The sequence below is a fragment of the Paenibacillus sp. URB8-2 genome, from assembly GCF_013393385.1.
In the GTDB taxonomy this organism is placed as follows: domain Bacteria; phylum Bacillota; class Bacilli; order Paenibacillales; family Paenibacillaceae; genus Paenibacillus_AQ.
Window position 1 is genome coordinate 3,458,096 of sequence record NZ_AP023239.1, and the last position, 115,343, is coordinate 3,573,438.

Annotated in this window: 106 protein-coding genes and 3 pseudogenes; 46 read left to right on the forward strand and 63 right to left on the reverse strand. The window is 49.9% G+C overall.

Features of this window, described 5'->3' with window-relative positions; all coding sequences use genetic code 11:
- Positions 1 to 1,065: 1,065 nt before the first annotated feature.
- The 7 genes from PUR_RS15880 to PUR_RS15910 all read right to left on the reverse strand — a co-directional run bounded on the left by PUR_RS15880 (position 1,066) and on the right by PUR_RS15910 (position 6,875).
- The gene (locus PUR_RS15880; RefSeq protein WP_179036085.1) at positions 1,066 to 2,067 is read right to left on the reverse strand and encodes an acyltransferase family protein; all 1,002 of its coding nucleotides are present in this window, start codon (positions 2,065 to 2,067) and stop codon (positions 1,066 to 1,068) included.
- 738 nt (positions 2,068 to 2,805) lie between these two features.
- Positions 2,806 to 3,597 (reverse strand): tRNA (guanosine(37)-N1)-methyltransferase TrmD, encoded by a 792-nt coding sequence (trmD, locus tag PUR_RS15885; protein WP_179037942.1) that lies wholly within the window; start codon positions 3,595 to 3,597, stop codon positions 2,806 to 2,808.
- A 2-nt stretch (positions 3,598 to 3,599) separates the two neighbouring features.
- The gene (gene rimM / locus PUR_RS15890; RefSeq protein WP_179036086.1) at positions 3,600 to 4,124 is read right to left on the reverse strand and encodes a ribosome maturation factor RimM; all 525 of its coding nucleotides are present in this window, start codon (positions 4,122 to 4,124) and stop codon (positions 3,600 to 3,602) included.
- Between the two features lie 149 nt (positions 4,125 to 4,273).
- Positions 4,274 to 4,504: a KH domain-containing protein gene (locus PUR_RS15895; protein ID WP_025335405.1), complete on the reverse strand. Its 231-nt coding sequence runs from the start codon at positions 4,502 to 4,504 to the stop codon at positions 4,274 to 4,276.
- Between the two features lie 25 nt (positions 4,505 to 4,529).
- A complete protein-coding gene (gene rpsP, locus PUR_RS15900) occupies positions 4,530 to 4,802 on the reverse strand; it encodes a 30S ribosomal protein S16 (protein WP_025691349.1) in 273 nt (90 codons plus the stop codon).
- 300 nt (positions 4,803 to 5,102) lie between these two features.
- Complete coding sequence (gene ffh / locus PUR_RS15905; RefSeq protein WP_179036087.1) at positions 5,103 to 6,497, reverse strand: signal recognition particle protein; 1,395 nt, start codon at positions 6,495 to 6,497, stop codon at positions 5,103 to 5,105.
- 21 nt (positions 6,498 to 6,518) lie between these two features.
- On the reverse strand, positions 6,519 to 6,875 hold the full coding sequence (locus PUR_RS15910; RefSeq protein WP_179036088.1) for a putative DNA-binding protein: 357 nt from the start codon (positions 6,873 to 6,875) through the stop codon (positions 6,519 to 6,521).
- Positions 6,876 to 7,326: 451 nt separating this feature from the next.
- Between PUR_RS15910 and PUR_RS15915 the strand changes: the two genes are divergently transcribed.
- A complete protein-coding gene (locus PUR_RS15915; protein WP_179036089.1) occupies positions 7,327 to 8,166 on the forward strand; it encodes an MIP/aquaporin family protein in 840 nt (279 codons plus the stop codon).
- 102 nt (positions 8,167 to 8,268) lie between these two features.
- Here the strand turns inward: PUR_RS15915 and dhaQ are convergent, their stop codons facing one another.
- Positions 8,269 to 9,267 (reverse strand): DhaKLM operon coactivator DhaQ, encoded by a 999-nt coding sequence (gene dhaQ / locus PUR_RS15920; RefSeq protein WP_179036090.1) that lies wholly within the window; start codon positions 9,265 to 9,267, stop codon positions 8,269 to 8,271.
- Positions 9,268 to 9,284: 17 nt separating this feature from the next.
- Positions 9,285 to 9,857: a dihydroxyacetone kinase transcriptional activator DhaS gene (gene dhaS / locus PUR_RS15925; protein ID WP_179037943.1), complete on the reverse strand. Its 573-nt coding sequence runs from the start codon at positions 9,855 to 9,857 to the stop codon at positions 9,285 to 9,287.
- A 246-nt stretch (positions 9,858 to 10,103) separates the two neighbouring features.
- Between dhaS and dhaK the strand changes: the two genes are divergently transcribed.
- The gene (gene dhaK, locus PUR_RS15930; RefSeq protein WP_179036091.1) at positions 10,104 to 11,858 is read left to right on the forward strand and encodes a dihydroxyacetone kinase subunit DhaK; all 1,755 of its coding nucleotides are present in this window, start codon (positions 10,104 to 10,106) and stop codon (positions 11,856 to 11,858) included.
- Between the two features lie 241 nt (positions 11,859 to 12,099).
- Here dhaK and trhA read toward each other — a convergent pair whose 3' ends face one another.
- Entirely contained in the window at positions 12,100 to 12,747 is a 648-nt protein-coding gene (gene trhA / locus PUR_RS15935; protein ID WP_179036092.1) for a PAQR family membrane homeostasis protein TrhA, read from the reverse strand.
- Between the two features lie 73 nt (positions 12,748 to 12,820).
- A complete protein-coding gene (locus PUR_RS15940; protein ID WP_179036093.1) occupies positions 12,821 to 14,350 on the reverse strand; it encodes a carboxypeptidase M32 in 1,530 nt (509 codons plus the stop codon).
- A 150-nt stretch (positions 14,351 to 14,500) separates the two neighbouring features.
- Here PUR_RS15940 and PUR_RS15945 point away from each other — a divergent pair, with 150 nt between their 5' ends.
- Positions 14,501 to 14,875, forward strand: coding sequence for an iron-sulfur cluster biosynthesis family protein (locus PUR_RS15945; RefSeq protein WP_179036094.1), 375 nt, complete (start codon positions 14,501 to 14,503; stop codon positions 14,873 to 14,875).
- Between the two features lie 23 nt (positions 14,876 to 14,898).
- Entirely contained in the window at positions 14,899 to 15,465 is a 567-nt protein-coding gene (locus PUR_RS15950; protein ID WP_179036095.1) for a beta-class carbonic anhydrase, read from the forward strand.
- Between the two features lie 61 nt (positions 15,466 to 15,526).
- Here the strand turns inward: PUR_RS15950 and PUR_RS15955 are convergent, their stop codons facing one another.
- Complete coding sequence (locus PUR_RS15955) at positions 15,527 to 16,147, reverse strand: NUDIX hydrolase (protein WP_179036096.1); 621 nt, start codon at positions 16,145 to 16,147, stop codon at positions 15,527 to 15,529.
- Positions 16,148 to 16,613: 466 nt separating this feature from the next.
- Between PUR_RS15955 and PUR_RS15960 the strand changes: the two genes are divergently transcribed.
- Entirely contained in the window at positions 16,614 to 17,051 is a 438-nt protein-coding gene (locus PUR_RS15960; protein ID WP_179036097.1) for a hypothetical protein, read from the forward strand.
- A complete protein-coding gene (locus PUR_RS15965; protein ID WP_179036098.1) occupies positions 17,051 to 17,347 on the forward strand; it encodes a YxcD family protein in 297 nt (98 codons plus the stop codon). The genes PUR_RS15960 and PUR_RS15965 overlap by 1 nt, the downstream gene beginning before the upstream one ends.
- A 140-nt stretch (positions 17,348 to 17,487) precedes the next feature.
- Here PUR_RS15965 and PUR_RS15970 read toward each other — a convergent pair whose 3' ends face one another.
- Positions 17,488 to 17,829 carry an LSm family protein gene (locus PUR_RS15970; RefSeq protein WP_232101531.1) on the reverse strand — a complete coding sequence of 114 codons (342 nt, stop codon included), beginning with the start codon at positions 17,827 to 17,829 and terminating at the stop codon, positions 17,488 to 17,490.
- 123 nt (positions 17,830 to 17,952) lie between these two features.
- Entirely contained in the window at positions 17,953 to 20,061 is a 2,109-nt protein-coding gene (locus tag PUR_RS15975) for a thioredoxin domain-containing protein (protein ID WP_179036100.1), read from the reverse strand.
- Positions 20,062 to 20,131: 70 nt separating this feature from the next.
- On the opposite strand from PUR_RS15975, the gene PUR_RS15980 reads away from it, so the two are divergent.
- Positions 20,132 to 21,097 (forward strand): lipase family protein, encoded by a 966-nt coding sequence (locus tag PUR_RS15980; protein ID WP_332107904.1) that lies wholly within the window; start codon positions 20,132 to 20,134, stop codon positions 21,095 to 21,097.
- A 92-nt stretch (positions 21,098 to 21,189) separates the two neighbouring features.
- Here PUR_RS15980 and PUR_RS15985 read toward each other — a convergent pair.
- Positions 21,190 to 21,474, reverse strand: a pseudogene (locus PUR_RS15985) (ATP-binding cassette domain-containing protein); the annotation flags it as partial.
- A 220-nt stretch (positions 21,475 to 21,694) separates the two neighbouring features.
- Here PUR_RS15985 and PUR_RS15990 point away from each other — a divergent pair.
- Positions 21,695 to 22,342, forward strand: coding sequence for an HD domain-containing protein (locus PUR_RS15990; RefSeq protein WP_179036101.1), 648 nt, complete (start codon positions 21,695 to 21,697; stop codon positions 22,340 to 22,342).
- Between the two features lie 101 nt (positions 22,343 to 22,443).
- On the opposite strand, the gene PUR_RS15995 is transcribed toward PUR_RS15990, so the two are convergent.
- Positions 22,444 to 23,049 carry a polymer-forming cytoskeletal protein gene (locus PUR_RS15995; RefSeq protein WP_179036102.1) on the reverse strand — a complete coding sequence of 202 codons (606 nt, stop codon included), beginning with the start codon at positions 23,047 to 23,049 and terminating at the stop codon, positions 22,444 to 22,446.
- An 87-nt stretch (positions 23,050 to 23,136) separates the two neighbouring features.
- Here PUR_RS15995 and PUR_RS16000 point away from each other — a divergent pair.
- Positions 23,137 to 24,179, forward strand: a protein-coding gene (locus PUR_RS16000) for an IS630 family transposase (protein WP_442953843.1) whose coding sequence is annotated in 2 segments (ribosomal slippage) — positions 23,137 to 23,746 and positions 23,746 to 24,179 — 1,044 coding nt in all. Because the reading frame shifts where the segments join, the coding sequence is not laid out codon by codon here.
- Between the two features lie 150 nt (positions 24,180 to 24,329).
- Here PUR_RS16000 and PUR_RS16005 read toward each other — a convergent pair.
- Together PUR_RS16005 and PUR_RS16010 are read right to left on the reverse strand one after the other, a co-directional pair.
- Positions 24,330 to 25,235 carry a nucleoside hydrolase gene (locus PUR_RS16005; protein WP_179036103.1) on the reverse strand — a complete coding sequence of 302 codons (906 nt, stop codon included), beginning with the start codon at positions 25,233 to 25,235 and terminating at the stop codon, positions 24,330 to 24,332.
- Positions 25,236 to 25,575: 340 nt separating this feature from the next.
- Entirely contained in the window at positions 25,576 to 26,589 is a 1,014-nt protein-coding gene (locus PUR_RS16010; protein ID WP_179036104.1) for a zinc-dependent alcohol dehydrogenase family protein, read from the reverse strand.
- A 115-nt stretch (positions 26,590 to 26,704) separates the two neighbouring features.
- On the opposite strand from PUR_RS16010, the gene PUR_RS16015 reads away from it, so the two are divergent.
- From PUR_RS16015 to PUR_RS16060, 8 genes are all read left to right on the forward strand, one after another.
- Entirely contained in the window at positions 26,705 to 27,097 is a 393-nt protein-coding gene (locus PUR_RS16015; protein ID WP_179036105.1) for a winged helix-turn-helix transcriptional regulator, read from the forward strand.
- Between the two features lie 36 nt (positions 27,098 to 27,133).
- Complete coding sequence (locus PUR_RS16020) at positions 27,134 to 27,697, forward strand: NADPH-dependent FMN reductase (protein ID WP_179036106.1); 564 nt, start codon at positions 27,134 to 27,136, stop codon at positions 27,695 to 27,697.
- 27 nt (positions 27,698 to 27,724) lie between these two features.
- On the forward strand, positions 27,725 to 28,252 hold the full coding sequence (locus tag PUR_RS26575; RefSeq protein ID WP_442953718.1) for a GNAT family N-acetyltransferase: 528 nt from the start codon (positions 27,725 to 27,727) through the stop codon (positions 28,250 to 28,252).
- Between the two features lie 230 nt (positions 28,253 to 28,482).
- Complete coding sequence (locus PUR_RS16040; RefSeq protein ID WP_232101532.1) at positions 28,483 to 29,346, forward strand: DUF4405 domain-containing protein; 864 nt, start codon at positions 28,483 to 28,485, stop codon at positions 29,344 to 29,346.
- Positions 29,347 to 29,558: 212 nt separating this feature from the next.
- Positions 29,559 to 30,734 carry a YhgE/Pip domain-containing protein gene (locus PUR_RS16045; protein WP_179036108.1) on the forward strand — a complete coding sequence of 392 codons (1,176 nt, stop codon included), beginning with the start codon at positions 29,559 to 29,561 and terminating at the stop codon, positions 30,732 to 30,734.
- Positions 30,735 to 30,857: 123 nt separating this feature from the next.
- Positions 30,858 to 31,454 (forward strand): TetR/AcrR family transcriptional regulator, encoded by a 597-nt coding sequence (locus tag PUR_RS16050; protein WP_179036109.1) that lies wholly within the window; start codon positions 30,858 to 30,860, stop codon positions 31,452 to 31,454.
- Positions 31,455 to 31,555: 101 nt separating this feature from the next.
- Complete coding sequence (locus PUR_RS16055) at positions 31,556 to 32,407, forward strand: AraC family ligand binding domain-containing protein (protein ID WP_179036110.1); 852 nt, start codon at positions 31,556 to 31,558, stop codon at positions 32,405 to 32,407.
- Complete coding sequence (locus PUR_RS16060) at positions 32,407 to 33,324, forward strand: DMT family transporter (RefSeq protein WP_179037948.1); 918 nt, start codon at positions 32,407 to 32,409, stop codon at positions 33,322 to 33,324. The genes PUR_RS16055 and PUR_RS16060 overlap by 1 nt, the downstream gene beginning before the upstream one ends.
- Positions 33,325 to 33,394: 70 nt before the next feature.
- Here the strand turns inward: PUR_RS16060 and PUR_RS16065 are convergent, their stop codons facing one another.
- The 3 genes from PUR_RS16065 to PUR_RS16075 form a co-directional block, all read right to left on the reverse strand.
- Complete coding sequence (locus PUR_RS16065; RefSeq protein ID WP_179036111.1) at positions 33,395 to 34,039, reverse strand: flavodoxin family protein; 645 nt, start codon at positions 34,037 to 34,039, stop codon at positions 33,395 to 33,397.
- An 82-nt stretch (positions 34,040 to 34,121) separates the two neighbouring features.
- Positions 34,122 to 35,450 carry a nitrogenase component 1 gene (locus tag PUR_RS16070; protein WP_197970093.1) on the reverse strand — a complete coding sequence of 443 codons (1,329 nt, stop codon included), beginning with the start codon at positions 35,448 to 35,450 and terminating at the stop codon, positions 34,122 to 34,124.
- Positions 35,419 to 36,927: a nitrogenase component 1 gene (locus tag PUR_RS16075; RefSeq protein ID WP_179036112.1), complete on the reverse strand. Its 1,509-nt coding sequence runs from the start codon at positions 36,925 to 36,927 to the stop codon at positions 35,419 to 35,421. The genes PUR_RS16070 and PUR_RS16075 overlap by 32 nt, the downstream gene beginning before the upstream one ends.
- Positions 36,928 to 37,341: 414 nt before the next feature.
- On the opposite strand from PUR_RS16075, the gene PUR_RS16080 reads away from it, so the two are divergent.
- A complete protein-coding gene (locus tag PUR_RS16080) occupies positions 37,342 to 37,515 on the forward strand; it encodes a hypothetical protein (RefSeq protein ID WP_179036113.1) in 174 nt (57 codons plus the stop codon).
- A gap of 71 nt (positions 37,516 to 37,586) precedes the next feature.
- Here the strand turns inward: PUR_RS16080 and PUR_RS16085 are convergent, their stop codons facing one another.
- The 5 genes and pseudogenes from PUR_RS16085 to PUR_RS16105 form a co-directional block, all read right to left on the reverse strand.
- Positions 37,587 to 39,167 carry a glycoside hydrolase family 32 protein gene (locus PUR_RS16085; protein ID WP_179036114.1) on the reverse strand — a complete coding sequence of 527 codons (1,581 nt, stop codon included), beginning with the start codon at positions 39,165 to 39,167 and terminating at the stop codon, positions 37,587 to 37,589.
- 86 nt (positions 39,168 to 39,253) lie between these two features.
- Entirely contained in the window at positions 39,254 to 40,714 is a 1,461-nt protein-coding gene (locus tag PUR_RS16090) for a glycoside hydrolase family 68 protein (protein ID WP_179036115.1), read from the reverse strand.
- 446 nt (positions 40,715 to 41,160) lie between these two features.
- Positions 41,161 to 42,627 (reverse strand): glycoside hydrolase family 68 protein, encoded by a 1,467-nt coding sequence (locus tag PUR_RS16095; protein WP_179036116.1) that lies wholly within the window; start codon positions 42,625 to 42,627, stop codon positions 41,161 to 41,163.
- A 341-nt stretch (positions 42,628 to 42,968) separates the two neighbouring features.
- Positions 42,969 to 44,015: a GerAB/ArcD/ProY family transporter gene (locus tag PUR_RS16100; protein WP_232101533.1), complete on the reverse strand. Its 1,047-nt coding sequence runs from the start codon at positions 44,013 to 44,015 to the stop codon at positions 42,969 to 42,971.
- 1 nt (position 44,016) lies between these two features.
- A pseudogene (locus PUR_RS16105) lies at positions 44,017 to 44,799 on the reverse strand (Ger(x)C family spore germination protein); the annotation flags it as partial.
- A gap of 124 nt (positions 44,800 to 44,923) precedes the next feature.
- Here PUR_RS16105 and PUR_RS16110 point away from each other — a divergent pair.
- From PUR_RS16110 to PUR_RS16125, 4 genes are all read left to right on the forward strand, one after another.
- Complete coding sequence (locus PUR_RS16110; RefSeq protein WP_179036118.1) at positions 44,924 to 45,247, forward strand: hypothetical protein; 324 nt, start codon at positions 44,924 to 44,926, stop codon at positions 45,245 to 45,247.
- Positions 45,248 to 45,866: 619 nt separating this feature from the next.
- Entirely contained in the window at positions 45,867 to 46,475 is a 609-nt protein-coding gene (locus PUR_RS16115) for a hypothetical protein (RefSeq protein ID WP_179036119.1), read from the forward strand.
- 3 nt (positions 46,476 to 46,478) lie between these two features.
- Positions 46,479 to 47,306 (forward strand): hypothetical protein, encoded by an 828-nt coding sequence (locus PUR_RS16120; protein ID WP_179036120.1) that lies wholly within the window; start codon positions 46,479 to 46,481, stop codon positions 47,304 to 47,306.
- Positions 47,307 to 47,328: 22 nt separating this feature from the next.
- Positions 47,329 to 47,667 (forward strand): hypothetical protein, encoded by a 339-nt coding sequence (locus tag PUR_RS16125; protein WP_179036121.1) that lies wholly within the window; start codon positions 47,329 to 47,331, stop codon positions 47,665 to 47,667.
- Between the two features lie 933 nt (positions 47,668 to 48,600).
- Here PUR_RS16125 and PUR_RS16130 read toward each other — a convergent pair.
- Complete coding sequence (locus PUR_RS16130) at positions 48,601 to 48,756, reverse strand: hypothetical protein (protein WP_232101534.1); 156 nt, start codon at positions 48,754 to 48,756, stop codon at positions 48,601 to 48,603.
- Positions 48,757 to 49,011: 255 nt separating this feature from the next.
- On the opposite strand from PUR_RS16130, the gene PUR_RS16135 reads away from it, so the two are divergent.
- A complete protein-coding gene (locus tag PUR_RS16135) occupies positions 49,012 to 49,245 on the forward strand; it encodes a hypothetical protein (protein ID WP_179036123.1) in 234 nt (77 codons plus the stop codon).
- 99 nt (positions 49,246 to 49,344) lie between these two features.
- Here PUR_RS16135 and PUR_RS16140 read toward each other — a convergent pair whose 3' ends face one another.
- From PUR_RS16140 to PUR_RS16155, 4 genes are all read right to left on the reverse strand, one after another.
- Positions 49,345 to 49,638: a spore germination protein gene (locus PUR_RS16140; protein WP_179036124.1), complete on the reverse strand. Its 294-nt coding sequence runs from the start codon at positions 49,636 to 49,638 to the stop codon at positions 49,345 to 49,347.
- Between the two features lie 189 nt (positions 49,639 to 49,827).
- Entirely contained in the window at positions 49,828 to 50,676 is an 849-nt protein-coding gene (locus tag PUR_RS16145) for a PRD domain-containing protein (RefSeq protein WP_179036125.1), read from the reverse strand.
- A gap of 35 nt (positions 50,677 to 50,711) precedes the next feature.
- Entirely contained in the window at positions 50,712 to 52,301 is a 1,590-nt protein-coding gene (locus PUR_RS16150; protein WP_179036126.1) for a PTS transporter subunit EIIC, read from the reverse strand.
- Positions 52,302 to 52,682: 381 nt separating this feature from the next.
- Complete coding sequence (locus PUR_RS16155) at positions 52,683 to 53,777, reverse strand: GIY-YIG nuclease family protein (protein WP_179036127.1); 1,095 nt, start codon at positions 53,775 to 53,777, stop codon at positions 52,683 to 52,685.
- Positions 53,778 to 53,932: 155 nt separating this feature from the next.
- On the opposite strand from PUR_RS16155, the gene PUR_RS16160 reads away from it, so the two are divergent.
- Positions 53,933 to 54,133, forward strand: coding sequence for a cysteine-rich CWC family protein (locus PUR_RS16160; protein ID WP_179037950.1), 201 nt, complete (start codon positions 53,933 to 53,935; stop codon positions 54,131 to 54,133).
- Positions 54,134 to 54,215: 82 nt separating this feature from the next.
- Here the strand turns inward: PUR_RS16160 and PUR_RS16165 are convergent, their stop codons facing one another.
- From PUR_RS16165 to PUR_RS16210, 10 genes are all read right to left on the reverse strand, one after another.
- On the reverse strand, positions 54,216 to 55,184 hold the full coding sequence (locus PUR_RS16165; RefSeq protein ID WP_179036128.1) for a Gfo/Idh/MocA family protein: 969 nt from the start codon (positions 55,182 to 55,184) through the stop codon (positions 54,216 to 54,218).
- Positions 55,181 to 56,611 (reverse strand): PTS fructose transporter subunit IIC, encoded by a 1,431-nt coding sequence (locus PUR_RS16170; RefSeq protein ID WP_179036129.1) that lies wholly within the window; start codon positions 56,609 to 56,611, stop codon positions 55,181 to 55,183. Before PUR_RS16170 ends, PUR_RS16165 begins: the two co-directional genes overlap by 4 nt.
- A 284-nt stretch (positions 56,612 to 56,895) precedes the next feature.
- A complete protein-coding gene (rpiA, locus tag PUR_RS16175; protein ID WP_179036130.1) occupies positions 56,896 to 57,573 on the reverse strand; it encodes a ribose 5-phosphate isomerase A in 678 nt (225 codons plus the stop codon).
- Positions 57,574 to 57,584: 11 nt separating this feature from the next.
- Positions 57,585 to 58,547 carry a sugar-binding transcriptional regulator gene (locus PUR_RS16180; RefSeq protein WP_332107905.1) on the reverse strand — a complete coding sequence of 321 codons (963 nt, stop codon included), beginning with the start codon at positions 58,545 to 58,547 and terminating at the stop codon, positions 57,585 to 57,587.
- Positions 58,548 to 58,641: 94 nt separating this feature from the next.
- Positions 58,642 to 59,283, reverse strand: a complete 642-nt coding sequence (locus tag PUR_RS16185; RefSeq protein ID WP_179036132.1) for a hypothetical protein — start codon at positions 59,281 to 59,283, stop codon at positions 58,642 to 58,644.
- Between the two features lie 137 nt (positions 59,284 to 59,420).
- Positions 59,421 to 60,893 carry an amino acid permease gene (locus PUR_RS16190; RefSeq protein WP_179036133.1) on the reverse strand — a complete coding sequence of 491 codons (1,473 nt, stop codon included), beginning with the start codon at positions 60,891 to 60,893 and terminating at the stop codon, positions 59,421 to 59,423.
- A gap of 182 nt (positions 60,894 to 61,075) precedes the next feature.
- The gene (locus tag PUR_RS16195; protein WP_179036134.1) at positions 61,076 to 62,572 is read right to left on the reverse strand and encodes a DHA2 family efflux MFS transporter permease subunit; all 1,497 of its coding nucleotides are present in this window, start codon (positions 62,570 to 62,572) and stop codon (positions 61,076 to 61,078) included.
- 32 nt (positions 62,573 to 62,604) lie between these two features.
- Positions 62,605 to 63,228, reverse strand: a complete 624-nt coding sequence (locus tag PUR_RS16200; protein ID WP_179036135.1) for a TetR/AcrR family transcriptional regulator — start codon at positions 63,226 to 63,228, stop codon at positions 62,605 to 62,607.
- 167 nt (positions 63,229 to 63,395) lie between these two features.
- Complete coding sequence (locus PUR_RS16205) at positions 63,396 to 68,813, reverse strand: diguanylate cyclase (RefSeq protein ID WP_179036136.1); 5,418 nt, start codon at positions 68,811 to 68,813, stop codon at positions 63,396 to 63,398.
- Between the two features lie 14 nt (positions 68,814 to 68,827).
- Positions 68,828 to 69,997, reverse strand: a complete 1,170-nt coding sequence (locus PUR_RS16210) for a small-conductance mechanosensitive channel (RefSeq protein ID WP_232101535.1) — start codon at positions 69,995 to 69,997, stop codon at positions 68,828 to 68,830.
- Between the two features lie 268 nt (positions 69,998 to 70,265).
- Here PUR_RS16210 and PUR_RS16215 point away from each other — a divergent pair, with 268 nt between their 5' ends.
- Together PUR_RS16215 and PUR_RS16220 are read left to right on the forward strand one after the other, a co-directional pair.
- On the forward strand, positions 70,266 to 70,604 hold the full coding sequence (locus tag PUR_RS16215) for an Lrp/AsnC family transcriptional regulator (protein ID WP_179036138.1): 339 nt from the start codon (positions 70,266 to 70,268) through the stop codon (positions 70,602 to 70,604).
- Positions 70,605 to 70,617: 13 nt separating this feature from the next.
- On the forward strand, positions 70,618 to 71,250 hold the full coding sequence (locus PUR_RS16220; RefSeq protein ID WP_179036139.1) for a LysE family translocator: 633 nt from the start codon (positions 70,618 to 70,620) through the stop codon (positions 71,248 to 71,250).
- Here the strand turns inward: PUR_RS16220 and PUR_RS16225 are convergent.
- Complete coding sequence (locus PUR_RS16225) at positions 71,225 to 71,551, reverse strand: YnfA family protein (RefSeq protein WP_179036140.1); 327 nt, start codon at positions 71,549 to 71,551, stop codon at positions 71,225 to 71,227. The two genes, PUR_RS16220 and PUR_RS16225, sit on opposite strands and share 26 nt — an antisense overlap.
- Before the next feature lie 282 nt (positions 71,552 to 71,833).
- Here PUR_RS16225 and PUR_RS16230 point away from each other — a divergent pair, with 282 nt between their 5' ends.
- Together PUR_RS16230 and PUR_RS16235 are read left to right on the forward strand one after the other, a co-directional pair.
- The gene (locus tag PUR_RS16230; protein ID WP_179036141.1) at positions 71,834 to 72,103 is read left to right on the forward strand and encodes an ACT domain-containing protein; all 270 of its coding nucleotides are present in this window, start codon (positions 71,834 to 71,836) and stop codon (positions 72,101 to 72,103) included.
- Between the two features lie 58 nt (positions 72,104 to 72,161).
- Complete coding sequence (locus PUR_RS16235; protein WP_179036142.1) at positions 72,162 to 73,520, forward strand: PFL family protein; 1,359 nt, start codon at positions 72,162 to 72,164, stop codon at positions 73,518 to 73,520.
- A gap of 235 nt (positions 73,521 to 73,755) precedes the next feature.
- Here PUR_RS16235 and PUR_RS16240 read toward each other — a convergent pair whose 3' ends face one another.
- Positions 73,756 to 75,243: an MFS transporter gene (locus PUR_RS16240; protein WP_179036143.1), complete on the reverse strand. Its 1,488-nt coding sequence runs from the start codon at positions 75,241 to 75,243 to the stop codon at positions 73,756 to 73,758.
- 205 nt (positions 75,244 to 75,448) lie between these two features.
- Here PUR_RS16240 and PUR_RS16245 point away from each other — a divergent pair, with 205 nt between their 5' ends.
- Together PUR_RS16245 and PUR_RS16250 are read left to right on the forward strand one after the other, a co-directional pair.
- A complete protein-coding gene (locus PUR_RS16245; protein WP_179036144.1) occupies positions 75,449 to 75,883 on the forward strand; it encodes a MarR family winged helix-turn-helix transcriptional regulator in 435 nt (144 codons plus the stop codon).
- Between the two features lie 34 nt (positions 75,884 to 75,917).
- Positions 75,918 to 76,136 (forward strand): annotated as a pseudogene (locus tag PUR_RS16250) (YbaK/EbsC family protein); the annotation flags it as partial.
- A 245-nt stretch (positions 76,137 to 76,381) separates the two neighbouring features.
- On the opposite strand, the gene nifB reads toward PUR_RS16250, so the two are convergent.
- Positions 76,382 to 77,872, reverse strand: coding sequence for a nitrogenase cofactor biosynthesis protein NifB (nifB, locus tag PUR_RS16255; protein WP_179036145.1), 1,491 nt, complete (start codon positions 77,870 to 77,872; stop codon positions 76,382 to 76,384).
- A gap of 715 nt (positions 77,873 to 78,587) precedes the next feature.
- On the opposite strand from nifB, the gene PUR_RS16265 reads away from it, so the two are divergent.
- The 7 genes from PUR_RS16265 (at position 78,588) to PUR_RS16295 (ending at position 85,149) form a co-directional block, all read left to right on the forward strand.
- Positions 78,588 to 79,676, forward strand: a complete 1,089-nt coding sequence (locus PUR_RS16265; RefSeq protein ID WP_179036147.1) for an ABC transporter permease — start codon at positions 78,588 to 78,590, stop codon at positions 79,674 to 79,676.
- A 39-nt stretch (positions 79,677 to 79,715) separates the two neighbouring features.
- Positions 79,716 to 80,474, forward strand: a complete 759-nt coding sequence (locus tag PUR_RS16270; protein ID WP_179036148.1) for an ABC transporter permease — start codon at positions 79,716 to 79,718, stop codon at positions 80,472 to 80,474.
- Between the two features lie 282 nt (positions 80,475 to 80,756).
- Positions 80,757 to 81,842 carry an ABC transporter substrate-binding protein gene (locus PUR_RS16275; RefSeq protein ID WP_179036149.1) on the forward strand — a complete coding sequence of 362 codons (1,086 nt, stop codon included), beginning with the start codon at positions 80,757 to 80,759 and terminating at the stop codon, positions 81,840 to 81,842.
- Positions 81,843 to 81,916: 74 nt separating this feature from the next.
- Entirely contained in the window at positions 81,917 to 82,789 is an 873-nt protein-coding gene (gene nifH, locus PUR_RS16280) for a nitrogenase iron protein (protein WP_232101536.1), read from the forward strand.
- A gap of 16 nt (positions 82,790 to 82,805) precedes the next feature.
- Positions 82,806 to 83,597 (forward strand): ABC transporter permease, encoded by a 792-nt coding sequence (locus tag PUR_RS16285; protein ID WP_179036150.1) that lies wholly within the window; start codon positions 82,806 to 82,808, stop codon positions 83,595 to 83,597.
- Positions 83,598 to 83,638: 41 nt separating this feature from the next.
- Positions 83,639 to 84,415 carry an ABC transporter permease gene (locus PUR_RS16290; RefSeq protein WP_179036151.1) on the forward strand — a complete coding sequence of 259 codons (777 nt, stop codon included), beginning with the start codon at positions 83,639 to 83,641 and terminating at the stop codon, positions 84,413 to 84,415.
- Between the two features lie 260 nt (positions 84,416 to 84,675).
- Positions 84,676 to 85,149, forward strand: coding sequence for a YbaK/EbsC family protein (locus PUR_RS16295; RefSeq protein ID WP_179036152.1), 474 nt, complete (start codon positions 84,676 to 84,678; stop codon positions 85,147 to 85,149).
- 11 nt (positions 85,150 to 85,160) lie between these two features.
- On the opposite strand, the gene PUR_RS16300 is transcribed toward PUR_RS16295, so the two are convergent.
- From PUR_RS16300 to PUR_RS16315, 4 genes are all read right to left on the reverse strand, one after another.
- The gene (locus PUR_RS16300; RefSeq protein ID WP_179036153.1) at positions 85,161 to 86,699 is read right to left on the reverse strand and encodes an MDR family MFS transporter; all 1,539 of its coding nucleotides are present in this window, start codon (positions 86,697 to 86,699) and stop codon (positions 85,161 to 85,163) included.
- Between the two features lie 64 nt (positions 86,700 to 86,763).
- Positions 86,764 to 87,435, reverse strand: a complete 672-nt coding sequence (locus tag PUR_RS16305; RefSeq protein ID WP_179036154.1) for a hypothetical protein — start codon at positions 87,433 to 87,435, stop codon at positions 86,764 to 86,766.
- A complete protein-coding gene (locus PUR_RS16310; protein WP_179036155.1) occupies positions 87,428 to 88,129 on the reverse strand; it encodes a hypothetical protein in 702 nt (233 codons plus the stop codon). Before PUR_RS16310 ends, PUR_RS16305 begins: the two co-directional genes overlap by 8 nt.
- A complete protein-coding gene (locus PUR_RS16315; RefSeq protein WP_179036156.1) occupies positions 88,130 to 88,762 on the reverse strand; it encodes a YhbD family protein in 633 nt (210 codons plus the stop codon).
- Between the two features lie 198 nt (positions 88,763 to 88,960).
- Here PUR_RS16315 and PUR_RS16320 point away from each other — a divergent pair, with 198 nt between their 5' ends.
- The gene (locus tag PUR_RS16320; protein ID WP_179036157.1) at positions 88,961 to 89,722 is read left to right on the forward strand and encodes a DeoR/GlpR family DNA-binding transcription regulator; all 762 of its coding nucleotides are present in this window, start codon (positions 88,961 to 88,963) and stop codon (positions 89,720 to 89,722) included.
- A 105-nt stretch (positions 89,723 to 89,827) separates the two neighbouring features.
- Here PUR_RS16320 and PUR_RS16325 read toward each other — a convergent pair whose 3' ends face one another.
- On the reverse strand, positions 89,828 to 90,445 hold the full coding sequence (locus PUR_RS16325; protein ID WP_179036158.1) for a 50S ribosomal protein L25: 618 nt from the start codon (positions 90,443 to 90,445) through the stop codon (positions 89,828 to 89,830).
- Positions 90,446 to 90,701: 256 nt separating this feature from the next.
- Here PUR_RS16325 and PUR_RS16330 point away from each other — a divergent pair, with 256 nt between their 5' ends.
- Both PUR_RS16330 and PUR_RS16335 read left to right on the forward strand, forming a co-directional pair.
- Positions 90,702 to 90,995: a GNAT family N-acetyltransferase gene (locus PUR_RS16330; RefSeq protein ID WP_197970094.1), complete on the forward strand. Its 294-nt coding sequence runs from the start codon at positions 90,702 to 90,704 to the stop codon at positions 90,993 to 90,995.
- A gap of 71 nt (positions 90,996 to 91,066) precedes the next feature.
- Positions 91,067 to 91,924 carry a GNAT family N-acetyltransferase gene (locus PUR_RS16335; RefSeq protein WP_179036159.1) on the forward strand — a complete coding sequence of 286 codons (858 nt, stop codon included), beginning with the start codon at positions 91,067 to 91,069 and terminating at the stop codon, positions 91,922 to 91,924.
- 128 nt (positions 91,925 to 92,052) lie between these two features.
- Here PUR_RS16335 and PUR_RS16340 read toward each other — a convergent pair whose 3' ends face one another.
- A complete protein-coding gene (locus PUR_RS16340; RefSeq protein WP_179036160.1) occupies positions 92,053 to 92,814 on the reverse strand; it encodes a hypothetical protein in 762 nt (253 codons plus the stop codon).
- A 2-nt stretch (positions 92,815 to 92,816) separates the two neighbouring features.
- Complete coding sequence (locus PUR_RS16345) at positions 92,817 to 93,269, reverse strand: flavodoxin (RefSeq protein ID WP_179036161.1); 453 nt, start codon at positions 93,267 to 93,269, stop codon at positions 92,817 to 92,819.
- 289 nt (positions 93,270 to 93,558) lie between these two features.
- On the opposite strand from PUR_RS16345, the gene PUR_RS16350 reads away from it, so the two are divergent.
- Both PUR_RS16350 and PUR_RS16355 read left to right on the forward strand, forming a co-directional pair.
- The gene (locus tag PUR_RS16350) at positions 93,559 to 94,422 is read left to right on the forward strand and encodes a class I SAM-dependent methyltransferase (protein ID WP_179036162.1); all 864 of its coding nucleotides are present in this window, start codon (positions 93,559 to 93,561) and stop codon (positions 94,420 to 94,422) included.
- A 5-nt stretch (positions 94,423 to 94,427) separates the two neighbouring features.
- Positions 94,428 to 95,171 (forward strand): RluA family pseudouridine synthase, encoded by a 744-nt coding sequence (locus PUR_RS16355; RefSeq protein WP_232101537.1) that lies wholly within the window; start codon positions 94,428 to 94,430, stop codon positions 95,169 to 95,171.
- A gap of 176 nt (positions 95,172 to 95,347) precedes the next feature.
- Here the strand turns inward: PUR_RS16355 and PUR_RS16360 are convergent, their stop codons facing one another.
- From PUR_RS16360 to PUR_RS16390, 7 genes are all read right to left on the reverse strand, one after another.
- Complete coding sequence (locus tag PUR_RS16360) at positions 95,348 to 95,788, reverse strand: MarR family winged helix-turn-helix transcriptional regulator (protein WP_179037954.1); 441 nt, start codon at positions 95,786 to 95,788, stop codon at positions 95,348 to 95,350.
- A gap of 411 nt (positions 95,789 to 96,199) precedes the next feature.
- Positions 96,200 to 98,641: a DNA gyrase subunit A gene (gene gyrA, locus PUR_RS16365; RefSeq protein WP_179036163.1), complete on the reverse strand. Its 2,442-nt coding sequence runs from the start codon at positions 98,639 to 98,641 to the stop codon at positions 96,200 to 96,202.
- Between the two features lie 263 nt (positions 98,642 to 98,904).
- The gene (gene parE, locus PUR_RS16370) at positions 98,905 to 100,887 is read right to left on the reverse strand and encodes a DNA topoisomerase IV subunit B (protein WP_179036164.1); all 1,983 of its coding nucleotides are present in this window, start codon (positions 100,885 to 100,887) and stop codon (positions 98,905 to 98,907) included.
- A 65-nt stretch (positions 100,888 to 100,952) separates the two neighbouring features.
- Positions 100,953 to 101,942, reverse strand: a complete 990-nt coding sequence (locus PUR_RS16375; protein WP_179037955.1) for an ABC transporter permease — start codon at positions 101,940 to 101,942, stop codon at positions 100,953 to 100,955.
- Positions 101,935 to 102,918, reverse strand: a complete 984-nt coding sequence (locus tag PUR_RS16380) for an ABC transporter ATP-binding protein (protein WP_179036165.1) — start codon at positions 102,916 to 102,918, stop codon at positions 101,935 to 101,937. Before PUR_RS16380 ends, PUR_RS16375 begins: the two co-directional genes overlap by 8 nt.
- An 18-nt stretch (positions 102,919 to 102,936) precedes the next feature.
- Positions 102,937 to 103,827 (reverse strand): GDSL-type esterase/lipase family protein, encoded by an 891-nt coding sequence (locus tag PUR_RS16385; protein WP_332107906.1) that lies wholly within the window; start codon positions 103,825 to 103,827, stop codon positions 102,937 to 102,939.
- A 156-nt stretch (positions 103,828 to 103,983) separates the two neighbouring features.
- Positions 103,984 to 105,084, reverse strand: a complete 1,101-nt coding sequence (locus PUR_RS16390) for a GerAB/ArcD/ProY family transporter (protein ID WP_179036167.1) — start codon at positions 105,082 to 105,084, stop codon at positions 103,984 to 103,986.
- Between the two features lie 141 nt (positions 105,085 to 105,225).
- On the opposite strand from PUR_RS16390, the gene PUR_RS16395 reads away from it, so the two are divergent.
- The 4 genes from PUR_RS16395 to PUR_RS16410 are packed head-to-tail and all read left to right on the forward strand — an operon-like array spanning position 105,226 to position 108,404.
- Positions 105,226 to 105,438: a hypothetical protein gene (locus PUR_RS16395; RefSeq protein WP_179036168.1), complete on the forward strand. Its 213-nt coding sequence runs from the start codon at positions 105,226 to 105,228 to the stop codon at positions 105,436 to 105,438.
- A 31-nt stretch (positions 105,439 to 105,469) separates the two neighbouring features.
- Entirely contained in the window at positions 105,470 to 106,969 is a 1,500-nt protein-coding gene (locus tag PUR_RS16400; RefSeq protein ID WP_179036169.1) for a spore germination protein, read from the forward strand.
- Positions 106,970 to 106,989: 20 nt separating this feature from the next.
- On the forward strand, positions 106,990 to 108,225 hold the full coding sequence (locus tag PUR_RS16405; protein WP_179036170.1) for a Ger(x)C family spore germination protein: 1,236 nt from the start codon (positions 106,990 to 106,992) through the stop codon (positions 108,223 to 108,225).
- Positions 108,222 to 108,404, forward strand: a complete 183-nt coding sequence (locus tag PUR_RS16410) for a hypothetical protein (protein WP_179036171.1) — start codon at positions 108,222 to 108,224, stop codon at positions 108,402 to 108,404. The genes PUR_RS16405 and PUR_RS16410 overlap by 4 nt, the downstream gene beginning before the upstream one ends.
- A gap of 49 nt (positions 108,405 to 108,453) precedes the next feature.
- Here PUR_RS16410 and PUR_RS16415 read toward each other — a convergent pair whose 3' ends face one another.
- The 5 genes from PUR_RS16415 to PUR_RS16435 form a co-directional block, all read right to left on the reverse strand.
- Positions 108,454 to 109,164 carry a CAP domain-containing protein gene (locus PUR_RS16415; RefSeq protein WP_179036172.1) on the reverse strand — a complete coding sequence of 237 codons (711 nt, stop codon included), beginning with the start codon at positions 109,162 to 109,164 and terminating at the stop codon, positions 108,454 to 108,456.
- 202 nt (positions 109,165 to 109,366) lie between these two features.
- A complete protein-coding gene (locus tag PUR_RS16420; protein WP_179036173.1) occupies positions 109,367 to 111,316 on the reverse strand; it encodes a WG repeat-containing protein in 1,950 nt (649 codons plus the stop codon).
- Between the two features lie 167 nt (positions 111,317 to 111,483).
- Positions 111,484 to 112,491: a galactose/methyl galactoside ABC transporter permease MglC gene (mglC, locus tag PUR_RS16425; protein WP_124693662.1), complete on the reverse strand. Its 1,008-nt coding sequence runs from the start codon at positions 112,489 to 112,491 to the stop codon at positions 111,484 to 111,486.
- A gap of 31 nt (positions 112,492 to 112,522) precedes the next feature.
- On the reverse strand, positions 112,523 to 114,034 hold the full coding sequence (locus PUR_RS16430) for a sugar ABC transporter ATP-binding protein (protein ID WP_179036174.1): 1,512 nt from the start codon (positions 114,032 to 114,034) through the stop codon (positions 112,523 to 112,525).
- Between the two features lie 138 nt (positions 114,035 to 114,172).
- On the reverse strand, positions 114,173 to 115,246 hold the full coding sequence (locus PUR_RS16435; RefSeq protein WP_179036175.1) for a galactose ABC transporter substrate-binding protein: 1,074 nt from the start codon (positions 115,244 to 115,246) through the stop codon (positions 114,173 to 114,175).
- Positions 115,247 to 115,343: the final 97 nt, after the last annotated feature.

Sequence of the window (115,343 nt, forward strand, 5' to 3'; positions counted from 1 at the left end):
AATTTATTGTAACATTAGGAGGAATTTTTTTTGATACATCGCTGGAAGCTCTCCCGAACCATACGCATAGCGTATGGTTTTCTTTTGCCAATAAATAGCCAACCTCCTATGAGATTGGCTCATAAATTATCGTTTTGTTTTTCGTCCTTTTTGTAATCCGCTTATTACGTTATTCATCGGCGTAAACAACTCGTGCTTTTCCTTAATAGATTTTTGTGACAAGTGCGTATATTTACTTACCATACGCAAGTCAGAGTGGCCCATTATCTCTGCCAAATAACGTTCACTTCCACCGTTCTCTAAGAACATTGTAGCAGAGAATCGATGAGTACATTCATAATTACATAATCTCGGAATCCTGCATAAGTGCGCTGGTCAGGTACAGCTAACAACTTTTTTAGATCATCAGTTGACATAATTTTCATTTCTTTCTGTGGTTCCTTTACCTTACGGATCTTAGAACATGGGTTCTTATCAATGTATCCTTCATCCTCAAGAAACGTAAATTGAGTTCGCAGCTTGCCGAACTTAGTATTAACCGTCACAGGCGATAAGCCTAGTGTCATATTCCGTTCGTTCTTATGGGGATGTTCATCCCATTTCCGTTTGGAATGTAACAACCAAGCAATAAAGGATCATAGTAAATCTAGTGTAATCCCAGTGATTGTTCGTTCGATTTTTTGTTCAGCAAGGAAATCACAGAGATACCGGTAACTTTCCCTATACATTTCGAGAGTCCTCGGTGATCGGCCTTCAGCTATCTTAGCGTTGTAAAAAATGTCAAACAATTCATTAAGGGATTTATCTCCACCTACCTTAGACCGACCATTTTTATACCGTTTGCCTATACGATTATCCACAAAAAAACGCCTCCCCTTCGCGTGTTTGCGATGGTTCAGCGCTGAAAATTTAATGTATGTAGCCGCTCACCTTTGTACCGTAAATGTACAAAGTCCAGCGTCAAAAACGTTGATAAATAAGGGATTCGTCGTATAATTCTGAAGTCCAGACCCCAAGGGTTCCCGCTGCAAGAGTGCTAGGTTGTCCCACAAATCAAGGTGAAATTTAGCTGAATCTTGAGGTAACACCGGCTATTACCTTTTTTAGAAGGACCGCTAATAATAGAGTAATGACAATGCAGATTAAATTATACGCAAGATTATCGAGACTTTTGCTTATTTTAGATGTGAGATGTAAAATCCGTTCATGAATCAAATAGATTTCAAGACTGTGTGTGCCGCAGAAGGTCAAGAAGATAAACTTTTTAACGCCACGCTTTGAAATAAATTGTAAAAAAGCAGCAAGAAACAAACACAAAGGCAGCGTGATTAAAATAAAAGGGTACCACCATATTCCATAATTCCATAAGTATTCGTCAGGTAAATATTTCAGACTGATAAGTAAAGAGGTCAACCCGAAAATGGCTGCCGCTAAGTTAATGATTACATGTGCCACAGTAGTTTTTTTGTGGATTTCAATCCAATACCCGACAAGAAACCCAGTGAAGAAAACAGGAATTCTGATCGTGAAAATAAGCAAATACGATAATGGGGTTGGAGAAATAGCAACGGATAACAGTAATGCACCAATACCTACCGCAGAAAGTATAATATATTTGTTTTTCGACTTAAAGAAGCTCATAAAGAAAGGCGTAAAGAAATATAAAACCAAAATCGCAGGAACGTACCAATCAAATTTCTTATCCGAGTTCAACCAAAAGCTTAGCGTGGTCAAATTTAAAACTGCATCTGTAAGCGACATTTCACCTTTATACCATTCAAAAAAACAAATGATAAACACAACGGTAAGATAGGTGGGAAGAATCCGCAGGAGTCTTCGCTTATAAAATGTAATTACGTTATTATCTTTCTGCCATGCAAAGTACAACCCCAAACCCGATAGCATTAAAAAAATATCCACTCCCCCATAACCGGTTGCTTTAATTGTATTGAGGATTGGAACAGACGAGACGTTAATCGTAGAATGAAAAAATACAATCCATAATATCGCGATCCCCATAAGCTCCGTTCTGTACTTGCTAATTACCTTGTAATTAAGGTTGTTCATAAAGTCCCCCCAGTTGAATGGATATGAAATAATTATAAACCAAAAATATATTTAGAATTTTATAGATAATTTTTAGGCGCTGTGCTATACTATCCCTACAAGGAAAGGAGGTGCGTTCACATTAATAATGACATGCTGAACGTATCCCTTACCCGGACCATTGGCTAATGAATCGGCCTTGGTGGCGCGGGATACGGATCACGAAAGTTAAGCGCCTCGGGTAGAGAGACCGTCTTCGGACGGTCTTTTTTCATTGACCGGATCATATCGATAAGAAAAGCACAAGACCGCTTAGCCTTGAACCAGGGTCCACGGATAAGCGGTCTACTGGAAACAGATCTCTGACTGGCCTTAGCAGGGCCGATGAATAGGCATCACTGCCACTTGGCAGCGGTTATAGGGCTTTAAGATTTCCGGTTCTTATAGAAGTCGATGATATCGCTGACCGTGCGGAGCGGCTCCGCTTCCTTGGAGGTCGGGTTCGTATTTGGCTTGAATTCGTCATGAGTCTTTGTTGTCATTTCAAAGTTCATCCTTTCGCTGGTTAGCCTTCTCTAGTATTTACGGCGCCTTATCTTATTACCCCAAAACAGCAGGCAACGACACCTCTACAATATATGGCTTTGATGAACTTTTTATGACGGCTATTTCCCCCTTTTTTTATTTCGAATATTCTGGAAACTCTGCGTGGTAAGCCAAGGTCTGTGTCAACAAAAAAACGCCTTTTTAACTTGTCCGTTAAAAAGACGCCTTCTCTTCACTGCTGCGGCTGCCGCCGCAAGCTTCTTTGTTCTCCGCCTTCAACCGCTCCAGCAGTTTAAGGTCTTTCGGTGTAAGCTCCACCTTTTCCAGCAGATCGGGTCTGCGCTCCAGCGTCCGCTTCAGCGCTTGCTCCTTCCGCCACCCTTCGATATTGGCATGATGGCCGCTCAGCAGCATATCCGGCACCTTCCAGCCCCGGAACTCGGCAGGCCGCGTATAATGCGGATATTCCAGCAGCCCCGTGCTGAACGAATCGGTTACGGCGGAGGATTCATTTCCCAGCGCCCCCGGTTGCAGACGTACAACCGCATCTATAACCGTGAGGGCAGGCAGCTCCCCGCCGGTCAGCACATAATCGCCGATCGACAGTTCATCGGTAACGAGATGCTCCCGGATGCGCTCGTCATACCCCTCATAGTGGCCGCAAATAAAAATGAGATGCTTCTCGCCAGCCAGCTCCTCGGCAATTCGCTGATCGAAGGTCCGGCCTTGCGGGCACATGAGAATAATCCGCGGTTTGGCGTGCTCTTCCTTCAGATCATCCAGAAGATGCTCCACCGCGGCAAAAATCGGCTCGGGCTTGAGCACCATCCCCCCTCCTCCGCCATAAGGGGTGTCGTCAACGCTGTTATGCTTGTTGTTCGCAAAATCGCGGAAGTTCACCGCGCTCAGCTTGGCGATGCCTTTTTCCTGCGCCTTCCCCAGAATGCTCGTCCCGAACACGCCTTCACACATTTCCGGAAAAAGCGTCAACACATCAACTCGGATCATCACAGCAATCCTTCCATCAGTTGAATCTTGACCCGTTTGTTCGGCACATCGACGTCAATCACCACATCGTCAATGACCGGAATCAGAAGATCCTGACCTTTCGGGCGCTTGACCACCCAGACATCATTGGCCCCTGGCGTCAAAATTTCGGTAATGACACCAAGAGGTGCGTTCCCTTCTTCCTCCGTAAAGACCTCACAGCCAATAATATCGTGAAAATAGTATTCGTTCTCCGGCAGTTCTACCCGAGCGCCCTCAGTCACTTTGATCAGGCTGCCTTTGTATTTTTCGACCTGGTTGATATCGCTATAGCCCTTCAGCTTCACGATATACATGCCCTTATGTTCGCGTGCCGCTTCCACGGTGACCTCAAGCCGTCCTTTTCCGTCTTCCGGTATAATCAGCAGCTTGCTGCCCGGCGCAAATCTCACCTCGGCAAAATCGGTTCGGGACAACACTTTGATCTCCCCACGAATGCCGTGGGTATTGACCAGCTTGCCTACCGTTAACAATGACTCCGTCATGCCATCCACTCCCTTACCACTTCAGCTTTATATTCATAACGTTCCCCGGTATAAGCAGCCTATGCCCGCGGGAAGGTCTATTAATGTCAAAATTAGCACAAAAGGAGCCGGAATCCAGTGATCCCCAGCCCCTTTTCACATGACACCGATCAGGATAAAATATCCACGGTGACGCGCTTATCGCTCTTGACTGCTGCCGATGTAACGACTGTCCGGAGCGCTTTGGCGATCCGTCCCTGCTTGCCGATCACCTTGCCCACATCATTAGGATGAACGGACAATTCATAGACAATCAGATGATCCTTCTCCACGGTCCGCACCGTTACATCTTCCGGATGATCCACTAAAGCCTTAGCAATAACTGCAACTAATTCTTCCATAGAGGACCCTCGCAATCATCAGTCATTATTTCGCTTGCTTAGACTCATGGAACTTCTTCAACACACCCGCTTTGCTCAGCAAGTTGCGAACGGTGTCGGATGCTTGCGCACCGGTTTGAAGCCACTTGAGTGCTTTTTCCTCATCGATGTTCACTACTGCCGGTTGTGCAACCGGGTTATAGTAACCAATTTCCTCGATAAAACGACCGTCACGAGGAGACCGGGAATCGGAAACCACTACACGATAGAAAGGCGCTTTATGAGCACCCATACGTTTCAGACGAATACGTACTGCCACGAAATTCACCTCCTTATAAGAATATCCCCTCCCAAACCCTCCCCGATGGGGAGGGCCCCAAGGGCTGCCGCCCTCTGGACACCCGCTAATGGCAATTGGCGTTGGCGGATGGACTGGCGGGACCTTGGACTGTTAGGGTAATGATCGCTTTTCGTCCCTGACGGGACACGCTTAACTGTCAATGTATCTAGTCACGGGTTGAACCCTGAAAACTAACTGCAAAAGACTTAAGAGAGTTGATTAACCTATGTTGTACAATGGTTAATCTCGAACAAAATATTAAAGACTAAAGATTAAGCATTAACGGAAAGGGAACTTCATGCCTTTGCCGCCGAGCGCCTTAAGCTGCTTCATGGCATTCTTCTTGGAGGCTTTGCCTCCTCCGCCCATTCCGCCCATCATGCCGGAGAACTGTTTCATCATCCGGCGCATCTCATCGAACTGCTTGATGAGCCGGTTCACCTCGGCGAGCGAGGTGCCGCTGCCGGTGGCGATCCGCTTGCGGCGGTTATGGTTGATGATCTCGGGTTGGCTCTTCTCCTGCTTCGTCATCGAATGCACGATGGCTTCGACGCGGCCCATCTGCTTGTCGTCGACCTTCAAATCCTTCATGCCCTTGGCTTTGTTCATGCCCGGGAGCATGTCGAGGATTTGATCGATCGGGCCGAGCTTCTTGACCTGATCCATTTGTTCCAGGAAATCGTCGAACGTAAACTCCGCGTTGCGCATCTTACGTTCCATTTCCTTCGCCTTGTCGGCGTCGATGTTGGCCTGCGCCTTCTCGATCAGCGACAGCATGTCGCCCATGCCGAGAATACGGGACGCCATCCGCTCCGGATGGAACGGCTCCAGCGCGTCGATCTTCTCGCCGAGAGCGGCGAACTTGATCGGACAGCCGGTTACGGCCTTGACGGACAGGGCGGCGCCGCCGCGCGTATCGCCGTCGAGCTTCGTCAGCACGACGCCGGACAGCTCAAGCTGCTTGTTGAAGCTGTCAGCCACGTTCACGGCATCCTGGCCGGTCATAGCGTCGACAACCAGCAGCACTTCGTCCGGCTTCACAGTAGCGTGAATCTGCTTCAGCTCTTCCATGAGCTCTTCATCGACATGCAGGCGGCCGGCGGTATCGATAATAACGTAATCGAGATTGTTGTCCTTGGCGTGCTGCAGGCCCTGCTTGGCGATTTCCACCGGGCTTACTTTGTCGCCCAGCGAGAACACCGGCACCTTGATCTGCTCACCGAGCACCTCAAGCTGCTTGATTGCTGCGGGACGGTAGATGTCGCCGGCCACGAGCAGCGGGCGATGATTTCCCTTTTGCAGCAGCTTAGCCAGCTTGCCGGAAGTGGTCGTCTTACCGGCGCCCTGAAGGCCCGCCATCATAATAACGGTAGGCGGCTTGTTCGCCTTGGCCAGCTTGGCCTGGCTTCCGCCCATCAGATCGGTAAGTTCCTTGTTGACGATGTCGATGATGACCATGCCCGGCGTGAAGCTGTCCATCACGTCCTTGCCGACCGATTTCTCCTTCACCTTGGCAACAAAGTCTTTGACAACCTTGAAGTTAACGTCCGCTTCGAGCAGCGCAAGTCGCACCTCGCGCATTGCCTCGTTTACGTCTTCTTCGGATACTTTGCCTTTGCCGCGCAGCTTGCTGAACACACTCTGCAGTCTTCCGGTTAATCCTTCAAATGCCATAGGCTGCCTTCTCCCTTCAAGCTACTCCAGCTTCTCCAAAGAATCCACAATATCCGCAAAACGCCGTTTGAACGGCTCAGGCAGCACTACGTCCTTCGGCAGGCTGCGCAGTTCTTCCAAATACCGGGTGCGGCTTTCATGCTTCGCCAATAACCCCAGCTTGTTCTCATAGTTCTCCAGCACTTGCTCGGCGCGCTTGATATGCTCATACACGGCTTGGCGGCTGATATCGAATTCGGCGGCGATTTCTCCCAGCGAGAAATCGTCGTGGAAATAATATTTCAGAAACGTCTGCTGCTTGTCGGTAAGCAGAGGTTCATAGAATGCGAACAATAAATTAATTCGGTTGGTTTTCTCTAGCCGATTACCCTGACTCATCAAGGGCACTCCCTTCGTCAAGGAAAAACACTTTACACCATTTCAACGCTCCTTATAATACCTAAAACAAAGAAAGATGTCAAGCATTTTTGCTTGTCACTTTTTAATCAGACAGATGTGCCCATTGCCCGCTTCCATAGCGCAGATAGATGATGTCAGTGAGAAACACTTTCTCAGGCTCACCTTGGTCAAACTGGCACTTAAGCAGGTTGGGACAGATTTGGTGGGGCCCGAATGGAGCGATTAATGATTTCGTAGCGCTGTCCCTCTTATGGGTCATAGTTCAGAAGCGGGGGATACCGGATGTAAGGACAATTCATGGCTGAGAAGCGGATTTCGTTCATGCCCCTTTTTTTGACAATCCACCTATTTTGTCCGTTTACCATAAAACGCTTACATCTTAGTATTGTATTTATGAAAACGTTTTTCTAAATTCGAAAGGAGCTATCATATGTCTGCATTCATGGGTGAAGTGATCGGCACATTAATTCTGGTTCTTTTGGGTTGCGGTGTTGTAGGTGGTGTCGTGCTGCATAAATCAAAGGCACAGAACTCGGGGTGGATTGTCATTACGATGGGATGGGGATTTGCTGTCGCTTTCGCCATTTATGCAGTAGGCGGTATAAGCGGTGCACACTTGAATCCGGCCGTCACCATCGGGCTAGCTTCAATAGGAGCTTTTCCTTGGGGGCAAGTCCCCATTTATCTGTTAGCTCAAATGACCGGCGCTTTTCTTGGAGCGGTTCTACTCTGGTTATACTACTTCCCTCATTGGAAAGAAACAGAAGACCCGGGTTCCAAGTTGGCTGTATTTTCAACCGGTCCTGCTATTCGGCATACACCTTCTAATTTAATGAGCGAGATATTTGGCACTGCTGTATTAATGTTCGGGTTACTGTGTATTGGCGCCAACCGGTTTGCAGAAGGACTTAATCCCATTATTATCGGTTTCTTTATAACAGCCATCGGTTTATCTCTAGGAGGGACAACCGGCTTTGCCATTAACTCCGCTCGCGACTTAGGCCCGCGTATTGCCCATTTTTTACTTCCTATAGCGGGAAAGGGCTCCTCCGATTGGAAATACTCATGGATTCCAGTAGCCGGACCTATTGTCGGGGGGGTATTGGGCGCACAATTCCATCATGCTTTATATGTAACCGGTTCTATTTATGCCTTGTTTATCCTGATTGGAATAGCAGCGGTATTGGTTATGATCGTTCGAGCAACGGACTCCGCCAAATTCTTCAGTCACCATCCGTTTATTAAGAAGCAAAATAAGCAAGTATCATAGCACTTCATTTTGAAGCCAACTAGTGGAATTCTAAAGAAACCAAAGCCCCTGATGTGTTCAACCAATACCAGGGGCTAGTCTTATTCGTCACGAAGGTGCTATCTACCAGTTCGCTGCTTCAACATGGGTCTTTAACCATTTCTCCCAATTCGAGTCCTTTATTCGAAGCAAACTTAATGAAATCCCCCCCATATCCAAGGAGGTAAAATGGGCTCCAACTTTTACAAACCGGATATCCAAGTTATCAAGCTCGCATAACCGGCGAACGTCATTCGCAAAAATATATTGCTCCATTAAAGGTGTAGCGCCCATTCCATTAACAAGAACCGCGAACCTTTCATTTCTTTTCCAACGATAAACACTCTTCAGCTTATTCATCAGCTCAATGGCCAACTTTTCAGATGAATAAAATACCTCTTTTCGGTACCCTTTCTCTCCATGAATGCCGACTCCATAATAAGCTTCGTTGTCCTCCAAGGTAAAAGAAACCTCGCCTTTGGTTGGGTCTTTGGCTGGCGAGAGGGCGACTCCTAGCGTATGAAGACGTCTAATGACGGAATTCCCAAGCTCCTTTAATTGCAGCAGAGAATATCCTTCCATCGCTGCAGCTCCAAGGATTTTGTGAACGAAAACTGTCCCGGCTACCCCTCTTCTTCTTTTGTTGAAGGTTGCGTCATCCTCGATTGAGATATCGTCGTTGACAATGACATGATCGACCCTTCTCCCTTCTGCTTTGGCTAAAGCCTCAGCCTTTAGGAAGCTGTCCACATCAGCACTAAAGTTTTTGATAATTAACATCACACTCTTGCTACTGTCAACTAAACGTATGGCCTCCAAAACTTGTTCTGGTGTAGGGGGAGTGAATATTTTGCCAACTACCGCCAAGGATAGCATTCCCTCTCCTACATAGCCGATATCAGCCGGTTCATGACCGCTCCCCCCTCCGCTAATCAAGACAATTTCTTGCTGTATGTTTGCAAGGTCCTTCCGGTAAATAATATTATGTTTGGAGTTATAGGATAATCTGTCTCTATGTTCGAAATAGAAACCATAAAGCATATTACGAACCATATTCTGAATATCATTCATGATCTTTGGCATTTGTTATCACCACCTTATTAAATTCGGTTGGCAGATTGCTGGAGTAAAAGTAAGAGCTGATTATGAATCATATCTTTCATTAACGAAGACAAGACGAATGGTTTAATTACGCAATTGTTCTCTATCCAATCTTTTATGGTGCCCACAAACCCGTGACTATAAAAAGAAGCAAGTGTTTGCTTGCTCTCTTCGGGAATCTCTAACTGGCTGTCCGTTAATAGCTCATCAATAATCTTAATATATAGACTTTGGGTATGTTCAAATAAATATTGATTAAATGAATTCTGCTCAATTACCTTGAATGCTTTCCTGTAAAACCGCTGGTTTTCGTGAAAGTAATCAATTAATAAGTCGAATATATTCTCCCATTTCTCATATTCCAAGAAGTCTTCAATATTCTCCTTGGTTTCCTCCTTATAAATCCAGCCCAGCAATTCAAATTTATCTATGAAATGATAGTAAAAGGTTTGCCTGCGCATCTGGCAATCCGCCATAATATCACTTACGGATATTTTATGGAATGATTCCGTTTCCATTAATTGCTTTAAGGAGTTGGCTATGATCTTTTTGGTGATGATAGATGCAGTCATTATAATCATCCCTAGAATTGTTTTCATTTTTATCATAACAAAATCATCCTGCTAAATGAAGGGACCGGTTTTAGACACATAGCTGATTTTGTCCGTTTACGATAAAACGCTTCCAACGTAATATAGGTAGTAATCATATTATTGGAAACCGGCACCTGTTGCGTACAATAAAGCGCTTTATCTTGAAGGAGCCCTTCCTGTAATATGAGAACTACTACATTTTTATTGTTATGGGAGGAATAAGAAGTGAAGAAGATCATGAATAAACCGGAAACTCTCGTCATGGAAATGTGCAACGGGATGGTCATCGCCCATCCGGAGCTTGAATTAATAAGGAAGTACAAGATTATCAAGAAAAAAGAAATGAACGACAATAAAGTAACCCTGATCAGCGGTGGAGGCAGTGGTCATGAACCGGCGCATGCCGGCTTAGTGGGCAAAGGGATGCTTGATGCCGCCGTATGTGGCGACGTGTATGCTTCCCCCTCCCAAATCCAGGTGTATCAGGCCATTAAAGCAACAGCCGGCCAACAAGGCACCCTCCTGATAATCAAAAATTATAGTGGAGATGTCATGAACTTTAAGAATGGCGCCCACTTGGCTGCTGAAGACGGCATTCAAGTCGAGTATATCCGGGTGGATGATGATATTGCGGTAGAAGACAGCCTTTATACGGTTGGACGCCGCGGGGTCGCAGGTGTCGTGCTGGTTCACAAGATCGCTGGAGCAGCTGCGGAGGAAGGAAGAAATCTAATGCAGGTTAAAGCCGTAGCGGAAAAAGCAGCAGTGAATGTTAGAAGCATTGGCCTTGCTTTAACTTCCTGTACGGTACCAGCCAATGGATCGCCGACGTTCAAAATAGGCGAAGACGAAATGGAATACGGTGTGGGCATTCATGGAGAGCCAGGCATAAGACGGGAAAAAATAGTGACCGCAAACGAAATGGCCTCGCGTATGACCACTGATCTTCTTAAGGATTTGGGAATCGAGGATGATGGTTCTGCCGAAATTGCTGTCTTGGTTAACGGCTTCGGCGCCACACCTTTACAGGAGCTATATCTCTTTAACAATGCGGTTATCCGGGAATTCGCTGACAGAAAGATCCGTGTATACCGGACATTTGTTGGCAACTACATGACTAGTATTGATATGGCCGGCATTTCCTTAACGGTGATGAAGCTGGACGATGAGTTGAAGACCTTACTATCTAAAGAATGTCATGCACCGGCGTTCCGGGTAGACGGACCAGTTCCAGGGGTGGAATACATAAGCTTGGAGGAAAACGGGGATAAGAAGCCGGCTTCTTTCCTGGCAGAAACACTGGAAGAACACGCCGTAATACGGGGAACAGCCACATTGGATAACATGATCTATATGATCGATAAAATGAGCGAGATCATTATCAAGAACGAAGTGCCTTTCTGTGAATTGGATTCGCATGCAGGCGATGGAGATTTCGGGATGAGTATCTCTAAGGGGTTCAAGCAATTAAAACGGGAATGGAATTTCATTCTAAGCCAGGACAAGCTCACTATAGGAACGTTTCTGGATGCTTGTTCAATGGTTATTATGGAGCATTGCGGAGGCGCGTCCGGACCCATCTGGGGCGCTGCATTCCGGGCGGCAGGTAAAGCCGTGGGAGATAAAATGGAATTAACGGTCGCAGAGTACGCAAACATGCTGCATGCTTCCATTAAGGGAATCCAACTTGTCGGCGAACGATCCTTCGGGAGAGGAGCTGTGGTGGGGGATAAAACGCTTGTGGATGCGCTGGTGCCATTTGCAGATTCCTGGTCAGAAAGTACGGCAGCCGGTGATGATTTCAAAATCGCCTTCGAAAAGGCGGCTAAAGCTGCTGTTGAGGGGGCAGAGAAGACAAAAGAAATCGTGGCTAGGATGGGACGCGCCGGAACAGTTGGAGAAAGAAGCTTAGGTTACCCTGATGCCGGCGCCTTTGCGCTGGGGGTTATCTTTACAGAATTATCTCGCAGCTTAAAATAAACGTACAAGCTTCTTGTACTAATCATCTTGCCCGCATAGGGTGTTAACTTCATATTGTTCTTGCATGCAGCAACCCCGCATCCGTTCGGATTACTCCTGTCCTGGCCGGTGCGGGGTTACTTCCATTCGCTATGTTTATGTTCAAGTTCGGATACTGCATCTCCATTCTGGAGCCAATAGCCTTAATGAGACATTGTCAACGGCTGACCAAAGAAACAAAATGCACCTGCAAATCAGGCGTTCAGCGAATGGGCAGCAGGTACAGCAGCACCGCGAAAAAGTGCGTCACACTGCCCAGCAGCACGAACACATGCCAGACTGCATGGTGGAAAGGGAAGCCTCGCCAGACGTAAAAAATGGTTCCCAGCGTGTACAAAATGCCGCCCGCCATCAGTAGCGCCATTCCTCCGTCCGCCACGGCCGCCGTTAGCGGGGCCCAGGCGATCACGATCAGCCAGCCCATGGCGATATAAAAAATCGTCGACATGAACAAAAACTTTTTCGTGAAGAAGGCTTTGAACAGAACCCCGAAGAAGGCAATGCCCCAAATGACGCCGAACAAGCTCCAGCCGAGCGTACCGCGAAGAGCGACCAGCAGAAATGGCGTATAGGTACCGGCGATGAACAAATAAATCGAAGAATGATCGAAGAACTCGAACAGATCCTTCAGTTTGCCTTCTTTAAGGCTGTGTACCATTGTCGAATTCAGATAAAGCAGCAGCATTGTCGTTCCATAGATGGAGAAGCTGACAACATGCCAGGCTGTGCCCCTCAAGCTGGAAAAAACAATGAGCAGGACAAGCGCGGCCACACTAAGAATAGCTCCGATGCCGTGCGTTATAGCGTTCGCAACCTCTTCCCTCCGGCTGTAAGTGTACGTATTCGCCATATCCCGTCTCCTTCCGTTCACATTTTTCTTCTATTATATCCGTTCAGTGTAAGACATTCCAATGTCGCCCAGACTATTCCGCCTGCTCCAGGTGATAGATATCGCTGTACTTCGCTTCCAAATAATCTGCCAGATAATCAGGATTCAGCGGTTCGCCGGTTACCCGTTCGATAATTTGCGACGGGGTCTGGCTCATGCCGTAACGGTAGATTTTATCCGTAAGCCATTCCTTAATCGGCAGCAGATTTCCCGAAGACACCAGAGAGTCGAGTTCCGGCAGCTCTTTGTGCAGCGTATGCAGAATTTGCGCCGCATACATGTTGCCCAGCGAATAAGAGGCGAAATAGCCGAAATCCCCGCCCGACCAGTGCACGTCCTGCAGTACACCCAGGCTGTCGCTCGGCGGCGTAATGCCAAGGTATTCCTGGTACTTCGAGTTCCACACCTCCGGCAGCTCCTGAACGGTAAGACCTTCATTAAAAATAAGCTTCTCGATCTCATAGCGTATAATAATATGCAGGTTATAGGTCAGTTCGTCGGCTTCAATGCGTATCAGGGAATTCTCCACCCGGTTGATCGCCCGGTAGAAATCCTCCGGTTCCACACCCGCGAACGTCTCCGGAAAATGCTGCTGCAAATCTCCGTAATACCGGTTCCAGAACGCGCGGCTGCGGCCGATCATATTTTCCCATAGTCTGGATTGGGATTCGTGAATGCCCATCGAAGCGCCCTGCGCAAGCGGCGTACCCACAAGGTTCTTATCGATGTTCTGTTCATACAGCGCGTGGCCGCCTTCATGAAGAGAACTGAAAATGGAGCTGGTCACGTTATCCGGCAGGTAATTCGTCGTAATGCGGACATCTCCCGGATTCAGCCCCGTGGCAAAAGGATGCACGCTCTCGTCCAGACGGCCGGCTTCGAAATCATAACCCATCTGCTTCAAAATAAAGAGCCCGAACTTCTCCTGCGACTCTTTATTAAATGTACCGTTCAAAATGTCCCCGTCCGGCTTGTTTGGCGAAGCCGCGATCAGCTCGGCCAGCGGCACTAGACGGCTGCGCAGACGGTCAAAGATCCCATCGAGCTTTTGGACTGTCAGGTCAGGCTCGTACATGTCCAGCAGCGTGTCGTAGCGCGTTTCTTTCACGCCCCAGTAGTCGATGAATTCCTGTTTGAAGGCAACGATCCGGCTCAGCAATGGCTCAAAAGAAGCAAAATCGTTATTCTCCTTAGCGGTCTCCCACATTGTCTCCGATTGGGCGGCCAGCACGGCATATTCCTCATATTTCTCCGGCGGAATGCTCTTGCTGCGCTCATACTCTTTCCGGCAGTCCTTGACGATTTTGCGCTGCACATCCGTTAGCTGGCTATCAATCTCCGGTCGGCTGAAAAGCTCCGTGAACCGCCCCATTTCCGGCGACGTTTCCAGCTTGAACAGCTCACCGCTCAGCATGCCGATCGTCTTCGAGCGGATTTCCGTTCCCTTGCGCGGCGCGCCTGTCCGCAGATCCCAATGCAGAAGGCCGATCGCTTCGTGATATCCGCCAATTTTTGCCAGCAGAACACTGAAGACGTTCCATTGATCCTGTATTTGTTGTTCCAATCATACACACCCGCTTTCTGCAATTTGCAAGCTACTCTTGATGATACTTTTTTAAGTGCGTATAATCAACTTCGGAGCGGAATGTCTGAGATTTGAAGAATCTTGCCTCCGCTTACGTTCTGATACAGGAAAGAGGAGCGTGAATTGCAAATGAAAATTCAGCTGACGCCGCTTGCGGAAAAAAGACTGAAGGAGCGGCTGGGCAGCCAGCCGGGAACATTCAAGCTCTTTTACGATACGGTTGACTGTGGATGCGACGGCATTAATGTGCTGCTGATTCAGGACAAGCCGGATACCGGAGACCTTCATGTCGAAGCCGGGGATTTGCCTGTAGTTGTCGGAAACCAGCATGAGATTTTTTATGAAGAACAGTTAAAGCTGGACGCCGATGAGAACACTTCTTCCTTTAAATTGAGCAGTGATTCACAGCTGTATGGTCAAAATATTCTGGTACGCGATATGCGGGGGTTAAATGGAGTCGAGCCGGTACAGGCTTCGGCTTGCGAAGTTCGGACCCGTACCTAAATTACAGAGGAGGTTCTGCCGTCATGAGCCATATTTCCGAAATCCTGGAGTTTAACGAAAAATTTGTGGAAAACAAAGAGTACGAAGCCTATCTGACCAGCCGTTTTCCGGATAAAAAAATGATTATTATCACCTGCATGGACACCCGTCTAGTAGAGCTTCTGCCGAAGGCGATGAATTTCAAAAACGGTGACGTCAAGGTTATTAAAAATGCCGGAGCCGTCATTTCCCAGCCCTTCGGAAGCGTCATGCGCAGCGTGATGGTTGCCCTGTACGAGCTGAACGCGGATGAGGTTATCGTCGTCGGTCATCACGGCTGCGGCATGGCGTCGCTGAACGCAGACCGTATGATCAATTCGATTAAAGAGCGCGGCATTTCGGAAGAAGTGCTGTCCACTTTGGAAAATTCGGGAATCAAGCTGACCAAATGGCTGCGCGGGTTTGACAGCATTCAAGAAGGGGTAATTCAAACTGTGGAGCTAATTAAGCGCCATCCATTACTTCCAACGGGTGTCCCCGTTCATGGCATGATTATGGATCCGGCTACCGGTGCACTGGAGCTTGTCTCGGATGGGTACACCAGCAATTGACATCTCTCTGAACTGCTGTTTGCGCGGGTACTGTACCCGCGCCCTTTTTTTTGGGGGGATTCTATAAACGCTTGAACAGCAGCCGATAATATTCCTCGGAGTTGGGCGTGAAATCCTCTAGCCGCACCAGCCTTTGCTCCCGGCTCACACACTGCGTTTCTTCATCCGCGACGATTCCCTCAATTCGCAGAGCGTCCGTCTCCCCGCCAACAAGCTGCCGAAACTTTGGAATTCCCACGAAAAATAAGCCGGAGATCTCCTCCCACTGAAAGCGGTACTGCTCCAATTCTTGATCACTGGTATACAGAAAGACATGGCTGAACTCCCTGTCGATTAACCCGGGCGAAGGGTTGCTTTCTTCAGCAGCCATCCCGCAGTAGACCAGTTCTTCAAACGGGACAGCAAGCCCGAGCTCCTCCTGAAGTTCCCGAACCCCGTCCTCCACCGATTCCCCGGCCTGAAGATGCCCCGCGCAGGAAGTATCCAGCAGTCCCGGAAAGGTATCTTTGTTCTTATGGCGCAGCTGAAAAAGCAGGCTTCCGCCTTCGCCCTCCGAAGGATTAACGACCCAGCAGTGAAACGTTTGATGCCACAGGCCTTTGGCGTGCGCATTATTCCGGCTGTCGGTCCCGATCCGAATCATTTGTTCATTAAAAATATCAAACATTTCCGGCAGCGGCATTTCATTTCCCTCCCAAGCAGAAAGATCGATCTTCCCTTAATTGAATATTTTTAAGTATGGCAGTACAGGCTAACCGTTGTCCACTATTTTACTGCAGGCACTCCGCCTAGCTTAAAAATAAAACATTTAAAAATGAAACCATCCTGGCAGGTCCGCGTATTACCGGGTAAACCCAGAACAAAAGCCTATGCTATCAAAACTAAGCATATGCTTCCGAAGCAAGTTTTGCGAAGTTAAGCTGGGAGCTTATGCTATCAAAACTAAGCATATGCTTCCGAAGCAAGTTTTGCGAAGTTAGACTGGGAGTTTATGCTACCAAAACTAAGCATATGCTTCCGAAGCAAGTTTTGCGAAGTTAGACTGGGAGCTTATGCTATCAAAACTAAGCATATGCTTCCGAAGCAAGTTTTGCGAAGTTAGACTGGAAGCTTATGCTTACAAAACTTTTAGGAGGTCAAGTTACTCAATGAAATTTCTAAAAAACGCAATGATGATCGTTATGGCCTTTACTCTCTTCTTCGCGGTGGCGGCTCCGGATTATGCGGATGCGCGGCGCGGCGGGGGCGGCTTCAAATCAGGGCAGCGGGGCTACACAACGACGCCGAATAAATCGACACAGAACAATGTAAATAAAAGCGACGGCACCAAAGGAACAACAGCCGGCACTACGGCGCCTACGACGAACCGAGGATTTTTCAGCGGAGGCAGCTTTATGAAAGGCATGATGCTCGGCGGTCTGGCAGGTCTGATGTTCGGCGGTCTGTTCGGTAACATGGGCTTCATCGGCAATTTGCTCGGCTTCGCGGTTAATATGCTGGCGATCTATCTCGTTGTCATGCTCGTCCTGTCCCTCTTCCGCCGCAGACGGCGCCGCAATTTTAATGAACGGGATGGCCGGTACTAATGTCCGTTACCGTTCTCAGCATGGATGAGATTATCAATGCCATCTGTATTCATATGGCTGAGCGTAAGGGAATCAAAGTAACCGATGTCCAGGTTGAGCTCAGTTGGGAGGAAGAAACCGGCTTTACCGCCGAGGTGTGGACTCAGGGCCGCAGCCAGTATCTGGTCGAGAGCAATATGATCGAGGCGATTCTGCGCTACCTTCAATCCGAGTACCAAATCCGCGCCTACCGCGAGGATGTAAGACTGGAGCTGGACGAAGAAATTACGGCGGTCGTCAATGGGTCGACGTTTTAGCTTGAGCGGCAGTCGAAATAAGCAAAAATGCAAAGAGCGTTCATCAGCCGATATGGCTGTTGAACGCTCTTTTAAGTATTATTTCCTCTTTTCCCGCGTAAGAGCAGTATGCCTGCCGGAGGGGGTTCCGTTTCGTGATCTTAAATCAGCGAAAGTGCCAGCAAATTGAACAGCACCAGCGGCAGAACCGCATTGCCCGGATAGACCGGATACACCGGATACACCGGATAAGGCGGATAGTAAGGATTATAGTAGCTGCGCATGTGGTGAGTAGGCATTGAAACCGTCAAATAAAGATGTCCCTCGTCGATACCTGAGATATAACCTTCGTGGGTTACACCGTCGATCGTGGTCACCTTGACTTTCTGGTTGATGTAGGGCTTCAGCGCGCCATGCATCGATTCTCGCATTTTTTTCACATGATGGAGAGAGGTAGGATCCGCTTGGTAAATCAGGGTTTGCGGGCCGGAATATGTCGACATAAGCTCATACCTTTCGTCAATGGACTTTACTTTATCGTATGCTATCGCCCATCCCGTGGTTCATCTCATCCGTAATCCTCAGCCTTTATTCCCGCTATGTTCTTGTAAGCCGTAAACCGCCCGTTATTGCTTATCCTGCTCTTTCTTCGCCAAGAGCTCCCGCACTGCCTCCAGGCTTGTGATCGGCTCGCGGCAGGCAAAATCCTGGCAGACATAAGCAGTAGCCTCACCGCCGACCGCGGGTTTATCCTTCAGATGAGGCAGCAGAGTCGCGAGCTCATCCGCTGGATCTTCCCAGTGAATGAGCAGTGAAGCGTCAGGCAAATAAGCCTGCTGTACAAGCGAGATCATGCTGTGCAGCGCCGGATCTTCTTTTTTACCTGACAGCACCCATTCCTTGCCGCCGCTTGTCATGACAAGCATTGCTTGCAGGAACATCCCATAGCTTGCGGGATATTTCATCGCGGCCTTGCCCAGCACCGCCGCCGTCCGCTCGGCTACGCCTTTCAGCTTGACGTCCTGGGTAATCGCCGCCAGCTTCCACAGCGTCTTCACCGCTACGGAGTTGCCGGACGGCATGGCTCCGTCATACAGCTCCTTCGAGCGGATGGGAAGCTGTTCCGCATCCTTGCCCGTGAAGAAAAATCCGCCCTCTTCTTCGTCCGTGAACAGTTCGAGCAGCCCGTCTGTAAGCACAAGCGCGCGCTCCAGATAAACTGCCGTTCCGGTGGCTTCATACAGCTCGGTCAGTCCCCATATCAGAAAAGCATAATCGTCCACATACCCCGGATAAGCGGCCTCGCCGTCACGGTATCTAGCCAGCAGCCGGCCATCCTCACGGCGCAGTCTGCTCCAGATGAAATCGGCAGCCGCCCCGGCGGCTTTGGCGTATTCCGGCTTTTGGAGCGCTTTGGCTCCCTTCGCCAGCGCCGCGATCATCAGGCCATTCCACGAGGTCAGCACCTTGTCATCCTTGGACGGATGCACACGCTGCTCCCTGTAAGCGAACAGCTTCTCCCGCCACTCCTCGATCCGGGTGCGCAGGGCCAAAGGATTCATGTCCAGCTTGTCCGCAAGCTCTTCCGGAAGGCCTGCAAGCAGATTCGGGATGCTGTATCCCCGCGAAATGCCCTCTTCCGTTATCCCGTACACATGACAGTACGAATGCATATCTTGGACGCCCAGCGCTTCCTCAATTTCTTCCCTGCTGAAAATATAAAATGCGCCTTCCTCACCGTCCGAATCGGCATCCTCCGCCGAATAGAACGCCCCTTCGGGTGAAGTCATCCCGCGCAATACATAAGTGAACAGGCTCTCAGCAACCTCTGAGTACAGCGGCTTTCCGGTGATCTGATAAGCTTCCACATAAGCGGAGGCCAACAGCGCGTTGTCGAAGAGCATTTTTTCAAAATGCGGCACCAGCCATTGATCGTCGGTGGAGTAACGGGCAAAGCCGAACCCGATATGGTCGTAAATACCGCCCTTGTACATGGACTCAAGCGTCTTCTCGACCATGCGCAGTGCCTCCGGTTTGTCGTACGCCTGACTGTAAGCGAGCAGAAAAGACAGATTATGCGGTGTCGGAAATTTCGGAGCCTGCCCGAAACCGCCATAAGTCTCATCAAATATCGTGCTGTACAACCGAAAGGCGTGATGCAGCAGTTCAGCCGACAAGACTGATTCTTCATCGCCGCGATTTTTTAACGCCGTCGCCTGAATTTCGGTTAAAAGATCATCGCCCAGTTGGGTAAGCTTGATGCTGTCCGTCTCCCATTTCATCCGGATCTGATCCATAACCTCCATCAGTCCGAGCTGCCCCATCATCCGCCGCTTCGGAAAATACGTTCCGGCATAGAACGGCTTCTTCTCCGGCGTCAGCACCACTGTTAAGGGCCAACCGCCCCCTCCCGTCATCGCCTGACAGACCGACATATACAGGGAGTCGATATCCGGACGTTCCTCGCGGTCGACCTTGATTGCCACGAAGTGACCGTTCAGCAGCTCTGCAACTTCTTCATCCTGAAAAGACTCTTCTTCCATCACATGACACCAATGACAGGTCGAATAACCGATGGATACAAACACGGGCTTGTTCTCCGCTTTGGCCTTCACGAACGCTTCCTCGCCCCAAGGCATCCAATCCACGGGATTATGCGCGTGCTGGAGCAAATAAGGACTCTTCTCGTTGATTAACCGGTTGGTGTATTTCGGTGGAACGGTTTCTTCGTTCATGGGAACAGCCCCTTTTTTACGTATTTTTCGATAATTATAATATACCCTTTGAAGCCGCACCTAAAAAAATGTGGAGATTTCCGCTCAAAATCAACAATATGTCCATGTTGTGCGCAATTTACGTTTCATCGACAAGCACCAACTTTCTGTCTCTATCATAAACAAGGAAGAAAAGAAGGGCGGGATGCAGTTGCATAAGAAAACCGGCATTGAGCTGCGGGCCATCTTTCTGGCTGCCGTCTGCAGTCAGACTTATACACAATTTACAAATACAGACGGTTCATTCGTTGTTCCATTGAATTACTCGGTCAGTCATACCATTCAGGCAAAATCCATTAGCAATGAATGGGAGCGCTTCGGATTTATTATCGAATCCCCGCAAGAAATTATTATCGCCTTTAGGGGAACCAGTTCCACGTCCGATTGGATCTCGGACATTATCGCCTCTCAAAAGAGGTTTAAATATATCAAGCAGGACTGTCTCACCCATCGGGGCTTCACAGACATCTATTCCTCGGCACGCGATGAGCTATTTTCCGCACTCACCGGGTTGTCGCCAGCTAAGACGCTGTACATTACAGGCCACAGTCTCGGCGCGGCGCTCGCGACATTATGTGCGATTGATATTGCAGCCAATACCGCACACCACTCACCTATCTTGTTTACTTTTGGTTCTCCCCGTGTAGGCGATCCGGCATTTTCTAAAGCTTTCACCGAATATGTCAAGAACAGCTGGCGCACGGCCAACCTCTATGATGTGGTAACCTATACTCCTCCAACCGTCTACAAGCTGCCCAAGCGGGAGAAAAAATACTATTACAGTCATGTCCAGACCTTCTCATCGCTTTCATTTCAGAATGGAGGCATTGGCGCCAATCACATCATCGGAAGCTATTTCGCAGAGCTTTCCCGGCTCCACCCGGCTTTCACCCAATCGTTATGTGTGACGAATCCTGGCTTCTGTCCAGCTACTGAAGCTTCCCCAAATGGACCCCCAAATTCACAGGGGATTAAAAAAGGCAACCCGCTATCGTAAGGGTTACCTAATCATACCTGCATCAGTTTAATACTTATGTGCGGCGCATATAAGCGCGTACCGTGATTGGCGCGAAGATCGCCACAATGACAGCGGCCGGTGACCCCAATCAATTGACGCACGATCTGCGGTTCCTTCACCACATCATGCCCAAAGATGCTCGCCGAACCTGCATCAGGCCGCAATAAGGTTGCCAGCATTCGAATGGTTGTTGTCTTCCCCGCTCCATTTGGACCAAGCACGCCGTAGATCGTACCGGTGCCCACTTTCAGATTAACACCATCCACCGCACGGTTCTCACCAAATGTCTTGACGAGGCCATGCGCTTCGATTGCCCAACTTTCATTGTGCGGCGCAGTGATCGAATTTTGATTCATTTGCTTATCCTCCTATACGACTGAATATATTAATATGGTAACTGACTTATTTAAACCGGATATAAACAAAAAGGTACCCAAGGACTGATCAAAAACTGTAATACTTAACATTACATAGACACCGCATATATCAGGGAACTTGTAAAAATTCGGAAAATATTATAAAACAGAGAAAGAAATTTTCGAGATGAACGCTAACAGATATTAGGGGGGTTATAAGATGAACAAGGAATTGGTTCTCGAAAAAACAAGACAATTCGTAAAAGGAAAACTTGAGGGTGAAGGGTCCGGACATGATTGGTGGCATATTGTCAGGGTTAGTAATAATGCTCTGGACATTGCCAAACAGACCGAAGGAACGGATTGTTTTATTGTTGAATTAGGAGCTTTACTTCATGACATAGCCGACCATAAGTTCGGACACACTGACGATGACAGAAGAAGAATAATTTCGGATTTATTGATTGAATTGGAAGTTTCTTATGAAATCATTGAAGAGGTGATATACATAGCGAATCATATTTCTTTTAAGGGAGGAACCAATAAGCATAAATTGACTACTATAGAAGCCAAAATTGTTCAAGATGCCGATCGGCTCGACGCCATTGGCGCAATAGGTATTGGTAGAGCATTTGCTTATGGAGGACATATCAACAGACCTATGTATAATCCGGCATTTAACAAAGAAACTGCTAAAGATATAGATGGTTGCACCGGAAACGATACAATCAGCCACTTCTATGAAAAACTATTATTATTAAAAGATTTAATGAATACGGAAATTGGAGCACAAAAGGCCCAGATAAGACACGACATTATCGTGGAGTTTTTAAATCATTTCTATGCGGAATGGAATGGAGAAATTTGATAACGAAAAGCCTGCAACCGAAGACTCCATAGGGGGCTTTGTTTGCAGGCTAAACATTAGACTTTAAATTCTAGGTTCTGTTAACGGTTCTGCTGTTGCAATTATTGGACTTTAGCTTCTCCGGTTACTTTACCGTCTACTTTGGCGGAGGCTTGGAAATCCGCGCTTGCATAGAAAATGTTGCCGTCTACCGTTGCGGTTTTATCAAGGGTAAATCCGTTGGCTTGCACGTAAACGTCGCCTTTGATCGTTCCGCCATGGACTTTCAGGTTTTCACTTTTTACAGTGAATTTAGGAACTGTAAGAGTGTAGGATGCAGTGATGTTGCGATCCGCATCTTGCGCATAAAGGGCGATTTTGCGGTAAATATCTTTAGCCGCGTCGCCTTTATCATGGAATTCACCGGCTACTACAACCTCTCCATCGACCGTCAAATCATTAAGAATAGCAATGATCCAGTTTCCGTTTTCGCTTACTGCCGCTTTAAAAGCGTCCGCTTGGTTAACGATGGACGCTGTAGTCGTCGCATCTGCTGCCGGCGCACTCGCTGCAGGACTTGCCGCAGCACTTGCTGCCGGGCTTGCCGCGGAATTAGCCGCTTGATCATTATTACTGCCGCAACCGGACAATACCGCAGCCGCGACACCTGCAACCAACAAACCTTTAACTATATACCCGGCGAAAAATAAATTGAGTTGAGCGATCATGCACAACCCACAAAGAAATAAATTCCAGTATAATAGTCTTCAATACGATGATTATTGGAGACGATACAAATGAGTGTACGAGTTGGTGTGGCAGAAGAACACAAAGCAGCAGCCATTCTGGAAATCAAAGCCGCGATGAAAATAAACAAAGATTTACGGATGCACGAAAGGTATCAGACGATCCTCCTGCTGTTACTTGGCGAATCCTACGAACGAATTTCCGAAGTGACAGGACGAACGGTTGCGACCTTATATAACTACAGCAAAGCTTACCGAGAGCAAGGGATGCAGGGGCTACAAATCGGACGTCCTCCAGGACGACATCGCTTGTTAACTGCTGAACAAGAGCAACAAGTGTATGAAGTGATAACGAATCAAACGCCCGAGGATCAAGGATTTCCTTCCCAGATGAACTGGACTTCTCCACTCGTTCGGAAATGGATCGAACAAAAGTGGAATATTCGGTATTCGGATCGAGGGACACGAGACCTTTTGTACCGTTTGAAGCTTAGCTTTACGAAGCCGACCTACACACTGGCTAAAAGCAGACCCACAGAAACAAGAAGAATTCAAAGAACACTTTCAGGAGTTAAAAAACTCCTCGCTGGGCGCATCGACCGGATTCTGTTTGAAGATGAGTCCATGATCCGGGATTACCAAGCGCTTTCTCGTACCTGGTTTCCCAAGGGGCAGCAAAAATCATTCCCACCTACGGCAAGCATTGGGGAGCGAAGCTGATCGGGACGCTGGATTATGAATCCGGCGAAGTGTTTTGCGTACAAGAAGAACAGTATACCGCCAAAGAATTCTTGTCCTTTCTGGAACGCGTCTTGGAAAAGTATGAAGGCGACCGAATCGTGATGATTTTGGACAATGCACGAATTCATCACGCAGACCTCATCCAGCCTTTTTTAAAAGAACATCAAGCCAAACTCACCTTGGTTTATTTGCCTCCGTATAGTCCGAATTTGAACATGATTGAAGAATTGTGGGGCTGGTTAAAATCATCCGTAATTCATAATGTCTTCTTCGACTCGGTACAAAAAATTCGCAAAGTTGTTCAAGGATTTATCCGTTTGATTAATGAAACGCCCGCTGCCACAGTTGAACGCTTATGTCTTCAATTCTAAATATTAAATGCCGAATATATAGCTTCATAACTTTTTCCCCCTAATTGTGTTTATAAAAAAATTATATATTAAACGATGAGAATAACAAGTGATGTAAGTTACAAATTGGCGAAGTTTTCTACTTTGCATTCTAATCGCTTATTCATCGAATCAGGCTTGTCCTGTCAAACGGTGCAACAGCATCGTCAGAAACCGTCCACTGTCCACTTCAAGGCAAACCTCGACATTACCGTCCTCCGCACGGACAGCGACGGTCCGCCCTGTCTTCGCACGGTGATCGTATTCGACGGTCACTTTCATTTTTTCGGTTTTGACGAGCGAGCGATCGATGAGAATCGAGACGGTGAGCGGGTCATGCATAAACGTTTTATCGGACTTGATAAAATCGAACCAGTACTCCATCTGGCGGGCCAGCGCGGCATTCAGCGGATCTTTCGTCGACTGCAGCCGTTTGCGGTGTTCATCGGTAATAACGACCTGTAGGGTGACGTCCAGTCCGACCATTACGATTGGAGCGCCGCTGTCAAATACAACGGACGCCGCTTCCGGGTCGCTGACAATATTATGCTCAACCACAGGCAGTTCGGCGGCGTTGCGGCCAAGTCTGGTAACGCCGCCCATCAAAATAATTTCTTTGACGTTGTGAGCGATCCTCGGCTCGCGGATCAGGCATGCGGCGATATTCGTTAGCGGTCCGATCGGCACCAGCGTAATTTCGCCCGGATTCGCCATAATGGTATCGATGATGAAATCGACAGCATGGCGCTCTTCGTAAGGAAGCGATTCTTCTTCCTCAATAAGCCCTTTCCCTTCGTGTCCAGCCATCCATACTTCACGGTTGCCGAGCAGCGGCCGATCCAGACCGGCGAATACGCGAACGTCTTTTCTGCCGCCGTGTTGAAGCATTTTGACAACCATACGGGCGCGTAAATCTGCATCTCCGTAAACCGTCGTGACACCTTCGAGCATCAGTTCCGGTGATTTCATCGCCAGCGCAAGCGCCATGGCGTCATCAATATCGCTGCCGATATCCGTGTCGATAATTAAACGGTGCATATCCTATTCCTCTCCTAATGCCTCGGTTATTATCCATCCTGCACCAGCGGTTTTTTGCGATGGCGGAAGTCATGTTATGATTTTATCAAATTTTAAATAAAATTGTTATAAGATTTCGGAATAAAAATGCACCCGATGGAATGTTCATTAGTCTAACCCGAGGGATTCTCTAATGTGCTTCCTAAGGGTGCACTTCACATGATCAGCAGCGCCTTCTTACTTGTTCCATGCTATTTCGTTCATACGGGTTACGCAGCTTTAATCCATAGACCTTCCCCTGACCCATCAGGAAATCGGAAATAAATCCCCCGAAAGGGGGATTTTGTGCTCTAATGTTAAGTTAAAATGCAATGCAAATCTTCCCAAAATACGAGCCCTCCGCCAAGTAACGCAGCGCTTCGACAGCGCGTTCGAATGGAAATACACGGTCAACGACCGGGCGAAGCCCGTTTTGCTGTATTGCCCGGTTCATTGTTTCAAACATGTCACGGCTCCCGACGTTGATTGCTTGCAGGCGCGCTTTTCTTAAAATAGCGGGGATTATTGCAAAACCATCCACCTGGTAGCCCGAAAGACCTCCTACCAAGCTGATCTGCCCGCCTACCCGCAGCGCCGCAATGGACTTGTTCAGTGTAGCCGATCCTCCGAGATCAACGATATGGTCTGCTCCGCGTCCGCCCGTCAGTTCAAGAACGACCCTATCCCATTCAGGCGTTTGTTTGTAATTGATTCCGAAATCCGCACCAAGTCCCTTCGCTCGCATAAGCTTCTCATCGCTGCTTGACGTTACGATTACGGTTGCTCCATGAAGCTTGGCGAATTGAAGCGCGAATAGAGAGACTCCGCCTGTTCCTTGAACGACAACTGTATCGCTTGCTTTGACTTTGCCCTCTTGGGCGATGGCATGCCATGCCGTCACTCCTGCGCAAGGAAGGGCTGCCGCCTCTTCATCCGTCAAATGATCGGGCACACGAACCAATCCTTTCTCGGGAAGTACGGCATATTCCGCAAGCAGCCCATCCAGCGGACTTCCCAGCGCACTCACCCAATTCTCTTGTGTAGCCTCTCCGGAAATCCAACTTTGAGTAAAAATACCGCTCACCCGATCACCAATCTTGAACTTCGTCGTATGCTCTCCTAAAGCGACAACTTCGCCCACACCATCAGAAACCGGAATTAATGGTCTATTCAAATCGGGATTATAAAACCCATCAATTACACCCAAATCTCTGGAGTTAAGAGAAACCGCGCGCATTTTGATGCGAACTTCACCAGGACCAGGAACCGGTATTGGACGCTCTGCTGCCTTTAGTTGATCTATTCCAAATTCACCTTGAATCTCGTATACTTTCATGAGAAATCTCTCCTTTTTCGAATGGTATAGACATACATTAATACATATACTACACTTAAGTAAGGAGGCACTTAATAGTGTCCAGGGAACCTAAAGGTGCACAGGGGGACGTCAGATGAATTCTCCATTTTCGACTAAAATCGTAAAGCCCGATATATCGTTATCTATTTGCGGGTACAGCAAAGTACTTGAGATCGTTTCCAACAAATGGACAGCGTTGGTCGTCTATGCAATGGAAGATGGGATTATTCGGTACGGGGATATAAGAAGACGAATCGAAGGCATATCCAAAAAAATGCTCACCCAAACACTCCGGCAACTGGAACGGAACGGATTGGTGAAACGTGTGATTACGCCTTCCGTCCCACCAATCGTCGAATACTCACTCACTGGGCTGGGAGAATCTTTGCTTGAGCCCATGAGAGCGCTGAATCAGTGGACGAAGGAAAACTACTCCCAGGTTGAACAGGCCAGAGAGAGCTATGATCGAGTTATTAACGAGGAATAGAGCCGCTTAAACTAAACCAAGCAGAGGAGCGCAAGGATGAGCGAAAATAAACTCACCATCACCGCCATTTGTGGAAGTCTTCGAGAAGGTTCTTTTAATAGAAAAGTGTTAACGGCAATGGAAGAGCTTGCGCCGAAGCATTGGGAGATTCGTCGTGCTGACTTGTCGAACCTTCCACTTTACAATGCGGACATTGAGAGCCAAGGCGATCCTCAGTCAGTGGTTGAATTCAAAGAAAGCATCCGGGAAGCGGACGGCGTGCTGATTGTCACCCCAGAATATAATTCGGGAATTCCTGGCGTGTTAAAAAACGCTTTAGACTGGGCTTCGCGTCCGGGTAAAAGCTCCGTGTTGATTCAAAAACCATTTGCGATTGCAGGAGCTACTCCGGGCAGCGGCGGAACAGCGCAGTCACAAGCCCAGGTGAGACAGACACTGCTTGCCATGAATGCCTATACAATGCCGGGGCCGAAAATTCTCATCGGCGGGATTCACGAAAAACTGAATGAAACGACCGGAGAACTGGACGACGAATCCACTCTTCGCCATATCGAAAAATTCCTGATAGCTTTTGAACAATGGATCCATTTTTTCAAGTAACTCCAAAATGAAAGGCATGATGTCAAGATGAGTGAACAAAAAGTGTACTACGGGAAAGATATCAATGTGATTTTTAATTCGGAAGTTTGTATTCATTCCGGTATTTGCGTTAAGGGGTTTCCTGCCGTTTTTAATTTAAGCAAGCGCCCTTGGGTTGATCCCGATACCGCCACTGCGGACGAAATTGCCCAGCATATTGACAAATGTCCAAGCGGAGCGCTGACGTATACACGTCTGGACAGCGAGAATCCAATGAAGAAAGAGGAATTGAACATGCATATTGTTGAACATGATACCGCCCACAAAAGATTCCTTATTCGAGATAAAGGTGCGATTGCCGCCGAAATGACGTATGTAACCTCAAGTCCGGAGCTTTACATTATTGATCATACTCTGGTCGACAATGCATATCGGGGACAGGGGCTTGGGGACAAGCTTGTCAACGCAATGGTGGAATATGCGCGGGAAAACGGTATTAAGATTATACCTTTATGTCCGTTTGCCAAGGGAAGATTTGAGCGTTATTCCGAATACTCGGATGTACTCCACAACTAATCGCTATAATCTATTCAAGTTCATTCCAAAGCTCCCGCAGCGTTATGCTGTTGAAGCTTTTTTCCGTTCCCCGTTCGGCTTGGACGACGTCAAGGACGAATTCACGGGCGCTCCGCCTTTGCGCGATCCGGATTACTTTCAGTGAGCTTTCAGTCAAACTTCAGATAGGTTTAAGCTTCTCATTGGATAATGGGTTCACAGATCGGAACTCGAAGATTGGAGATGAAGACGTGAACAAGAAAAAACCGTATGTGAAGCTTGCCCTTGATGCTGCAATGGGCATTACTTTTGCTCTGCTGTTCAATACTAGGGTGTTTGGAGGGTTGGCCTTTCACGAAATTGCCGGAATCGCCATCGGCTTTGCTATTCTGACTCACATCTTATTGAACCTTAATTTTGTCAAAAAAATCACCCTGCGCCTGTTTGACAAGAGCCTTCCCCGTAAAACGCGTCTTAGCTACGGATTAAATGTGCTGCTGCTATTATCCATGATCTTTGTTATTTTCAGCGGGCTAGTCATTTCCAGAGTAGTTCTTCCGAACTTCCAATTTGGAAACGAACGCTGGTTTGAAGTTTCCCATATGAGCATAGCCTATCTCACGCTTGCTCTGATCGGGATACACATTGGCCTGCACTGGCATTGGGTGATGAAAGTGATGCAAAGGCTGCTGCACCTGAAGATGTCAAAAGCCCGTGCGCGAATTCTAATGACCGGCGCCGCGGTCGTCGTATTGCTGTTCGGTGTGTACCAAGTGTACGCGACTCAATATATTTCCAGGCTTCAGATGGTCGGAAACGTATTCGGCGTCCCGACTGCTGCGGCAGAAGAGCGAGGGATGCAGCGGCGTGATTTTGGTGGAAAGCCCTCCATGAATGACGGATCGGCGCCGACCGAAGGGACGGGTATGAACCAGGAGAACGGCTTCGGTCGTCGGACTATGGAATCTCCCAGAGGGGAGCATGGCGGTAACCTCCAAGATACAAACTTCGTTAACGTAATTATGACCTATTTCGGAATAATGGCTGTTTTTGCAGGAATCACTTATTATGCAGATAAATGGGCAAGCCGAAGAAAGCGGGCACTCGCCGCGTAAATAAGACGCCATGCGAACTCCAATTTCCAATAAAACGGGATTGGAGTTTTGTTGTTTATTCTCGAGAGGGCCTTCGTTTCATACAATGCGGATTGACACCAAGGATTTCGCCCTTTATAATTCAAACAAACAATTAAAACAATCATTTAAATCATTTGTTTTAATTGATGGAGAAATTATACCATTATGAATTTTGGGGAGTGAGATGCTTAATGGGTACAATCAAGGAATTTTTGAAAATGAAGACGACGAAAATCGGCATTGCCACCGCGCTGCTCTTTCAGTTGATCTTTTCCATCATCTGGATGACAGGCTATGAGGGCGTGTCGGAACAGATCGACAAGCTGAGTATCGCGGTCGTGAACGAGGATATGAAAAGCGGTGCCGTTATTGCGAAGCAGTTGTCGGCCGCGCTGCCCGTCAAAGTGGAGACGGCAGCGGATATGGAATCCGCCCGAGAGCGGCTGGATGACCGCCGCATTCAAATGATCGTGCACATTCCCGCGAACTTTACGGCGCTTGCGGCGAGCCGGGACGGCAAGGCGGCCATTCAGTATGTCGTGAACGAATCCAATCCTTCAATGATCAAAAGTATGATGACCTCCATCGCCTCCCAGGTGACAGCAGCAGCGAATAAGCAGGCCATTGCGGCGGGTACCCAGGCCGCGCTGTCGCAGGGAATGCCGGCTGAGAAAGCTGCGGCCACGTCAGTTCTCCTGTCTGAGCGGGTAGTGTCGGATATCCAGTCGGTGAACATTGTTGACGGGACGAACAACCAGATGGTGCCGATGATGATGGTGCTCGCCTCGCTCGTCGGCGCGATGATCATGGCCCAGAACTTTGAAATATCGGCGATGGCGATTTCCGCCCGCACGGGACGCTGGCAGCGGCTCGGCGCCCGCTTCGCTATTACGATTCCGGCGGCCATCGTCGTTTCGCTCGTCGGAACTTCGCTCGTCATGCTGCTCGGCGGACAGGTCGAACGGGGATTTTGGGCCTTGTGGAGCTTCCAGACATTGTTCGTATTCACGTTCATGCTCGTTGCGCAGGCACTGGTTGCGCTGCTCGGCACAGCCGGCATGCTGCTGAACATCGTGCTGCTGTCCATGCAGCTCGTGTCGTCCGGCGCGATGATTCCGCGCGAGCTGCTGTCCGGCATTTACGTCAATCTCGGAAGCGTACTCCCGGCTACTTACGCGGTAGAAGGACTAATGAACCTGCTGTTTGGGGGACCCGGGAACGGCAGCATTGCTGCGGCGCTGCTCGTTACTGCGGCGGTGATGGCGCTCGTGATGACCGGAGTGACGGCCCTGCGCAGGGAACCTGCGGCTGACGGAACCACTTCGGCGACAGCTCAGTCCCGCTCTGGTACGGTCCCCGAATCATAAACGGTTCGGATTGCCGAATCGGACACCTGCCACGGACCTCACTGGAAAACCTCCGTTTGTCCCGCTTATAATAAGAGCATATATAAGGGATGGTTTCGTTCCGCAAAGGGGAAATGGAAAAGCATGGGCTCAGAAGAAAATGACGTTAAGCTGCGCATTTTGCAGGCTGCGAAGAAGCTGTTCGCGCAGCAGGGCTTCAACGCTACGACCGTACGGCAAATATGCGAAGAGGCGGGCGCCAACGTATCGCTCGTCTCGTATTATTTTGGCGGTAAAGATAAAGTGTTTGAAGCCTTGTTCAAGGAATATTTTTCGCACGATATATTAGATGGAGATGAACTATCCCGGATGGAAGCGGTCTCGGGTCTCAAATTGCTGATACGGGAAATCACCGCGTACGGGCAGCGCGAGCCGGAAATCGTCAGTCTACTGCAGCAGGAGATCGTCTTGCAGTCCCCGCGGATGGACAAGATTCAAGAATTGACGCTGCCGATTTGGACACTGCTCCGGGATTGGCTTAAGCTGGGCCGGGAGCAGGGCGTGTTTCATTTCCGGTCGCTTGACCATACTTTCATCAGCGTGCTTGGCAGCATTCTGTTTCACAACAAAACGTTTTATTTCAAGCAGCTTCTCGACAATAATGAAGAAGATCCGAATTGGTTTCTGGAGGATTTGACCCGGTTTATTTTCCAGGCGATCGGTTACGAGGAACAAGGATAAGCATTGCGGCCAGCCGGTTTACCGAGCAACATTATTCAAGAATTTTCTTTCTTTTCATATTATAATGACAGCACATTGAACTTGAAAAGAAGGTGCAGGCGATGACTCGCGAGGTTCGAACGGTCTGTTTCGATACGGATTTAATGCTGGAAGCGTATCGGTTTGAAGGGATCATGCAGAAGTTTCCCAACCATTTTCATGACTATTATGTCATTGGTTTTATTGAACAAGGCAAGCGGCGGCTGATTTGCAACAATGAGGAGTATATTCTAAACAGCGGAGACGTGGTCATCTTTAACCCTCAGGATCCCCACGCCTGTGAACAGGTAGACGGGAGGACGCTCGACTATCGCTGCATCAACATTCAACCGGAGGTCATGCGCCAATATGCGCTTGAAGTAACGGGAACGGATTATTTGCCCCGCTTCGCGCCAACCGTCCTTTACCGCAGTGAACTGGCAGCTTCCCTGCGTGAACTGCATCTGATGATAGTAGAGCAGCAGCCCGATTTTCAAAAAGACGAATGGTTTCTGTTTCTTCTGGAGCAGCTGATGAGAGAGTATTCAGACATAGGTACGCCTTATCCCTCTCCGAAATTCAGCGCTGAAATTAATGTCATATGCGAATACATAGAGTCACACTATACCCAAAGCATTACTCTGGATCAGTTAAGTCATTTGACAGGACTGAGCAAATATCATTTGCTGCGTTCATTTACACGGGCAAAAGGAATCTCGCCGTACAGCTATCTCGGAACCGTGCGGATCAACCATGCGAAAAAGCTTTTGGAACAGGGAATGCCGCCTATCGATGTGGCCTTTCGAACCGGTTTTAGTGATCAGAGCCACTTCTCAAATTTCTTCAAAAAAATGATCGGCTTAACCCCTAAGCAATATATGCGGATATTTATTCATGAAACGGGATCGAAACGGTCAGAGGATGTACGTGTATGATGGATCATCACAAGAGGATTACCGGACACCTGCTCTCGTTATTCACGATTTTAATTTGGGGAACTACCTTTATCTCCACAAAAATACTGTTAACCGATTTTGCTCCCGTTGAAATTCTGTTTTTTCGATTCCTCATCGGGTATATTGTCTTGTTCCTGCTCTATTCCCGTCCTATCCGTACGAAGACTTTTAAGGAAGAATTGCTGTTTATATTGGCAGGACTTTGCGGCGTCACTTTATACTTTTTAATCGAAAATATAGCCCTTACTTATACGCTTGCTTCCCACGTAGGCGTGATTGTGTCGATTGCTCCCTTTTTCACGGCGGTTCTGGCTCACTTCTTTTTGGAGGGCGAGAAATTAAGTGTTCAATTTATGATCGGATTTGCCATTGCGCTGACCGGAATCGTGCTCATCGGGTTCAACGGAAGCCTTCTCCAGCTGAACCCTGTCGGGGATCTATTGGCATTCTTGGCCCCTGCCGTTTGGGCAGTGTATTCCGTGTTGATGAGAAAAATAAGCGGGCTGAACCATCACACCATTGGCTCCACCCGTAAAGTGTTTTTTTATGGATTGCTATTTATGCTGCCTGTTCTATTTTTTCATAAATTCAATTTTGACTTGGATCGATTCCATGACATTTCGAATGTCACGAACCTTTTATACTTGGCCTTTGGAGCCTCCGCAATTTGTTTTGTGACCTGGAACTTGGCGGTAGGCATCCTGGGAGCGATCAAAACAAGCGTCTACATTTATATGGTGCCTGTGATTTCAGTAGCGGCCTCCGCCCTCATTCTGCATGAACAGATCACCTGGGCAACCCTTGCAGGAACCTTCCTGACTCTTACCGGATCGTATATTTCAGAGCGGAAGCCTAGTGCGATTAGAAAAAGAGAGGTTCCCTGCGAACAGACTTAAATGATCGGACACCCCGTCAATGACAGTTACGTGTTAATCAACTACGTCCAAGTCCATCTCCCCGCTCGCGTCATATGGCAGCCAAACGGGCTCCGAGCTCAAACGCCTTTCTGCAGTCGACGGGGAACTGTTCCTCTCTTACTCTGGCTTTCTGCACAGCGTCGAATTTGGAAGCTTCATACTTGGAATAATCGGTAAATTGATACGTATCGCAGGAGAGCAGAATCTCCGAATCCCCGCCCAGTATCTGCAGCAGATTCCGGTTGCTCTGGAATACCGACTCGTAATTCATCTCTTGCATTCGCTCTTCTGTGACATTCATAGTATAGATAAAGCCCGAGTTGATCCTGCCCGCAAAAGTAGATCTTTCTCCGGTGTTGTAGGATAGATTTGGGAACAGCAGCCGCTCCAGAAAGCTCCGTACTTCTCCGGTAACATTGCCGAAATAGATGGGGGAACCAAGCAGGAGAGCATCGCATGCCAGAATTTCCCCGAGCACCTCCTTCAAATCGTCTTTCATAGCACATAATCCGCCCAGCCGGCTGCCTTTTCTTTTGCAGGATAAACAGCTCGCGCATCCCTTGAAATTCAGATCGTACAAATGCACCAGCTTCGTCTCCGCTCCATGGGCCTGTGCCCCGTAGAGCGCTTCCTGAAGCAGCGTCGCGGTATTGCGGTTTTTTCGCGGACTGCCGTTGATTGCAATAACTTTCATCTTTCCTCACTCCTTCCAGAGCATAAAAAAAAGGTTCGCAAATCGCTCCCAAGAACAATTATACGAACCTTTGAGCTTATTTTCACATGAAATCATTCAATACCACGGAATAGATATCTTCAACCAATTGTAGTGCTCCATTATATCCAACGTAGGATTTACTTAGTACCATCTCATTGCCGATGGGTGCGGAAACCGATAGCTGATAGGCGTTCAAGTCTCTTGCAACCACCCGTTCCCAAGAACTGCCCAGAATGATCGGGCGGCTTCTGATTTTTAATTTTCTGATTTCTTCTTCAACAAAACCCCCGTCATTGGAAAATACCGTTTCGGCAACGATATCACTAGTAAATTTCTTGAATTCCGCGGATACACTGTCCTGAAATTTTATCGGCGTATCATCGGTGATGAACTGCTTCTCCGGGATTAATCCCATGTCATTGGTCAAAAATCTGGCGATTCCCAGCGCATACAGGCTGTCCGCCACCGTTATGAACCGTCTCGGCAGCAGTCTTGTTTCCAACAACGTATCAGCTGCTCTTTCCAAATAGTAGAAATACCGTTCCTCTTGCTTACGGATGACATTTTCAACTACTGAAGGATCAATTCCGGCGAATTCACCTACCGCTCTCAGGAAATTGGAGGTTTCAGTCGGACCGACCGGAAGCGCCGGATAATGCAGAAACGGCGTGCCGAATTTGTCTTCCAAATGCTCAGCATTCCGGAGTCCCACCCATGGAGAGATCACCAGATTAAACTGCGCCTTGGGTATGTTATTGAGAGCTTCAACGCTGCTATCCGGTCCGAAGATCACATTCGGTTTCAGCCCGAGCGAAGAAATGAGAATGTTCAGCTGCTCGATGTCACCCGACCAGAAGGTATTCTGATAGGGTACTGACGACCAGATATTGACCAGTCCCGGTTCTACCTGCTGCGGCTGCAAATACTGGTCGATAATGGCATCCAGAACCAGTTCATGACCGACCAGATTGCTTCCCTTGAACCCGCCGGTTTCAACATATACAATCGGTTTGCCTTGATCCTGGAATTTTCTTGTAACCTCCCCCACATCATCCCCTATAATATCCGATGTGCAGCCCGTAAGTACGACGAAAAGATCACCATCGATGACATCAAAGGTATTGGTGATGACTTTACGCAGCTGGTCCGTACCGCCAAACACCACTTCTTTTTCCGAGGCATTGGTGCAGGGAATCGCATGTCCCCCGACATATCCTGAACCTTGATGGCCGTTCTGACTTCCGAGTGTCGTCCACAGCTTGGCTACGCAGCCCGGACCGGCATGAACGATGGGCACCGCTCTTTTGATGGCCAGTACCGATTCAAACGCACCGAGTGTGCACACATGTCTGATTTGCTCAACGCACTGCGACATTTTTCTTGTTCTCACTTTCTTTTCTCTTATTTTTTTGTTTAAGGAATTCGAAGGGGTCCTGCTCCAGCCACCATTCGGTATAGGGCAGCTGAATTCGTTTGGACAGATTCAAGGCAAGACTATTGTTGGTCAGCGCATCAATAATGCGATGTCCGAACTCGATCGTTCCCTGATAACCGAAGGCGCTGTATTCATCGCTGACCATGATGGCGGGAATACCCATTTTTGTAGCCCAGACGGACATTCCGGGATGTCTTCCGATAAAAATATCCGGCTTGACCTTTGACAGCAAATTAATGACCTCGTGATTCTGCTGATCGCTTACGCTGACCGGGATATCTTTGTCTATCTTGGTCAGTTCCACTGTGCAGGAAGGGCATCCGCCATGATCATGCTTGGCATCGTAATGCCAGGAGAATCCCCATACTACTTCCATGCCGAGATCCTCGAGAAACCGAATATAGTTATGCGCGAAGCTCGGCCCCATGCCGACGACCACTTTTTTGCCTTTGAGCTTAAACTTGATCTCTTCCAAGTCAGGCGCAGCAATCACCTTTTGTTCCGCAAGATACTCTTCAACTTCTTTCTCCTTGCCCACTGTCTCTCCAAGCTTTGTGAGCCAGTCGTCAAATCCGGAAATCCCGTGCGGCTGCAGCGCCGTTACATAAGGGACGCCAAAATTCTGCTCCAGGCCATTCCCCATATAACTGCCGAGCGTGCCGCAAATACTGATTGTAGCCGCGGCTTCCGACCATCTGGAGATTTCCTCTATGTTGCTGTAGGGTATTCCGAACTGAGGCACCAGCCCCAAACGCCCGAAAATCTCGGTAATGACAGCCCGTCCACTGCCCGCAAAATTGATGACATTAACCAATTCGGGACGCTTCTTCTCGGCAGGCTTAACAATTCGCGACAATAGGGCATGGAATGCCGCATCAAACCCGGAAGCCCAGATCTGTGACCGGAATCCTTCGCAAAAAACGGGAACAACGGGGATGCCAATCTCCGCTTCAACATTTCTCATCGTGCTTTCGATATCGTCTCCGATAATGCCGGAAGCGCAGGATGTGGTCACAAAGATTGCTTTGGGATTAAATCTTTCATAGGCTTTCAGGATGCCTTCTTTCAGAATCTGGTCTCCGCCAAATACGACAGCCTTTTCCGACATATTGGTATTGATGATTCTAACGTTTCTCTGGTTCCAGTCTCTGATTCTCTGTCCCCATTGAAACCCCGCGTTTGCGCCCGCGACGTCACCCGCACAGCCGATCGGCCCATGATTGACGATAGCCGCGTCCGTAATCGAAGATAAATACCCTTGTGCACAGCCCGAGTTACAATTTGTAGCCTGGCTGAATCCTCTGGATGCATTTTTCAGACATCCGGATTGTGATTGTTCCGCCAAATCCTTGATCGTTCCTTGGTAACCTACGATGGATTTCAGTCTTTTTTCTCTGATGGTTACCTGTGAGAGATTTAAATTAATTGACAATATTAAAACCTCCATCTAACTTAAATTGGTTTGACTCACTCCTAAGGCGCACACCATTATTTTTTGGCTGTTGCCAGGTATTGTGAAAAGCAAAGACGGACAAGGAATCGGTTTGACGAAAATAATTGGGAGTCGCCTGGATCATGGGAGCGGTTGGTCTTGCCCGCGGCATCATCCAAGGAAATCGTGGTGATATGGGGGATTCTAGCGATAAATAGGCACTGCGTTTTAATCCGAGTAATCTCATCTTATTAATGTTTTTACTAGTATAGCATTATTTGGGTATCCGTCAAGATTAAATATCAGATTTTAAGCTTAAGGGAGTTCATATTGGTTAACAATGTAAAAGGGGCCGGACAAGGATACATCCGCTAAGGCCTGCCATTTCAGACAGCTTCAGAAGGAGGGTATAACATGAGCGAGGAAGAACAGGAACTCCATGAGCAGAAGGAATTTGACCGTACTGCGCTGGATAAGGAAGAACAGAATGCCGGTGACAGAGGCTTGCATATGAAATCCGACAGCGAGCTGGAGCAGGAGAAGAAATTGGTTGAGTCCATGGATCAGCCGGATAGCTTTGAATATTAAAAAAGAAGGCACCAAAGCGCCGGCTATCGCAGCTGAGAAAGAGCTGCGGTAGCCGGCGTTTGGCAAAATGATTATTTTTTGCCCAAATGCTTGATCACGACATTTTCAAAGACCGCCTTGCCGCCTTCTGAAAAAAGTGTGATTCCTTTATCGTTCCATCCGGGGAAAATGACATTGGAAAAAACGACAGATCCATCATCAACAAAAACTTCGATGCTTGTCTTATCGACGAGGATTTTTAAATGCACCTTTTTCTTGCCGGCATCGAACGGCGCCCTGCTTTCCACATAGGTTCCGCCCTTGTCGGGCTGCCATGTATTTCTTCTATTGACATAGCTGTAACTGCCTTCAACAAAAACCCCGACATCGACATGCCGCTTCTTGTCTGCAGATTCCCGAAGTCTAAATCCCGCATTCTTGAGATCAGACCACGATATGTCCGCGTCAAGCTGGTAAGCATCTCCGGTTGTATTAAGCGTTCTAGTGCCATTAACCTCGATTCGTTGAAAGGATTCTGTTGATTGGATCAATTGATTTAACGCCTGAGTGGGCTGTGAAATCAATTGGTACGTTCCGCCCTCAGACTTAAGCTTGATTTGACGAACGATCGAATTCATTCCGTTATAGCCTTCCCGCAGCGTCGGCGTAGTATGGGGATAATCCCAGTTATTCATCCAGGCCAAAGCATAACGATGGCTGTACTTATCGCTGCCCGCCCCCTCTTCAAACGTTACAGCCGCATACCAATCAAATCCGTAATCGAGCCACTGCGGCTCCTTGCGATCCGGGACAAATTCCTTACCGTTAAAGTTTCCGGTCCAGTAAGCGTAGGTGTTGGGTTTACCTGCCGGTTTCCCGTTTGCGCTGACGCCGAAAATCCATTGATAAGTCCCGTCATCCGCCCGCATCATATATAGATCAGGGCATTCCACAAGCCCGATATTTTCTGTAACGAAACCGCTGATATAAAGCCAATCTTTTAAATTGGAGGATTCGTAAAAACCTACTTTCGTTCCTTCCGCCATGGTCATGATCCATTTCCGGGACTTGTCATCCCAGATGATCTTAGGATCGCGGAAATCATGCGTGCCCGGATTGGCCAGAACAGGCTTATTGCTATAAGAGATGAACTTTTTTCCTCTGTCCGTACTGTACCATAAATATTGTTCCTGCTTTCCGCCGTCCGCAGATGGCTGTGTCACTATCGCCACCAGCGCCTCTTTGCCAAAGCCTGCCGTATTGTCTTTGTCCACAACGACCGATCCCGTCCACGGATCGCCGTTTCGGTTCGTATATTTCGGAATGGCCACCCCTTCATCTTTCCAGTGCACCAAATCCGTCGATGTCGCATGCCGCCACTCTGTACCGTTTCCTTGGGGATAGTCACGATTGTAGAGATAATAGTAATGATACTTGCCATCCAGATAAATCGGCCGCTGAGGGTCGTTCATCCATTTGTCGGGAGTCGTGAAATGATAGCTGGCCCGATAGGAAGGCTTTTCTTTAGACAGTGGAGGTTCTTCATTAACGACGGTTTCCTCTTTTCTGTCATTTGTTGAATAATGAACCGCCAACCCTGCCGTGATCAGACCGGTTAAACAAATCACCCATATAACGAGTCGTCGTTTAAATGCATTCTTGTTGTTGTTCATTGAATCCCTCACTTTATGAAAAAAAAGAAAATGCCAATGTAAACATCGACATTTTCTTTTCTTTAATTATACCAGAAAGCCTGTTGTTATTTGATCGTCAATTGTCCTTGTTCAAGGATGCTGTCTTTGACAACCGAAGTTTTGGAGCCTTTAATGTTTACCACGAAGCTTGGCGCAAAGGTGGACTTATGATCCTCGAAGAAACCCCTGTTCGTCATGTAACTCGTGATTACAACATTGTTGCCTTTGACTTGCGGTACAGCAAAGTGAGCGTAAGACCAAGTAATATCTTTAGGATCAAGATCCTGATGCAGTACAAGTCCAGTACCGTTCAGAGGCTTGTACGGTCCGTTTATGGAATCCGCTACGTAACCCAGCATGTAGATATCTTCCGGACCGATTCCGTCAACGACCATTTTGGCTCCTCTTGTATCCGTGAACAAGTACCATTTGCCATTCAGCTCAAAGATGTTCGCCCGTTCAATTTCATCCGTTACCGTATTGGATGCGATCAGCGGCTTCATGACTGTTTTCAGTGTGTAATCGTCATTGAGCTCAATTATGCCCAGCGCCCCGTTTGCCAAAGTAGCGAGAGATTTTTTAGGACTTAGCAGCAGTTTATCTTTCTCATTTTCAAAGAACTTGTTGCTTCCGCCATAGTAGGCTTTGTTAAAGAAGGAGTCATCCCCTTGATAACCCGTTTCCGTTCCGGTATTTGCTTCAAAGACAAGGTATTTGCGGCCATTGTCTTCAACATAGTGAGGGTCTCTTAAGGTATGGTTATCGGAGTAGTCTCCTCCACCGAAAGCTTGGTCGACATTTTGATAGATTTTTCCGTCTCCGCCGTCAAAGATCGATTTGAAATCTTCTACGCCGTCCACTTTCAGCGTACTGGAATCCGCCTCGGATACATTGATTTGAGCTGTAGTCAGGGTTTGCTTACCGAAGAAGCCGTGAGCCGGGTCCCAGCCATGACGGTTGGTGTAGAACAAACGAACTTCGCCATCGGAAGTCAAGGTTGCGGAACCCGACCACTCTTCTCCTTGCTGGTTCAGAATCGGATCATTAGGCACGTACTTGTCGCTATCCTTGAATACTCGGCCTGCATTTTTCCAAGCATCAATGGAGTTGTCGCCTTTCTTTTTATAGAACAAGTAGATAAATGTATCCCAGCCTTTTTTCGGATCGCCTGCCAAGCCGAATACAACATCGTAGCCTTTAAAGTCCGCTACCGTACCATCGGCGTTCTGCAGCGGCCAGGTGTCCCATACGTCCAGATCGATGACATTACCGTTGGCATCCAAACCTTTGGCGGAAGGAATGTTCTTGATCGTCGACGCATCGAATTGCGGGATTTTAAATTGTTCGCTGGTTTGTTGTTGAGGAATCTTCAGAGCATCAAAGCGTGTGATGTGGGAAAAGCCGTAGTCTTCTTTGTAACTCTGACTGTCATTTCCTTTTGCAAAAGCTGAAGTACCCCCACCTACCAGTAAAGCTGTTGTAAAAGTTACTGCTGTCGCTTGCTTCACAAACTTTTTGATATTCATACCTTGTCTCCTTTTCTCCTTCGAATTTTTGTTACTCTCAAACAGAAAAAGACCTAAAAATTCCTATGGAGATATCAATTGATAGCATTGCTATCCCCAATCGGAGTTTTTAGGTCTTGCCTGATTAAACAGTAACAATCCCGTAATATTTTGTTGTCACGGTTATTGTATATTTTCGATCAACGGTCTGCCTATAGACCAAAACTCCCGTTTTAATTAAGGACAAAAGTAGGGGTTTCTTCTCGGTCTACCACATATATTCCTATAATTATTGTTACTATTTCACAGTTTCAAAGGGATAAAGATGGTTTAGTGGGAAATTACATCAAATCCCTTTTATTCAACTATATCACATTAAAATATTGAATTTTTAATACCCGAGCGATACAGGTCTATTGACGCATATCGCTTTCAGGCAATGAGTTTGCACCGTTTGATGCGTGTCCTCAGTTGATCGTCAATTGCCCTTGTTCAAGGATACTGTCTTTGACAACCGAGGTTTTGGCTCCCTTGATGTTCATCAGGAAGCTTGGCGCGAAGGACGAACGATGCTCCTGATAGAAGCCGCGATTGGTAATATAGCTGGTAATCACGACGTTGTTTCCGTCAGCCTGCGGAACCGCAAAGTGAGAGTACGTAAAGGTAACATCAGCGGGATCGAGATCCAGGTGCAGGACAAGTCCGGTGTCGTTCAATGGCTTGTAAGGTCCCGTCAGAGAGTCGGAAACAAAGCCCAGCATATAGATATCTTCGGCGCCGATTCCGTCAATGGTCATTTTGGAACCTCTGGAATCCGTGAACAGATACCATTTGTTATTCAGTTTGAATACGTTGGCCCGTTCGATTTCATCCGTTACGGTATTGGACGCGATCAGCGGCTTCATGACTGTTTTCAGCGTGTAATCGTCATTCAATTCAATCATGCCGAGTGCGCCGTTCGCCAGGGTGGCGTCATGCTTTTTAGGGCTTTGCAGCAGGCTTTCTTTCTCGGCTTGGAAGAACTTTTTATTTCCGCCATAGAAAACTTGGTTGTTGAATGCTTCTTCACCCTGGTAACCCGTTTCTGTGCCGGTATTGGACTCGAATACGAGGTATTTATGACCGTTGTCTTCTACATAGTGAGGATCTCTAAGCGTATGATTGTCACCTGAAGCATAGGCTCCTTCATCGATAAACTGCTGAACATTTTGATATGTTGTTCCGTCGCCGTCAAAGATGGATTTATGATCTTCAACGCCGTCCACTTTCAGCGTAGCCCCATCCGGCTGCGACAGGTTGACTTGAGCCGTTGTTATCGTTTGTTTGCTATAACCCGTTCCGCCATCTTCCGGCGCACCCGAGAAATCCGTATAGAACAAGCGAACATTACCGTCTTCGGTTAATGTCGCGGAACCGGACCACTCTTGGGTCTGATACTTGAGGATCGGATCATTGGCGGCGAATTTATCGCTGTCTTTAAATACACGGCCGGCGTTCTTCCAGCTGTCGATCGATTGCTCGTCGGCTTTTTTATAGAATATGTAGATCGAGGTGTCGTTACCGTCCTTCGGGCTCCCTGCCAGAGCAAACACGATCTGGTAGCCATGATAATTCGCTACGGTGCCGTCGGCGTTTTGCAGCGGCCAGCTGTCCCACACGTCCAGGTCGATCAGATTGCCTTGTTTATCATAGCCTTTCGCCGAAGCGATGTTCTTGATGGTGGATGCGTCGAACGCCGGCACTTTAAACTGTTCGCTCGTCTGTTGCTCGGGAATTTTCAGCATGTCAAAGCGTGTGATGTGGGAAAAATCATACGTTTCTTTGTAATCCGTACTGTCTTTAGCCTTGGCCAAAGCCGAAGTTCCGCCACCTGCCAGTAATGCCGTTGTCAAAGTTACTGTCGCCGCTGTCTTCACAAACTTTTGGATGTTCATTCTTTCTCTCCTTTTCCGTTTCAAATGTAGCTCCTGATAAATAGAAAAAGACCTAAAAATTCCATTGAGGGTATCCCGCGATCACGGAAGCGATCCTCAAACGGATTTTTAGGTCTTGCCTGTTTACCAGTAACAATCCCGACAATATTTTGTTGTCTGGACTAATCTTATATTTTATAGCTCACAATAACTATAGACCAAATTTCCTCTTTTTGGATAAGGAGAAAAGAAGGGGATTCCTGCTAGTCTATCCTCATATATTCCTAATTATTCCTGAATAGTTTAAGGTATTTATAATTTAATGGAATATAAAGTGAATTATGAATGAAAGAGGAATAATATCAACGATGTCTAAATCTGATTTTCAAGATAATGAGCAGCAACAACGGAATGCCAGCCTGAAATGGCAGATGAAAATAAGGAGGTATAACTATAAGCCCCTCCTCCAGATGCTCTGAAAAGTTATTCGCTATTATCATGGAGGAGAATAATATACAAAGGCCAATAGTCACGGCAAGCTTGTTATACGTTATTTTAAATAAATCAGAGGCTGCCAATACGGCGGCAAAATAAAAGGTGCCAATTTTGAAATAACTGCTGATGATAAGAGACAGCAGAACAAGGACATCCAACCGTTGAAGAATTTCGGCGATATTCACTTTGCTTATAGCCGTATAAGTCGGGAATGTTGCACGGCTAACGATATCACTCCCCAGGATAGCGATGTTCATCGAGATTGTCAGACTAATAAGAAGTCCGCTTAGTGCGATGCCGTATGATGCGGTACGGATCGTTTTAGGGACTGTTTTCACATAGGGCAGCAGCATCAAAAACGCAATCATTTCTCCGAAAGGGAATGTGTAAGTAAGCGGAAATGCAGTGTGAATTACAGGCATAAAACCATTTCCGAGTACCGGAAGCAACCGATTAACGTCCAATAGTCCAGATAATATTATGAGTATATAACTTGCAAGTATAAATAAAAGAAGGATGAAACAAAAAATTTGAGTGGTACGGGCAAATACTTCAACCCCTCTTGATATCAAGTAAGCTAAACTGAGCATCATTAGTACTTGAATTGGCAATAGTGGAGTTTCATCATAAGTCGAAGATATTAGCAGCTCACCAAAATCGCGCAAATTACGTGAAGATATATAGGCGAAATAAGTCATATATGCAAAGCCTATCAGCCACCCGATCCGTGTGCCTACGGCCTTGCGGATTAGTGATGTTATCGGTTCGGTTGGGAACATGTGATATAGCGGTCCGTAAATCCAACCAAAAACAGCTACCCCTATTAACATTCCCAACAGTACCGCAAGCCACGCATCTTGTTTTGCACCCGTACCGATTGAAATCAAGATGGCATTGCCAGGATGGATCAACATGTGTTTTCTTCATTGCATTTATGGTACTTGTAACTTCTTTTTCAATTTGCGATCTCCATAACCGTTCCAGATCATTTATCGTACCTGCTTTGTTCAGCGGAAGCTTGCAATTCATTTCGCTCACAATTCCTTCCTCCAAAATATGTACATAAAAAGATGGTTTACTGTTAACGATTCGCACCTTTATTTGTGATTTGGAACGAGTGGTTTCAATAGAAACTCCGTTCTTTTTTTCATTACAATCAATCATTGTTATCGTACTTTTCATCGTGTTCGTTAAGCGTACAAATCCTCTTGCCTGATCGCCATCAAGCCAACCGATAAGCTTATCGCCTTTAAATAAGGCCACTCCGGATATCTCGAGATTAGCCTTCGGCCCAGTAGATGATTCTGCGATTTTCTCAGCCAGTCGGATGCCGCTAATTGTCGGATCTATACCAGGGTCATTTAGGGCGCGAATGATGTCGTCCACCTGCCAAATTACATGATGTGACCAAAGTTTCTTCGTCAGTTTAAATTCACCGATAACCGCCTTGGCTTGTATCTTTTCGAGTGGATCAGTAGCAGAGATAATATCCTCTGCTTTCATTCCACGTGCAACCAGAAAGTAGGAAGACAACCTGGCCTCGTGTGAACGCTCAAAAAAGTCAATAATATCACTGATTCCTTTGCGCGCCAGATTCTCTCCGATAACAATGAACTGAGCATGAGAGAAAAACAGTTGTCTTGGCACATTTTCCGATGATTTTCGAATAGCTTCAAATATGGATGTGCCGGTTAATATTCATTCAAATCCTCTAATATATCTATACCCATCGCCGTGATAATTGTTCGACACCTTTACCATGCTGCATTTTGAAATCTCCTTTACGGGCATTCAATCCTGGTTCCACATGGCAGGCTTCCCAATGGATGATTCCGCCCTCTTTCGATTTCTGCTGCAGCCTAGATGGCTGGATAACGATCTTCAGACAAAGCTCGCCTGCTTAATCTTATACCGGTATGAGAATGTCTTTTTTCAAGTACACCGCAGCATGGATATGGATGATCCAGCTCTCAGTTCCCCGCTGCATCAAATTCTCCTTCGGATGATGAACCATCGAACGCTCTACGGAGAAGAGGAAACCGTGCTGGATTTATATCTTCTCCTGCAAGAAGACCGGCAGAAGGAAAAGCCGCTTTATCCATCCTTTCATCATCTGTTCACCTCTCTAAATGAGATGGAATCGTAACGGGAGGAGAAGCGGATGGATATTGTCAAAAAATTACGCGTTAGATTTAACTCCTACGCTTTTTTTGATTTTCGCCCTATGGGGCATCTTGGGCTTTATCTTTGACCCGGAGCAACATGCTTATCTTGGTGGTAGCCTGCTCTTTTCGTTCACGAAGATTAGGATCTCAACTGGACCGGCAGAAAGCCTTTGTCGGGTGTATTTTTCTTATTCCTCATGTTATTTGGTTATTAATGATTTAGGGATGAGTTGTTGAAAGCCATCACAGGAAGTTCGATCACATATAGTATTTGAATAGTGCAGCGGTAGTCTAGGACTTAATTCGTTCATGGCAGCCGCTGTTTCTATTATAGGGTTCAATCTATCCTGAAATAACTCCTATTTCATCATCTGAAGGCGCCACGTAAAGGGTATGACCGCCTAATACAATGTGGTATTACAATTCATGAGGTAGATATACATCGGGCTTATTAATTTTTATTGCTTTATTTTAATACATAATATACCATATATAGCTTTTTAAAATATTCTTGTTATATTATACAAAAATAGGTATAATGACTAATGTTAGAAATTCACCCGGGAGATTGCAAAATATTATATTAAGGTAGGTATTATCATGAAGAAAAAATGGCTTTCACTTTTCTTTTTGCTTGCAGTGTTTGGTCTAATCTTTGCTGGTACCAATATGTATGCAGAGGACTTATATAAAGATGTGAATTTCAAAATTGATCTTAATAATGAAATGACTGCCAAAACAAATAGTCATCCTTTTCAAGAGAAGGGTTTGAAAAGATATTTCGACAAAGAAAAAAACAATCTTCCGGCCTCGTTTATCCAAATTCATCTGAAAATGAAGGATGGTTCTGATCCGAACCAAGTTAGCATTAAAGGATCGGGCGTAATTAAAGTGGGTACTGAGACTTATCCTATTCAGTTGGATGACCAACCACTACCTAAATATATTCTTCCAAATGGTACAGTTTGGTACACTGGTGGATTGACCGGCACAATTAAAACTAAGGCTGTAAATGATACAGTAGTTATTCTAGGGTTGGATTATGATCCGGCCAAAGATCAAGCATTTATGTCTGCTTTTGTCGGTGAATTAAGCGAGACTAATGGTCTCGGTGTCCTTAGATTTGGTATACCAAACCGAACAAAAGAGATCAATGACTATATTAATGAATTTAAAAACCAACAAAGTGAAATATCTGCAAGGAGATAAATAATGAAAAAACAAATAAAGTTACTTCTAATCACAATGTTTTTGGCGTGTGCAATTGCCCCTACTTCTTACGCCGCAAGCCAGGATGTAGTAAACTATTATTTAACCGGGGTTGCCTATAGCAGTAAAATTGGTGATCCTGGATTTAATTATCTCCCTACTTCCTATGATGATATAGGTCTTTCAACAGTGGTAATTTCTGCGGCAGGCAATTACAATGCAAGTTATAACGAAGGGTATGAAAGAGGCCGGATATGGTCTCGACCAGATAATGTAAAATCTTGGTTCAAGGATAGTGAATTCACCGTAGTTAACCAAGTAAGAACAACACGAGCTGTGATGCAATTCTCTAGTACTTACAAAGATGGTGTACTATGGATTGATGGTTCGGATCCTTCACAATCATCTGATAACAAAATTACGATACCAGGATATATTTATAATTTAGTAGGACTTTCTGCATTTGGCGCTCCTGTCAATGCTGCGGTAAGTTTGATCGATGGTTTTACATCTTCGGCGATTAAACTTTCTTTCCCAGATAATGACCGACAAAAACATTATGTTGAGTACTATGATTCTAACGGTTTAGCAAATATGGCTCTTCCAAACTCTTATACCTACTCCCAAGCAGATTACGCATCGGATCAAAAATATATGGGTGCTAGTCCACGGTGGAAGTACTCAATGGCGGGTGGACCAAGAACTAACTATCCTGTTACCATTGTTGGTCGAGTCGCGTATGAAGCAAGTGTATACGATTCGGGTTACTATTACGACAATTACGGTTGGACTACGCTTGCAACTGTCAATCATCAAGTAAATCGACAATAAATTCTTTTATTTGGAGTATAATATGAAGAAAAAGGCACGTATTTTAATCGCATCAATTATTTGTATATTCGTAATTATTTTGTTTTTGATCCCCAGGGAAAATCCAGGCGATTATGTTTCGCATCTTTGGCAAAATAGCAGTGATTGGGGAAATGTGAAAGTATCTAATATTGAGCATCTATCCGGATATACTGTTGTCCACATTCAATACGAGGCGAAGAATGGTTTTCAGCCAACTGATCGTTGGATTGTGAAGGATCGGAAAAAAGTTCGTGATATGCAAGGAAATGAATTTGCCCAATGGGAGGGTTATGTTTATCTTATTAAGCAAGGGTTATACTCTTGGCGTATTGTTCAATAAGAAGAATCTACTCCCTAAACTTCTTTTAATTTGTATTTTCTATAAAATCTAGTATACAGCCCTGATGAGGTGCACAGGGCTGTCAGGCTGTCGAGTAAGTCTCGACAGCCTTCTTTATGTACATTTAATTTCAGACGACACCGCATTAATGTTGTATATGTTCCAAGAAAGTAAAGTAATAGTTATTCATGCCCGCTTGCGCGGCGACATCAGATGATGAAATAAAGTTATTTTGGGATAGACAATGATCGAATCGGCAATAGTTCCAAGTTCTTGTCCATAATCAGCAATAGGACCAAGTTCTTTTCCTTTGCTCGGGACAAGAATTTGGACCCTTAAATAAGAAAAACCGCGCGGGGCGCGGGTTCTTAAAGGACTATGTTATTGTCTTCTGACATATTAATAGTATGTTACTTTTCCATATCCATCAACTGTACGTCCTCCTGTTCCGTCAAATTTAAATCTGTAATAACCTCCAGTTAAACCGTACCATAGAGATGAGGATGATCCATTTGATTCGGCATCCATAAATTTTACGTCTGTCAATTATTATAACCATTCGATGAATACTGTAAAATAACATTAAAGGTATCATTTAACAATGTGCTTTCTTCACTTGTTAATCTGATTTCTATTGAACCTCCAACACTGAAAGTTGTAGAATAAAGCTCGTTGGTAAAATTATAAGTGAATATCATTGGTAGTAGATGCAAATGCTTGAAGTGGCAAGATAAATAAGCTCAGCATTACTATTGCAATAATCAATCTTTTCTTCATACAAATCACTCCAATGAAATAGTGTTTTAATAAGCAATACGGATACTCTATTGGCCAGAAGAAGTTCCAAATCGAACGCTTCAAGTACATCCCATACAGGTTTCCAGTACACGCCGGTGCCTTCATGGCAACATGAGTGCAGCCTAGCTTCGTCAGCTATTCACCCAGTTCCAGCAATTCGTCCGTCATGGTGCCAAAGGTGCGGATTTCGGCGCGAGGCCGCTGGTCAAGGGGACCGGAAAGAACACAGGCGACAACCGTTACTTGATGAACATCGAGTCCGGCACAACATTCCAAAATCGATTCCATCATGAAAATCTACCTCCCTCTGAAATCAGGGACCAGAAAGACAACCTGAGAGATGAAAATTTTTTATCCGGTCTCGCAGTCCGATAGCCTGTGCTTCGAAGGTTGTCTATACAGTTTTATGTTCGGGGTCAAATTCACCGTAAAAAGCCACGAACTGGTTCTGGTCTCTTCCAGTATGCTGGATGGACGGATAAAAGAAAACGGCCATGATGACTAATTTTCATTATAGCCTGTGACCCAAGGGGTCATGAATGTTTTATGTCCAAAAACATAAAAAGGGGTGAGAAAGAGATGGACCACATGAAAAATCGATGTGCCGAAGAAATTGAATGTATACGGAAAGGTGTCAATCGAATTGACGGCTACAGCACTACCATCTCTCCCCATTACCTCAATGATCGCCTGAAAAATGACGAATACCCGGATCGCATTTTTGACGAACTGAATACTTCTGAAATTTCTCGCGATTCCCCCCTTTGGTACTGCAAATAAGCGCAGATGGGATACCTTCAGCAAATAGGACCGAACTGCCGGCTAGTAGAGCCGAAGCAACCGAAGAAGGACGGCCTATTTGTATAACAGACCCGACGGTTAATTTATTTTTAATGGTTGATCACATTGCAAGAGCTCTTCCTTCTGAGGCTGACCATTTTCCTCTGTTTGGCAGACTGATTGATTAGAAGAGGAGGCCGTTGTAATTTGGGAAAGTACATTTTCGGATAGCGCCTGTTGATCAATCAGTCCTTCAATATAAATAACGGCGATCCGCATGCATACCGCCTGACAAAAGTCCAGACTACGAATAGTTACATCTGGACTGTGACCAAACTCATCGAGCAACGTGTCGAGATTGCGTTCAATATTATGGTATATCGGTTGATCCAATATAGAAGAACCCTCGTCTGGTTGACTTGATTGATCTGAGGCTGCGACTGAAGGAGTGTTAAGGCGTATGAGTAACGAATAGCGGGGTGCATTAGCTTTGTCTGGGGTGTGCTGAAGAAGACAATCAAGCAGACTCAACGCAGGGCCGGTTAACAAAGCGCTGCGTTGAGTAAATATTAATGAAGAAACTCAATTAACCATATCCTTCAAACGTGTATCCACCCGGTTGATCTCCATGGCGATTAACACCAATTGGCTGTCTGTGAACATATAACCGTAGTCATCTTCTACCTGTCTGGCTACCCAACCGGCTTGCTCGTGGGCCATGGCATAGCGTTCCTTGGCGATCCGCACGATTTCGGGGTCCAGCTCGTTGCGGAGCTTGCCCGTCTCATCGGTCTGTAGAATATTCTCAAGCTGGTTCACCAGACGCTCGTAGTTGGAAGAGCCCCGGTTCAATAATACGCCGGCGGCATTCTCCACTCCTTCGGCAATATCACGGATAATGGCAGCCATGTCCGCGTCCGCTCCGTTAGCCCCGGCGTTCACCCAGGCCGTATGGATATGCATCGCGATATAACCTACCTCGTCCTCCGGAATTTCGATCTGCAATTTCTCCTGGATCAGCCTTTTCGCATGCAGCCCGATTTGGAACTCTCTCGGATATAAAATGCGGATTTCCTCCAGCAGCGTGTTCTGAATTACCATTCCTTTGCTAAGCCTCTCCAAGGCGAAAGAAAGGTGATCCGTTAGCGCGATATGAATATGTTTATTAAACGTTACTTCCAATTCCCGTTCCGCAAAAGAAATGATCTTCTCGGACACCGCGATCTCCTCTTCAGGCAGCGTCCGCAGCATTTCCTGCAGATGGCCGTATTGATCCAAATCGTCCATAATGAACACTTTCTCGATACGGGTCGGATCGACAATATCATTTTTTCCTTTTTGAAAAGCAATACCGGAACCCATGACAATCTTTTCTTCTCCAAGGTCGTGTACCACAACCGCGTTATTGTTAAGAATTTTTTTGATTTTCATGATATTCTCCTGTGCTTTTACGATTAGTATTTAGATCATTCTTCCTGATGATGAGGTTTATCGACTCCGAGAAACCAGGTAACTGCAAAAGCCGTTCCCGTTGCCAGGAGGAGACCAACCATATAATGAATGAAGTTGATGTGTCCAGGCGGGACGATAAAGGCGATCATTGGAATCCCGGTCAATCCGAACGAATTGGCAACCACCCCATGAAAGGCTACATAAGCCCCGCCTGCCGCACCTCCCACCGCCGCGCCCACGAAAGGACGGCCAAGCTTCAGGTTCACGCCGAAGGCGATCGGCTCGGTAATGCCGAGAAATGCGGTGATCGAGGCGGGAAACGCTATCTTTTTCAAATCCTTGTCCCGGGTACGGGCATATACCGCTAGTCCGGCCCCGCCCTGAGCGATATTCGCCATCGACCAGATGGGGAGCAGAAAGTTGACACCGATGTTCGGATTGGAGATCAGCCCGATTTCAATCGCTTGAATGCCGTGGTGCAGCCCGGTTAAGACAATAAGCCCGTAGACCCCGCCAAGAAGCAGCCCAAACACCATGCTTCCACATCGGAACACCTCTTCCAGCAAGCCGCTAAGAAAGCTGCCAAACTGCGCCGCAAGGGGCCCGATGACCAGAACGGCGAGGCCGCCTCCAACGACAAAGCTGAGAAAGGGAACCAGCAGAATGGTGGCAGAGGACGGAATGATCCGCCGCAGCCCCTTCTCGATAAACGTCATCAGCAATACCGCAAGAATAATCGGAATCACGGTGCCTTGATAACCGAACTGCGGGGTACTCGTCAAATCCACAGGGTGTATCGCTGCTCCGCCGGTTCCTGATAGTTGTAATAAGTCGAGCCGGGTCATGACAATTCCGACTGCGGCGCCGAGCGCAGGGGTGCCCCCAAATCGTTTGGCCGCATGATAGCCGAACATCACAGCCATGATTTGAAAGGCAGAGCCGGTCAGCAATAATAGCGTTCGAAACCATGTGCTGCCTTGGGACGCCCAGCCGAAGGCTTGTATCATGCTGATCAAGCCCAGCAGCAGGCCAAGCGCGACAAAGAGCGGGATGATCGGCACAACGATATCGGAAAAAAAGGTGGCCGCTCTCATCACCCGGCCGATCAAATTCCTTTTTGTCGAGTCTTTCAGCTCTGGAGCTGACTCCGCCCTTGCCAGATGCGCCAAGACTCTCCGTTTCCATGCTCCACGCAATGAAGGAAGCAAGGTATCGCCGGAACCCGCGACGCTAACAAGGTTCTCCGGTTCACTGGGTACGTACAGGCGCTCCGCTTCCCGCTGCGGTTCCGGTCCGGAGTCCTGAAGAAGACGGACCATTTGACGGTGAACCTTAAAGACTATTGCCGGTCCCACAATAATTTGCAGCTGTCCGGACTGAATGAACACGTTCTGAACCTCTTCCAATTGCGCAAGACCGGCTTCGTCCACGCGGGCGCTGTCTCGGAACCTGATTCGGATCCGGGTTGTGCAGTGAGCTACTTCCGACACATTGTCCGTCCCGCCGGACAGCTCAATCAAGCGCATAGCCAGTTCCTTTGCCGGGCTCAGATTATCCTTCACACTTCGCCCATTCTGAATCGGTTGAATATTGCCTTCTGGCATTTCCAGCTCCTCCCCGTTCCTTATGTGCAGCATCTAAGAAGTCATTCAAATTCTATATCGGCGGAAGACTTTCTTCTATACATGAAAAAAAAGACCTATTTTCAGATCAAGCATCGGCACCCGAATAATAGATTCGGCGGCACTTGACTCTTCTCGGGCCCTAGTCCGTCAAAAAAAGTAACAATTTCGTAATATATTATAGTATTTCTATTGTGACAATAATCGGATATAAAATCAATGGTCAGTAATTACCACCTTTAACTTGTCGAAACAGGCACTCTGCCTTAGTCAGAATCAATGTCCGCCCGATTGAAAGTTTAGAACTATCGACCTAATGAAACAAGCGAACAAAGCCGCGTATACGGCCCATCCCTTGCGCTTCTATGAAAGTATCGTCGAAAAAGTTTCGCCCAGACGCGCATGAAGCTCACCATCGATTTCGGGATCATCTTCCGATACGATCCATTCCCCCGGAATGAGCAGATAGCGGCCGTCGCTCCGCTGAAGATAACTGTAAATAATCTGGGCTTCATCGACCTCTTCACGAGTCACTCCACCGGAAGGCGGATGGGAATCCGCTCCAAAATGGATGAAAATGGATTTCTTGATATTATTGATTAAGGATTGGATCCCCAATCCCCGGACATTGATCTTTTCACTGTACAAAATGCGATTCCTCTTAATGAGAAACAGTTTGATCCGGTCCTCATCCAGCTCTTCAAAGACAACGATGTTCCGGTCCTCCCCGGTGAATCCGATCACTTCTTCCTTCATTAATATATAGTCCAACGCTTCACTGCAGTCCCTGAATTTGGCCGCCGCCTCAAAATCGTACCGCTCGGCAGCCCGCTGCATACTCCTCCGCATCTCTTCGTACAGACTCCGGTCGCTCCCGTCCAGCATCGCGATGAAGCGGTCGATGATCTCATTGTATTCGTTAACGGCCTCCCCTCCGAGGCACATCCCCCGGCATAGTCCGAGCGAATGGTTCAAGCAGGCAGAGCCGTTAAAGACGGTAGAACTGCAGGCGATTTGGCAGCATTCCTGAAAGCTCTGAAGCGCCCTTTCCACCGAATGCCTGCTGGCGGTATACGGGCCAAAATAAACCGCATCATCGTTCCCGGCGTGTTCACTGGCGATTTCTATCCGGCGCAGCCCGTTCCTCATCTTTATAACAATATAGGTGTAGGCGAGCGGATTTTTCATTTTTTTATTGTACATCGGCTTTAACTCCTGAATTAACCTGCACTCCAGCATAAAAGCTTCAAACTCGGTATCCGTGACTCTATGCTCCAGATCCTTGATGTGGCTTACGAGCGTTTTTATCTTTTTCGGATGGGAATTAGAATGATAGAAATAAGACTGCACACGTTTCTTTAAATTTTTGGACTTGCCGACATAGATAATGCCGCCCAGAGAATCCTTCATTAAATAGACTCCCGGCGATGAGGGTAAGCTCTGAATCTTCTCTTTCATGTTAACAATCCCTCCTTGCAGCTCCCCGTCTTTCGCGCTCCCGATTTCAATGTTACTATGTCTACTGTAGCCGAAATGACCGGAGACGGACATCTTTTTCGACAATTTTTTTTTTGCAAAGGGGAGTTTAAGCAATGACTGATCCTTCCAAGCCTATGATAGAATCAGCGGGAATCTGCCCTCTTTGCGGGCGTGGCAATGGCTGTGCGGGGGCGGCAGGTCGCTCCCATGAAGGCTGCTGGTGCGTAGGCGAGGTTTTTCCGCAGGAGATATTTGAGAGGGTGCCGAAGGCGTTAATCGGCAAAGCTTGCATTTGCAAGGACTGTCTGGAGGCGTTTAAGAGAAACGGGGAATAAAGCGTACTCAGCTTATAAACTCTTATTTTATCAAAAAAACCGAACTCCAGCGGTATGCCGGGACTCGGTCTTTTGTGTACGATTATTCGAATGGATATTTTATGCCCCATTGATTGCGGACATTGGTCATAAGAGCCATAACATCATTGGACAGATGCAGCGTAGCCGTATTCTTCTTATTAATAATGAAGTTCTGCATATCTTCCACTTCATATTCCAGTGCTTTGGCTGTTTCACCGGCCTCAATTTGTTCTACTCTGCCGTCGGTATAGGTAATGGTGGCTTTATCCGCTCTTGGGAAGTTGTCCACGGTGATGAATCCAAGCTCTCCCGCGACTATACCGCGCTTCGGCATTTTGGCCCGCATGGTCAGCGAGATGACCGCCATCTCGTCCGCCTCGTTCTTCAGAACGATTCCGGATTGCTCGTCCACACCGGTTTCAAATGTTTTCACTGTCGTCAGAACTTCATTCGGCTGCTGGGACAGGAAGAACCGGGTGAAGGACAACGCATAGGTTCCGATATCGAGGAGCGCGCCCCCGGCCAGATCTTTGCTGAAAAAGCGGTTCTTCACATCGTACTCTTTGCAGCTTCCGAACGATACCTGAATCATTTTCAGCTTGCCGAGCTGTCCCGAATCCAGAATCTCCTTGAGTTTTTTGTATAAAGGCATATAATACAGCGTCATCGCTTCGGCAACGACCAGGTTCTTCTCTTCGGCCAATGCGATAATTTCGGTTAATTGCTCGCTGTTCACCGTAATTGCCTTTTCGCTGATCACATGCTTGCCATGCTTCAGGCTCTCTATAATAAACTTATGGTGCAGATTATGAGGGGTGGAGATGTAAACAACGTCGATCGCTTCGTCCTTTAACATCTCTGTATAATCGCCGAAGGCATTTTCGACTTGATTCTTATCGGCAAAGGCCTGCGCCTCTTCTTGTGATATTCCTGCTACGGCGTAGACACTTCCATTTACTTCTTTGATTGCTTTGACAAAATCCGATGCTGCCCAGCCCGGGCCGATGATGGCCCAATTCAACTTACTCATAGTTTAAGTTCCCCCTGAACGTTCTCGTATTGGACTTTTGAACCGCTATACTCACTTACGTTCTTCTTGACAAAAGAAAGGATGCCCGCCGTAACCGCCGTACCTGCCAAAATGGCAATGATATACGGCACCAGTTGGGTAACGACATTCGGAATCAACAGCACCCATACGCCGCCGTGCGGAACAGCAAGTCCGGCTCCAAACGCCATCGACAGACCGCCGGCCACTGCGGAACCGGCCATGATGGACGGGATGACGCGAAGAGGATCGGTTGCAGCGAACGGGATAGCGCCTTCGGTAATAAAGGATGCGCCCAAAGCCCAGCAGGCTTTCCCCGCTTCTTTTTCCGCAGCCGTGTACTTTCTCTTCGCAAGCACAGTGGACAGCGCAATTCCAAGCGGCGGAACCATACCGGCTGCCATAACAGCCGCCATAATCGGCGAAGCGTGACCCGGTACGAGCGTGGAAGTAGCGAACGCATAAGCCGCCTTGTTAACCGGACCTCCCATATCGAACGCCTGCATCAGCCCAAGAATAATTCCAAGTATTGCCGCATTTGTACCATTAAGCGAATTCAACCAATCAGCCAATGCCTTGTTGACGAAGGCTACCGGCTCTCCAACGACATAGACCATGAGCAATCCCATAAGAGCGGAAGACAGCAGAGGAATGATTAGAATCGGCATGAGCCCCTGCATCGTCTTGGGCAGCTTCAGATATTTCTTGATCGCGATGACCAGATAACCCGCGGCAAAGCCGGCGAGCAGAGCGCCAAGGAAGCCCGAACCATTCGTGCTGGCAAAATAGCCGCCGATCATCCCGGGTACTAGAGCGGGTCTGTCGGCAATGGAGTAAGCGATGTATGCCCCCAGGATCGGGATCATCAAGGCAAATGCCGATTTGCCGGTTGTGAACAACGTTTCGCCAATCGATCCCGGGTGGTCGAAGACGTAAATACCGCCGATGGCGAAGCCCAGAGCGATCAGCAGGCCGCCCGCCACGACAAAGGGAATCATGAAGGAAACGCCGGTCATCAGATGCTTGTAAATCCCGCTTCTCGATTCTTTTTCTTCCGTCTTGATTTGATTTACCTGCTCGGTCAGGTCCACTTTGGCGGCAGCGGGCGGCTGGGCGCTTAACGCCCGGTTAATCAGTTCTTTTGGGTCCCTGATGGCTTCTTTGACCGGGACTTCAATGATCGTCCTTCCGGTAAAACGGGTCTTATCCACTTTGGTATCCGCCGCAATTATGATTCCGTCCGCTTCGCGCAGATCCTTATCCGTAATCACATTCTCGGCGCCGACGGAGCCTTGGGTCTCCACCTTGATCTCATGACCCATTGCTTTGGCCGCCACTTGGAGCGCTTCCGCCGCCATATAGGTGTGAGCTATACCGGTCGGACATGACGTAATGGCTACAAGCTTCATACTAATCGTCCCCTTCGCTTTGTTTTAAGCGCTTACAACATTGCTATGAATTGAACCCCCGTTTACTCTCAGCCCTTGCTTTTCTACCACCGCCCACTTCGTATGCACATATGTGCACTATACAATTTTATGTGCATTAATTAACAACTTCAGTATAACACCCGCTTTTGGATTGTCAACAGGAATTTCAACATTTATTTCGCTCTCAATTAACAACAAAAAACGGCTCCGCGATCCTCTAAAGGAGGGCGAAGCCGTTACTTCAATCCATACAACGCTTAATTCTACTTGCCTGAAACCAAACGGATGCCGTCTTCACCGGCAATGAGCGCTTTCGTAGCCACATGGACAAACAAGGACGTATCCACCACCCCGCGAATCTGCTGCAGCTCGCTTTCAAGGCTGGCGATATCCTCCACCTGTTCAAATTGGACGTCGAGAAGCAGATTGCCATTCTCCGTTACGGTAAACCCGTCTTTGGCGCTGCTTGTACGAATGGACGGCTTGCCCCCAAGCTCCGCGACTTTTTTCTGCACATAGGTCAGGGAATCCTCCAAAATCTCCAGAACTACGGGATGCTTGAACGTCAGGCGGTTCACAAACTTCGCATCATCGACAAGCAGTATGTAATCCTCCGCCATGGACGCGATCAATTTTTCCTTGGTATGAATGCCCCCGCCGCTTTTCAGCGCGTTCAAGCTTTCATCCACCTCATCGCAGCCGTCAAAGGCTACCGATATTTGCTCCACCGTGGAAGTGTACAGCACTTCCAGCCCGTTCTGAATGCAGAGCAGCCTCGTTTTCACGGATGGCGTGACCACTTTTACCTGAAGATTTGCATCCTCTTTGATGTATTGAATCAAGTAGGAAATCGTGCTTCCGCCGCCCAATCCGATGATCGTGCCGCTCTTGATCCATTTAAGGGCTTCCCGAGCGCAGACTTTCTTAATATCGTCAGACATTTGTCTCCTCCTTATTCGGTGCGTTCCAAAATAGCCCTGGCCGTTTCTTCGGTCGTCACCAGAACGTTCAGATATTGTCCCCGTAAAGCGCCGATAATGGCGTCCACCTTTTCCGGCGACTCCGCTACTCCAATGGCGTATTTCGTGTTTTTCAGATGCTCGAGGCCAATCGCAATCGTACGCTCGGAGATGCTTGTCTCCACAAGATTGCCGTCGATGTCAAAAAATTGCGAACAGATATCCCCGACAATCTGGCCTCTTTCCAGTTCGTCAAAAAGTTCATTACCATAAAATGAATTCCATGTCGCGCTGCCCTTCATCATAATGGAACCGATGCCAAAAATCGCGATCGTAACCTTGTCCCAAAGATCTGAAATGTTCTGAAAATACTGCGACTCCACGATATGATCGCGAGTTTCCTTGCGTTCCAGTATTGCGGGGACATCAATCAGGACAGATGTTCCTTTAAACTTTTGCGCGGCTGCGTACACCAGTGTGTTCACATGGAATTGACTCTCCAGTTTGCCGGACGGTCCGCCGACCATGGGGACAAATACAGCGCTGCTCTCGCGGGGCTCTTCCAGTTCATTAATGACCTCGGCGAGCGAGCTTCCCCAGGAAAACCCGACCACATCTTCATCCTGGACGATCCGGCCCACCAATTGCGCGCAAGCCCGGCCCATGACCTTCAGCTTGGCTTTCTTCTCATCGCTCGTTACCGGTACTATAATCGCTTCCTTCAAAGCAAAGCGCTCCATTAGCTGCTGTTCGATGCTGAAGGTTTCGCTGAGATTGTAATTGATCGTGATCTTCACGATGCCTTTCTCGCGGATCTTCTTCAACATGCGGCTGATGGTCGTGCGGTAAATTCCGAGCTCCTTTGAAATTTCGCTTTGCGTCATGTCGTTGTCATAGTACATTTGGGCGACTTTCAACATTAATCGAAGCTCTTCATTATTGTCCAATTCCAACACCTCTTACCAATTACACATTTGTGCAGAGTTATATAAAATGTGCTAATGTGCAATTCGAGTATATTCTTTTTTAAAGGGGGAGTCAATGAATTATCTAGGATAACGGTTGTCCCCCCGCATAACCTAGAATCGCCGCCGCAGCTCTTTCCCGCCGTTCCGGATCTTCGCTGCGCAGCGCCGATTTCAGAATTTCCAACGCCTCTTCAATCGTCTTGGTGTCAACCTTAACCCGTTCGGCTGGGGATATTTGCGGTTCAGGTTGTGGATTCAACCAGCGGTCCAGTCCGGCTTGTACAGCCGGCAGATGATAAACGGAGACGCCTGCGCCCCCACCCAGCCAGCTCTTTAAAGGGGTATCCAGGTCAGCCTGGGGAATGCGGCTCAGCCAGGTGACTCCCCTTCGGTGACACAACCCTTCAATCTCGTTATCAAATTGTTCGTCATAGAAATAGTCGCCCAAATCGCCTAAATACACATACTCATCGCCGGGGGCCGTAAGCAGCATATAATCTCCGTCCCGCATGTTATGCACAAAGAGTTCAATCCCGGCAGCCGCTTCATCCGGATCCAATAGCTTGCTGCCATAAACGGCGGCGAACCTCTCCCGCAGTTCCTCCCTGTCCGTATGCTCCAAATTACCGATTCCAGGCCAGCCGATACTGACGAAACAATCTTCCAGAAAGCTCGCCAGCCGTTCAGTTCCGTGCGGCCGCGAAGACATCCGATAAAGCTTCATGTTCGTTCCTCTTTCCTATATGATAGATGGCCCTTTAACGTTAGTTTACACAAATGCAGCCGGAAATACGATTTGCCGGATATGATGGAGGAAAAAATAGAAGCTCCCGCAGCTTTCCCGCCGCAGGAGCTTCTATTTTATTCCCTCTTCTTATCCTCAGTCAGTTCCTCCGACATCTCCGCCTGGGCGTACCTGGAAGCCGCAGGTCTGACGGCTGAAAACGGCCTTAGGGCTTTAGGTAAAACCTTTGATGGTTTCCGCTGCCGGCGTCCCACAACGTACAGGCCCGCAAATAACAGCACGAACATTATTCCGGCGGCCAAGCCGCCGCCCTGGCCGGGGATTAACGGCATGCTTGCGATGATCGCGATCAAGCCGCCGATGGAGAGCCAGGATGTGTAGGGGAATCCTCTCATTCCATGCTGCCGCGTAAACGGACCGCCATGCCGCTTGCGGAGCCGATAATGGCTGGCCATAATGACGACATATACGAACAGCAGTGAGAAACCGCCCGAGCTGACCAGAAACAAATAGACGCCTTGCGGCAGCAGCAGTCCGAGACCGAGAGCGGCCAGCATGGCCCCTCCAGATACAAGAATGCCGCGGTAAGGAATATCCGTGCGGTCCCGCATCCACGCCGGGGTATGCCCTTCATCGGCCAAGGAGCGGAGCATCCGCCCCAGTCCGAATACGGATGCCAGCATCGTGGACAAAATCGCCGTTACCAGCACCATGTTCATAACTGTGCCTGTCCACCCCAAACCGTGCAGGGTGAGCGCCGACACGAACGGACTGATCTCTTCAGACACCAGAGAGCTGGGGATCAGGAGGAACAAAGCGGTTATAGCGGTTAAATAAAGGCCGATAAGCAGAACGATCGTGAGCCGGATAGCCTTTGGTATCGTTGCTGCCGGATCACGCGTTTCCGACGCGGCAAGTCCGAGCACTTCGAATCCCGCGTAGGTAAACATCACCATCAGCATGCTCCCTGCGATTCCGCCGATCCCTCCCGGCAACCACGGCTCACCGCGCAGGACGCTGTATCCCGCCGCAGTTCCGCCGCCCTGTCCGCCCGCCGCCGGGAACGAGCCCGCCCAGATTCCGGCGATCAAGCATATGGCCAGCACTACAAAAGCGGCAATGGCAAACAGCTTAATCGCTGCAAGCCCGCTCTCCAGCTTGCCAAGCCGCTCTGCCCCCAGCAAGTTCAGCAACGTCACCAAGGCGATAATGACCGCGCCAAGAAGCGGCAGCGACAACCGGGGAAACCATCCCCGAAGCAGGATGGAAGCAGCCGTCGCTTCGCTCGACATGGCCAGCGCAAGCCCGGTCCAATAGACCCAACCGACCGTAAAACCTGCTCCCCTGCCGAAAGCCTGTTCGGTGTAAGTGCGGAACGATCCCGACGCCGGATTCGCCACCGTCATTTCCGACAAGGCGGTTAGAATAAAATAAACCAGGATGCCGCCAATGACATAAGCAAGCAGCACAGACGGTCCCGCTGCGCGAATAGCGACCGAGGAGCCGAGGAAGAACGAGCCTCCGACTACAGTTCCAAGCGCAAGCATGGCGAGCTGCCACACCGATAACCCTTTCCTTTCACGCTCCATAAAGCCGCCTCCAACGATCTGTTTTACAACAGTATCTGCGGATACCGCGGAAATTACCCATTTTCCTCAGTAAAGCGGCTCAATGCAATTCGTGTTGGAGAAATTATCAATCCGGCCATAAAAAAAATGTCCCGAAAGCCGCGTATGGCTTTCGGGACATTTCTGATATTCCGGCTTCTCGATCAATGACCGGTCATCAGCGCGGGATCTTTCTGCCGGACATCGTCCTCCCCGGAAGATGCCGTCTTGGGCTTGCGCAGGATCAGACTGATAACGACCCCGGCAGCGGCAATGCAAGCCGTAAAGAAGAAGACATCATTATACCCCATGACCGCGGCGACCAGCGGATTGCCACCCTTACCCGCTTCCGCCATATGATTGGTAATCTGTGTGGTCAGATATCCGGTCATACCGGCAACGGCGAAAGAAACGATGACCTGCTGCGCCGCAGTTGTCAGCGGTGTAACGCGTCCGACCAGATGGCGCGGCGCGGCGTTAAGCACATGCGTATTCACCGGCATCATCGTGAGGCCCATGCCCAGGCCCATAAGTCCGAGGCAGAGCATAATGTGCGGCAGACTTGTATCGACGGTAATGCCCGACAAAATGAACAATCCGGTTGAGATGATGGACAGCCCGACAAAGGCCAGCGGCCGCGCGCCGATCTTGTCAAACAGCCGTCCGCCAAGCGGCATGCCGATTCCTGAAGCCAGCGCCTGCGGCAGAAGAATCAGTCCGGTCTCCAGCGAAGTGTAATGGCGAATGTTCTGCAAATACAGCGGCACGAACAGCATCGAACCGAACAAGGCGGCCTGGGTTACCCAAGCCAGGAAGATGCCCCGGGAAAAATCGGAAGATCCGAAGACGCGCAGTTCAAGCAGCGGATTCTTTTGCCGCAGCTCCACAATAATGAACAGGAGCAGTGCGGTCCCGCCAACAGCCAGGCCGGTTATCGCCGGTGTCGTGGACCATCCGGTGCTTCCGCCTTCATTGACACCGTACGCCAGCATGGAGAATGCGATCGGCGCCAGAATGATGCCGAGAATATCGAGATGCGGCGGCGTTTCATTCCGCTCTGTCTTCGGCAAATATTTGATGCCCAGCACGACGGCGAGAATGCCGATCGGAAGGTTGATCAGGAAAATCCAGTGCCAGCTCACATATTCAATCAGCCAGCCGGATAGAACGGGGCCCAGCGCCGGTGCAAGCAGCATCGGAATTCCCAGCATACCCATGATGGAGCCTCTCCGCTCCGGCGGAGCGAGCCGGAATACCATCGCCATCCCGATCGGAGCGACCATCCCGCCGCCCAACCCTTGGATGACGCGGAAGAGAATAAGCTGAGTCGACGTCTGGGATAGGGAGCATAGTACCGATCCAATAACGAACATGATGACCGTCCCTATAAATATGCGTTTGGCGCCGAATCGGTCGGTCATCCAGCCGGCCAGCGGAATAACGGCGGACAACGCAAGCGTATAGCCCGTAATCGCCCACTGTACGGTTTTGAGACTTGCACCAAAATAATCAACAAGAGCTGGAACAGCCACATTAACCACCGTGCTGTCCAGAATAACCATAATCATCCCGACTATAATCGCCAGCAGTGGCGGAATAATCGCTTTAAGCGAAAAAGCCTCCTTTTCGGCAGCGGAATTCGTCTGTCTAGTATGTTCCATTAATCTCCACTCTTTCTATATAGGTTTGCTGTTTAATTCTCATATTTGTGAAAATAATGGTCGAATAAATGATCGACCTGATCGTCAAACGGAGGCAGATGCCCGAAAGGCGCGCTTTCTCCTTCGTCATCCGGTTGTCCGCACGAGTACATGATAACCGGCATTAATACAGCACCGTAAAGTTGAACCATCATCATGTTGAGGCGCTCTTCATTCTGCTCGCCGGTCATCTCTCGCAGCGCGTTCAACGTTTTTTGTCTCTTCATCGTTTTGCTGTATTGAGAGTACTTATGGAGAGAACCCATAATGACCGGGCTTTGGTCCATCATGTGCCTCGCCAGCCCCGGATACTGCAGAAGATGGCCGATATACTGCTTGAGGAACATTTTCAGCCGTTCTTTGGGCGGCAGGCTGTCATCCTCAAGCGCTTGAAACGCGGCATCAAATTTGGAAATCAGCGTACGAATCGCCTCGCCGAGCAGATTATCTTTAGACCGGTAGTAATAATTGACTAGTGCCAAGTTGACCTTGGCCTTTGCGGAAATCCGCCTCAAGGTCACACCCTCAACTCCCTCCTCGCGAATCAAGTCGACAGTGGCGTCAAGAATTTGCTGCTTCGAATCTTTATCTGAAGAAGCCTCAGGCTCTTGTTCCATATTGTGGTATGCTCTCCTTCCTGCCGCATTTATTAAACCACGATTTAAACAATGTTTAATACGTTGTTTAATATACTGTGTATGTAGCCGATTGTCAACTTTGAAGAAGACGAGCGACCTTTTAATTCGGTCGCTCGTCTTCTTCACTGATAGTATTCCCCGGCGGCTTATTGTTCTAACAGCGTAACCCGGTTTTTGCCGTTTGCCTTCGAATGATACAGAGCGTCATCCGCCAGCTTGTAAATATCCTTTTCCTTCAGACCGTCCACCTTGACTGCCGCAACTCCCACAGAGACCGTCAAGCAGCCGAAGACCGGACTCATTTCATGCCGTATCCTTAATTCTTCTATGCTTCTTCTGATCGCTTCGGCATATTCAAAAGACTGCCCCGGCGTCAGACCGGAGACGATAATGCCGAATTCCTCTCCTCCGAGCCGGAATACGAAGTCGCTCGCCCGATTGGCATGCTCTTTGATCGTAGCCCCCAGCTGGCGCAATACGTTGTCGCCCTCATAATGCCCGTACGTATCGTTATACTTTTTGTAGAAGTCAATATCAAGCATGATATAAGTCAGATACCCTTTATCCCTCTGGGCCCGGCTCACTTCTCTGTTAAAGATTGTATTGAAATACCGCCTGTTGTAAAGTCCCGTCAATTCATCGGTAATGGACAGCTTTTCGATCAACCGGATATTCTTGTTCAGTTCATCATTATTGAGTTCCAGTTCGCGGGTCCGTTCAATGACGAGTTCTTCCAGATGCTCCTTGTGCCGTCTTACCTCTTCTTCGGCCTTCGTTCTCTCGGTAATATCCTTAACCGTCCCCTGAACCGCAGGCTTGTTCAAATAATTGATCAGACTGACTTTATGAATGACATAAATCTCTTTTTTGCCGTCTTTATGCAGTAATCTCGTTTCGTACTCGCCGGGAGCGGTCTTCCCCTCAATTCTTCTCTGGTAGTAACTCAGCGCCTTATCCCTGTCTGCGGGAACGATAAATTTCTGAAAAGGCTGATCGATCATCTCCCCGATTTTATAGCCGAGCATCTGCGCCAGCGCCTCGTTGACATATTTGCATCTCTTGTCCTGAACAATGAATATACCATCCAGCATGTTGTTGACCAGCTCGCGGTACTTCTCCTCCGAACGCTCCAGATCCGAATACAGGCTTGCATTCTCAAGCGAGAATACCATTTCTCTTGATAGCAGATTGATAATCTTCATTCTCTCTTTCGTAAAGACGCCCGTAATGAGGTTGTTCTCCAGATAGATAATCGCAACCGTTTTGTTATGGTTGATCAGCGGCATGCATACGAGAGATTTGGGTCTATGCCGTAAAATATAAGCATCATTTACAAACCGGGTTTCGGAAAAAGCGTCGTTATAAATCAGAGTCTCCTTGCTCTCCTCCACATAATTGAGAATAGAATCCGGAAGATTGAGCTCGTTTGAAACTTTATGCAGCATAACCGAGATTTTATCCTCTTCCGGCTTATACTCTCCCTCTACAAGAAGCTCCTCCTTGGATCTCATAAGAATGCAGCCTCGTTGGGCTCCCGCATTTTTTATGACGATTTCCATCATCGCTTCCAGCAGATTATTCAAATCGATCTCCTTTGAAATGGCCTGGGAAGCCAAGAGAATCGAATTCAAATCAATGCTCTCGGTAGTGTCCGTTACCGATCTTCCGAGCGAGAATTCCTGTTTGTGCTTCACGATATCCGTGTACTGCTCATTAATATGCTTGATTTTCCCTTTGGCTCCCCACACGGAATAGTAATATAAGGACTGTCTGAACAGATACGAGGCAAACTCTTTGAAATTTCTATTGTTATAAAACTTGGCGGCCAGTTCATAGGTCAGCGCTTTATAACGGACGAAATTGCTCTTTTCACTTGCTTCTATGGCGAGATCGTAGTATTTACCGGCCATTTCGGCCTTTCCCGAGATTCTTGCCCATTCGGCTTTCATCAACCATTCGTGCTGCCGGAAGTTTTCCGGACAATGAATGGCCCATTTTTTGACTCTGCCGTATTCCTTGCGCATTCTTGCCTTTGCCTTCGCTTTTTCATAAGCGTTCAAGTCCTTATAGCAGTAGGCCAGGTTCAAGAATGTATACAAGGAGAACTCTTCCATAAAAGCAGAGCCTGCTAGGGTGCCGATGATTTTGTACGCCTTGTCCATATAGGCCAAAGAATCGCCGTAGCATTCATAGGTAAACAGCAGCTTCATCTTGTAGATGTAGTAGATGGCGATTCCCGAATAATACTTGGCCTCTTCAAGCTGCCGCAAATAGGCTTCTTCACTGAAAGTCTCGCTGTTGAACGTCAGAGGATCCTTCAGCTCTCCCGCAAGATTAAGATATTGCTGCCTGGAGAGTTTCGCCGTCGCAAGCGCTTCCTTGTATTTCGTATTTTCGATCATCGCAATATATCTTTCGCTGTCATGAAGATTGGTCGCAATGTCCATCGTCGGATTCCAGAGATTGATATAGAAGCAGGCATGGGCCAGATACAGCAGATCTCCCGTTCTCAGGCTGGAGTCAATTGATTTGCCGAACCAGTCATGCAGGGTGTCCCAGGGTTCATTCCATGCATGGCAGAACAGGGTATATAATACATGCGCCGCCCCTCTCCACTGCATATCATTGAATTTATCGTTGATTCTGATCCCGAGTCTCCCGAAATCAAAAGCCCCTTTAATATCGCCGAAGCCGGACAGCAAAATGGAATAACCGATAAAAGCGATGGCCGATTCCGGACAATTTCCATACTTCAGGGTCAATTCGGCTTTTTTCAGCACGATCAGGGCAAAGAGATTGGTCTCTCCCGAGATAAACGCCGGAGGGAAGATATTGATCAGCAGCCGCATAATAAGCTTGATTTGTTCGTCTTTCATTTCGGGCTTATCGAAAATCTCTTCGATCGTCAGCCCTCTCAGGCCGGCTTTAACCTTCATAAATTCCTTTAACACAGATGCTAAACCTGGTTTATCCGGTATTTGGATTCCCAACTCTTTAAGCCCTTGCTTCCCGGACTTTATCGATTCCTTCATCATGCCCAAATAGGTATAATGGTTGGCCTGCATCTCATAGACTTGGGCTGCGGCAACGTTGTCGTTGGTATATTCCAGAAGCGTCTTGCAAGCCTGGTCCGCCACCTCGACATGATGGGTCAAATATCCGCATTCGGCATACAATTTGTAAATTTCGGCGGTTTGCCGCTCTTCGTTCTCCCAGGAATTTTTCGTCAAAAGGTTAACGGCCGCATGCAGAAAAGCAAACGCTGCATCAAAGCCAAAAGTTGCCTTCGCTTTTTTCGCAGCTTTCAGATTGAGCCGGATAACCTGATTGATTTCATCCTTTTCGATGACAAAATCAATTCCCTTATTAATATGCGTTGCAATATCAACGATTTTGTCTTCAATTTCTGCAGGGGCCAGATGCGAGAGCAGCAGTCTGCCTATTTTCAAATGCAGCTTCTTGCTCGTTTCGGCATCGATCATCTGATAAAAAGCCTGCTGAATCCGGTCGTGCTGAAATCTGAAACGGATGTTGATCTGGGGAACAGCTTCTTCCTTCTCTTCAAGGATGTTCGACAGAATGGCATAATTCGTATCGGCAGGTAGGATAAGGTCTTCACCCACAGCGTTAATGAGCGATTTGGCAATAACCGGCTGCTCCATTTCACCGATCAAGGACAGCATGTTAAAATCGAACAGGTTCCCGATGGAAGCGCATAGTCTCAGAACTTTTCGGTCTTCTTCAGGCATAGTCTGCAGCTTTGTCATCAGGAACTCGACGACGTTGTCGTTAATATGCAAATCCGCAATGCGTGCAGACTCCCACTGCCATACGCCTTCCAGGTCATCGAAATATATGAAGCCGTTCTTATATAATTCCTTCAAGATTTCGTTTATAAAAAACGAGTTGCCTTTCGTTCTCGCATAGAGGATGTCCGAAAGCTCCTGAACTCTGTCCACGCCGGTATAAAGCGTATCGGCAATTAGATGCTGCACATCCCGGGAGGACAGGGAACCCAGAACGATTTTTCCCACCGTCCTGCTTTTTTCAATTTCGCTTATGGAGACAAACAGGGGATGGCCTTGAGGCATCTCGTGCTGCCTGCACGAGCATATGATGAATAATTTGGACAAATGATTGCTGAGCGCCAGCTTCTCCATGAGCTGCAAGTTGGACAAATCGGCCCACTGAACGTCATCCAGAAACAAGACCAAAGGTCTTTCATAATTGGTAATGCCCGCAACAAAGTTGACGAAAGTCATAAAGAACCGGTTCGTTTCCTCAACGGGATTCAAGTGCTCCATTTCCGGTTGAACGCCGATCAGCTTCTCCAGTTCCGGGATCAGGTTTGTAATCAGCTTCCCGTTGCCGCCCAGAGCGGTTATTAAGGATTTCGCCACTTTCTTTTTATATTCTTCTTCCGGGCTGTCAAGCAGCTGATTGATCAACTTTTTGAAAGCCTGAACGATCGCACTGTAGGGGATATTCTTGTTGTACTGATCGAACTTCCCTTCCACGAACAGCCCTTTATCCTGGCTGATATAAGGGTGAAGCTCATTGACCAGCGCGGTCTTGCCTGCGCCTGCGTCCCCGGATATCAACATGAGCTGCGGGTTGCCTCTCACGGTTGTTCGAAACGCATTCACCAGGCTGTTCAGTTCCTCTTCCCGCCCGTAGATTTTTTGCGAAATCCGGAAGATGTTCAGCTTATCCTCTTTGGCTATTTCAAAATCAGGGACTCCGGCCAGGCATTTCTTCAAATCCGCTTTGATGCCGTAGGTGCTTCTGTATCTGTCTTCCGGCGACTTTTCCATGAGCTTCATAATGACGGCGGATAAGGACTGGGACACCCTGCCCCCGGTCAGCTGATAAGGAGAGACGGCTTCCTTTGCGATAATGGAATAAATCTGCTCCAGCATATCGGCGGATTCAAAGGGCTTAACGCCGGTAACCATCTCGTACAAGACGACGCCCAGCGAGTAAAAATCCGTTCGGTAATCGACGTTCCGGTTCATCCGGCCGGTTTGTTCCGGAGAAATATACAGCAGGCTTCCTTCCAGAACGCCGCTGTTTTGGAATTCCCGCTTTTCTTTCGTCAGCTTTACCGCCAGATCGAAATCGATCACTTGTACAACGTCTTTTTCCTCGTCCCATATCAAGTTGGAAGGTTTAATGTCTTTGTGTATGACCATGTGATCATGGATGGCTCCAATAATATCGACGATCTTGATCACGAGACGCAAAAGAGTATGCTGGTCCGGCTTATCGCCTGCCATGATCCGCTTCAGGGACTTTCCCTGTATATCTTCCAGTACCATGATGAAGAAACCGTTCTGCTCTTGCAGTTTAAGGGGCTTTATCACCCCTTCAACGCTTCCGCTTAATTCCCTGAGCATCTTGTATTCCTGCTTGAACCGCATAACCTCTTCAGGTCCGGTAAATTCCGATTTCAGGACCTTCAAAATAACCGTATCCCGGGAGAGTGCGTCTCTGCATCTGTACACTGATTTTCTGTCATTGTCGGAGATCGTTTCCAGTATTAGATAATTCTCAATCGCAGTCATACCCAGTCCACCTTTTAAGCGTTATCTCCCGCAACTTCGAAATCGGCGTCAAAATTGAAAATATAAGCAGCAATCAGCCATATTATCCAGCAGTTAACTCCAAAGAACAAATATCCGAAATAACCCAAAATGGGCATTTCCGAAAAAATATGTATTTTGTCGAGATAAGGAACGGAATACTTCCAATAATTCGGATTGGTAGGCAAGGAATCATGGAACCATTCGCTTCCGAAATTCCAGAACTCCCAGAAGAATCCGTTAAACAAGGTAGCTAATGCAATCAGAATGATGGAAGACCAATCGCCATTTTTGATCGGAGTAAAAGGAGTCCAGTACCCCGTTAAGGCCATGGTAGCGGACAGGAGAGGAACAAGAGCGACCCAGAGTACCCAGAACAGCGCGTAAGGATAGTATCCCATCCCGAAAGCGAGTCCCAGCCCCAGGACATAATATATTAGAAGAAATTTAGTATTCACGGAAAATTTGGGGCCGTTCCGGTATCGGTTTCTGAACCCCTTGAATGTCTTCAGCAGCAGATACCATTCAAAAACGGCGGGCAGAACGGTGGTATAAGACAAGGAGAACCAAAATACATTCCCGAAATTCGTAAAGACTTCATTGTTCGGATAATACCAGTTCTCGATGACAAAGAAATTCAAGAACTCGAAGGCAAACCAGCTGAAGCAGGAAACGACGGCAAGAAGCTGCATGACTTTCGGTTTTTTGGAGACGATCGAGTTCCCGTGATTCCGCTTATATACGATACCGTCCAGAATCAATATAAAAGCCCACCATAGCGGGACAAACGTATAGTATTCGAAAGAGATGAAAAAATGAACGCGCGCCCACATGAAAAACCAGCTGAGTCCCAGCACCGGCAGGCTCCACCAGAACCACACGGGGAACGGTGTCTTCTTATCCGGTTCCGCTTGAGCGTCGGTATTTTTCTTAAAGCCGAAAAGTCCCGGAAAGATCAAAAACAAGGCTATGAACAACGCTACCAATGAAGCCAGGGCAAAATACAGCGCGTTGAACCCCGGGTCCGCCTCTGCAAGCTTCGCGGGGAAATCGCCGTATCCAGGCGGAAGGCCCTTCCACCTCACCACACTTCCTATGTACGGCAAAATAAAAATCAAGCTGAAAGTAATAATTAGTATAAACTTTTTTTGCCAATTTTTCATCATTCATCTCAACCTTTCCTATCGAGCCCGATACATAAGTGCTTTCATTCTCTATAACGGTATAACCGGGAATGCTGTGAATAGTTACTGCTCGAATTTTGTAGAATATGCAAAGCTTGTAGAGATATTCGATATTTCTCCGATCAATCCCTGCCTCAGAGCTGTTTCTTCCCTAGTATGTGCCTTTGGAAAGTCGACTTCATATTTTTAGATAAATCAAGGATATATCTTTATATTTTATGGTTTTTCGTAAAAACATTTACGATATTTAATGTATAATCTACAAGCCATGGACGAATCCGGAACGATCGAGGGATATACCGTCAAGATCAACCGGGCCAAGGCAGGCTACAAGCTGCTCGCGTTCGTATTGGTCGTCATCGACCGGACGGAGCAGATTCCGGCCTTTCGCGCATTCGTATCAGACTGCGCCGAGGTGCTGGAGTGCCACCATCTTGCCGGCGAATATGATTATTTGCTTAAGGTTCTCGTAGAAGACACCGGAGAGCTTGAGAAATTTTTGTCCCACACGCTGAAGAGCGTCCCGGGAGTAATCAGAAGCAATACCATGATTTCCCTGTCTTCTCTTAAAGAGAAGTGGAACAGGTGAACGGGAGGAACACATGATAGTACGGGGATTAAAATGGGGACTTCTGCTTCAGCTTGCCGTGGGTCCGGTCTGTCTGTTTATTTTTCGCGCCGCTTCACTGCAGGGCTTCGGCGCAGCCGAAGCTGGAGTCGCCGGTGTATCGCTGGCCGATGGTCTCTTTATTCTTGCCGCGCTGCGGGGCGTAGGGCTGTTAAGCACCAGCCGGAAGCCCGGCAGCACTTTGTATCTAGTAGGCGCGGGCACTCTCATCCTATTCGGCTTCGATATGATCGCCGGAATGTTCGACTTCAGCCTGCTTCCCGCCATCCCGATTGCAGAAGGCTCCGGCAGCGGCGGCATGTTCATCCGCGCCTTTCTGCTGACCGCATCCAATCCGCTGACGCTACTCTTCTGGACCGGAATCTTTTCAGCCAAAATGATAGAGCTCAAGCTGCGCAGCGGCGAGCTTCTTCAATTCGGGATCGGCTGCCTGCTTGCGACCGTCCTGTTTCTGACGGGGGTTTCGCTGCTGGGGCATTTGGCCCACCCTCTCGTCACGCCCATGACCGCAAAATGGCTGAACTTTTTGACCGGTATCCTGTTTCTTTACTTTGCCTATCGGCTGGTCGTTAAATGGATCTTCAAGCCCGCGGAGCCCACAGCATAATGCAAACTCCGGCCAGGCAGACCGCGGCGCCGATCCAATCGTACAGGTCTGGCGTTTTTTTGTCGACAAGCCACCCCCATAGCACAGCCAGCACAATGAAGACGCCGCCATAAGCTGCATAGACTCGTCCAAATCCGGGGAAATGCTGAAAAGTCGGTATGATTCCGTACACGATAAGGATGAGCGCTCCCGCTATCCCGAACCAGAGCGGCTTCGATTCCCGCAGCCACAGCCACACCAGGTAACCGCCGCCAATTTCCGCAAGTCCTGCCAAAATAAACAGCAGTATGGATATTGCCATTTGATTCCCTCCTGCTACCGGATATAACGGATGAAGCAATAATCATTTCCCACCCGATACCAGTATTCACTTCGATTTTATTTGCTTATTTCGCGCTTTTTTCAGAAAATCCTTTATAATGTCACATTTCAGCGATTTTTAGCGTTAATCCATCGCAGATATTGTCATCCGACATAAAACATTTGGTTGAAGCTTGCACCGCCTTTTGACATAATGAGTGAAATAGACAGTTTATTACGTCCGGTAAGGGCGGCATGACATGAAGACAAGGGGGAAGCATCATTGAAAGGAATCATTACTGTACTCGGTAAAGACAAAGTCGGCATTATCGCCAAGGTATGTACATATCTGGCGGACCGCAATGTGAACATTCTGGATATTTCGCAAACGATCGTCCAGGATTACTTCAATATGATGATGATTGTCGATATTTCCAAAGCGGCAAAATCCATTGAAATTCTGGTAGAGGAACTTCAGCATATTGGTGAGGAAATCGGCGTGGAAATCAAGCTGCAGCATGAGGATATTTTCAATATCATGCACCGAATTTAGGAAGCTTTAGCCGATACATTCTGACTTATCAAAGATAAATGCAAGCAGGAGGGTTACCATGATTTCACGGATGGAAGTACAAGAAACGAATAAAATGATCCACGAGATGAACCTGGATGTGCGGACCATTACCATGGGCATCAGCCTGATGGACTGCGCACATACGGATCTTCGCGTGTTTAACCAAAAGGTTTATGACAAGATTACCAAATCCGCAGAGAAGCTGGTTAAGACCGGTGAAGATCTGGAGAAACAGTTCGGCGTGCCGATTGTCAACAAACGGATTTCGGTTACCCCCATTTCCATTGCGGCGGGTTCCCTGAACACGGACAGCTATGTGCCGGTTGCGGAAATTTTGGACAAGGCGGCCAAGGAGGTCGGGGTCAACTTCATCGGCGGATTCTCCGCGCTTGTGCAGAAGGGCTGCACCACGGGTGACCGCAAGCTGATCGAGAGCATTCCCGAGGCGCTTGCCGTAACGGAAAGAGTATGCTCCTCCGTCAACGTTGGCTCGTCCCGCAGCGGTATCAACATGGACGCCGTCAAGCTGATGGGCGATATTATCCGCCAGACCGCAGAGCGTACGGCGGATCGCGACTCTATCGGCTGCGCGAAGCTCGTCGTCTTCTGCAACGCCGTTGAAGACAACCCGTTCATGGCCGGCGCCTTCCACGGCGTAGGCGAACGGGAATGCGTTATCAACGTGGGCGTCAGCGGTCCCGGCGTCGTCAAACGGGCCCTGGAAGAAGTAAAGGGCCGGGACTTCGAAACGCTGTGCGAGACAATCAAGCGGACCGCTTTTAAGGTAACCCGTGTCGGTCAGCTCGTAGCTCAAGAAGCATCGAAGCGTCTCGGCGTGCCGTTCGGCATTATCGATCTCTCCCTCGCGCCGACACCGCTGATCGGGGATTCGATCGCGGAAATCTTCCAGGTGATGGGCCTTGAAGAAGCCGGAGCGCCCGGAACGACGGCGGCGCTCGCCATCCTTAACGACAACGTCAAGAAAGGCGGCGTCATGGCCTCCTCCTATGTGGGCGGCCTAAGCGGCGCATTTATTCCCGTCAGCGAAGACCACGGCATGATCCAAGCCGTGCAGCGTGGGGCGCTGACGCTGGAGAAGCTCGAAGCGATGACCTGCGTCTGTTCGGTCGGACTCGATATGATCGCCATTCCGGGCGACACATCCAAAGAGACGATCTCCGGCATCATCGCCGACGAAGCCGCGATCGGCATGGTCAATAACAAGACGACGGCCGTACGCCTCATTCCCGTGATCGGCAAGGGAGTCGGCGAGATGGTCGAGTTCGGCGGACTGCTCGGCTATGCTCCGGTTATGCCCGTCAACTCCTTCAACTGCGCCGACTTTATCGACCGGGGCGGCCGGATTCCCGCCCCGATTCACAGTTTCAAGAACTAAAGCCGGACACCTGCTTACGGTCCGGCCAAGCGCGGCGGGCTGCCAAGTCGCCGCTGAGAAAGATCAAACGCCTCCGTTCCATCGCTGAATGCGATAGAACGGAGGCGTTTTTTTGATTTTGGACAAGTAGAACCTGCTCCGACTTTCTTTAGGAAAAGACTCTAGAATGGAGTGGAATCCACCCGCACCAGAATTTCCTGGTATGTTCATGTCCGGGCCGCTCGCGAATTCACGTTTACCCTCTGCCCTCTCCCGGTCTTTGTCGTCTCACTTCTACGCGGACCCGTTGTTTCGTGCGAACAAACCGCCAGCCTGTCAGCACAGCCGCCGCCAGACAGATCGACGCCGAAGTGATGAAGACGACATGCATGCCCGCCAGAAAAATATCGGGACGTCCCTTAATCAGGCCCGTCACACGGTGGCCCGCCATGTCGCTCATCACACCAAACAGCGTGGTGGTGGCTATCGTAATGCCGACGACCATGCCGATATTGCGCACCAGCGAATTCACGCTGCCTGCCGAGCCAAGCTGGGTGCGCGGAACCGTCGACATGACCAGAGAATTATTCGGAGACTGGAACAGCCCGCTGCCGACTCCGAGCATCGCGATCCATACTCCGACGATCGCAATCGTGCTTCCAGCATGAAGCTGGGCCAGTCCGAATTGGGCGATCACCATAACGACCAGTCCGGCAAAGGTCAGCAGCTCCGATCCGATCTTGTCTGACAAAGCGCCGCTGAGCGGTGCGATCACGACCATGGAGATCGGGAACAGCATGAGCAGGAATCCCGCCGACGAGGGAGACAAGCCAAGCATGTTCTGCGTATAGAACGGCGAAATGATGTTAAAGCAGAAGTTTGCGGCAAATACGAGAAATCCGCAGAGAATGCTGAGCGAGAACAGCGGATTCTTAAACAGATTAAGCTGCAGCAGCGGTTCGGGCTTGCGCAGCTCCACCCAGAGAAACGCCGCAAAGGCCGCCGCCGCGGCGAACAGCGACAAGATGATGCCGGGATTGCCGTAGCCGCTCTCCTGGCCGAGCAGCAGACCGGCGAACAGTGAGACGATTAAGATGGCGAACAGCAGGCTGCCGGTGCTGTCGATTCGGGCTTTAACCCGGACCAGATCCTTCGGGAGAAGCCTCCAGCCAAGGCCGATCGCAATCAGGCCGATAGGCACGTTAACCCAGAATATATATTCCCAGCCCAGATTCGCGACAATAATGCCTCCGAGACTGGGACCGGCTATGCTGCCGAGCGAGACGAAGGTGCCGATCAGACCGAGCGCCTTCCCTCTCTCGTTCGCCGGGAACAAATCCGTCACAATCCCCTGGCTGTTCGCCATGGTCATCGACGCACCTAGGGCTTGAATAACCCGTGAGACAATCAGCAACGGCAGTGTGCCGCTGAAGCCGCAGAGCAGCGAACCAACAATGAAGACCACCGTTCCGATCTTGAAAATCCGGATCTTTCCCGCGATATCGCCCAATCTACCGAAGAACAGAATGAACGAACAGATCGCCATTAAATAGCCGGTCGTGACCCATGCCACCTGGGCCATCGGCAGTCCTAATTTTCCGGACAGCACCGGAAGCGCGATGTTCACAATGCTTCCGTCCAACGTTGACATGAATGTAAACAAATTGAGGACGATCAGAATCAGCCAGCGCCGCTTCTGCACGCTTGCATCTTCCTGATAGGTCGCCTGATGTACCGAGCTCATTCTACCACCCCGTTAACCCGCACTCGCGATATTTAGTTGCACGCGCAACTATTCGACCTCCACAGTGTACTCCAATTTGGTTGCGTACGCAACTGATTTGCGGTAGAATTTTTGATAACGTATCTATACCATCACCACTGGCTGAGGCCGGTATACATCGCGCCTACCCGAGCGCACTTTCGCCCTCAGAACAAAGGAGCTCTCCATGAATCCGAACGACACCTTCAGAAAAGAACCGCTTGGAAGGCTGATCTCCTATATTCACCGCTCCCAGCAGAAGTACCTGTCCCGCTCGCTAGGGGAATACGGCATCGGCGGAGGCGGACAGTACAGCTTCCTCAAAGCGATTCTCCAATCGCCGGGGACGACTCAGGAGCAGCTGACCTGCAATCTCAAATTCGATAAAGCTACTACAGCCCGCTCGGTGAAGCAGCTTGAGGAAGCCGGGTATATTGAACGCCGCACCGATCCGGACGACAGGCGCAGCTATCTGCTGTATCCTACGCCCAAGGCGCTGGAATTCCATCCGGTGCTTCAGCGCTTCCTGGATGATTCGAACGCCAAGATGACGCGGGATTTGACCGATGAAGAGGAGCGGCAGCTCATCCTGCTGCTTCAGAAAATAAGGCTCGATTTTTGAGCCTATATCCTGGAAGGAGAATAAAGCCATGTCCGGCGGCGTCTGCCCCTTCGGGCTTGCGCGCAAACTTGAAGTCTACCTCGACGTGTCGATGAAGCGCTTTGAGACCGTTTTTCCCGCCTGCGGAAGCACGAACTCCGCCATCGAACTGACACTCGGGGAGCTGGAGGAGTACTCCGGCGGCCTCGCTTGGGTGGATGTATGCAAAGACTGGGACACCTTATCGGAATCCGACAGCGGACAAGCCTCCTGACCGGGAAAGGCGGGCAGGGAACCGACATTTCACAAACATTAAGACAAAGGACGGAATCCTTAGGATTCCGTCCTTTGTCCGTTATTTATGCGCCGCCGCTTTCGTCTCGGGCGTAATGGAGCCGTATACAACCTTTCCGGTGTTGACGTCCTTCATCCAGTTCATGGGGAAAGCTTGAAAAGCGCTGAATACCGCGTCGAGCCCGAAAAGCGGGCCCCGCGGCCGGTTAAGCCACGAAGCCCGCTTTATATTCCTGGACCGTCACGCTGCTGCGCAGCGGACGGGCAAACTTCCGACGGGGAGCAGGAGATGGAGGTGAAGAAACGTTGATATTTGGCGCACTGCTCCAGCAGTTTGCCGATCTCTCCCTTTCGCGCCAGCGCTGTCAGACCGGCGCGGGCCAGCCGCTCGCTCGGTCCGGGACCGATCGCGGCGCAGAGAACGATGGAGCAATCCTGCAGCAGCGCCACCGTCTCATCCAGAATCGTCTCCTTGTCCGCTTCCCCGCATTCGGCCTTGCCGTTGCAGTAAGCCTGAATCCGCCGAACGCCGAGCAGCTTCTGCTCTTGCCCGGACACCTCGTAGACAAGAAACTCGCGTGCATGGCCGAAATGCACATTCACCTGGCCCCCGCCGCGCGTCGCCACGGCGATGCGCAGACTGCCGCGCTCTCCTTGCTCTCCCGCATTGGATTCGCGCCGCTTGCGCTCCGCGGCCGTCCGGTCCAGCCGGATAAGCAGCTCCTCGCGTGCTGCCGGGTCGTATTCCCGGGCCGGCGTGTTATCAGTCTTGACGCCAAGATCATCGCCAATCAGCCCGACCGCATCGGCGCGGCATTGGCGGCAATGCCGCATGACCGGTATAACCGCCTCGCTGCGCGCCTGCACCTGAAGCATCAGCGAAGAAGCGGGCTCCTTGCGTCCTTCTTTCTCATATACGCTGCCCGGCGAGAGAATCAGCGGCATAATATTATGGGAGGAAGCCCCTGCCGCCTTGACCGCCTCGGTCACCTTGATCAGATGGCTGTCATTAACGCCGGGAATCAGCACAGAATTGACTTTGACCTTTACGCCGCGCTCTGCGATCCGCCGGATGCCCTCCAGTTGGTTGTGCAGTAACAGTTCTGCAGCGTCCCTGCCCCTGTAGGCCTTGCCTCGGAAGAACACGGCGCGGTATACCTCCGCACCGATCTGCGGATCGACGGCATTGACCGTGACGGTCACATGGGCGATGCGATGCCTGACGATATCCTCCGAATAATCGGGCAGCTTCAGCCCATTGGTACTAAGGCACAGTTGCAGATCGGGCAGGCCTTCGGACAGCAGGCCGAAGGTTTCGAACGTCTCCCGCGGATTGGCCAGCGGATCACCGGGTCCCGCGATGCCGACCACGGTCAGCTGCGGCAGCGAAGCCAGCGTACTGCGCACCTTGGCGTAAGCCTCCTGCGGCGTAAGTACCTTGCTGACGACGCCGGGGCGGCTCTCGCTGACGCAGTCGTATTTGATATTGCAATAATTGCAGTTGATATTGCATTTAGGCGCTACCGCCACATGCATGCGGGCAAAATAATGATGCGCCATCTCGTCGTAACAAGGATGGCGTGATTCGTTCGCCAACGCAAACACCACCTTTTCGTTAATTTGTCCAGCGTCTCCCTTCACCGCGAAGACGATACCCCGATCCGGTACGTTAGAGCTTGGCGGCGATTGTCCGCCGCAGCCAGACAAGAAATGCATAATGTATCGCCCGCGGAAGCGACCGGATCGTTCCGATCATTTCCCACGGAAGCGGGCATCTCATTCGATTGACTCTGCCTATGAAGTCTTGTCCGTCGTCAGTCCGGCTTAAGCGGACATGAAACAACCCTCCTTTCCATTTCAGAAATCCGGTCTCCCGGATGACGATTCGCATTATTCTCAAAAAAAGACTTGAAACGAGCGGCAGTGCCGTTCACCTCAAGCCTCCGGTAAACCGGTTGGCTCTGGAATTTGAGTTGTCTGCATGTGCCATAGCGGATGACCATAATCGTGAATCAATTCACATTCCATTCCGGATCGGCACGCTGTTTTCATGTAAAATCTCCGAAGCATATCTCGATAGAACAACATCATCTGGAATCCGATAACCCGTTAAAGCAACAAAAGCCGGACAACTGCCGCTGCAGTCATCCGGCTTCCTTACATTCGGTCGGCCGTATTCGTTATCCTATAAACCCCATATGTTTAGGGTATTATAGAACGAGCCCCAGTTTCTGTCAACGGCGAAAGTAACAAATGCATAGAAAAGCAGTGGCGGGCGGCAATCAGTGACTGATGAATGTTCTTGATTCCGTCAAATTCAGATTCTTATCCAGCCAGTAAATCTATTGACAAAAAATCGAAGACAAATCTAAACTGTATAAAACTTATGAGAAAAATAGGATTTATTGAACGAACAGGGGGTTATACTTTCATGGCAACCAGGAATATCCCGGTTTTGCTGCTCGTCTGCTTACGTTTATCCGGCATCGCCCTGCTCTGTATTCTGTGGGAGGTTTTGCCGAGAAGCGGGCTCGTGAATCCGACTTTCTTCCCGCCGTTGTCCGCGGTGCTGCAGGAGATCGCGGCTCTTCTGCGGGACCAGCATCTCCTTGGCCATACGATAGCCACACTGTGGCGTGTGGTTGCAGGCATTGGGCTGGCAGCACTGGTAGCCGTGCCGGCAGGTGCGATTCTCGGGTATTGGCTGCCCGGCCTGGCTGCAGGACTGAACCCGCTGTTCCGCATTCTGGCCCAGGTCAATCCCTTTTCGCTCATGACGGTATTTCTGCTGTTCTTCGGGATCGGGGAAAAGGCGAAACTGATCATCGTCGCCTGGGTGGCGTTCTGGCCTCTGCTTCACCATGTCATTGTCGGTGTGCAGAATTTAGATGCGGACCTGCTGAAAGCGGCGCGCAGTATGGGAACCACTCCCTCGCAGCTATTCCTGCGGATCATATTGCCGGGGGCGGCTCCCTCTATTTTGCTGGGGGTCCGTACGTCGATAATATTGCTGTTGGCTATTCTGGTGGCCGGAGAAATGCTGGGAGGCTTGGCCGGTCTCGGCTGGCTGCTTCATTGGTCCAGCAATTATTACTCATCTCCTTATGCCACAACGCCAATCTTTGCCGTTGGGCTTTGTATTTCTCTGATTGGCGTCGCTCTGAGCGCCGTATTGCGCAAGCTGGAACGTGATCTGTTTTTCTGGAAGCCTGTTGAATCCGCGTGGAGTGCAGCGCCCGCCCCCCGGACGCTGCGAAGCAGGCCAAACCGTATTTTTGCAGTTACCGTACTGTCCGCTATGTTGCTGCTTCTCGTAGCTGGTGGGGCATCAACAAGCCGGCTGAGCAAAACTAACGGCAGCTTCTCGGGAGAGGGCGATGTGCCTCAGCCCTCCGCCAGCGGGCACAGCGAGCACAGCGGCCATATGTCTCATGATCATTCGTTGCCTGCCGCCGGGCAATCCGGTCATTCAGGCCATACTGCGCCAACCGCTTCACCGGTACAGTCCGGACATCCGTGATAGACCTGGCGGCAATAAATTGTTTCGGGAGGAACATAAGTGAATGTGTTAACCAAGCTTAGCAAGCGTTATGCTGCCGTAATCGCCTTTCTCATCCTGTGGGAAGTCAGTGTAAGGTTCGAATGGGTAGACCCCCAATTCATTCCTCCTCTCACTCAGGTGCTTCAGCACATCGGCGAACAGGCGGCAACTGGAGCGCTGGCGCACCATCTGCTGATTAGTCTGGGGCGCGCCGCCGGAGGACTGGCCATCGCCCTGATTGCAGGTGTGCCGTTCGGAATAGCTCTGGCCGGCTGGCCCTACATGATCCGTATAGCCCTCGGGCCGGTGCTGGAGTGGCTCTCTCACATCAATCCGTTTGTTGTGTTTCACATCATCATCGTATTTATCGGAGCCGGCGAGCCCACGAAAGTCTCGATTATCGCCTGGGCTTGTATTTGGCCGATTATGTTCAGCACATTGTCCGGGATGATCCATGCCGACGCAGACATTGTCAAAGCGGCGCGTTCATTTGGGCTTAGACGCCTTCGGCTGACGACGAAGGTCCTGCTTCCTTTAGCCTTCCCCTCCATTTTGACCGGAACACGTCTAGCTGCGGGCTATGCGCTGCTGTTTCTGGTCGCGGCTGAAATGATGGGATCCACCTCCGGCCTGGGCTTCATGATTTATAAGGCGCAAGCCAATTATCAGATTGTGGAGATGTTCTCCGGAGTTTTGATTATTGCGGTCCTGGCCATCGTGCTGGACGGGATCATGTCAGCGGCAGGCAAACGGCTAGTCCATCCCGCTATAAAATAACAAATCATATAAAATGTTACAAATTTTCGAACTGGACGTTTTGTGTAATTTCATGCGTTGACAATCATGAAACTCTTAGAATAAGCTTTAATCCATAAATCTCATATGATTTATCGGATTAAAGAAAGTTGACCAGTTAGCTGGAGACTAACGTTCTTCCCCTCGGGAAGTTCGCTTAGTCTCTTTTTTTATACTCTACCGAGGCAGGTGATGAGGGCTGAATAGCTGCATCTTTTAATGTTAAATTTTTACTCAAATTAAAATTTTTAGGAGTGAGAGAAAATGGCAGATGGTAAAAAGAAATGGATTATTATTTCCGTAGTCGCCGCTTTGGTGGTTGGAGGAATCGGCGTGGGCAGCTACTTGGGGCAGACGAAGAAAGGAATCGGCATCCAAGGCGCCGCAGGGTTATCGACCTTAAAGAACGCAGGGTTTGACCCGGCCAAATCCGGCAAAAAAGTGTACACCATCAAAACCGACACCAAGGTCAATTGCTCCTCCACACCATGGGTGATTGCCGAGAAAAAAGGCTTTTTCGCGGAGGAAGGAATCAATGTGGAATATACCGGCGAGCTGACTACCGCACAAGTGCTTCCCTCCATCTTGAACGGAACGAACAATGTCTCTAGCACTCATGTTAACAATATTGCCACCTATATCGCCGGCGGGGCCAAAATCAAGGGCGTTACGATCGGCGGGGTCGAACCGACACCGGATGTGGATGAAAAATATCATCACATGAAATTCTATGTCAGCCCCAAGGCGGGTGTTTCTTCCCTGGAAGAGCTGATCAAGAAGAAGAAGGGTGAGAAAATCACGATCAATGGCACCGTACCGAGCTGCACAACCTTCATCGCCACCAACGCATTCGACCATCTGGGCTTCAGTCGTGATCAAATCAAGTTTGTCGCTTTCGAAAGCGACACGGCGGCCTTGCAGGCCAACCAGCAGGGCAATATTGACATCGTCGGCGTCCATCCACCCTTTTACAAGCTGGCAAAGGACTCCGGTCTGATCGAAGTTTTCGACACGGCGGATACCGGACTCGGCGAAGCTGCAGGCACAACCTTCTACTACTTCACGGAACAATTTATCAAGGATAATCCCGAAGCAATCCAAGGCTTTGTCAAAGCGATTAAGAAAGCGCAGGACTGGATCGTCAACCCGGAGCATGAGGAAGAAGCGATCAAGCTGACCGGCGACTATATCGGCCAACCGGTAAACGCCGTGCACTACTACTACACCGGCAAAGGATTCCAAGACAAGCTGATCCAGCCTTGGATTGATGACCTTGTCGTATCCGGAGCATTGAAGAAGGATCAGCTGAAGGTCGACGACCTGATCACCACCCAGTTTGACCCGAACTAAAATACCATCATGCAAAAAGAAATCGGCGTTTTTTCAACTGCTTAATTACAACCAATAGATAGGAGAACCCGATTATGACTAAAAAACTGAGACAAATCGCATTTTACGGCAAAGGAGGAATCGGCAAATCCACCACTTCGCAAAACACCCTGGCTCAGTTGGCCGTCAATTTCGGCCAAAGAATTATGATCGTGGGCTGCGATCCGAAAGCCGACTCCACTCGCCTGATTTTGAACACCAAAGCGCAGCAGACCGTGCTTGATCTTGCCGCCAAACTTGGAAGTGTAGAAGATCTGGAGCTGGAGGACGTAGTGTCCTCCGGCTTCGGAGGTATTCTCTGCGTGGAATCCGGAGGTCCGGAGCCGGGGGTGGGCTGCGCAGGCCGGGGAATCATTACGTCTATCAATTTTTTGGAGGAGCAGGGCGCCTATGATGATGTGGATATCGTCTCCTACGACGTGCTGGGCGACGTTGTCTGCGGCGGGTTCGCCATGCCAATCCGCGAGAACAAAGCGCAGGAAATCTATATCGTCTGCTCCGGGGAGATGATGGCCATGTACGCAGCCAACAATATCGCCCGCGGCATTCTGAAATATGCACAAAGCGGCAGCGTTCGGCTGGGCGGACTGATTTGCAACAGCCGCAATACAGACCGCGAGCAAGAGCTGATCAGCGAGCTGGCGCGTCGCCTGAATACCCAGATGATCCACTTTGTGCCGCGCAACAACGTGGTACAGCATGCCGAGCTGAGAAAAATGACTGTTACCCAGTACAATCCGAACCATTCGCAGGCCGAAGAATACAAGCAGCTAGCCGAGAAAATATTGCACAACGAGAAGCTGACCGTTCCCACTCCGATCGATATGGACGATCTGGAACGGCTGCTGATTGATTTCGGTGTGGTGGAGGATGAGGAGACGGCTCTGCAGACGCAAGCCTCTAAGTAAGGAGGATGGAAACGCAATGAAATGGATCATTTCGGTTCATCGGAAATTGTTAAGCTTTTATCTTTTTTTCCTGGTGCTGATCGTTTGGGAGCTTGCGCCGAGGCTGGGATTCGTTAGCAACGTATTTGTCCCACCCTTCTCGCGGATCGTGGAGACCGGAATCGAACTGGGACTGACGAACATTTTTCTCTACATTACCATCAGCCTGAAAAGAGTGTTTGTCGGCTTTGTCCTGGCTACCGTTTTGGCCCTGCCGCTTGGCTTTATTCTGGCCGGAGCCATGCCGAAGCTGGCCGCATTTCTCCACCCTCTGACCAAATTTCTCTCCAGCATCCCGCCGTTTATTCTATTTCCGGTCTTCGTTATCATTATCGGAATCGGTGAGGGAGGCATCTATACGGTCATCTTCTGGTCGTCGTTCTGGCCGATATTGTTCACGACCATAGCCGGTATTCAGAATATCGATCCGCTACTGATCCGGTCGGCCAAATCCATGAATGCGGGCAAGCTGGTGATCTTCACAAAGGTGATCCTGCCCGGCGCCTCGCCGACATTAATCACCGGACTCCGTACCGGACTGACCATGAGCTTCTTCATGCTGATCGGTTCGGAGAGCATGGGCGCCGATTCCGGTATGGGCTGGATGATCCACAATGCCCAAAGCATGGGGTTTGTCGAGCGCATTTACCTTGGAGCCATTATGGTTGCAGGCGTCGGTCTGGCACTCAATTATGTGCTTGAATACCTGGAGAGTGCAGTGCTGCATTGGCGGCAGGCTCCCGATTCAAGCAATAAAGTCGCGGCCTAGCCGGATCTTATCTTAAGCAAAGGAGGACGAGACGGGTTCTTATGAATTCCACGACAGTCAAGCTTAAAAAAATCGGCATCGGCAGCATTCCGATCCTGTTGTTCTTCATCTTCTGGGAGGGCGGCGCCCGAATCATTCCGGAGGGCGTCATCTCGCCCCCCAGCGACGCGATTCTAGCCATCTTCCGCTCGACATTCTCCGGCGTGCTGCTGGAGCAGACACTAATCAGCCTGTACCGAGTGCTGCTCGGGTTCTTGCTCTCGCTGATTATCGGTATTCCGCTCGGATTTTTGCTCGGCACCTTTTTTAGTTCGGCGGAAAAAGCGTTGCTGCCTTTCTTTCGCACCTGCGAGAAGCTGAACCCTTTCGCGATCATTCCGATTTTTATGATCTTCTTCGGAATCGGAAATTCGGAAAAAGTGGTCGTCATCTTCTGGTCTGCGCTCTGGCCCGTACTGTTTAATACGATGGCCGGAGCCAAGGATATCGATTACAACCTGCTGCGGGCGGCACGGTCCATGGGAGCAACGCGCAGAGAGCTGTTTACCAAGGTCGTCCTGCCGTACACCGCACCCAATATTTTTATCGGTATTGAATTTGCCGCCCAGCTATCGTTCTTCATGATTATCGCATCTGAAGTAATCGGTGCCAGCACGGGACTTGGATGGTATTACATCAATTCTACCGCCCGCTATGATCTGCCGCTCATGTACGGCATCGTCCTGTTCATCACCGTGCTGGGCATTATCATCAACCTGTTGTTCGCCAGACTGAAAAAGCGCTTTCTGGTATGGAAAGAAGCGTCACAGCTTCACTAAGCTTTGTACCATTTGCCTGTCCGTTCGAAACGGCCGCAATCGGTCACCGGGCAATTTGACGGATGAAGAAGAGGACCAGCTGATCTCCCGGCTGCAAAAGCTCAATCTGGAAGATTAAATACGAAAACGGCGCTCTTCGCATGAGGAGCGCCGTTTTGTCGGTATGTTGGAACAGAATCCTTTGTCACCAATCAAATAAACCGTTAAAATGATTAAATATCGCAAAATCTTTATTTTTATGAGGAAAGGAACCCTTTGCCATGTCTATCGAAAATGTAAAAGCACACTTCCGCGCCTTTAACAGAGAGCATCATGTGATGGAATTCGACTCTTCCAGCGCCACCGTGGAGAAAGCCGCGGAGACCATTGGGGTAATCCCCGCCCGTATTGCCAAGACGCTGTCTTTTCGCGGCGAAGGAGATGCCGCCATTCTGGTCGTCTCCGCCGGCGACACCAAGGTCGACAACAAAAAATTCCGGAATGAGTTTGGATTCAAGCCGAAAATGCTGAGCCCGGAGGAAGTGCTGGAGCAAACCGGACATGCCGTCGGCGGCGTTTGCCCGTTCGGACTGACCAATGAGCTGGATGTTTATCTCGATGTCTCCATGAAGCGCTTCGATACGCTATTCCCCGCCTGCGGCAGCTCGAATTCCGCCATTGAATTGACCTGCGCCGAACTGGAGCTATACTCGGGCGGCAAGGCATGGATCGACGTCTGCAAGGACTGGGAATAATGACCTGGCCATTAATGTCCGGAGGTCACTTTTTCTTCTTCTCCGGCACCGGCCATCCGGCTGCTCCCCATGAACAGCGAGGAGAGCAGGGCCAGCACCGCCGGAATGATTGCCCAGGCGAAGGTTTGCGTGATGGAGGCAGACAGCCCCTCCGTAATTTTGCTCAAAATCTCCGGCGGAATCATCGCCCTCGTCTCCGGGGACAACAGAGTATGGGGGTCCGACAGATCGAACGCCCCCGCCCCGCCCTGGGCGGCTCCCGAAGCAGCAGACAGATTACCCAGCCGGTTCGCTAAGTAATGGCTCTGGATTATGCCGAAGGTGGTTATGCCTACAGTCATGCCCAAAGACCGCAGGAAATTGAGCGTTGCGCTTGCCGAGCCGCGCTGCCGGGCGGGCAAGCCGTCTATTGCGGCGTTGCTCAGAACCGAGAAAGACGCGCCGACACCAAGACCGATAAGGATCATATACAGAGTGACGATCAGCCGCGTTGAGTCCGGCTGAAGCGTGGAAGCAAGCCAGGTTCCGACAGCCAGCAGCGCAAGAGTAGGAATCATCAGGCTGCGGTAGCTGAATTTAGTCATCAGGAAACCTCCGGCGGTCGCTGTGATGACGGAACCTACCATCATCGGCAGAAGCACCAGACCGGAATTGGTAGCCGAGCCTCCGAGCACACCTTGAATAAAGATCGGGATGTAGACCGAGGCGACAATAAACGCCGCTCCGCTGAACAAGGCAATCAGGATGCTGAAGGCATACAGCTGCCGGCGGAACAACCCATAGGAGATAATCGGCTCCTCCGCTTTCGTCTCCGCGTACAGAAACACCGCTGCGAGCACCGCCGCCGCGCCGAACAGGCCGAGAATAAGCGGGGAATTCCATGCGTATTCTTTGCCTCCCAGTTCCAGTGCAAACATCAGGCAGACCACCGCGCCGAGCAGCGTACCCGCGCCAAGCCAGTCAATCGGCTGCTTGGAATGCTCATGCGATTCCTTATAGAAGAATGCTACCAGCACAAAAGCAAGGATTCCGAGTGGCAAGTTGATATAAAATATCCACTGCCAGGCAATATGGTCCGTAATGTAGGCGCCGAGCAGCGGACCGAAGATGCTGGACATCCCGAATACCGCGCCAAAAGCGCCGCCCAGCTTCCCGCGCGTCTCAAGCGGCACCGCATCGAACATAATCGTGAAGGCAATCGGCACCAGCGCTCCGCCGCCCACCCCTTGCACCGCCCGGTAAATGGCCAGCTCAGTAATGCTGTCCGCCGTTCCGCACAGCGCGGACCCTCCCATAAACACCAGCAGACCGAAGACGAAAAATTTCTTGCGGCCGTACATATCCGACAGTTTGCCAAAGATCGGCATGCCCGCCATCTCGGCGACGAGATAGGCCGATGTGACCCAGACGAATTTATCCATTCCGCCCAATTCCCCGACGATATTCCCCATGGCTGTCGCCACAATTGTACTGTCCATGGATGCCATCAGAATCCCCAGCAGAAGTCCGGCGATGACCAGACCCAGACGGTTATTTTTACTATCGCTCATACTCTCCACTCCATATCTCTATATAAGTTATCCGGTTTACAATTTACGATTTACAATTTACGATTTACAATTTAATCTGGCTCCGCACCATTGCGCTCTTGTGAATCTCCAGCGACTCCCTGTATTCCACCGTTTCGATTTCGCACCCGGGACCGATAATGACGCGTCCGCCCCTTACGGTCTCTGCCGATACATGCTCAAGTTCCACGATATCCCCTTCGATCGCTCTGCTTTCGAAGCGGGCGTTCCGGTTCGGATGGACCATTTTCATCAGCTTGTATGCCTTGCTCGGTTTGATCCGGATCGTGCCCCCTCCGACATCTCCCGCCCGGCTGTATCCGAACAGGCCGATGTCCAGCTGATCTCCGCTCAGCAGTCCGCCGATCTCCACCACACCGCTAAGCCTGAACTCTCCAGCCTCGCAATCTTCCTTCACTTCGAGATGTCCCTCGAACGCCAAACGTTCCGCCTTCATCCGGGAATCAATCCTCAGCTCTCCCCGGCCCCGCACTGACAAGGCATCGATCCGGCCCCGGACTCCGCATTCGCCGGTCAGCTTGATTTCCTGCGCATGAAGGCTGCCTTCAATATCCGCATTCCCGGTCAGTCCGAATTTTACACAGTCCACATCTCCGGTAAACCGGCATTCGCCCGTTATCCCTACATTTTGAAACGAGCCGCCCACCGATGAAGAGTTACCCAATATTTTAAGATTGCCCTTTACGGGATCAGTCACTGGTCTTCACTTCCTTTCCGACACGCGCGCCGGGATGGACCGACAATTCGGAACCGTATTCCACACGTCCGATCCTGCAGCCTTCCCCGATAACTATGACATTTCCTCTGACAATATCCGCATTTGTAAATTCCAGATCCAGGTGGTCACCCTCGATGGTCTTCGCGGTAAGCTCCGATTTGAGCTTCGGGATGATTCCGCCGATTAGCCGGTTCCACATGCTTTTGTTTCCCTGACGAACCTTCAAGGTCTCCACTCCGATTTCACGGACTTGCCCCGCTCCGTTCAAGCGTATGTCAGCATGCCCGGCGCTCAGCAGACCTTCAACTGTAAATCCTCCCTCACCTTTCAGCTCCTCCAGCTCGCAGTCTCCCTTCACGGTCACCAATCCGTTAAGCGCACAGCTCTCGCCCTTGAGGCTGCCGTCAATATGGAGCATGCCGTCCAATTTCATTCGGCCTGTCTTCAAAGAACCTTCAAGGTTCATGATTCCGTTGACTTCCATCTCCCCGGTTTCAAGCCCCCCTTTCACCCGTATCTGGCCGTTCGCTTTGAATAACCTCGCAGTGAGCGAATCTCCCACCTTTCCCACTCCGTCGATCAGGACTCGGTCATAGCTTCCTCCCGCGGCGCTCCCGACGCCGCTCAGGATAAGATCCGGGAGCTGGCCTTCATCCTTGGATTTTTCCGCCATTTATGACAACCTCCCTTTCAATTGCTCGATTAAATCTCCTAGCGCCACTTTCGCAATTAGCCTTACACCTTCATCGAAATATAGTTCCGCAGGGGACGGCGCGAGCATAAACAGGGCAACGCCCATTTTTCGGACAAAATACAGCTCGTACGGTCTGCCTTTCAGGTCCTCCGCATGCCTATCCAGAGTACGCAGCAGCAGTCTGCCTTCGTCCAGATTCATGTCCCCATTGGCAAGCAAAGTGTCCGCAACATACAGATGAAGCAGAGTGTCAAAGGTGTACATGCCATCATCCCCCTGAACATCCGGGCCGTACGAAGACAAGGTTAGATCCGTAACAATGTTTCGTTCTGCAATTGCTTTTTCCGTCAAGCGGATATCGCTGAATCCTCCTGAATCGGATAACCGGCTCGCCAGTTCATCCAGCGAAAGATCATCTTTCATGTTTAAAATGTTATGAACGCGGGCGAGAACCAGCATCTTCGGAAAAAAGGTTTCCTGCCCGGTAAATGTAGATTTGCGGATAAACCATTCTTCCGGGATAAGCTGCTTCCGTTTCCAGCGGTACAGCTGGCCGTAAGAAATTCCTGTTAGGTCCAGCAGCTCCTTTTTGGATATCAACTCGTCCTCCATATTTTTCACCTCACAAATGCATTGTAACATAACACTGTTACGTTGTAAAACGAAACGCAAATGGATAGCTGGTCTATGGTCAATTTATTCATCAAGGTTTCTTCGACATAAATGCCTAACTTTTGGTGTTTTGTTGATATAATGTACTTAAATCTGCACTGCGCATGACCCCAATCGGTATATTAAGGATGGATTTACATGCTGAAGCCCAAACGGATCAAACAGATCCAAGATTACATAATGGAACACAACACCGTGTCGCTCGATGAACTTGTCAATGTATTCAATGTTTCTAAAAATACGATTAGACGGGATATCCAGGAACTGGTCGAGGGAGGAGAAATCAAGAAGGTCTATGGCGGTGTAACCGCAGTGAATATTACGACTCTTCTCTCTTTCAACGACAGAAAGACGCGCAACCGCAGCGAAAAACAGAGAATTGCGAAAGCCGCGGCCCGGTATGTGAATGACGGGGATATTATATACATCGATTCCGGAACGACAACCCTTGAAATGATTGAATATATCAAACACATCAACTTGACTCTCATAACGAGCAATCTCGATTTCATCCTTGGCGCCCTTCCCTACAGCAATTTGAACGTTATTTCGACCGGCGGCGTTCTGGAACGCAAGACAAAATCGTTTGCCAGCATCAAAAACACGGATCTGTTGAAAGCGTATAATATCAATAAAGCCTTTATGGCTTCCACCGGCGTTTCGCTTTCGAGCGGCGTGACCAACTCTTCTCCGCTCGAAAGCGAAATCAAGCAAATTGTGGTTGAACGATCACGGGAAGTTTTTTTGCTCGTAGACCGCTGCAAATTCGGCAAGCACGCGCTGATGACGTACTGCAATCTGGAAGATATCGATTATTTGGTCACCGACAGTATTCCAGGCAGCGATTATCTTCAGTATGCCAAGCAGAATGATATCAATCTTGTCGTAGCCGACGAATAACGGGCACCTGGTGGCATCATTTCAAGTCCGGTAAAGCAAGAGCGCGCTCCCTCCGATCCGGAGAGAACGCGCTCTGCTTGTCTATATTCAATGTTCAGCCGGCAATCAGGCTTCCGTTCCTTCGGCAGTTTCTTCCGCAGCCGCCGGTTCTGCGGCTCCTTCTTCCTCGGCCGCAGGCTCCTCCGCCACGGCCGGCGGAGCGATCTTGACGACCAGCGTTTCAGGGTCCGTCAATACTTCCCATCCCTCATGCTTTGGAAGGTCGGAAACGAGCAGATGATCGCCGATCTCCAGGGCGCTGACGTCAACTTCGATTACGGACTCCAATTTATCGGGTAGTGTGCGGATATCAAGCTCATGCAGCTCGACCGTCTGTACTCCGCCACCCTTCACACCCGCCGGTGTGCCGGTAAAATGCAAGGCTACTTTGGTATCCAGTTTGGCCTTCATATCGATCACATGAAAGTCGATGTGCAGCAGTTTTTTGGTCAAAGGCTGGCGCTGCACTTCATTGATTATCACATTTTTGGTGCCGGAAGCCGGCAGTTCCGCTTTTAAAACCGCCCGCGGATTTTTGCCCAGAATACTGTCGATCGTTTTTGCATCCGCGCTAAAGGAAAGGGATTCAGAACCCGCACCGTAGATGACAACAGGCACCAGGCCCTGTCTCCGCTGTGCGGCAGGCTTCCCGGCTCTTTCCATCAAACGTACTGTTTCACTCATTGCCAATTCCTCCTAAGAATGGATTGAAAAAACATAAGACCGATTAGATATGTATTCTAATCAGTCTCTTATTAAACATATCGCTGTGCTGTGGAACCAGTATAGCACTCACGAAAACGAGAGTCAAAAATGTCTCCTTATCCACAATCCTCTAAATTTCGCGCTTTCCATTCCCGCTCGACAGGTTATGAGCGAATTCGCTTTTTCCCCTGAGAGAGAGTAAAATAACGGTAATAATAAAACGGGAGTGATGAATATGCTGCAGATTTCATCGGATGAAGGACGGTTTTATATTGGCGGTGACGGAGAAGACCTCGCTGAAATTACATACCAGTTGGACCCTTCCAACACGATGATCGTCGATCATACGTACGTATCGGAACAATTGCGGGGTCAGGGAGCCGGCGAACAGCTGGTCAAGGCGGTCGTGGACAAAGCGCGAGATGAGGGATTGACCATCACTCCCCAGTGCTCCTACGCCGCCCATCAATTCAAGAAGCATCCCGAATACGGGGACGTGCTGAAAGAGAACGGGAAAGGTCAGTCTTAAGCAACCTGCCCGTTGTTCGCAGCGGAAATGTCCACCCGGGCTGCGATTCCAATTTTAGGAGGATGACGGGTTTGACAACACATGAAACTTTACGTGAAATAGAGGAATTACAGCGCCGCTGCGAGGAATTTGAAGGCATCTCGCTGAAGCTCAATTGGGAGTCCCTCCGCAGGGAACCCGGGGGCGGCGCCGCCGAATGGCTCGTAACCTACGAGGATGAGCTGCTGGCGGGATTTATCGGGCTGTACAGCTTTGGAAGCGAAATCGAAGTATGCGGCATGGTGCGTCCGGGCTACCGCCGGCGCGGCATCTTCACCTCGCTCTGGAAGCGGGCGCAGAGCTACATCGCCCGCGGAGGGGCGCAGAGCGTGCTGCTGAACGCACCGGCGGCCTCCAAGTCCGCCGCGGGGTTTCTGAAGACCCTGCCGCTCGACTTCGATCATGCCGAATACCAGATGAAATGGGATGAAAAGCAAGCGGAGGAGCGCTCAGCCTTTGAGAACAAGATACTGCCGGATGACCATGTCATCCTCCGGCCCGCCCGCGCAGATGAAATGGCGCTGCTTGTCGCTCTGGACAGCAGAGGATTCGATATGACGCCGGAAGAGGCAGCGGACATGTACGACGAGCTGGCGTTGGAAGGAAACACCGAGCATATTATCGTCGAACTGGACGGACAGCCGGCGGGAAAGCTGCGCCTCTGGACAGAGCATCATGAAACGTGGATTTACGCTTTTACCGTTGATGAGAAGCTGAGGGGCAGAGGCATCGGACGGAGCGCCCTCCTCCAGACCATTCAGCGGGAAAAGCGCAGCGGCAACGGAGTCAATCTTGAAGTCTCGCTGGATAATCCGAATGCGCTGAAGCTTTATGAGAGCTGCGGATTTGTAATCACGAACAAGCAGGACTACTTCCGCTATATCGGCTAGATTGGGCCGAACCTCATTGAATGCGATATGCCGGCTTAACATTAACACAATTCAAGGCCCTACGGACCGATGACGGTACGTAGGGCCTTTTCTAAGCCGAAGTCAGGCGGGGTTGACGCTGCAGGCGGTCACATCAGCAGATGTTTGGACAAGGCATCCTCGCCGCTCCTGCTCCGGCTGTCCCCCTCTGCCGCACAGTCTGCGCTGCTGTTGCTCGACTCGCCGTTTAAGCAGGACAGCAGCCTCAAGTAATCGAGCGAGGCTTCCAGCGTAAAGGAATCTCCTTCGTAGCTGCGCTTCTCCCCTTCCATGAGAAAATGGATCTCCACTCTCACGGGGGGCATGCCGTAAGCCTTGCGGCAGAATACGTTGGCCATATGTAAAAATCCGAGGACAACTTCCTCATTTCCGCAAACCATAAATTTCTGCACCTTCAGACCGCTTCCGTTTCTGCGGGAGTGCCAGACCAATTGAAAGATCATGGAGAGCTCCATTTGCAGTTCGGGCACGGGAACATGCCACTGTTCATACAGCATGAACGGAATTTCTTCCTCATGGTTCCCGCCGACAAGCCGGATCAGCTCATCGCATATCGTATTTTTAACTTTCAAATAATGCATATGAGAAAGAAAGCACCGGGACTGAGGCGGCCATCTTCGCTCCAGGATAAACTGAATAGGCGTCTGCCTGCGCACCTCGGGTGCCAAGCTGTAATAATCATTGAGCGTATGGCCGACCGCATATTGTACCTGCTGACGCCACAGAGGCAAGCCTTTTCCGCCGTCGCCGCAGATCTCCGCCATGTCCAGCAGCGCACGCTCCACGGTGTAATCGTATAGCTTTGGCAGACAGGATGCCGGATTAACTGCCGTACAATACGTCGTATTCATATTTAAGGCACCGCCACGCAGAGCTCGGCAAAACGCTGTCCGAATTTGCGGCATTCCTCTTTCTCCGCTGCCGTCGGCCCATACTCGATCTTCAGGCTTGTTTGCACGATGGCGGCCCCTCTTTCCTTCAGTTTTTCTTCTATCAAATCAACCGCGCCACAGTAGATTTCGAACCCGGTGTCGCCGCTTCCGAATACGGCGGTTTTGCGGCCCGACAAATCCATTTCTTCCAGCTCTTCGTAGAAATCGAGGAATTCATCCGGCAGTTCTCCGTCTCCCCAGGTGTAGGCTCCAAACACCGCGCCCTCATAGGAAGCTATTTCGAAGGCGTTGCAGTCGGTTACCGATTTCAAAACCGCTTCGCCTCCCGATTGGCGGATTCCCTCCGCGATCAGTTCCGCAATTTCCTCGGTATTGCCGGTCAGGCTAGCGTATACCACCAATATTTTATCCATGCTCCGCATCCTCCCTAAATCACTGAAAGCCATAAATTGAATGCATTCCATCTCTGTAAGACGGCCGCGATATTACTCATTTTATTGATAATGATTATCATTGTCAATATTGTTTTTCATATCACCATTCCTCCTGCCTTTCGGGAAAAAGCTGTGGCTTCATCCTGCACCCGTAATATGAAAAAAAGCGACCTGCCTGCGGCCTGACTCAAACGGACTAACCGTTTGTTAAGAACCGGCAAAATGATGTACAATATAGGCTAAATGAATTTTTGAAGGATGGATTAGCATGTACATGGCTCGGGACTGGAAAGATTATGAGATTATCGATACAGGAGGCGGAGAAAAGCTGGAACGCTGGGGAGATATTATTCTTCGGCGTCCGGATCCGCAGATTATATGGCCGCTTGTAAACGAAACCGCGCAATGGCGGGATGTTCACGGACATTACCATCGCAGCTCATCGGGCGGAGGCCAGTGGGAAATGAAGAAGAGCATACCGGATAGCTGGAGCATCCGCTACGGGAAGCTTAGATTCCATCTTCGTCCAACGAACTTCAAGCATACGGGGTTATTCCCGGAGCAGGCGGCCAACTGGAGCTGGATGATGGACAAGATTGCGGGCGCGGGACGCAAAATACAGGTGCTCAACCTGTTCGCTTACACCGGCGGAGCCACAGTTGCGGCAGCCAGCGCGGGCGCTTCCGTCGTACACGTCGATGCGGCCAAGGGCATGGTCCAGTGGGCAAAAGAAAACCTGCAGCTGTCCGGCCTCGGAGAACGTCCGGTCCGTTTCATCACCGACGACGTCTTCAAATTCGTGCAGCGCGAGCAGCGCCGAGGCAATAAATACGATGCGATCATTATGGACCCTCCCTCCTACGGAAGAGGACCCGGCGGCGAAATGTGGAAGCTTGAGCAGAGCTTGTACCCTTTCCTCGAAAGTTGTATGGACATTCTGAGCGACAACCCGCTCTTCCTGCTCATCAATTCCTATACGACCGGTATTTCCCCAACCGTTCTGGAGAATATGCTGGCCATGACAATGAAGTCCCGTTACGGGGGCAAGCTCAGCGCTGGGGAAATCGGCCTGCCGATTACTTCCTCCGGCCTGAATCTGCCTTGCGGCATTCTTGGCCGCTGGGAGTCCTGAGGGCGATGGCGCAGAACATGAACGGTGGACAGGAGGCCGGACAGCCGCCGGCTTCCTTTCACATTTTGTATGAGGACAATCATCTTCTCGGGATCGTAAAGCCGGTCAATATTCCCGTACAAGAGGATGCAACGGGAGATGCCGACCTGCTGACCCTGCTGAAAGAAGACGTCAAGCGGCGCTATGACAAGCCCGGCAATGTCTTTATGGGGCTTGTGCACCGGCTGGACCGGCCTGTTGGCGGGGCCATGATCTTCGCCAAGACCTCCAAGGCCGCTTCTCGGTTGTCGGAGAGCGTCCGCAGCCGGAGCTTCCGCAAAGGGTATTTGACCGTCGTGCACGGGCGGATTCCCGCATCAAGCGGACGGCTGAGAAATATCCTGCTCAAAAACGCCAAGACGAATACGGTCACCGTTGTCCGGGAAGGCACGCCGGGAGGCAAGGAAGCCGTGCTGGACTATACGGTGCTGGGATTTGCCGAAGGCCTCAGCCTTGTGAAGATCGACCTGCTCACCGGACGATCGCATCAGATCCGCGTACAGCTAGCCCATGCCGGGTGCCCGCTGTACGGTGACCAGAAATATGGAGCGGCCGTCAACAAGCCCGGCCAGCAAATTGCGCTGTGGTCCTCGCTTGTCGGCTTTCCGCATCCCGTTACCAAACAGGATGTCGAGCTGATCTCCCTGCCCCCGCGGCAGTATCCTTGGGACCTGTGGGCCGCGGAGCTTCAAGAGCGGGCGCTCCGTTAGAACGATAATCGGATAATATGACACAAAGCAGCGAGCCGATCTTGAGATGAGGCTCGCTGCTTTTTTTAATAAATCTCATTGATTTCGCTTGGCTGCCTGAGCGTTGGCCGGACTCATTCATAACGGTGCCATAATGCCTCCGCTGATAAAAGCGGTATTCATGAGGCATTGGCCGGTTATCTGCTCAACTCCAGAGGAGCGGCTTCATTGCCCGGCGCCACGAGTTTCCCCATCAAATACAGCAGAAGCTGCTGGTTGTGGGCCGAAATATGGTCCAGAACTTCCGCAAAAAAATCGCTGCGGACCTTAAGGCCGCGCGCCGTTTCCCTTCTCCCGAGATCGGTAATGCTGACCCAGACAATCCTACGGTCGGCGGCATCCCTGTCCCTGATAATCAGCCCGCCCCGCTCCATCCGGTCGAGCAGCATCGTAACCGCCGCAGGACTGGTCGCCAGATGCGGAGCGAGGTCGGAAGGCTTGGCGGCTCCCCGTTCCTGAACAAGCTCAAGCACGGTTAGTTGGGCGTCGGTAAGCGTGGGGGCCAGCTTTGTATCCATATGAACCTTATAATCTTTCAGAATTTTGTGCCAGATTTTACTGAATTCAAAGGAGTTCACAGTTGTTCCTTCCTTTCTTGGCGAATGATCCGTCATTAAAATATGTTCGCGGAAGAGTTTCTTTTTCCTGCAAAAGGAAAAAAATAAATAACCCCATAAACTTTTAACGGCTGTAAAGAAGAATTTAAAATCTTAGATTACGTGTGAAGCAAATTTTAAAATATATTAAATACCAGAATGAACCAAATTGTCAATCGGTCCAAATCTTCGGGATATTAATCATGTTGATTCCGGTTCTGATTACCGGCCGGCTGTACGACGAGCTAAAGACTCTGGGTCCTCTCCTCGTTAGTGAATTCATTATCGCTGCTTTCGACACGGCACGCCATGTATAAAAAGACATCCGCACCCTGTCGAAAAAGGGGCGCAGATGTCTTTTATAGGCACAGCTTGTATTCGATAAAATCCGCTCTACTTCACGCTAATTTGCACGCTGACGATCTCGTCTTTCTTCTCCACCGGAACAAGAAGCTTGCCAATGGAACGTCGTTCGGCGATCGGCGCAGCTTCCGAAGAGAAGCTATGCACCGCTCCCTCGCGCGTGATGGCGGTCAGTTCGAACGTCTCCTTGCAGTAAAATGCGCCAGCAATCCGGCTTCCGTTAGGACGGACGCGTTTGCCTTCCTTGAATTCAAAGGTCGGCACTCCCTTGCCGCCCCGGCTCTGCGGCACATAATCCAGCAGCAGACTGCGCTTGCCGAAACCGATATCCGTCAGAGTGAGAATCTCTCCCTCATCGTCCGAAACCCGGAAGCAGGACACCACCTCATCGCCTTCCTTAAGCTGAATGCCTTTCACGCCGGCTGCCACACGGCCCATCGGGTTCACTTCGCTCTCGCGGAACCGGATACTCATGCCTTCCCGGGTGACAAGTACAATGTCTTGCTCCCCCTCGCTCAGCATCACTGAGAGCACCTCATCTTCCGCTCCCACCTTGCATGCAGCGATGGCGCCGCTGCGGCTCGTGAAATACTCCTTCAGTTCGGTGCGTTTCACCTGTCCCTTGCGCGTTACAAAAATCAGACTGCGGGCAGGCTCTTCGAAATTGCTTATAGGGATTATTCCGGCAATTCCGTCTCCCTTGGAAAGACTGATTACATTTACAATCGCGGTGCCGGGGTCCTTCCACTTAAACTCCGGAATCTGATGCACCGGAAGCAGGAAATACTGTCCTTTTCCTGTGAATACCAGCAGACTGTCCCGCGTATTGACGTCGAGAAGTTTGGTGATATAGTCGCCTTCTTTAACTCCAGACGCATTCCGTTCGCCGCCGGAGCGGGTAAAGGAAAGCATGCTTGTCCGCTTGATATAGCCATCCGCCGACAACGTGACCAGCACATCCTCCGCGTTGACCAGCGCCTCAAGGCTGACCTTGAGCTCTTCCACCTCGCCCTGAATGGCGGAGCGGCGGTCGATGCCGTATTTGTCGCGGATTTCCAGCAACTCCTTGCGGATGACGCTGACCAGCTTCTTGTCGCTCTCCAGAATTGCACGCAGGGCAGCGATCTTGCGCTGCGTCTCCTCCAATTCCTTCTCCAGCGTCTTGATCTCCAGATTCGTCAGGCGGTACAGTTGGAGAGTCAGGATGGAATCCGCCTGTCTTTCACTGAAGCCGAACATCCAGACGAGGTTGTTCTGGGCATCCTGGCGGTTCTTCGACGCTTTGATCGCGGCGATCACTTCATCCAGAATATTGAGCGCCTTAACCAAACCTTCCAGGACATGCGCCCGGTCCTCCGCCCGCTCCAGATCGAACTGGGTACGATGCGTGACTACTTCCCGCTGATGGGCGATATAAGCTTCCAGAATAGCCTTTAGGCCAAGCTGCTGCGGAGCTTTATTGACAATGGCTACCATATTGAAATTGTAAGTGACCTGCAGGTCGGTCTTCTTGAGCAGGTATGCCAAAATCCCCTGCGCGTCGGCCTCCTTCTTCAGCTCGACGACGATCCGCAGACCTTCACGGCCGCTTTCGTCGCGCACTTCCGCGATGCCCTCGACTTTTTTCTCAAGACGGATATTCTCCATCGCGGTAACGAGACGCGATTTAACCACCTGAAACGGAATCTCGGTGATGACGATCTGCTGCTTGCCGCCGCGCAGATTCTCAATCTCTGTCTTGGAACGCAGATAAATGCGTCCTTTGCCGGTCCGGTAAGCGTCCATAATTCCGTCGCCGCCCATTATGAGCCCGCCAGTCGGGAAATCCGGGCCTTTCATAAAGGTCATGATTTCTTCGAGCTCGATCTCCGGCTTCTGCATAACCGCGATGCAGGCGTCAATCGTCTCGCGCAAATTATGCGGCGGAATTTCAGTGGCAAAACCGGCCGAAATGCCGCTTGTACCGTTTACGAGCAAATTTGGATATCGTGAAGGGACGACGACCGGCTCCTTTGCCGAATTGTCGAAGTTGTCCTTGAACAGCACGGTCCGCTTCTCGATATCGCGCATCATTTCCATGGCGATCGGCGATAGCCGGGCCTCTGTATAGCGCATGGCTGCTGCCGGGTCGTCGTCCATCGAGCCCCAGTTGCCGTGTCCGTCGACGAGCACATGCCCCATTTTCCAAGGCTGCGCCATTCTCACCATGCCTTCATAGATGGACGAGTCGCCATGAGGATGATAGTTGCCCATGACGTCGCCGACGGTTTTGGCCGACTTGCGGTAAGGCTTGTCCGGTGTATTGCCCGAATCGTACATGGCATACAGAATCCGGCGTTGAACGGGTTTCAGTCCGTCGCGGACGTCGGGAATGGCCCGGTCCTGAATGATATATTTGGAATACCGGCCGAAGCGGTCGCCGACGACCTCTTCCAGAAATGCCGGCAAAAATTGTTCGGATAAACTGCTCATGCTTTCACCTTCTGTTCCTCAAACTGTCGCCTTTATAAAAGATTGGTGATCTGCACGTTGCTGTGCGACGGTTTGGACTTCCGGCCGCTGTTGTCTCCGGATTCCCTTCAATTAACCCTAAAGGGGGGAATCCGTAGACAAAGGCGGACGCTATCGCTCCTCCAGTTCCAAACCTTTCGCCCTGCTTCGCAAATCGCCAAAACATTTAAACATCGAAATTCTCGTCACCTTGCGACGAGAACACTTAAAATTATGTCTCGTCACTACTCCACGATCTCGGTAAAATCAACATTCTCTACGATCCAGCGCTTGCGCGGGTCGACCTTGTCGCCCATCAGCGTGGATACGCGGCGCTCCGCCTTGGCGGCATCCTCGATCTGCACCTGAAGCATGGTTCGCGACTCCGGATTCATTGTCGTTTCCCACAGCTGATCGGGGTTCATCTCGCCTAGACCTTTATAACGCTGAAGCTCGAAGTTTTTGCCGAACTCTTTCAAATAGTTCTGAAGCTGCTCGTCGGTCCAGGCGTATCTGACCGTCTCCAGCTTGCCCGATTTGCGAGTCAGCTTATACAGCGGCGGCTGGGCGATATATACTTTTCCCGCGTCGATCAGCGGCTTCATGTACCTGTAGAAGAACGTCAGCAGCAGCACCTGAATATGCGCGCCGTCGGTATCCGCATCGGTCATAATGATTATTTTGGAATAATTGCTGTCCTCTACCGCGAAATCCGGTCCGATTCCCGCACCGATCGCGGAAATGATCGCCCGGTATTCATCGTTCTTCAGTATTTCCGCCAGCTTCGCCTTCTCGGGATTCATCGGCTTGCCTTTAAGCGGCAGTATCGCCTGGATCTTCGAGTCGCGCCCCTGCTTGGCCGAGCCGCCGGCGGAATCGCCTTCGACGATGAACAGCTCCGTGCGGGAGAAGTCCTTGGACTGCGCGGGCGTTAGCTTGCCGCCCAGGTTCGAACCCTCGCTGCGTTTCTTGCCGCTGCGGATCTCGTCGCGGGCTTTACGCGCCGCTTCCCGCGCTTTGGCCGCCTGAATGGATTTCTTCAGCAGGCTCTGCGCCACCTGCGGGTTCTCTTCGAGAAAGCGCTGCATATTCTCGGAGACGATAAAGTCGACCACGCCGCGCGCCGAGGCGCTGCCGAGCTGGTCCTTCGTCTGGCCGACGAATTCGACCTCGGACATCTTGATGCTGATGACGGTCATCATGCCCTCGCGCAGGTCGCCGCCATCCAGATTCTTATCCTTCTCTTTCAACAGCCCTGTGCGCCGGGCATAGTCATTCATGACGCGTGTGTACGCCGTCTTGAACCCGGTCTCATGCGTCCCGCCGCTGCGGGTCGGGATCGAGTTGACGAATGAGGCAATCGTCTCGGTGTAGCCGCCGTTGTATTGGATTGCTACCTCGACCTCGATTTCGTCCTTCTCGGCGCTGAAATGGATGACGTCGTGGAGCACGTCTTTGCCTTCGTTTAAATAGCGCACGAATTCGCTCGCTCCGCCTTCGTAGAAATACTCATCCTGGCGGCCGCTTCGCTCGTCCGCCAGCGTGATGCGCAGTCCGGAGTTAAGAAAAGCGATTTCCTGAAGCCGTTCGGCAAGCGTGTCGTAGTTCAGCGAGATGCCTCCCTGGAACACGCGAATATCCGGCTTGAACATGATCTTCGAGCCGGTTTTGTTCGTATTGCCCAATACCTCAAGCCCCGTAACCGGTTCTCCGACATGCTCTTTCCCGTTCTTGTCTACCCAGTATTCAAAACGCTGGCGATGGATCTTGCCTTCCCGGTATATCTCCACCTCAAGCCATTCGGACAAGGCGTTCGTTACCGAAGCGCCGACGCCGTGCAGGCCGCCGGATTTCTTGTATCCCGAGCCTCCGAACTTGCCGCCGGCATGCAGCATGGTGAATACCACCTGCGGCGTCGGCACGCCCGTCTTGTGCATTCCGGTCGGAATGCCGCGTCCGTTATCGGTTACGGTTACCGAACCGTCCTTGCGCAGCGTAATGTCAATTTTCGAGCAAAATTTCGCCAAATGCTCGTCTACGGCGTTGTCTACGATCTCCCATACAAGATGGTGCAGTCCCGAGGAACTCGTACTGCCGATATACATGCCGGGCCGTTTGCGAACCGCAACCAGACCTTCAAGCACCTGAATGTCGTCAGCATCGTATCCAGTCCGGTCTGCTGCGCCGTTTTTTGTGACTTCAGCGAACATATCGACCTGTTCGAACATTCATGTTCCCCCTTCTCTTCTCTAATCCCAAAATGCAAACAAACGTTTTGGTTACTTTGTACATTCTAATTCAAAATATCCCTTTTCGTAAAGACAGTGAATGAAATGATCACGGAAACAGCCGCCCAAACGCCTAAAACCGCCAAGGAAAAAGGCAGGGTCATCCCCGCGATCGGCGCCGGAGTTCCCGCAAGGTAATTCGTCAGGCCCAAATTGACCATGAACAGGTACTTGGCTGAAGTCCAAGCCGAGGCCATATTGGTTAGAATCGTGCCGGCAATCAGCGCCGCCATCATCACGACGATACTGGCTGCCGTGCTGCGGAACAGTACCGAAACCATAAAGGCCAGCAGGGCGACGACTACGCTGACGAACCAGATCAATCCGCACTGCATCAACAGATATTGCCACTGCGGCACCGAGTGGACCGCGGACATATCAACCGTGTCTCCGCTGAGCTGAAAGCCGGTAAATACCGGTACGTTGAAGCCGCTGTAGCCAAAGGCCACTCCGGAAATCAGGTAGCTTACCAGAAAGGTGGACAAAATAATCAGCGATACGAACATGAGCAGCGCGATCAATTTGCTCATCAGCACCTTCCAGCGCCTAACGGGCCGGGTCAGCAGCATTTTAATGGTTCCCGTCGTGCGTTCTCCGGATACGATATCCGAAGCCACCGCCATAATCAGCAGCGGGATGAACAGAGAGATCGAATTGTCCAGGAACTCGCGGGTAAAGGTTACCCCGCTGGGCTCATTCGGATTCACGTCATGGTCTAGATAATACTGCATCTGCTGTATAAAAATTCGGCGGTACGTCTTCCATTCCTCCGGGATGCGGCTGCTGCTGAGCGAATTTTCATTATCGGTAATCTGCTGCTGCAATTCCAGACGCCAGTCGGAGCTGAACTTCTCCCTGTTCCGTTCGGCAGAGCGCATCTGGGCATAGGTGAACATCGGAACGAGCACAAGCAGAATGAGCAGGATGACATAAAAGCGCTTCCTTTTGATGATCTTCATACACTCGTTGCGGATGAGCGGCAGCAGGCTAATCAATGGTCTCACCCTCCGTCAGTTTCAAGAATAGCTGTTCCAGTGTCGGATTGATTTTATGCACGGCCCTGACCTCTACGCCGGCGGATACCAGAGCGGCGACGGTTTCGGGAACGGCATCGTCATCCATAATCGTCAAGGCGGAGCCGCTTCGCATATTCGCAATCACCGTGTCGTCCAGCGCTAGCTCGGCGGGATCGGCAAGCCGGATTCCCGCTCTTGATTCAAGCAGGGCGGAGCCGCGTTCATATGGCTCCAGCTCCCACAGCACATAAGGCGAATTGCGGGCGACAAGCTCGCTCACGCCGCCCACTGCCAGCACGCGTCCCCTGCTGATGATGGCGACCCGGTCGCACAGCAGTTGAATCTCGCTCAGCAGGTGGCTGGAGACGAACACCGCCATTCCCTCATCCGCCAGCCTGCGGATGAATTCACGCAATTCCTTGATCCCTTTGGGATCAAGACCATTCGTCGGCTCGTCGAGAATAAGCAGCCGCGGACGTCCGAGCAGCGCCTGGGCAATGCCGAGGCGCTGGCGCATTCCGAGCGAGTAGGTTCTCACCTTGTCGTGGATGCGCTGGTCAAGCCGGACCGTTTCGACAACCTCGGCGATCCGCGCTTCGTCCACTCCCGGCTGCATCCTGGCGAAATGCTGCAGATTCTCCCAGCCGGTCAAATAAGTATAGACCTCGGGATTTTCAACGATGGAACCGACATATTGCAGCGCTTTTTCTGGCGCTTTGTTGACGTTATAGCCGCATACGGTGATGGAGCCTTCGCTCGGACGTATTAAATCTACGAGCATGCGGATAGTGGTCGTCTTTCCCGCCCCGTTCGGCCCGAGAAAGCCGAAAATTTCGCCTTTTCTGACATCAAAGGTTACGTTGTCGATAATCCATTTGCGGCCTATTTTTTTACGGACTCCGTTAACGGATAAAACGACGGTTCCAAGGCCGTCTTCATTTTCGTTCGATTGCAAGTTCCCCGCTCCTTTCCTCTACCGTACCGCTTGAACAACCCGGTCCGCCATCCGCTGGTAGCCGTCGCCGTTCGGATGAAAATGGTCGCTGGATAAATATTTGTCAAGATGACCGTTAAACAAATCGAGCGTCGGAACAAGCGTCATGTCCATATTGCGGTTGATGATATCCATTGCCGCATCGTTCCAGGCCGTAACGGCCTGATTGCCCGGGATGAGCATTTCCCGCAGATCCCCAAAAGGATTGTAAAGGCCGATATAGTATATCTTGGCCGAAGGATTAATCTTGGAAATGGCGCCTAGAATAAATTCCAGCCGCTTTGAAACGGAGGGAAGATCGGCGAGGAGCCGTTTAGGGTCCAAATTCTTTAATTCATCTGTCCCCCTGGAGGCTCCCGCGCTCACGCCGGGAGTACCTGCTGAATCTGACGCTCCGCCCTCTGGAACCGTTCTTTCCGACGCTTCATTCAGCATGGACTGCGCTCCATCAAACAAATCGTTGCCGCCGATCGAAACCAGAATGATGTTAGCCTGGCGCAGGACGTATTGTACGCCCTCCTCTTTCAGCTTGTCCTCCAGTCCGGTAGTCGTCAGCCCGTTAATGCCGAGGTTCCCGATCAGTTCGGCTTTCATTCCATCCGTGGACAAGCCCGCTACGGTCCGGCGGACAAAGCCTTCGCCTGTGTCGTCCCCCGTGCCCTTGGCCAGTGAGTCGCCGACTGCCGCAACCTTCAGGACATCCGTTCCGGCAGCGGGAGCTGCCGTGCTCAGCGGGGTCTCCGTGATATGAGCGGCTCCCTGCGGATACATTATATCTTTGGCGGCATAAACAAAGCCAGTGAGCAGCATAAGGGTAGCCGCAATAGATAGAAGGCTTGCCCACCGCCAAGTCCATTTGAAATCGTTCAAATCGATACCTCCGTCCGATCGACAATGTGTATTGTATTTAAACATAATTCTTCTATCGGCAATTTGCAAATGTTCTAAATAAAATGAAAAAGGATCTTCCGTCAGCAGAGTTTCCGCCTGGAAGATCCTTATGTATGAATAGGGAAGCGAAAAGATTCATGGTTCCCGTTCTTTTTTCAACTTCAAAAACGACAGCAGCAGCAGTAAGGACGGAATGATGATTTGAAGAGTCAAATGCACGTACTTCACATCGAATCCTAAGCCGATTTTACTGTGGATTCCGCTATTTTCAGCCATAACTAGACTGAACGGCGCAATGATTGCGCCAAGGGGCACCATCACATCACAGGGACTTTTTAGTTTGAATAAATGAGCGGTTCCAAGAGCAGCGCCGTAAACATAAACCCCGATCTTGAAAAATCCGCCTGCTACCATCAGCAAAATAACGACTGCATCAATCCGCTCAAGAAAATCCCCAATCGAAACCATTCGGACAGAAGCCAATAGAGGATACTGCAGTATTCCGTATAATTCCGGGCCCAATACGGCCAACATGGCCAGAATATTGATGGTCAGCAGCAGTCCCCCCGTCAATACGGCCGCAAGGCTGATCTTGCTCAACTTTCCTTTGCCGCCCAAGAACGGCCATACCATGATAAATACGATAAGCTCCCCATATGGGAGCACTGTGAGTTCGGGGAAGGCCTCCCGCCATATGCTTGCAGAACCCGTAAACATAATCGGCGTCAAGTGCCTGATCTTAAACGCCCCGGAAGCATATACCGTGAACCAGGTGATGCCCATGACAATCATGACGAAGGGAAACACCATTTCCGCCATTCGCCCGAACACTTCGATCCCACCGCGTAGCGTGTAAATAATGACCGCGATAAAACAGACGATGATTACAGATTGCGGCGTATCAACCAAAATCGTGGCCGCAAGCAGCTCGCTAAAGTCCCGGACCACTCTTGAAGCCTGGTAGGTAAAGTAAATAATATAGGTAAGGCATAGCGGAACGCCCAACCCTCTGCCCAGAAGCCCCAGAATGATTTGAATCAGCGAATCCCTTTGAAAGTGGGAAAACAGCCGCAAAAATACAAACACAACAAGAATTCCGAATAACATGCCGAGCAATGCGGCCAGCCAAGCATTTTGCCCGCTTTCCGAGCCCAAAGGAAAAATAAGGCTGCTTCCGATTTGAAAGGCGACCATAAGAATAAACAGCTGGCTTGTTCCGATCTGCTCCCGCTTCATCTGTCAATCCCCGTTCTTCCAAAAAGTAGAATGGTAACATTATAATCCTCCGTTTTCATTCTTAAACCCCGGATTGGAATGAAATTGCTGCTCTTCACAAATAATACTCCGGAAGGTCGATGTTCATATGGAGGTGGAACGATGATATGGCTGCGGCGGCTTTTTTTTGCCGGTATATTTCCCTTGTTTATGGTCTGGTGCTTATTTATCTATTTGTTCGCGCTGCCTCACGCTATGAGCGAGCCCTTTACTCCCGCAGAGCTGCTGCTGGCATTTATGGGAGCCTTATACAGTGCGCTTCTGGTTATCGTATTGATCATTCGGGCGCTTGCCTTACTCATTGGGCCGGAATAAACCGGATCATTCCACAACGGGAGAAACTTACATGGATAACCAACTAATCGGCACAGAGCTTAACGGCAATTTAGAGAAACTGAAAGCGGCCTTTGCCCATTCTTCCGATATCATCTTTAGGGAATTCAAAGTCGGAAACGGTCAAAAGGGGCTGCTTATCTTTGTGGATGGGCTGATCAACATGAAATTGATCGATGAGGACGTCCTGCAGCCGCTGATCGCGTTCGCCTCCAAATCCCCGCAGAGCCTTAAGCAGCTTGAATCGCTGGTAAGCGAACGGGTGATCACCGCCGCCCAGATTAGCACCGGTACCGAGATTTCCGGGTTGATCGATCATGTGCTGTCAGGGGATACGGCTTTGCTGCTTGACGGCCTGGCTGAGGCTTTGTTCATCGGGGCCAGAGAATGGGATTCAAGGGCTGTCAGCGAACCCGCCACCGAAGCGGTAATCCGCGGTCCGAGGGAAGGGTTTACGGAAAATTTACGGACCAATACGAGCCTTATTCGCAGACGTCTGAAAACTCCCCATTTAAAAATGGAATCCATGAAGGTCGGCCGGCTGTCCAAAACGGATATCGTGATTTCATACCTCGATAACTTGGCGGATTCTTCCATAGTAGCCGAAGTTCGAGACCGAATCCGTAAAGTGGATATCGACGCGATTTTGGAGAGCGGATATATCGAAGAGTTGATCGGGGACAGCCCGTACTCTATGTTTCCCCTTGTAATGACTACGGAACGGCCGGATAAGGTTGCCGGGAGTTTATTGGAAGGAAAAGTAGCGATTATTACCGACAATACTCCTTTTGTCCTTATCGTTCCCGTGACCTTTTACGGGATGCTTCAGGCGAGCGAGGATTATTACGAGAAATTTTTATTCATGACCGCCGTCCGCTGGCTTCGGTTACTCAGTATGGTTATTGCCCTGCTTCTGCCGTCCGTCTATATTGCCCTGCTGACCTTCGAGCTTGAGATGATCCCCACAAACCTCGTGTACAGTATAGCCGCTGGCCGGGAGACGGTCCCTTTCCCCGCTCTTGTCGAAGCGCTCATTATGGAAGTATCGTTCGAGGCTTTGCGGGAAGCGGGGGTCAGGCTGCCGAGACCGATCGGGCAGTCGGTCAGCATTGTCGGAGGTCTGGTGATCGGGCAGGCCGCCGTTCAAGCCGGACTCGTATCGGCTCCGCTCGTTATCGTCGTCTCCTTAACCGGTATTGCTTCCTTTATTATTCCGAATTACAGCCATGCGATCACCATCCGGCTGCTCCGTTTTCCAATAATGATTCTGGCAGGCACTCTTGGATTTTACGGAGTATTAATCGGGGTATTATTTCTGCTCAGCCATATGTGCAGGCTTCGGTCTTTCGGTACACCTTACTTATCCCCCATAGCCCCTTTACGTCTTGGCGATTTAAAGGATGTGCTGATTCGGGCGCCCTGGTGGCGGATGAACTACCGGCCAAAGGGAAGCACTCCGGGTAATCAGAGACGGCTGGGCAATCGGCCGAAGGGAAATCCATCGAAACCTTAAGAGGAAAGGTGCGAATCGCCGTGACGAAACGAATTCTATTTTTCATTATCCTGCTGGCGCTTCCCCTTCTGTCAGGCTGCTGGAGCCGAAAAGAAGTGAATGACGTTGCGTTTGTATCAGGCATCGGAATCGATCAGATGGAAGACGGCAGAATCCGTCTGGCCCTTCAGCTCGCCATTCCCAGGATGCTTGGATCTTCAGGGCAAGGAGGGACCAGTTCGAGCGGTGAGAAAGACATCGCCGCCAAGGCGGTCTGGATTGTGTCCGAATCGGGGGAAAGCATTATGGATGCCTATCGCAAACTTCAGGAGAAGCTGCAGAGGGAAATCTTCTTCGCCCACAACCGAATCATTTGCATCGGAGAGAGCATGGCACGTCAAGGCCTTTCGCCTGTGCTTGATTTTTTTGTGCGATACCAGGAATCCCGAATGCAAAGTTATTTGATATTTACCAGGGGCGAGGCACTGGATCTGCTGTATTATCTACCGAAATTCGAAAAAATACCTGCCGAGGTCATACGGGAATCGGAGAAAACAGGCACCGGCATCGGATCCAAGATGAGAGATTTTGCCGAAATGCTCTTGGCGGACGATTCTCAGCCGCTTGCGGACGAATTTGAAATCGTAGCTTCAAATGTACAGGGCAGCGAGGAAACCGCAAAACGGGAAGCTCCTTCGGCCATCGAGGGCAGCGTTGCGCTTAAAGGTCTGGCCGTATTCAAGGACGACAAACTGGTAGGCTGGATAGACCGAAAAGAGACTAGAGGAGTTCTATGGTTTCATAACAAAACCAAAAAAGGATCGGCCTATACTCTGGAGATCCCCAAAGATAAAGGCGGCGGAAAAGTCAGCTTGGAAATGATTTCGAGCAAAACCGAGCTTAAGCCTTCACTCAAGGAAGGAGAAGTAGGAATGGAGGTTAAGACCTATCTGAAGGCCGATCTCTACGAGAGCAGCTCGAGTTTGGATTTAACGGATCCCAAATCCATTCGTCTTATTGAAAACTTACTGGCTGAGGATGTCGAGAACAGGTTGCGTCTAGCACTAAAAAAAGTCCAGAAGGATTATCGCTCGGACATCATCGGCTTTGGAGCGGCCGTCCACCGGAAATATCCGAGGCAGTGGCAAAATGGGCTGAACGAACGTTGGGATCAGGTCTTTACGGAAATACCGGTCACTATTCACTCAAAGATGACGGTGAGAAATACGGGACTAACCGGCAGTTCCTTAAAACAGAAGGAGGAAGAAAATAAATGAAGCTGCTGATACTGATAGCCGTTTATGTAGTCTTGTCTTTCATTGATATGCGGAGCCTGTTCAAGAAACAAGAAAGCCGCAAAGCGCTGAAGGTTTACTGCGCGTTCATGCTGGCCGGTCTTCTGTTCAGCTTTATGGCAGCTTATCACTTTCATCTTCCGACTTGGACGGGAAGCTAAAAAACGCCCTTCCTGCAGCCAAGCAGGAGGGCGAAAATATACAAAACCTTTATTTTCCGATAAATTCCTGTGTCCAATAGTTATTGTCAAAGCCCACGCCGATATAATTGAAATTTTTGCTCAAAATATTGGCTTTGTGCCCCGGGCTGTTCATCCAGGCAGTCATTACTTCTTCCGGTGTACGCTGTCCCATCGCAATATTCTCGCCGGCATAGCTGTAAGTTACGCCGAAAGAAGACATCATATCAAACGGAGAACCGTACGTAGGGGACGTATGCGAGAAATAATTATTGCTCCGCATGTCCGTTGCTTTGGCCGCCGCGACCTTGTTCAGGCTGTCAAGCGCAGACAGCGGCGCGAGTCCCGCTTTACCGCGTTCCTGGTTCACCAGAGCGATTACCTCTTTGATATAGGAAGAACTGTCAGATTGGGCAACCTCAGGAGCTTTTGCCGCCGGAGCTGCGGGTTTGGCCACTGGAGCTGCGGGTTTGGCCGCCGGTTTCGCCGGGGCCGGCTCTGGCGCCGGCGTCGCTTCCGGCTTGGATTCGGCCGGCTTGGAAATATGATCGCCAGTCACATCAATGGTGATCGATTTACCATAATATTGCTGCAAATATTGTATCAGCTGCTCATAGCTCATTCCGTTCTTGACCGTCACCTGCTCGGAGGCTGCTTCAGCCTGAGAGGGCAAGGATATGCCAAGCGCCAAAACTGCCGCTACGCTTCCGCTTAATAATGCTTTTATCGTTCTGCTCTTCATTTCGCCATCTCCTTATTCTAGTTGTCTATGCCTGCATGTAAGAAAACAGCGGCAAAGATTACAAAGTTGTAATATGTTCCTTGGTCATTGTAACATACTACTCTCCCTTTTGGGACGTTAATTTCTGCCAATAGGGGAGTGCCTTTGTGCACTTTTATCGGAGTGAAGAGCGTTATTATTTAGTCGGCATGCTGCAACAGGCTTAGTGAAAAGACCGCCAGAATGCGCCCTCGGTGTTGATCAGGCCCATAATTTCGGCAAAAGGAATTCGGAAGGTCGGGAAGCCCGCCGCGTATGGCGCGATCTCATAAGGAGCGAAGTAGAGGTAGAGCGCCTCTCCGTCGACATAGAACGGCTGGTCGGGGGCTATGCCTTTATACTCGCCGGGGAATACATAGGAATATTGGGGGTCATTCTCGATTTGCCGTCCCACAATTTCGCTGAGCCTATCGGTGTAGTCGATCGCCGGCTTGAATAAATCTTTTAGCTCATAGAATTTCCCGGATCGCAAATCGATGGGTGTAAAAATACGGGTCGGCATTCCGTGCGCAGCCCCAAAAGGATAGCGGTAACCGCTTAGTTCAAGCTGCAGCAGATTCTTTCGGAAGAAGGAAACGGAAAAATCGCCCGTGTAGCTGTAGTCACTGCTGTCTCCGGCGCTGCCGTCATCCGCAAGCGAAAGCTCTTTCAGCCTGTCGTTGACCCGTGCGGATACGCGTGTATCGGCAATCCCCTTTACGAACGGGTAATAGACGAGGTAATTGAAATTCGGCTTGAACTTTCGTTCTTCTACGGCGTAGGGATGCCGAAGGGGAATCAGTATATTTTGTCTCCAGACCTGTCTGCCGTTCCGGTCATAATAAGCGGTACGCTGATCCACATCCGCCCGGATCAATCTTCCGCTGAATGAAAGGGTCCCCGCGCCCGGGACGACCGGCGGCTGCGCGGCCCGGTTGCCGCTTCTGTCGATAAAATAAGTCTCGCTTTCATCGTATACAGAGGCGAGCCCCTCGCTATAATTGTTCACTCCGCGCAGCGGATGGGCGTTCAGTATCCGGCCGGTTGCCGCGTCGGCAATGGTGTACACTGTCCCCTTGTAAGTCTCCGCCGGGTTGATGGGGGTGCCAAGCGCGACCCGGTTCTCCCCAAGCTGCTGGATATACTCGTATTGGGCCTGAATGACGAACTTCCCGCTCTTGTCGATCAAGCCGTAGGCGTTCTCATAGTTCTCCGCCATATTAACGACCGCCCTTCCTTCCGAAAAAGGCATCGCCGACGTAAACTGCGGGCTAATAACCGTCTTACCTTCCTCATCGATATATCCGTACCGGCCGTTCTCCTCCGTCTGATAAGCCAGCAGGCCCTCCCCCGGATTGCCGACAAAAGGATAGGAGTACGTATGCAGGATCTCACCGTTCTTTCCGATCAGCGCAAATTCGCCCGCATGGAGCTTGACCAGCGCTTTGCCTTCCTTGAAGTCATTCGCGTCCTCGTACTTTGCGGGGATCGCTTCCCTGCCGTTACGGTCCAAATACCCGTATTTGAGACCTTGGCCTCCTACCTGCTTCGTGAACAGCGCGCGTCCTTCATGAAGGGAGTTCAAATAGTCGTATCTTCGTCCCGTTACTGGCTTTCCCTTCTCGTCAATCAGAAAATAGCCCTTGCTGTCGCTCGCGACGGCGCGCCCTTCTTCAAAGGAGCCGATAAACGTGTAAACGGGCTTAAGCACTTCTTTGCCTGCCCCGTTGATTAAGCCGCTGAGATCCTTTCGCTGGACAACGGCGAGACCGTTATCCTGAAAATCCTCGGCATAGTCATAGCGGGGCTCAATGACCGTGCGGCCATTGTCGCCGATATAGCCCCACAGCTTCCCCTCCTTCAAATTGAAAGGCGCCGGATGGAGCGAGGCGGCGCGCAGGCCGTATTCGTCTTCATAATCGCTGTCATTGATTAACTCCGCTTCGTCGGTGTGGACATCGATCCGGTACCAGCCAGGTTCGGAGGGGACGACCGCATATGCGTTCTCCGCAAACCGCGCCTCCGGCTGGGGAATAAGGCCGTTCCACCCCGTGCCGTCCCATTTCCGGACTTCCGCCGTTATCCCCGCATTCTTCCCGGCCTTTGGCGCGCCGGTCAAATCAATTTTCAACATGCTCCGCTCCCCCTGTCATAAAGGCGTTTGCCCATAGAATATGGGATAACCGCCCATTGTGTGAGGACCGAAGCCGAAAAGCCGCCATCGGGCGGCGAAAAAAATTCCGACGGTCCGGGAAGCGGCTTAGTTTGATGAAAATGGGCTATTATTTATGAACCGCCCGCTTATTTCTTCGCGGAGTATTTCCGCATGTCGAAGGCAACCGCGGCCACAATGATGAGGCCCTTGATGATGAGCTGCCAGTAAGGGCTGACGCCGATAAAGGTAAGACCATAGTTGATCAGGGTGAAAATGACGACGCCGACCAGTACGCCCGGCACCGTGCCGATGCCGCCAGTGGTGGATACGCCGCCGACGACGCAGGCCGCGATGGCGTCAAGTTCGTACATGTTGCCGTAGTTGTTCGTCGCTCCGCCCGTTCTTGCGGCTTCCAGCACGCCTGCAAGACCGTACAGGGCTCCGGCGATGGCGTAGAGATAAATCAGGTTCTTGGAAACGTTGATGCCGGACACTTTGGCCGCCTGCATATTGCCGCCGATGGCGTACATGTTTTTACCGAGCTTCGTCTTGTTGAAGACGACCCAGACAATGAGCGCTACGACAATGGCGATAATGACGATATACGGGATGGAATACTGCCCCTTGCCGATGAAGCCGGAGCCTATATTGGTGAAGTCGGGGCGCAAGCCGCCGATCGGCTGGGATTGGTTTGGTTTCATATCAAAGTACAACGAGTTGATGCCGTATACCATAACCATCGTGCCAAGCGTCGCGATAAAAGGCGGAACATTGAGCTTGGAAACGATCAAGCCGTTGATCAGACCGCACAGCAGACCGGCCAGAATGGCGATGACAATCGGAATGATCAGCCACATTTGCGGCAGATCCGGAAAGAAACGGCGCGAATAATCCGGGATTTGCAGCATCGAGGCGGAGATAACCGCCGTCAGGCCCACAACCCGGCCTGCGGACAAGTCCGTGCCGGCCGTTATCAGAATAAAGGCGACGCCCAGCGCGATAATAACCCGTGTGGACGATTGAATCAGAATATCGCGGAGCGTATTGACCGACATGAAGCTCGGCTCGTAAATGGCGATACCAAGAATCAGGACAACGAGTACGAGATAGATGGCATTTTGAGTAATAAAGCTTTGTGCTTTTTTGGCGTTCATTAGATTTTCCTCCTCTAAAGATGGTCCTGAATCAATGCTGGGCGGCCAGGCGCATCACTTCGGTTTCCGTTGCGGCGGCGCCGTCCAGTATGCCTGTCAGCCTGCCCTCCGACATCACCATGACGCGGTCCGACATTCCAAGCAGCTCGGGCATTTCGGAGGAAATCATAATGATGCTCTTTCCCTGATTCGCCAGATCGGCAATTAGGGTATAAATTTCGAATTTGGCCCCGACGTCGATCCCGCGTGTCGGTTCGTCCAGCAGAAGAATTTCCGGCTCGGTGAGCAGCCATCTGGCCAGCAGCACTTTTTGCTGATTGCCCCCCGACAGATTCATAATCTGCGTTCTCGTGGTCGGAGTCTTCGTACGGAGCTTTTCGATCATCTTGTCCACTTCCGCTTTTTTCTTCTTTCCGTCCAGCAGCAGGTACGGCTTCTGATAGCGGTCCAAATTGGCGATGGCGCCGTTCTCATGCACGGACAGCACCGGAAAAATGCCTGTAACGCGCCGTTCCTCCGTAAGCAGGGCGAGACCGTATTTTTTCGCATCCTGCGGAGATTGGATCTTGACCGGTCTGCCTCCGATGGAGATGGTTCCAGACTTCAGCGCCCGCAGGCCGAACAGCGCTTCGATTACCTCGGTCCGCTGCGCTCCCACCAGGCCGCCGACGCCAAGAATTTCCCCTCGTCTCAATTCGAAGGAGACCTCCTTGAACGACCTCGGGTCGGTGGAAGTAAGTCCTTCGGCCTTCAGAAACACCTCGCCCGGCACATTGTAGCGTTCGGGGAAACGATTGGTCAGATCGCGCCCGACCATTCTGGATATAATCAGATCGGTCGTCATTTCCGCCGCAGGCCAGGTGCCGATTTTTTTGCCGTCACGCATGATCGTAACGTCGTCGGAGATTTCCAGAATCTCTTCCATTTTGTGGGATATATAAATTATGGCAACGCCTCTTTGTCTGAGATCCCGGATAATCCGGAACAAATGCTGCACTTCCACGCTCGTCAGGGAAGACGTCGGTTCGTCCATGACAATAACGCGGGAGTTGAAAGAGACGGCTTTCGCGATTTCGATGGATTGGATTTTCGATACGGACAGCTTGCCTACCAAGGTTTCCGGGTGCAGATCGATGTCCAGATCCTTGAACAGTTTCTCTGTATCCGCATACATTTTTTTGTGGTCAATGAATTGGAGCGGTCCGATCCCCTTGGTCGGGAAACGCCCCAGCCAAATATTTTCCATAACGCTGCGGTGCGGCACCGGGTGCAGCTCCTGGTGAATCATCGAAATACCGTTGTTCAGCGCATCGTTCGAATTGTGGATGACCGTCTTCTCACCGTTCAGATAAATCTCGCCGCCATCCGGCGAATAAATGCCGAACAGGCATTTCATCAGTGTGGATTTGCCAGCCCCGTTCTCGCCCATCAAGGCATGAACGCTGCCAGGTCTGACCTTCAAGGTAACCCCATCCAGAGCCTTGACGCCCGGAAATTCCTTGGTGATATTGTTCATCTCCAGCAAAAATTCGCTTTGAGCCATGGTCTTACGCCCCCTACGCTTTTTTTCTTTTCCATGAGAGGCACAGTGGTTCCATCCTGTTTCCTACCCGAAAGGAATACCAGAGAGCGGAGGCCCGCTCCCCAAAATGTAATCGTTGATGCTAGGTCAGCAAAAGCCTTATTTAACTTCGGATGCGTTGTCTTTCGTAATCTTTTTGTAAGAGATCCATACATACTGGTTGTCGGAAATGTCGAAGCCTACATTGTCCTTGCTTGGTGTTTCGCCACCTGCCAGCAGAGAGGCCAGGGTGATCGCGGCCTTGCCTTGGCTCTTCGCATCGTTAAGCACGGTTCCGAGCATCGTTCCTTCTTCGAGCGCCTGCACGGCAGGAGCGGTAGCATCAACGCCTACGACCGGCATGAATTTATCGCCCGAGAAGTAGCCGGCGGCTTTCAGAGCTTCGATCGCGCCGAGCGCCATATCGTCGTTGTTGGCCAGTACGGCTTCGATCTTGTCGCCATGCGAGCCGAGGAATGCGGCCATTTTCTCCTGGCCTTTTACACGGTCCCACATTGCGGTATCTTCCGCCAGCTTCTCAACCTTGATGCCGGCGTCTTCAATCGCCTGAATCGAATACTTCGTGCGCAGCTCGGCGTCTTGATGTCCCGGTTCGCCTTTGAGCATCACATACTGCAGCACGCCGTCTTTGTTCTTGTCGGCTTCGGGGTGAGCCTTCCAGTAGTCAACGACAAGCTGGCCTTCCAGCGTGCCGGACTCCTCGGCTTTGGCGCCAACATAGTAGACCTTATCCCACTTCTTCATATCTTCCGGAAGCGGCTCGCGGTTCAGGAACACGACAGGAGTATTGGCCGCTTTCGCTTTATCGATAATGACGCCCGCCGCCGTCCGGTCGACCGGGTTGATTAGCATGCCGTTGTATTTCTTCGTAATGAACAAATCCACCTTATCGTTCTGTGTTGGCTGGGAGTTCTGGCTGTCCACGATGTCGACCTCGGCGATGCCTTTGGCCGATTCCTCGATCGCGTTGCGGACGCCCGTCATAAAGGTATCGTCGAATTTATAAATCGCTACGCCGACTTTAGGCGTTTTGCCCGAGCCGCCGCTATTTGCTGAAGAGCCGGAATTCGTTGCCGCCGCGCTGCCGGAGTTTCCATTGTTATTGCCACCGCAGCCAGCCAGAGCAGCACCGAGTAATGCGCTTGCGAGTAATACGGAAGTAATTTTTTTCATAGAAATTTGACCTCCTGGTTTATTGTCTTTTTACTCTTTGCCCTGTAGCATCCGGGCACCTTTTTATTATGCAGTAAATGTAAGCGGTTGCGAATAT

Bases quoted from the DNA above. Each gene is read 5' to 3' on its own strand.
- PUR_RS16420 (WP_179036173.1), bottom strand. From the start codon at position 111,316: ATGTTGAAAATTGATTTGACCGGCGCGCCAAAGGCCGGGAAGAATGCG.
- PUR_RS16125 (WP_179036121.1), top strand. From the start codon at position 47,329: ATGAAGAAAAAGGCACGTATTTTAATCGCATCAATTATTTGTATATTC.
- PUR_RS16340 (WP_179036160.1), bottom strand. From the start codon at position 92,814: ATGAATACGACGTATTGTACGGCAGTTAATCCGGCATCCTGTCTGCCA.
- PUR_RS16135 (WP_179036123.1), top strand. From the start codon at position 49,012: ATGTCCAAAAACATAAAAAGGGGTGAGAAAGAGATGGACCACATGAAA.
- PUR_RS16115 (WP_179036119.1), top strand. From the start codon at position 45,867: ATGAAGAAAAAATGGCTTTCACTTTTCTTTTTGCTTGCAGTGTTTGGT.
- PUR_RS16215 (WP_179036138.1), top strand. From the start codon at position 70,266: ATGTATAATCTACAAGCCATGGACGAATCCGGAACGATCGAGGGATAT.
- PUR_RS16020 (WP_179036106.1), top strand. From the start codon at position 27,134: ATGAGCGAAAATAAACTCACCATCACCGCCATTTGTGGAAGTCTTCGA.
- PUR_RS15965 (WP_179036098.1), top strand. From the start codon at position 17,051: ATGTCCGTTACCGTTCTCAGCATGGATGAGATTATCAATGCCATCTGT.
- PUR_RS16200 (WP_179036135.1), bottom strand. From the start codon at position 63,228: ATGGAACAAGAGCCTGAGGCTTCTTCAGATAAAGATTCGAAGCAGCAA.
- PUR_RS16195 (WP_179036134.1), bottom strand. From the start codon at position 62,572: ATGGAACATACTAGACAGACGAATTCCGCTGCCGAAAAGGAGGCTTTT.
- dhaQ (WP_179036090.1), bottom strand. From the start codon at position 9,267: ATGCCAAAGATCATGAATGATATTCAGAATATGGTTCGTAATATGCTT.
- PUR_RS16055 (WP_179036110.1), top strand. From the start codon at position 31,556: ATGACTCGCGAGGTTCGAACGGTCTGTTTCGATACGGATTTAATGCTG.
- PUR_RS16085 (WP_179036114.1), bottom strand. From the start codon at position 39,167: ATGAACAACAACAAGAATGCATTTAAACGACGACTCGTTATATGGGTG.
- PUR_RS16060 (WP_179037948.1), top strand. From the start codon at position 32,407: ATGGATCATCACAAGAGGATTACCGGACACCTGCTCTCGTTATTCACG.
- PUR_RS16265 (WP_179036147.1), top strand. From the start codon at position 78,588: ATGGCAACCAGGAATATCCCGGTTTTGCTGCTCGTCTGCTTACGTTTA.
- PUR_RS16390 (WP_179036167.1), bottom strand. From the start codon at position 105,084: ATGAAGCGGGAGCAGATCGGAACAAGCCAGCTGTTTATTCTTATGGTC.
- PUR_RS16395 (WP_179036168.1), top strand. From the start codon at position 105,226: ATGATATGGCTGCGGCGGCTTTTTTTTGCCGGTATATTTCCCTTGTTT.
- PUR_RS16275 (WP_179036149.1), top strand. From the start codon at position 80,757: ATGGCAGATGGTAAAAAGAAATGGATTATTATTTCCGTAGTCGCCGCT.
- PUR_RS16330 (WP_197970094.1), top strand. From the start codon at position 90,702: ATGCTGCAGATTTCATCGGATGAAGGACGGTTTTATATTGGCGGTGAC.
- PUR_RS16100 (WP_232101533.1), bottom strand. From the start codon at position 44,015: ATGTTGATCCATCCTGGCAATGCCATCTTGATTTCAATCGGTACGGGT.
- PUR_RS16065 (WP_179036111.1), bottom strand. From the start codon at position 34,039: ATGAAAGTTATTGCAATCAACGGCAGTCCGCGAAAAAACCGCAATACC.
- PUR_RS16225 (WP_179036140.1), bottom strand. From the start codon at position 71,551: ATGGCAATATCCATACTGCTGTTTATTTTGGCAGGACTTGCGGAAATT.
- PUR_RS15945 (WP_179036094.1), top strand. From the start codon at position 14,501: ATGAAAATTCAGCTGACGCCGCTTGCGGAAAAAAGACTGAAGGAGCGG.
- PUR_RS16190 (WP_179036133.1), bottom strand. From the start codon at position 60,893: ATGGAGCGTGAAAGGAAAGGGTTATCGGTGTGGCAGCTCGCCATGCTT.
- rimM (WP_179036086.1), bottom strand. From the start codon at position 4,124: ATGACGGAGTCATTGTTAACGGTAGGCAAGCTGGTCAATACCCACGGC.
- dhaS (WP_179037943.1), bottom strand. From the start codon at position 9,857: ATGACTGCATCTATCATCACCAAAAAGATCATAGCCAACTCCTTAAAG.
- ffh (WP_179036087.1), bottom strand. From the start codon at position 6,497: ATGGCATTTGAAGGATTAACCGGAAGACTGCAGAGTGTGTTCAGCAAG.
- PUR_RS15990 (WP_179036101.1), top strand. From the start codon at position 21,695: ATGAACAAGGAATTGGTTCTCGAAAAAACAAGACAATTCGTAAAAGGA.
- rpiA (WP_179036130.1), bottom strand. From the start codon at position 57,573: ATGTCTGACGATATTAAGAAAGTCTGCGCTCGGGAAGCCCTTAAATGG.
- PUR_RS16185 (WP_179036132.1), bottom strand. From the start codon at position 59,283: ATGAAGCTTTATCGGATGTCTTCGCGGCCGCACGGAACTGAACGGCTG.
- PUR_RS16170 (WP_179036129.1), bottom strand. From the start codon at position 56,611: ATGAAGCTTGTAGCCATTACGTCATGTCCGACCGGTATAGCTCACACC.
- PUR_RS16160 (WP_179037950.1), top strand. From the start codon at position 53,933: ATGATAGAATCAGCGGGAATCTGCCCTCTTTGCGGGCGTGGCAATGGC.
- PUR_RS16205 (WP_179036136.1), bottom strand. From the start codon at position 68,813: ATGACTGCGATTGAGAATTATCTAATACTGGAAACGATCTCCGACAAT.
- PUR_RS15975 (WP_179036100.1), bottom strand. From the start codon at position 20,061: ATGAACGAAGAAACCGTTCCACCGAAATACACCAACCGGTTAATCAAC.
- PUR_RS16155 (WP_179036127.1), bottom strand. From the start codon at position 53,777: ATGAAAGAGAAGATTCAGAGCTTACCCTCATCGCCGGGAGTCTATTTA.
- PUR_RS15880 (WP_179036085.1), bottom strand. From the start codon at position 2,067: ATGAACAACCTTAATTACAAGGTAATTAGCAAGTACAGAACGGAGCTT.
- PUR_RS16350 (WP_179036162.1), top strand. From the start codon at position 93,559: ATGTACATGGCTCGGGACTGGAAAGATTATGAGATTATCGATACAGGA.
- PUR_RS16415 (WP_179036172.1), bottom strand. From the start codon at position 109,164: ATGAAGAGCAGAACGATAAAAGCATTATTAAGCGGAAGCGTAGCGGCA.
- PUR_RS16015 (WP_179036105.1), top strand. From the start codon at position 26,705: ATGAATTCTCCATTTTCGACTAAAATCGTAAAGCCCGATATATCGTTA.
- PUR_RS16080 (WP_179036113.1), top strand. From the start codon at position 37,342: ATGAGCGAGGAAGAACAGGAACTCCATGAGCAGAAGGAATTTGACCGT.
- PUR_RS16320 (WP_179036157.1), top strand. From the start codon at position 88,961: ATGCTGAAGCCCAAACGGATCAAACAGATCCAAGATTACATAATGGAA.
- PUR_RS16150 (WP_179036126.1), bottom strand. From the start codon at position 52,301: ATGCCAGAAGGCAATATTCAACCGATTCAGAATGGGCGAAGTGTGAAG.
- PUR_RS16310 (WP_179036155.1), bottom strand. From the start codon at position 88,129: ATGGCGGAAAAATCCAAGGATGAAGGCCAGCTCCCGGATCTTATCCTG.
- PUR_RS16095 (WP_179036116.1), bottom strand. From the start codon at position 42,627: ATGAACATCCAAAAGTTTGTGAAGACAGCGGCGACAGTAACTTTGACA.
- PUR_RS16295 (WP_179036152.1), top strand. From the start codon at position 84,676: ATGTCTATCGAAAATGTAAAAGCACACTTCCGCGCCTTTAACAGAGAG.
- PUR_RS16120 (WP_179036120.1), top strand. From the start codon at position 46,479: ATGAAAAAACAAATAAAGTTACTTCTAATCACAATGTTTTTGGCGTGT.
- PUR_RS16010 (WP_179036104.1), bottom strand. From the start codon at position 26,589: ATGAAAGTATACGAGATTCAAGGTGAATTTGGAATAGATCAACTAAAG.
- PUR_RS16285 (WP_179036150.1), top strand. From the start codon at position 82,806: ATGAAATGGATCATTTCGGTTCATCGGAAATTGTTAAGCTTTTATCTT.
- trhA (WP_179036092.1), bottom strand. From the start codon at position 12,747: ATGGCGAATACGTACACTTACAGCCGGAGGGAAGAGGTTGCGAACGCT.
- PUR_RS16045 (WP_179036108.1), top strand. From the start codon at position 29,559: ATGGGTACAATCAAGGAATTTTTGAAAATGAAGACGACGAAAATCGGC.
- PUR_RS16430 (WP_179036174.1), bottom strand. From the start codon at position 114,034: ATGGCTCAAAGCGAATTTTTGCTGGAGATGAACAATATCACCAAGGAA.
- PUR_RS16300 (WP_179036153.1), bottom strand. From the start codon at position 86,699: ATGAGCGATAGTAAAAATAACCGTCTGGGTCTGGTCATCGCCGGACTT.
- PUR_RS16165 (WP_179036128.1), bottom strand. From the start codon at position 55,184: ATGAGTAAGTTGAATTGGGCCATCATCGGCCCGGGCTGGGCAGCATCG.
- PUR_RS16315 (WP_179036156.1), bottom strand. From the start codon at position 88,762: ATGGAGGACGAGTTGATATCCAAAAAGGAGCTGCTGGACCTAACAGGA.
- PUR_RS16400 (WP_179036169.1), top strand. From the start codon at position 105,470: ATGGATAACCAACTAATCGGCACAGAGCTTAACGGCAATTTAGAGAAA.
- PUR_RS16130 (WP_232101534.1), bottom strand. From the start codon at position 48,756: ATGATGGAATCGATTTTGGAATGTTGTGCCGGACTCGATGTTCATCAA.
- PUR_RS16355 (WP_232101537.1), top strand. From the start codon at position 94,428: ATGGCGCAGAACATGAACGGTGGACAGGAGGCCGGACAGCCGCCGGCT.
- PUR_RS16245 (WP_179036144.1), top strand. From the start codon at position 75,449: ATGAATCCGAACGACACCTTCAGAAAAGAACCGCTTGGAAGGCTGATC.
- PUR_RS15915 (WP_179036089.1), top strand. From the start codon at position 7,327: ATGTCTGCATTCATGGGTGAAGTGATCGGCACATTAATTCTGGTTCTT.
- PUR_RS15950 (WP_179036095.1), top strand. From the start codon at position 14,899: ATGAGCCATATTTCCGAAATCCTGGAGTTTAACGAAAAATTTGTGGAA.
- PUR_RS15955 (WP_179036096.1), bottom strand. From the start codon at position 16,147: ATGCCGCTGCCGGAAATGTTTGATATTTTTAATGAACAAATGATTCGG.
- PUR_RS26575 (WP_442953718.1), top strand. From the start codon at position 27,725: ATGAGTGAACAAAAAGTGTACTACGGGAAAGATATCAATGTGATTTTT.
- PUR_RS16240 (WP_179036143.1), bottom strand. From the start codon at position 75,243: ATGAGCTCGGTACATCAGGCGACCTATCAGGAAGATGCAAGCGTGCAG.
- PUR_RS15895 (WP_025335405.1), bottom strand. From the start codon at position 4,504: ATGGAAGAATTAGTTGCAGTTATTGCTAAGGCTTTAGTGGATCATCCG.
- PUR_RS16110 (WP_179036118.1), top strand. From the start codon at position 44,924: ATGGATGATTCCGCCCTCTTTCGATTTCTGCTGCAGCCTAGATGGCTG.
- PUR_RS15910 (WP_179036088.1), bottom strand. From the start codon at position 6,875: ATGAGTCAGGGTAATCGGCTAGAGAAAACCAACCGAATTAATTTATTG.
- PUR_RS15960 (WP_179036097.1), top strand. From the start codon at position 16,614: ATGAAATTTCTAAAAAACGCAATGATGATCGTTATGGCCTTTACTCTC.
- PUR_RS16145 (WP_179036125.1), bottom strand. From the start codon at position 50,676: ATGAAAATCAAAAAAATTCTTAACAATAACGCGGTTGTGGTACACGAC.
- gyrA (WP_179036163.1), bottom strand. From the start codon at position 98,641: ATGAGCAGTTTATCCGAACAATTTTTGCCGGCATTTCTGGAAGAGGTC.
- PUR_RS15995 (WP_179036102.1), bottom strand. From the start codon at position 23,049: ATGATCGCTCAACTCAATTTATTTTTCGCCGGGTATATAGTTAAAGGT.
- nifB (WP_179036145.1), bottom strand. From the start codon at position 77,872: ATGCATTTCTTGTCTGGCTGCGGCGGACAATCGCCGCCAAGCTCTAAC.
- parE (WP_179036164.1), bottom strand. From the start codon at position 100,887: ATGTTCGAACAGGTCGATATGTTCGCTGAAGTCACAAAAAACGGCGCA.
- PUR_RS16005 (WP_179036103.1), bottom strand. From the start codon at position 25,235: ATGCACCGTTTAATTATCGACACGGATATCGGCAGCGATATTGATGAC.
- PUR_RS16090 (WP_179036115.1), bottom strand. From the start codon at position 40,714: ATGAATATCAAAAAGTTTGTGAAGCAAGCGACAGCAGTAACTTTTACA.
- PUR_RS16410 (WP_179036171.1), top strand. From the start codon at position 108,222: ATGAAGCTGCTGATACTGATAGCCGTTTATGTAGTCTTGTCTTTCATT.
- mglC (WP_124693662.1), bottom strand. From the start codon at position 112,491: ATGAACGCCAAAAAAGCACAAAGCTTTATTACTCAAAATGCCATCTAT.
- PUR_RS16210 (WP_232101535.1), bottom strand. From the start codon at position 69,997: ATGATGAAAAATTGGCAAAAAAAGTTTATACTAATTATTACTTTCAGC.
- PUR_RS16220 (WP_179036139.1), top strand. From the start codon at position 70,618: ATGATAGTACGGGGATTAAAATGGGGACTTCTGCTTCAGCTTGCCGTG.
- PUR_RS16345 (WP_179036161.1), bottom strand. From the start codon at position 93,269: ATGGATAAAATATTGGTGGTATACGCTAGCCTGACCGGCAATACCGAG.
- PUR_RS16325 (WP_179036158.1), bottom strand. From the start codon at position 90,445: ATGAGTGAAACAGTACGTTTGATGGAAAGAGCCGGGAAGCCTGCCGCA.
- nifH (WP_232101536.1), top strand. From the start codon at position 81,917: ATGACTAAAAAACTGAGACAAATCGCATTTTACGGCAAAGGAGGAATC.
- PUR_RS15970 (WP_232101531.1), bottom strand. From the start codon at position 17,829: ATGTCGACATATTCCGGCCCGCAAACCCTGATTTACCAAGCGGATCCT.
- PUR_RS16235 (WP_179036142.1), top strand. From the start codon at position 72,162: ATGATTTCACGGATGGAAGTACAAGAAACGAATAAAATGATCCACGAG.
- PUR_RS16050 (WP_179036109.1), top strand. From the start codon at position 30,858: ATGGGCTCAGAAGAAAATGACGTTAAGCTGCGCATTTTGCAGGCTGCG.
- PUR_RS16290 (WP_179036151.1), top strand. From the start codon at position 83,639: ATGAATTCCACGACAGTCAAGCTTAAAAAAATCGGCATCGGCAGCATT.
- PUR_RS16435 (WP_179036175.1), bottom strand. From the start codon at position 115,246: ATGAAAAAAATTACTTCCGTATTACTCGCAAGCGCATTACTCGGTGCT.